Raw genomic sequence first — 113,092 nt, forward strand, 5'->3', positions numbered from 1 at the left:
CCGAACTCAGTAGTGAAACCGCTCCTCATCGTCAGGCACCTCTTCGAACCCCCAGCCTCCCGCGAGGCCGGGGGTTTTTCATGTTTGGGCATTTCCCTGCAACGAATGCGAACACGCCAGCCTCGAAAGGGGCTGGCGTGTTTGTGCTTCCGTAGCGGTTTTTTCAGCCAACCAGCGTTTCCAGCACTTCGGTCAAGCTATCCATCTCGTCGTCGGTACCGATAGAGATGCGCAGGAAATCGCGCAAGGCTTCGGTATTGAAGTGGCGTACCAGGATGCCGCGCTCGCGCAAGCCGACGAAAAGTTGGGCAGCGTCATGGTCGGGATGACGCGTGAGGATAAAGTTGGTTTGGGAGGGCAAGACCTCGAAGCCAAGATTCATCAGACGGCGCCGTGTACGCTCACGAGTGGTGATGACCTTCTCGCGACAGGCATTGAAGTGTTCACTGTCCTCAAGTGCGGCGATACCCACTGCATTGGCCAGGCTGTCGATCGGATAAGAATTGAAGGAGTTCTTGACGCGCTCGAGGCCTTCGATCAGTTCCCGCGAGCCGAAGGCATAGCCGAGCCGCAAGCCGGCGAGGCTGCGAGACTTGGAGAAGGTCCCGGTAACCAGCAGATTGGGGTATTGTTCGACGAGCGGTACAGCGCTTTCGCCCCCGAAATCCACATAGGCTTCATCGATCAGCACCACGCACTCGGTGACGCGCTCAAGGAGCCTGGCAATGACGTCACGGCCGTGACCATGGCCCGTTGGGGCATTGGGATTGGCAAAGACGATACCGCCACTATGCGCGTCGAAGGCTTCCAAAGGCACTTGCCACTCGTCGCCTAGTGCCAAGGTTCGATAGGCGATGTCGTACAGTCGGCAATAGACCGGATAGAAGCTGTAGGTGATCGCTGGCATCGACAAGGGGACTGATTGTCGGAAGAAGGCCTGGAACGCCAGCGCCAAGACTTCATCGGAGCCGTTGCCGACGAAAACCTGGCCGACCTCGACCCCGTGTTCCCTGGCCAAGGCCTGTCGGAGGGCGAGTGACTCCGGGTCGGGATACAGGCGTAGATGGTCAACGGGATAGTCGTTCAAGACCTTCTCCACACCGGGAGACGGAGGGTAGGGGTTCTCGTTGGTATTCAGTTTGATCAGGCGTTCACGGGGTTGCTCGCCGGGAACGTAAGGCGTCAACTCGTGAACGACTGGACTCCAGAACTTGCTCATGGGCACTCGCTAGAAGGATTGGGACTTTTATCATGGTGACGCCCCCGGGCGCGCCGCGCAAGCGGGAGTCATGCTACGCTGAATGCCTAATTCAGGGATTTGTGGATGATTGGACAGATTCTCGCCACCTTGTTACCGGTGTTTTTGATCGCCGGTTGCGGCACGCTCTATGGGCGCTTTCGCACACCGGATATTCGCGGGCTCAACACCCTGAACATGGAACTCTTCGTGCCCATGCTGGTGTTCGCCGTGCTCGCCGATCGCCAAGCGCCTCTCGAGGAATATGCCACCTTGGCGCTGGGCGCGGCAGTAGTCGTGCTGGGTTCCGGTGTGGTGCTGTGGCCGGTGACCCGATGGTTGCGGCTCGACCCCAAGACCTTCCTGCCGCCGATGATGTTCAACAACTCCGGCAACATGGGGATTCCTTTGCTCGTGCTGGCGTTCGGCGAGGCGGCGCTGCCGGCGGCGGTGGTGGTCTTCATCGTCGAGATGCTGCTGCACTTCTCGGTAGGGCTTTACCTGCTCAGCCCCCACACTCCCATGTGGCGATTGCTCAGGATGCCGATAGTGCTGGCCAGTATCGCCGGACTGGGTGTCAATCTCGGTGGGGTATCGTTGCCCGAGTGGTTCTTGGAAGCGCTGGACATGCTGGGAGGGGTCTGCATCCCCCTGATGCTGTTCGCGCTCGGCGTGCGGATGCTGGATATCGACTTCAGTGACTGGAAAACCGGGGTGCTGGGAGCGGTTCTGTGCCCGCTCAGTGGCTTGATCCTGGCGGCTCCGTTAATCTGGTGGCTGGATATTCAAGGGTTGCAGGCAGCAGCGCTATGGGTATTTGCCGCCTTGCCGCCGGCGGTGCTCAATTATCTGGTGGCGGAACAGTATCGCCAGGAGCCCCACAAGGTGGCATCCCTGGTGTTGATCGGCAACCTAGGAAGCCTGGTGGTCATGCCCCTGGTGTTGGCCATGGTGTTTGCCCATGTCGTCGTTTGACTAACGCTGGCTTTCGAGGCGCTCCAACTGCCGCTCCAACTTGCTCATGGTGTTGAGCAGGTCGCGATACTCACCGGCGGTCAGCGTGGATACCAGCTCGGTTTCCCAGGCATGGGCCTCGGGAATCAGCTTGCCCAGCAGCTCTTCTCCGGCGAGCGTCAGATGCAGGTAATGGACGCGCTGATCGCTGGTGGACTGGGTACGACTAATCAATTCTCTCTCCTCCAGCGACTGCACGGCTCGAGAAACCCGCGCCTTGTCCATGCGCGTGAATTCACAGATCTGCTTGGCCGTCAGCACGTCCCGGTGGCTGAGCCAAGCCAATACCCGCCACTCGGCCACGTTGATCGCGAAGCGTTGGTCATAGATCCGCGACAATGCCTGGCTGATACGGTCCGCCAGGCTGTTCAGCCGATAGGGAAGGAACTGGTTCAGGTCCAGTTCAGGCTTCGCTGGCCGGCTATGATCGTCGGCCTCACCCTTGTCGGAAGCCGCGTGCCGTTGCACATCCGAGTCCATGACAGCTCTCCATCCGCGTCGTCAGTAAAGTAATTGTGGCAGGAGCAGTGCGATGCTCGGGAAGAGCAGCACCAGCACCGCACGCCCCATGCCGGCGAGCCAGAAGGGCGCCACACCATGGAAGATTGTATCGGTGGTGGCATCTGGCGAAACAGCGCGTAGTACGAAGACATTCGTGCCCACCGGTGATGTGATCGGACAGCGATTGCCACTGTCGGTGTGATTGCGATAAATATCTGACATTATAGTTTCTTTTGAAACAAGTTTCATGTTGCTGCATGCCTTTGTTGGCGAGATAGAGGTTCAATGATAAGCCAGTTATCGTCGAACCCTAGAGGGATAGGGTGGCATTGCGACCCAGAGTAGGCTATGGTTTAATTATAGTTTTATTTGAAACTAAAATCTGGGGCCGAGAAAATCCGATGGGCTAGCAGTTCACTCTCTGTCCCGATACCAAGGAAAAGCAGGCCGGTTTCACCAAGAACACCGGGGCTCACTACATTGATCGCACTCGGCGCGATCAGAAAGTGCGGGATTCGCACCCAAATGTGGTCGAAAACCAGTAATCACTCGCTATCCCTGTAATGGGCGTTGGCGGCGACCGGCAGGTGCTGGAAGAGGCTCTGCGCATCGCGGGCCAGGCCGAACCACGATCTTGATTGCGTATTGCGTGAGGATGTCTGCATGAATACCCGAGACCTTGAATACCAGAGTGGTTTCCGCAACCACTTCGCCAGTGAAGCGCTCCCCGGTGCCCTGCCGCAGGGCCAGAACTCGCCGCAGCGCTGCCCGTATGGCCTGTATGCCGAGCAACTCACCGGCTCGGCTTTTACCGCGCCACGTTCCCACAACCTGCGCAGTTGGCTGTATCGTATTCGCCCTTCAGTGGCCCAGAGCGCCTATCGGCCGCTGCCAACGGGCGAGGTGGCGACCGCACCACCGGCGGAGCCCGCCGCCGACCCCAACCAGATGCGTTGGGATCCGCGGCCGATCCCCAGCGAACCCACCGACTTCGTCGACGGTCTGCTGACCGTGGCGGTCAACGGTGATGCCGGCGCCCAGGCCGGATGTGGCGTGCATGTCTATGCCTTCAACCAGGACATGCACCGGCGTTTCTTCTACAACGCCGACGGCGAACTGCTGATCGTGCCGCAACAGGGAACCCTGCGTTTGCGCACCGAACTCGGCGAGCTCGAGGTGAGCGGCGGAGAGGTCGCGGTGATCCCGCGTGGCGTCAAGTTCCAGGTGCGCCTGGGCAAGGGTAGCGATACCGCGCGCGGCTATATCTGTGAGAACTACGGTAGCCCGCTGGAACTGCCAGGCCTGGGGCCGATCGGTGCCAACGGCCTGGCCAATCCACGCGACTTCCTGAGCCCGGTGGCGGCCTATGAAGACCTGTCCGGTGACTTCGAGCTGGTCACCAAGTTCTCCGGCCGCTTCTGGGCCACTCATCTCGATCATTCGCCGCTCGACGTGGTCGCCTGGCACGGCAATTACGCGCCCTACAAGTACGATCTGGCGCGCTTCAACACCATCAACACCGTGAGTTTCGACCATCCAGACCCATCGATCTTCACCGTGTTGACCTCGCTTTCCGATACTCCGGGCATGGCCAACGTCGACTTCGTGATCTTCCCGCCGCGCTGGATGGTGGCCGAGAACACCTTCAGGCCGCCCTATTTCCATCGCAACCTGATGAGCGAGTTCATGGGGCTGATTCACGGCGAGTACGATGCCAAGGCCGAGGGCTTCCTGCCCGGTGGGGCCAGCCTGCATAACTGTATGTCGCCTCACGGACCGGACGCCGAGACCTTCGAGAAGGCTACCCACGCCGAACTGACACCGCGGTATCAGGGCGATACGCTGGCCTTCATGTTCGAGAGCCGTTATGTCTTCCAACCGACGCCCACAGCGCTGGAAGCCGAGTTCCGCCAGCGCGACTACGTCGACGTGTGGGCCGGGCTGCGTTCGCACTTCGACCCCTCGACGCCCTGAGCCAGGATATCCGCACCATAGATGATGAACCTTTGACGACAAGGAATGACCCATGAAACTCGCCACTCTCAACAAAGGCCGCGACGGTGAACTGATCGTGGTCTCCCGTGACCTGACGCGTGCCGTGCGCGTGCCCGGTATCGCCGTCACCCTGCAGCAGGCCATCGAAGATTGGGACAGCCTCGCCCCGCGGCTGGAGAAGGTCTACGCCGCGCTCAATGGCGGTCAGGAAGACGACGCTTTCAATCTGGACATGGCCAAGCTGCACTCGCCGCTGCCGCGCAGCTACCACTGGGCCGACGGCTCGGCTTACCTCAACCACGTGCAACTGGTGCGCCAGGCGCGTGGTGCCGAGATGCCCGAGACCTTCTGGAGCGATCCGCTGATGTATCAGGGCGGCGGTGATCAATTCCTGGCTCCCACCGAGGACATCGAGGCGATCAGCGAGGACCATGGCATCGACTTCGAGGGCGAGATCGCGGTGATCACCGACGACGTACCGATGGCGGTAACCCCGGAGCAGGCCGCCGGCCATATCAAGCTCGTGATGCTGGTCAACGACGTCAGTCTGCGCGGCTTGATTCCCGGCGAACTGGCCAAGGGCTTCGGCTTCTTCCAGGCCAAGCCCGCCTCGAGTTTTTCGCCGATTTGCGTGACACCGGACGAACTCGGCGATGCCTGGCGTGACGGCAAAGTGCACCTGCCGCTCACCGTGCACTTGAACGGCGAAAAGTTTGGCGAGCCCGAGGCCGGCCCCGACATGATCTTCAGCTTCCCCCAACTCGTCGCGCACGCCGCCAAGACCCGCTATCTGGGCGCTGGGGCCATCGTTGGCTCGGGCACCGTCTCCAACCCTGGCCCCGATGGTGGCCCGGGCAAACCAGTCGCCGACGGTGGGGTGGGCTACAGTTGCCTGGCCGAGGTACGCATGGTCGAGAAGATCCTGCATGGCGACAGTCGGACCCCGTTCATGCGCTTCGGCGACCGGGTGCGCATCGAGATGTTCGACCGGCAGGGCCAGAGTATCTTCGGTGCCATCGACCAGCAGGTGGTGAAATATCAGCCAAAATGAGCTCAATACCCCAACCTAAGGAGGCAGGCAAATGACGATGCTCTATGGCTATTTCCGTTCGTCAGCCGCCTACCGGGTGCGCATCACACTGAACCTCAAGGGCCTGGCGTACGACCAGGCCCCGGTCAACTTGGTCAAGGGCGAGCAGCGGGCTGAGGGGTACATCGCCCGCAACCCCCAGGGGCTGGTGCCGATGCTCACCATCGACGACGGCACCCAGCTGACCCAGTCGCTGGCGATCTGCGAGTATCTGGACGAGCGCTATCCCGATCCGCCGCTGCTGCCGGTCGAGCCTGCGGATCGCGCCCGGGTGCGAGCGCTGGCCCAGCTGGTGGCCTGCGAGATCCATCCGCTCAACAACCTGCGGGTGCTCAAGTACTTGGTTCACGAACTGAAGGTGGACGAGGGCGCCAAGTTGGCGTGGTACCGTCACTGGATCGCTGAGGGCTTCACCGCCCTGGAAGCGATGCTCTCCCGCGAGGCGGGCAGTGGCGACTTCTGCCATGGCGATACGCCGAGCCTGGCGGACGTGTGCCTTGTGCCACAAATCTATAATGCTGAGCGTTTCGAGTGCGATCTCTCGCCCTACCCCCGGATTCGGCGCATCACCGCCAACTGCCGTGCCTTGGAGGCCTTCCAGCGGGCGGCACCGGGGGAGCAACCGGATGCGAACTGAGTTATAATAAGCAGGCTAATAAAGCGGGCGCGACGCGGGTCGCGCCCGCTTGTCGTTTGATTGCCAAGGAGGCTCGAGTGCTGAGGCTGACTTCCCCCACCATGGTGCTGGTACTGGCGGCGCTGACCGCGCTGGGTCCACTGGCTACCGACATGTACCTGCCGGCGATGCCGGCCATGGCCGAATCGCTCGGTACCGGCCCCGACCAGGTGCAATTGACGCTCAGCCTGTATATGGCGGGCTTCGCCCTGGCTCAACTGATCTGCGGCCCGGTGTCGGATCGCTACGGACGCAAGCCGGTGTGGATCGCCGGTTTCAGCCTGTTTCTGTTCGCCAGCCTGCTGTGTGCCATGGCGCCGAGCATCGAGGTGCTACTGGTGGGGCGGTTTCTACAGGCCTTCGGCGGAGCCACCGGCCCAGTGCTGGGGCGCGCTGCGGTACGCGATATTCATGGCCCCCTCGAAGCCGGGCGCATCCTCTCCTACATGGCCAGCACCATGGCCCTGGCCCCGGCGCTGGCACCCCTTGTCGGCGCTAGCCTGCTGCTGTTCTTCGGCTGGCAATCGGTGTTCGTGTTGCTGGCGCTCTATTCCGGGGTGATGCTGCTGGTGATGGTATTGGCCATGCCCGAACCGTTGGCGTTGGAGCAGCGCCAGTCGACCCATCCCAGCGTCATCCTGGCCAACTTCCGCATGCTGCTCACCCAGCGTAGCTTCCTCGGCTATACCCTGGTCAATGCCACGGGCTTCTCCGGATTGTTCGCCTACTTGTCCGGCTCGTCCTTCGTGCTGATCGAGTTCATGGGGCTCTTGCCCTTGCAGTATGGCATCGGCTTTTCGCTGATCGTCGGGGGCTTCTTCACCGGCTCGTTGGCCAGTGGTCGCTACAGCCATCGTCTGGGACGCGACCGCTTGATCCTGATCGCCAGTCTGATGTGCGCCCTGGCCGGCTCCGTCATGGCCGTGCTGGCCCTGGCCGCTGTGTATGCCCCTTGGGCAGTAATCGGGCCGCAGGTGCTGTTCCTGTTCGGCTTTGGCATCCTGATGCCGCAGAGCATGGCTGGCGCGCTGGCGCCCAACCCGCAATGCGCAGGCTCGGCCTCGTCGCTGTTTGGCTTCCTGCAGATGACCACCGCTGCGCTTGTAGGCGCCGTGGTCGGCCAGCTCCACGACGGTACCTCGCGCACCATGGCCATCGCCATCAGCCTGGCGGGGATACTGGCACTGATCAGCTACTGGTGGGTGGTGCGGCCGGTGAGCGTGCCGGTGAGGGGAGAGGAGGGAGTCCTAAGTCCTTACAAGTAGTAGGACTGATCGCTCAGACCTGCTTTCCTCGTCATTGTCGTGATGGATGATCGACAGCAGCTTGATCGGCACTTCGTGCAGCTTTTCCGGGCCATGGGGCGTGGCGGCGTCGAAGGCTAGGCTGGTGGCACTGTGTCGGCGGAACGGATGAAGCAGGGCACGTAGCCGCTACCGCTAGGCGCGCCATCAAAGCGAGGAATTGGTGGTTAAAAATCGCTCAATATTCGAGATGGTGGCACCCGGGAATCCGTGACAATCGAGGTGAGCCAATGGCAATCCTCGGGGGTCGCCCATGCCCAAGTCCCTGTCAGTGGTGCTGACTGCCACCCTTCTGCTGATCGCGACGAGCACGCAGGCTGGCCTGCATAGCCATGCACCTTGGGTCGCGAGCGTTACTACGGCGACCGAGAGATCGGTCTCGCTATGGTCCGAGTTGGCTGCCATCGAACTCCCCGAGGTGGCTCCTGAAGAAGTCTGGGTGCGCATCGATCTGAAGCGGCGCGAACTGGCGCTGTTCCAGGGCGAGCAACACATTCTGACGATCCCTTACCTGGCTTTTGGCACGGCCGGGGCCAACCGTATTCGTCTGCAAGGCAGCAGCCAGACGCCTATCGGTGACTTTCGCATCGACAGGATCAACCGCCAGAGTCGCTTCAAGCTGTTTTTCGGGATCGATTACCCGACCCCGGAAATCGCCCATGAAGCCTGGCAGAGCGGCATTCTCAGTGATCAGGACTATCGCGATTACCGAATCCACCGGCTCCAGCACGGTCGCTCTCCGGCCCACACACCGCTGGGCGGCCACATCGGCATCCATGGCCTCGGCAATCGCCCCACCAGGCTCCATCAGATTCGTGATTGGACCGAAGGTTGCATTGCCGTCACCAACACGGAAATCCAGATGCTGGAGCGCTGGCTGGATGTCGGCACACTGGTGGTGATTCGCTGATCGATCATACCGTCTCTGCCTTGCGCTCGAATGCTCTATCCAAGGGATGCATGCAGGAGGGAAGGTGGGGGATAATGATCGTAGATCATTGGTGACGCAAGGAACTGTCCGTCGGCGTCACTTGCCGTTATGCTGTTAGGCAAGTCGCCGTGGAGACGGCGCTTGACTCATTGGTTAGGAGGACTCTCATGCAAGTCAGGACGTTGCTGGCGGGTTCCGCCATGCTGGCCATGTTGGCGGGTTGTGCCGCTGCCCCTACGGATGCGCCATCCACGGCGGATGACGTCGTGGCTGGTGAAGCACATTACCAAGGTACCTTGCCATGTCGTAACTGTGCCGGGATCGATATCGATGTGCGCTTGAAGGGCGACGAGCAAGCTACACCCGAAGAGCGAACCTTCACCTTGGATGCCAGCTACCTGGAACATCCTCAGAATCCCCCCGACGAAAACTATGCGGGGCAGTGGGAGGTACTGAGCGGTACGGCCGCTGACCCGGATGCCACTGTTTATGAGCTGACCCCGCAAGGCGATGGCCAGATCTACTACTTCCTGCGTGTCGATGAGCGCACTCTGGAACTGATCGACCCCGAGCGTCGCCGCTTCCAGAACAATGAGATGCTGCAGTTACAGCGCCAGTGATGTGCGTTGCCAGATGATGTGAGAGGCGGCCAAAAGCCGCCTCTCGCTTTTCTGCCGATTTGAATGGCGGTCGTGCGATTCGGGGAGATTGAGCCTCAATGGCCAAGGCGAAAAGCGCTTTCGTGTGCACCGAATGCGGTGCCGAGTACAGCAAGTGGCAGGGACAGTGCTCGAGTTGCCGGGAGTGGAACACGTTAAGCGAGGTTCGTCTGTCGGCATCGCGTCCCGGAGTGTCACCGGCCGTGACCGGGCGTAGCGGCTATGCCGGGATTGTGTCGCGCGAAGTGGTCGATCTCGCTGCTGTGGATCTGTCCGAGGTGCCGCGCTTCTCCTCTACTTTCGGTGAGTTCGATCGGGTGCTGGGCGGTGGCTTGGTGCCTGGCTCGGCGGTACTGCTGGGTGGCCACCCTGGAGCCGGAAAGTCAACGCTGTTGTTGCAGACCGCCTGCAAGCTGGCCCAGCACAAGCGAGCCCTGTATGTCACCGGCGAAGAGTCGCTGTCGCAGGTGGCGATGCGTGCCCATCGCCTGCAGCTGCCGGTGCGGGGACTGAAAATGCTGGCCGAGACCAGCGTCGAGACCGTGCTTGGCGTGGCCGAGCGCGAGCGTCCGGAAGTGCTGATCATCGATTCCATCCAGACTATGCACCTCGAGGATATCGGCTCGGCACCAGGTGGTGTCGCCCAGGTGCGTGAGTCGGCGGCGGCGCTGACCCGCTTCGCCAAGCGCACGGATACCGTGCTGTTGCTGGTGGGGCATGTCACCAAGGATGGTACCTTGGCCGGCCCCAAGGTGCTCGAGCACATGATCGATGCCTCGCTGCTGCTCGAGGGCGGAGCCGATTCGCGCTTTCGGACCCTACGTGGGCAGAAGAACCGCTTCGGCGCAGTCAACGAGTTGGGCGTGTTCGCTATGCTCGAGCATGGCCTCAAGGAAGTGAAGAACCCCAGCGCCATCTTTCTGTCGCGCAATGAGGAGCAGAGTGCCGGCAGCCTGGTGATGGTGGTCTGGGAAGGCACTCGTCCAATCCTCGTCGAGGTCCAGGCACTTGTCGACGAGTCGGCGCTGGGAAACCCTCGACGGGTCGCGGTGGGCCTGGATCAGAACCGTTTGGCCATGTTGCTGGCCGTGCTGCACCGTCATGGAGGATTGTTCACCGGCGACCAAGATGTCTTTCTCAATGTGGTGGGGGGCGTCAAGGTACTGGANGTCAAGGTACTGGAAACCAGCGCCGACCTGGCGGTGTTGCTGGCGGTGGTGTCGAGCCTGCAGAACCGACCGCTGCCGCGCGAACTGGTGGTGTTCGGTGAAGTTGGGCTGTCCGGCGAGATTCGTCCGGTGCCCAGTGGCCAGGAGCGTATCGTCGAGGCGGCCAAGCATGGTTTTACCCGCGCCATCGTGCCACGCGGCAATGCCCCCAAGGTAGCACCCGAGGGCATGGAAGTGATCGCCGTCGAGAAGCTGACCGAGGCGCTGGAAGCCTTGTGAGCCGGTGCCATGGGTGTGATGTAGAATCAACACATGAGTAACGTTAAGGAGGGAATGATGAGCGCCATTCGCCTGACCCAATACAGCCACGGCGCCGGCTGCGGCTGCAAGATCGCCCCCGATGTACTCGATGGCATTCTCGCCAAGGCGGGCCCCGGGGCCAGTCATTCCCGCCTGATCGTCGGCAACCAGGGGCGCGAGGATGCGGCTGTCTATGACTTGGGTGATGGCCGCGGCATGATTGCCACCACCGATTTCTTCATGCCGATCGTCGATGATCCCTTCGACTTCGGACGCATCGCCGCCACCAATGCCATCAGCGATGTCTATGCCATGGGCGGCACGCCGGTGATGGCTCTGGGGATTCTCGGTTGGCCGCTGGACAAGCTCGGGGCGGATATCGCCGGTGATGTGGTCGCCGGTGCCCAGGCGGTATGCCGTGAGCTCGGCCTGGGGCTGGCCGGGGGCCACTCCATCGATGCCCCGGAGCCGATCTTTGGCCTGGCAGTCAATGGATTGGTCGAACTCAAGCATCTCAAGCTCAACAAGGGTGCTCAGGTCGGCGATCTGCTCTATCTGACCAAACCGCTCGGGGTCGGCATGCTGACCACCGCCGAGAAGAAGGGGCTGCTCAAGGCTGGTCATCAAGGCCTTGCCCGAGAGACCATGCTCATGCCCAACGATATCGGTGCCGAGCTGGCTCGTATCGAAGGTGTGCACGCCATGACCGACGTCACCGGATTCGGCTTGGCCGGTCATCTGGCGGAGGTCTGCGAAGCCAGCGGCGTTGGGGCGCGTATCGATTTCAAGCGCTTGCCGCGACTGGCGCAGGCCGAGGCCTACCGACGTCAGGGTGCGATACCCGGCGGTACCGAGCGCAACCGCCAGGCGCTGGGCGACAAGCTACCGCCGATGGACGAAGCGCACTGGCAGTGGTTATGCGACCCGCAGACCTCTGGTGGTCTGTTGCTGGCGGTGCATCCGTCCTGGGAGGATGATGTCGAGCGAGTCGGTCGTGCCCACGAGCTTGAGCTCGAGCCCTTCGGCGAAGTCGTCAAGTCGCAAGGGCCGGCGTTGTTCGAGGTGCGTGGATGAATTTGCCGTTGATCGAGCCGGATCTCGAACTGCTGCGCGAACGCCGCGTGCTGATCGATGTCCGAGCGCCGGTGGAGTTCGCCCAGGGTGCCTTGCCGGGGGCGATCAATCTGCCGCTGATGGACGACGAGGAACGTCACCTCGTCGGCCTGACGTATAAGCAGGCCGGCCAAGAGGCGGCCATCGAGCTGGGCCAGCGCCTGGTGGCCGGCGGCATCAAGGCGAGGCGGGTTGCCGCCTGGCAACGGGTTCTGGCCGAACATCCCGATGCCATCATCTACTGCTTTCGTGGCGGGCTGCGCTCGCAGGTCGCTCAGCAGTGGCTCGCCGAAGCCGGTTTCGAACGCCCGCGCTTGCGGGGCGGCTGGAAGGCAATGCGCGCCGCGTTGTGCGCGCGCATCGATGCCGCCGCCGAGCGCCCGCTGCTGGTGGTGGGTGGGTTGACCGGCTGTGCCAAGACTGCACTGATCCAGCGTCTCGACAATGGCCTGGATCTGGAGGACTGTGCTCGCCACAAGGGCTCGGCTTTCGGGCGTCACCCGCTAGTGGCGCCGTCGCAGATCGACTTCGAACACGCCATGGGGCTGGGGCTACTGGAGGTCGATGGTCCCTGCGTGGTCGAGGATGAATCGCGCCACATTGGTACGGTCAATGTGCCGCCCACCTTCTGGCGGGCCATGGAACGGGCACCCCGCCTGCGAGTGGAAATGCCCCTGGATTGGCGCCTGGCGCAGATCCGCAAGGACTACATCGACGACCTGTGGGAAATCTACTCACAGCAGTTCGGTGACTGGCTGGGTTGGGCGCTGATGCGCAAGCAACTTGCTTCGGCCTTGATGCGTCTACGCAAGCGGCTGGGCGGTGCTCGGCTGGCGCGACTGCAGCGTTTGCAGGCGCTGGCCTTTCGCGAGCACGAACGGGGCAATCGTCAGGCACACGAAGCCTGGCTGGCGCCACTGTTGACCGAGTATTACGACCCATTGTACCGCCATCAGCTTGAAAAGCATGACCGGACTTTCCTGCATGTGGGTGACTGGGACAGTTGTCTGGAGGCAGCGCGCGATTGGTCGCAGGCCATGAAAGCGAGAAGGTCCGACGCTGGCTAGAGGGCCCGAGAGGGTACGCTGCGCAACCACTGCAACAGCACACGGTCGAGCAGCGAGGCCTGGCGGTCGAAGCGTCGCGGATCAGCGAGGATACTGTCGCGCTGCTGTACATAGCGTTGTTGCCCGTTCGCCTGGCTATCGAAATGTACTGGAGTGCGGTCGAGCAGTGCGCTGGCACTGGCGCTAGTGGCTTCCAAGTGGAATTGCAGGCCGATCACCCGGCCGCCATCCCAGGCGAAGCCTTGCAGCGGGCTGGCAGAGCTCGAACCCAGTGGCAGGGCTCCGTCGGGGAGACCGAAGATATCGCGATGCCACATCAAGGCCTCGAAACGCTCGGGCAGATCGAAAGGACTGTCCGGCGCCAGGGTGATTGCGTGCCAGCCGATCTCGGCGTAGGTACCCCGCGAGACGATGGCACCAAGCCCGTCGGCGAGGAGCTGGGCGCCCAGGCCGATTCCTAGCACCGGTTTGCCACTCTTGAGGGCGCGAGCGAGCAGTTTCTTCTCACGCCTGAGCCAGGAGGGGGTGTCTTCATCTTCCAGGCTGATAGGCCCGTCGAGCACGATCAGGCCATCGCAGTCGTCCAGACGCGGTGGGGCCTCGCCGGCATAGAGATGGCAGCTATTATGACTGTGACCCATTCCGACCAGCCAGTCGGCAAGCCGGACGGGGCCGATATTGGCGTCGTGCTGAAGGAAATAGATATGCATGACCAGTCCATGATGAATAAGCTCATCAGTCACGTCCAGTACGATGTGGACGATGCCCTGGCGATAGTGGGTGGTCGTTGATGAACGAAGGGGGTGAGGGAGGTGCGCGCTGAGTTGCTCGAACAGATCTATACCATTGTCGCGCAGATTCCGCAGGGGCGCGTCACCACCTATGGCCGGGTGGCCAAGATGACCGAAGGCGCTACCGCTCGCATGGTAGGCAGCGCCATGCGCCACTTGCCCGATGGCCATGGTTTGCCGTGGCATCGGGTCATCGCTGCCGACCGCAAGATCGCCGACCATGGCGGTGCAGCGCGTCAGCGTGACAAACTATGCGCTGAAGGGGTGGTATTCGATGCCAATGGACGTGTCGATGCCACGCGACTCTGGCCATGATGTCGGGTAACGCATTTACCGAGGTGTCCCTATGAGTCCTGCCGAAGGCTTTCATCAGTGCCTGCGCCATCTCGACCAACGCCGTCAACTGGCGTTCATGGCAGCGCTTTGCGAGCGTTTGATGCCCAACTATGCCCTCTACGCCGAGCATACGGGGGCAGGCGATATCGCAGCGCTGCGCAATATTCTGGACTTGGTCTGGGAGCATCTGCTGGTCAAGGACGCGAAGATCGACTTCGAGCGTCAGACGGACAAGCTCGCCGAACTCGAACCACCGGCCGATGACGACAGTTTCGGGGCCCGGCGGGCGCTGGAAGCTGTGGTGGCATTGTCGGCGGTGCTTGATGCACTGCGCGGCGATGCTCCGGACGCCGTGATGGAGGTCAGCCTGGCCTCACGCAGTGGCGTCCGCGCTTTCATCGAGCTGACCGAAGGCGAGGATGACGATGCGCGGCTGGCTGCTCTCGTGCGCGACCATCCCCTGATGGCCGACGAGCACGACTTCCAGGACGCGGTGCTCGAGGCAGTGGAGGGCGAGCTCGATCGCGAGGCGCTCAAGCGCCTGCGGCGCCTGGGGCGCAACGGCGGCGTGAGCAACCTGGGGCTGTCGCTGGATTAGAAGCGCACACCACCTGTGATCATCAGCCCTGCGGTGCCGAATACGATCAGGTCGGACTCGACACGCCCCCAGCGTGCTCCGATGCTGGGCAGCACCGCTGGGGCGATTCCATGCCGGTTGAAGGGAATCTTGTCACGGTATTCACCCTTGTAGCCGCGCAATAGCCCGCCGGTGAGTTTGCCGCGTACCTCAAAATCGTTCGTTGGCTGCCAGAAGGGGAATTCCCGGCCGGCATAGAAGTACCAGGTCGGCTGGTTGAAGGAGTTCTTGAACCAGGCGGCGCCCATCAGCCAGCGGTTGGGGTCGTGCAGCTCGATACTGGCCAGATGCTGGTTGTTGGTGTGCTCGTCACTGGAACTGAAATGGTCGGTGTAGAGGCTGGTCTGCACCAGAACATGGTCGAGTTTCAGAGTAGGCTTGGCCTGGAGTTCGAGTGATATCAGCAGACCAATGATCAGGCACAGAAGAACCGGCCACTTGGCTACCGCGCTCCCCTTCCTTGGGAAAAACCTCATTCAAACTCCTTAGAGTCGCATCTCGATGCCGTGCTCGGCCATGTAGCGCTTGGCATCGGGGATGCTGTACTCGCCGAAGTGGAAAATGCTGGCGGCCAGCACGGCATCGGCGCCACCCTCGGTGACCCCGGCTACCAAGTGCTCGAGACTACCGACACCCCCGGAGGCGATCACTGGCACGCCCACCGCGTCGACGATGGCGCGGGTCAGTCCCAGGTCGAAACCGGCCTTGGTGCCGTCGCGGTCCATGCTGGTCAGCAGCAGCTCGCCAGCCCCCAGGTCGACCATCTTGCGTGCCCACTCCACGGCGTCGAGTCCAGTGGGCTTGCGACCGCCATGGGTGAAGATCTCCCAGCGTGCCGGCTCGCCCTTCTGCGATACCTGCTTGGCATCGATGGCGACCACGATGCACTGGCTACCGAAGCGCTCGGCGGCCTCGCGAACGAAATCCGGGTCGTTCACCGCCGCGGTGTTGATCGACACCTTGTCGGCGCCGGCGTTGAGCATGGTACGAATGTCCTCGCAGGTGCGGATGCCGCCGCCCACGGTCAACGGGATGAAAACTTCGCCGGCGATGCATTCGACCATGTCGACCGTGGTGCCGCGGTCCTCGTGGCTGGCGGTGATATCAAGGAAAGTGATCTCATCGGCACCCTGCTGGTTGTAGCGTTTGGCGATTTCCACGGGGTCGCCGGCGTCACGGATGCCGACGAAGTTGACACCCTTGACCACGCGGCCGGCGTCGACGTCCAGACAGGGGATGATGCGCTTGGCTAGACCCATGGCTCAGCTCCCGGATCGGTTGGCTTGCAGTTCATCGCACAGGCGTTGTGCCTCAGCGACATCTAGCGTGCCCTCATAGATGGCGCGGCCGGTGATGGCTCCCAGGATGCCGTCCTGTTCGAACGCGGCCAGGGCTCGCAAGTCGTTCAGGTCAGTGACACCTCCCGAAGCGATCACCGGGAGGCCGCTTTCACGTGCCAATTCGGCAGTGGCCTCGACATTGACGCCGCCCATCATGCCGTCACGGGCGATGTCGGTATAGACGATCGAGGAAACGCCGTCGTCGGCAAAGCGCTTGGCCAGCTCGGTGGCCTTGAGCGTCGATACTTCGGCCCAGCCATCGGTGGCCACGAAACCGTCGCGAGCATCGAGGCCGACGATCACATGGCCGGGGAAAGCGCGGCACATCTCGCCGACGAAGGCCGGCTCCTTGACCGCTTTGGTGCCAATGATCACATAGGACACCCCGGCGGCGAGATAGTGCCCGATGGTTGCAGCATTGCGGATGCCGCCACCGATCTGGATCGGCAGATTCGGGTAGGCGTGAGCGATGGCGGTGACCGCCTCACCGTTGACTGGCTCACCCTCGAAGGCGCCGTTGAGGTCGACCAGGTGCAGGCGGCGAGCACCGGCCTCAACCCAGCGCGCGGCCATGGCCACGGGGTCGTCGCCATAGGTAGTGGAGTCGTCCATTCGCCCCTGCTTGAGGCGAACGCATTTGCCGTCCTTGAGATCGATGGCGGGGATTACCAGCATGTCGTGTCCTCATGGGCGCCAGGTGGGAGGCGCGATGATTCTGGTGGTTGTGACGAACGGCGGTGTCGAGGGCGTCACGATGTCCCGTAGGTGGGGCCGGCTCAAGGCGCCCAATTGACAAAGTTTTCCAGCAGTCTTAGGCCGTCGTTGGCACTTTTCTCGGGGTGGAACTGCACCGCGAAGACGCTGCCACGCCCCACTGCCACATGGGCTTGGGTGCCGCCGTAGTCAGTGGTGCCAAAGATCGTGTCGTCGTCCTGGGCATCCACGTAATAGCTGTGCACGAAATAGAATCGCGCACCATCCTCGATACCCGCCCATAGCGGATGATTGTGGTGCTGGTACACCTGGTTCCAGCCCATGTGCGGTACCTTGAGGCGTTCGCCGTTGGCATCGAGCAGGTCGTCGCGGAAGCGTCGTACCTGGCCTGGGAGAAAGCCGAGGCAGTCGATGCCGCCATTCTCTTCGCTGTGGTCGAGCAGCATCTGTTGCCCAACGCAAACGCCCAGCAGCGGTTTGCTCTGGCTGGAGAGCAGCTCCTGAACCAACCCCTTGAGCTCGGCCTTCTGGAGTTCGCTCATGCAGTCACGGATCGCCCCTTGTCCGGGCAGTACCAGCCGAGTGGCCCCATGGATGCGGCGCGGATCGCGCGTCACCACCACGTGTTCATGGGTGACATGCTCCAGCGCCTTGGCGACGGAATGCAGGTTACCCATCCCGTAGTCGATGACGGCAATGGTCATGATGCGCTCCTTTCAGATGGATCAGCGAAAAACCGGTCTTTCATGTACTGTAAAGCCTACAGGCAACCCTTGGTGGAGGGCATCTGCCCGGCCATGCGCGGGTCTTCCTCCACAGCCATGCGCAGCGCCCGACCGAAGGCTTTGAAGATGGTTTCGGCCTGGTGATGGGCGTTGAACCCCTTCAGGTTGTCGATATGCAGGCTGACCTGGGCGTGGTTGACGAAGCCTTGGAAGAACTCCCAGAACAGTTGAGTATCCAGACGGCCAATGCTGGCCCGGGTGAATTCGACGTCCATGAACAGGCCCGGACGACCCGAAAAGTCAATGACCACGCGGGACAGTGCTTCGTCGAGCGGTACATAGGCATGACCGTAGCGGCGGATGCCGCGCTTGTCGCCGACTGCCTTGGCAAAGGCCTGGCCCAAGGTGATGCCGAGATCCTCTACGGTGTGATGATCGTCGATGTGCAGATCGCCGGCCGCCTTGATCTCCAGATCGATCAGCCCGTGCCGGGCAACTTGGTCGAGCATATGGTCGAGGAAGGGGACACCGGTCTCGCAGGTGAAACGGCCCTGGCCATCGAGGTTCACGCTCACTGTGATCTGGGTTTCCTTGGTATCCCGGGAAACCGTGGCGGTACGCTCGGACATGCTGGCTCGACTCCTGCGCTGGGCGCTGTGACAACGATGAAAACTCTAGAACTTGCCATTATAGAGAATCGGGCGCCCCATCCGCTACAATGCCGACATTGATGGGCGGCCATGTCCCGCCGTCCGGCTTGGGAGAATCACGATGCCGGTAACGCTTCACAAGGTGGACCATGCCTGTTGGGCAGGGGATGCTCAGGTGGCCCACGATCTTTCGCGGATCTATGCCGACGCCCCGGCGGAGCGGCTGCCATTGCCTGCCGACGAGTTCATCCAGCAGCACCTGTCGAGTGGCGGCCTGTTCTGCTGCGCGCGCTTCAACGAGCGTTTGTTGGGCGCCATCGCCGTCATGTGCGACGACGAGGCCTGGTGGCTATCTCACTTCTGCGTGCGCAAGGCCACTCGGCGGCGCGGGGTTGGATCACGACTGCTGGCGTTGGTCGGAGAGGCGGCTTATGGCGAAGGATGCGTGCTGCGAGTGGCGACCTCGACATTGATGATGGGCGATCAGCTTCTGCTTTCACGGCACGGATATCGGCTGGTGGATGGGGGCAATTATTTTGAACTGAATCCGCCGGCGTCACAGGGAGGAAATCAATGAAAGCGCTGTTGCGTACGCTACTGGCCGTGGTCGGTGTGTTGGGACTGGTCATGGTGGCGGCGGTGGTGTACATCACGACCTTCTTCGACCCCAATGACCTGAAGCCACGCTTGATCGAGGTGGTGCGCCAGCAAAGCGGGTTGGAACTAGCCCTGGAAGGGCCGCTGTCCTGGTCGTTTTACCCACGGTTGGGGGTCAGTGTCGAGCAGGCCGAAGCCTGGTTGCCCGACCAAGCTCAGGAAGCGTCGCCCTTCGTCGCTTTCGAGCGAGCCGAGGTTAGCCTGGCTTTCGCCCCATTGCTCTCTGGCGAAATCGCCATCGATGGCCTGACGCTGGATAGCATGCACCTCAACCTGGTACGTGATGAGCAGGGGCGTGGCAACTGGCAAGCGTTGCTCGAGCGTCTCCAGAAACGCGGTGAGGAGGCTGAATCCGCACTGGCACCGGCCACTTCGGGCCCGGGGGGCGACGCGGGGAGCGGCATGGCGGTGGCGCTGAATATTGCCAGTGTGCAGGTGCGCAATGGAGAAATCTTCTATAGCGATCGCCAGGATGGCCATGAGTTGCGAATCGATGAGTTGGCGATCACGGGAACCAACGTCAACCCTAATCGTGCCTTCCCCCTCAAGTCCTCCTTCCGGCTGGCCTCCTTCGAAGACGCCGGCTGGCGGCATGATGATGAGGTCGAGCCCGAACTGGTCAGCAACGTGAGTTTCGAAAGCCGTGTGCTTCTGGGGCTTGTCGATGGGCGTTATGTCCTGGAGAACCTGGTTCTCGATACTCGAACACAGATGGCGGCTGCGGAGGATCGCAATCAACAGGCCAATCTGCAGGCCCGGCAGTTGACTGCCGACCTCCAGGCCAACCGTTATCAGTTCGAGGAAGGCAAGCTCGATGCCAGCGTGTCGCATCCACGTTTGGGCGACAAGCCGCTGCCGTTGTCGCTGACCTTCATGGCGGATGCCGATCTTGCCGCCGAGACCCTGCAGTTACGCGAACTGGAGTTGACCAGTGAGGACAACCTCAAGCTCAGTGGTACGCTGTCGGTAAGCGAATTGCTTGGTGCTCCTCAGTACACCGGTCAGCTCAAGATGGCGCCGATGTCGCTGCGGCCTTGGTTGACGCGGCTGGATATGCTGCCCGAAATGACCAGCGACACGGCATTGAGTGACGTGGCCCTGACCAGCCCGGTGCAGGGGGATGCCCAGCGCTTCGAATTGACCAACCTGACGCTGGTGCTCGATGACAGCACCTTTACCGGGCGTCTGGGCGGCAGCGTCGATGGACAGGCGCTCTCTTTCGACCTGCAAGGCGATCGTCTCGACTTGGATGCCTATCTTCCTCCGTCTCAGACAGTGGCCTCCCCGGACGATACTGCACGGCTGAGGCTGCCTGGTATCGCCACGGCCTTTGCCGAAGAAGAGGGCGGTGAGATGTTGCCGGTGAGCTGGCTACGTGAGCTGACGTTGGATAGTCAACTGAGCGTGAGTCGCCTCAAGGCCTTCGGACTGACGTTCGATGATGCCGACCTGGAGGCTCGGGGCCGTGATGGCCAGCAGCGTATCGAGCGCTTCGAGGCTCGTTTCTATGAGGGAGACCTGGCTGCCAGCGCCGCATTGAACCTGAATCAGGAGCCCATTCACTGGACTTTCAGGCCAACATTGCAGCGAGTGCAGATCGTGCCACTGTTCGAAGCCTGGCGGGGTGAAACGTCGCCCTTGCGCGGTCGCCTAAATCTTGATGGAGAGCTGACATCGCGCGGCAATACCCTCGAATTGCTCAAGGGCAACCTCAATGGCCACACGACATTACGAATAGACGAAGGCGCGGTACTCAACGTTAACGTGTCCCAGGAACTATGCACGGCGGTGGCCACGCTGGAAGGTGAGACCGTCACTCGTGAATGGAGTCCCGACACTCGCTTCGATCGTGCCCAGGCGACGTTGGAGTTCCGCAATGGCGTCGTGCATAACGATGACCTCACGGTCACGCTGCCCGGCATCACCTTGGGGGGCACAGGTGAGCTGAATCTGGTCACCGAGCGTTTCGATTACGGCGCGTTGGCACGCTTCGTGGATACCGCCGATGCGGCCTGTAGCGTCAACCCGCGTCTCGAGCGCCTGCCCTTCCCGGTACACTGCGAGGGCTCGCTTGGCGAGGATCCTGGCCAGTGGTGTGGCTTCGACCGCCAGGCCTTCCAGCAGGCGGTGGCTGAACTGGCTCGGGACGAAGCCCGCCGCCGCGCAGGCGAAGAAGTCGAGGAGCGCCTGGGAGATGCCTTGGAGGGGCTCGATGAGCGTATCGGCGAGGGCGCGTCCGAGGAACTTCATAAAGCCTTGCGTGGTCTTTTCAAGTGAGCATCATTGTAAGCCAGTCTCTGCGCCGACTTCCCAGTCGGCGCTTTTTTTCGTGAAGACAGTATTCCCATGAGCGATTCTCATTTCATCGGCCTGACCCCCGACGAATTTCAGCGCCGGCTGTTGGCCTGGTTCGATCGGTATGGGCGCAAGACCTTGCCTTGGCAGTATGACAAGACCCCGTATCGGGTGTGGGTGTCGGAGATCATGCTGCAGCAGACCCAGGTCGCGACCGTTATTCCTTACTACGAGCGCTTCATGGCGCGCTTTCCCGACGTCCATGTACTGGCGAAGGCATCCCAGGACGAGGTGCTGCATTTGTGGACCGGTTTGGGGTACTACGCAAGGGGACGCAATCTGCACAAGGCGGCGCAAGTGGTGGTGAGCGAGCATGGCGGCGAGTTTCCCGTACACAGCCTCGATGCCATGGCCGGCCTGCCTGGTATCGGGCGCTCCACCGCCGGGGCGATCATCAGCATCAGTACCGGGCGTCGGGCAGTGATCCTCGATGGCAACGTCAAGCGCGTGCTGACACGGCTGCATGGCGTCGAGGGCTGGCCAGGCAAGCCCAAGGTGGAACGGGTGTTGTGGGAGCTTGCCGATCGCTATACCCCGGAGACTCGACTGCCGGACTACTCGCAGGCAATGATGGATCTCGGGGCGACGTTGTGCAGCCGTGGCAAGCCGAGTTGCGCGATATGCCCATTCGAGGATGTCTGTGTCGCCCATGCGCGGGGGGAAGAGCGCCGCTTCCCGGAATCCAAGCCGAAGAAGTCATTACCGGAGCGCCATACCCAGATGCTACTGTTGCAGGATCCGCAAGGGAAAGTCCTGCTGGAGCAGCGCCCACCTACGGGGCTGTGGGGCGGATTGTGGTGTTTCCCGCAGTTCGAGACACGTGAGGCCTTGCGGGCATGGCTGGACACTCATGTGCCCGGTGCCGAGCTCGCCCCCGCCTGGTCTGCCTTTACTCACACCTTTAGTCATTTCAGACTGGTGATCGTGCCGCAGCCGGTGCGCTGTCGGCAGGTGATGGCCATCAATGAGGCCGGCTCGCTCTGGTATGATCCCGGCCAGCCCGCCAGCGTAGGCCTAGCCGCGCCGGTGAAGGAGTTGCTGGGCCGCCTGAATCAGCTTCGCCGGTCAGACTCCCACGACCACCTAACCAAGGAGAGTGCGCCATGAGCCACACCGTCTTCTGTCGCAAATATCAGCGAGAACTCGAGGCATTGCCTTTTCCGCCATTGCCCGGCAAGAAAGGGCAGGAGATCCAGGCCAGTGTGTCGAAACAGGCTTGGGAAGAATGGCAGGCACTCCAGACTCGCCTGATCAACGAGAAGCATCTCAACATGATGGACTCGGCCTCCCGAGAGTACCTGATGGAACAGATGGAGCGCTTTTTCGATAACCGAGAAACCGACCAGGCCGAAGGCTATGTGCCGCCGGGTAAGTGAAGTCCTGTGTCAGACAACTTTTTGAATTGAATGGCCTTGACGTCGCGAAGGCTTTCTAGTTAAATACGTCGGCGTTGGCAGGGGCCAGATAGCTCAGTCGGTAGAGCAGGGGATTGAAAATCCCCGTGTCGGCGGTTCGATTCCGTCTCTGGCCACCACATTGCTGGGGTATAGCCAAGTGGTAAGGCACCGGTTTTTGGTACCGGCATTCGCAGGTTCGAATCCTGCTACCCCAGCCACGTCAACCCAGTTCCCCATGAGCAAGTGTTGCCTGCGCCGGCATAGCTCAGTTGGTAGAGCAACTGACTTGTAATCAGTAGGTCCCGGGTTCGACTCCTGGTGCCGGCACCATCAAAACCCCAGGCTTTACAGCTACTTGCTTGATTTAAAAACCGCCACAATGGGCGGTTTTTTCGTTGTTGCGTAACAAGCTGCGTAACAAATCCACTTTCACTCATCTGTGAGTTAGCAGTTCCTATGGCACTGGAGGGGAAGCAGCCGGTACACGAGGATGACTCAGCCCGTTTGTGCCAACGCGCTATGCTACAGGTGGCCCTTCCAGCAATCTTGGCCAGCAAGCAAGGGGAGGCCTGCCGGGTAGGGCATTATCGTGTCATCCCACCCAGGAGAATGCCGATCATGCATCATCACGACCTGAGTGCCTGGCAGCACGATCACACCTTTGAGCAAGACCAGGTCCGTACTGGGGAGCGGCGCATCTGCATCGTCGTGGTCCTCACCCTAGTGACCATGCTCATCGAAATCGTGGCCGGCCTGCTGTACGGCTCGATCGCCCTGCTGGCCGATGGACTGCACATGGGGTCACACGCGACGGCGCTGGGCATCGCCGCCTTCGCCTATGCCTATGCCCGCCGTCACGCCCACGATGATCGTTTCAGCTTCGGTACAGGTAAGGTCAATGCGCTGGGCGGATTCGCCGGGGCGGTGTTGTTGGCCGGCTTTGCGCTCTACATGGGTATTGAGAGTGTCGCGCGTTTCGTCAATCCCGTGGCGATCGTCTTCGACAAAGCCATTGCCGTGGCGGTCATCGGTCTCTTCGTGAACGGCATTTCCGCCTGGATTCTGGGAGGTGGGGAGCATCATCATGAGCATCACCACGCAGGACATGCCGGCCATTGGCACACGGACCACAACCGTCGCTCGGCCTATTTCCACGTGTTGGCCGATGCCTTGACCTCCCTGCTGGCGATCGTCGCGTTGCTGGCAGGGAAGTATCTCGGTTGGCAGTGGATGGATCCGGCCATGGGTCTTGTCGGAACGGTGCTGGTGACCCGCTGGTCGTGGGGATTGCTGCGCGATAGTAGCCAGGTGTTGCTCGACCGTCAGGTTCAGACGCTGGACCAGGATATCCGTGGCATCCTTGAAAGTGGTACCAGTGACCGGATCAGTGATCTGCATATCTGGTCGATCGGGCCCGGGATCTATGCGGGGATCATAGCACTGGTGTCGGATAAGCCGGAGCCACCCCATGTGTATCGAAGCAAGCTGGAAGTCAGACTCCCCGAATTGGTTCACACCACCATAGAAGTCGAACCATGCACCGATATCGGCCATGTCTCAGCCGCCTAGCCCGTGAATTTTCTCGGGCACGGACAGTACGAATGACGACCATATTGACGGCGGCAACGCCGATGGGGATTACCACGTCGACCAGCACCCCGACCTGAAGCGGGATCGCCGTTTGCTCCAAACGATTCCCGGCATCGGGTCCGCCGTCTCGCTCAGGCTATTGGCGCTCTACCACATTATGTGGCATGTATCTCATTTCTCTGGATATCCGCGAACGCTTCCGCAATGCGTGGTGGTGCGGTGGGACGTGCATACATGCGTTCCAGATATGCGCGCAGTTGCGGATGATCATCAATCAAATTTTGCTCATTTGCCCAGTCCATGAGATAGGCGGTCACACAATCGGCAACCGTGATGCCATCGCCTACGATGAATTGCCTCCCAGCCATATGGCGATCCAGTACAGTGGCCATGTCCACGAAATCCTGTCTTGCGAGTGCGATGTCAGCGGGCAAACGCTTTTCTTCTGGATATAGCATCGTATGTCGAGTGATCCGCCACAAGGGTTGCTCCAGTTCGGTCATCGCAAACATAACCCAGCGATATACCTGTGCCCGTTCCTTGATATCAGTAGGCAGCAATCCCTTGGCGGGATACTTTTCCGCCAGATACAGAACGATTGCCGCTGATTCAGTGAGTACGAAGTCACCATCAACCAATACCGGGACTTTGCCGGCAGGATTGAGGCGAAGAAACTCCGGATGATGGTTCTCCCCTTCTACGAGGTTGACCGACACAAACTCAAATTCTTCACCAAGCTCTCCCAACCCCCAAAGGGCACGAAGTGAGCGGGTGGGGCCAAATCCATACAGTTTCATTTTTGATCCTCCTATGGCCAAGGGCTGGCATCCGGCCAGGCGTGGCCGGTGCAACATTTCTCTATGCCATAGTCGAACGAGGCCTCATGGATTCGACATCGCTGTTGATGTAGGGTCCGTTTCAGATACCTGGATGATCGACTCCACGGCCGTTCGTGACACACGTGCCGCCTCAGGAGGCGGTAAAAAAAGAAAGCGGAAGAGCCGGTAGACCATGCGCTGGGCCGCAGTCGGGGCGGTTTGACCACCAAGGTTCATATGGTCTGCGACCTACATGGTTGGCCACTGACCTTTGGGGTCGGCTCAGCGAGGTGATCTTACCCAGTCATCGTGAATACCGGGTTACGCGATTTTCCTGGCCTCGAAGGCCTCGGGACTGATCAGCCCAATCGCACTGTGTCGGGAGGAAGCGGACAGGTCCCGCCTTAGCCATCCTTATCCAACCGCCGGATCAGTTTGGCTCGATACTCACCCCGCTCGAGCAATAGGCTCAGGTCATGCCCCTGTGCTTGCAAACGGGCACGCAATAGATTGAGACGAGCGCAAGCCTGTTCCCGCTCCTCGCCATGGTCCAGACGGGCAATCAGACTTTCCACCTCGCGGATTTCACGCACCAGCTCTAACTCCGGCGGCAGATAGCCGGCATTTTTCAGCAAACGGTAACCGGCCCGCAGTTCCGCAGGGATCATGCTGTCGTCATCCAGCTCCAGCGGCTTGCCACTACCCGGCAAGTGGTCAAGCTCGCCGTTTTCAAGGGCGTTTTGGATATGGGCTTCCGCCATCTGATCGATCAGGGACATGCAACGTTTCCCCTAAATACGGATAGCGTTCACACGGCCTCTGCCAGGTGGGCTTTTTAGGATTTCCTGCAGACTGTGCCGGAATCGCTTCGTTACCCTTGTCGGCGTGGCACTTCAGCGATGCGAAATTGCCGAGAGTGTCATCGCCACGGATGATGAATGCCACACTCAGGGATGAGGCCAGGGATTGTCCCTTCCTCCTCACCCCGAGATCAAGCGCGCCCCAGGTAGAACTTGGTAATGCAGCGATGGCATGGCCCGGGCGGCGGCGGTCGCCAGCCCGACGGCCAGAGTGCCATTCCCGCATCCCCAGCCAACAACCGCTCCAGACCGAACTGCTTGAGGTAGGTCAGGTCATCCTCACCTTCCGCAGCCTCTACAGTCGATCATAAGCAATTCCAGATCGTGCCGAGAGCCACGATAGGTTTTAGACGAGTCCCTTGAGTTTCCCGAGCTGTAGCTTGGTATCTTTCATGAATTACGCATGGGGACAATATCCATGCTATAGTTCACATATGTACTATGCTCCTGACGGGAGGGGTTTGTCATGAATGCTGAAGAGCTGCTCGAGCGCCCGGATACGACCAGCCCCGAGGCCGGTCGGGTGGCACTGAAATTCTTCTTCAACATCATGGAGCTGTGGGGCTGCACACCAGCCCAACAGCGAGTCCTCCTGGGCGGCATTGGCAATACCACGTACCACAAGTACAAGAAGCTCCCCCAAGTCCGGCTGCCACATGACACCCTTGAGCGGATCTCCTATCTCATGGGTATCCACAAGGCATTGCGGATCCTCTTCAGCAACAGTCCCGACAAGGCCTATGAGTGGGTGCACAAGGCAAATGCCGCACCACCGTTCAACGGCCAGTCCGCGCTCGAGTACATGTTGCACGGTCGGGTCGTTGACCTGGCGGATACCCGTCGCTACCTCGACAGCGTCCGGGGGTAAGCGTGACGGAAACGCGCATCCCCGACTGGCACAATGCCTACCGCATCGTCAATAGCGCCTATCCCCCGATTGCGGTGTTCGAGGATACCCTGGACCCTGAAGACCTGGAATTCGCCTTTGCGATCGAGGCGATGACAAACGACAGGCTGCTCGAGGAGGCCGGCCAGTTGGCACGCGTTCCACCGGATGACCGGGTCTCGGGCCCCGGGTCCACTCCCATCATGGCGGCCTTTACCCACATCGGCCGACCGTCGCGCTTCACCGATGGAACCTATGGGGTCTACTACTGTGCCAGCACCCTGGATGCGGCCATTGCCGAGACCCGTTACCATATGGCCGAGTTCCTCGCGGCGACCCATGAGGCCACCGTCGAGATCACCATGCGCACCTACCTCAATACCATCACCCAGGCACTACACGACGTGCGTGAGGGTTACCCCGAGCTGCATGACCCGGACCCGGCCACCTACTCCCGGGGCCAGGCCTTTGCATTGCGGCTCAGGGCGGAAGGTGCATGGGGGATTCTCTACAACAGCGTCAGGCAGCCGGCACAGGAGTGTGCGGCGGTCTTCCGACCGCCGGCATTGAGCATCCCGATCCAGGGTCCGCACCTTCGCTATCTCTGGGAGGGCAAGGCGCAGGCCATCACCCATGTGCTGGAAGTCGCCGAACGCTAGGCGGGCGAAGGTGGGTTGACAGCCGCTTCGGCTACCATATCATCAAGAGTGTGAGTGCTGCCGGTGGTCTGGTACCGGCACCATAGGCAAGTCCACGAAATCAAGCGCTTGCAGTGATGACAGTCGCCCATAGTGGCGGCTTTTTTGTGCTCTGTGTGGCGGAGAGCCTCGGCACGAGGCATGGCTGCCCCTTGAAATTCCTCTCTGTCATTCGCACATCTACGGCAGCTTCGTAGTGCTTGGCGCTGACGAGGTGTTTTTCTCGTTGTTTAATAATTAGTTATCGGCAATATGCCGGACTGGATCTGAACCCGATCACAAACGTTTTGGAGGTGAACGGATGTCAGTACAGACCGCATCCCGCAATCCATCTCATCATGCGGCTCCGAGCCGCGACCCTTACCCTACGCGCTTGGCTCGTCCCTGGGACTTGCCCTGGATCGACCGTCAGGAGGCGGTGGTCAAGGGCAAGGCAAGCGATGGGCCGCTGACTCAACAACAGCTCGACACATTCGAGCGCAATGGCTTCCTGTTCGAACCCGGCTTCCTGTCGGCGGAAGAAGTGGCAGAGCTTCGTGAAGAGCTGAAAATCCTGCTCGACAGCGATGAGTACGCCGGCAAGGACTTCAGCATCACCGAGCCTGATAGCCAGGAAATCCGTTCACTGTTTGCCGTGCACTTTTTGTCCGAGCGCTTTGCACGCCTGGCCAAGGATGAGCGGTTGATGGGACGTGCCCGTCAGATCGTGGGTGGTGATGTCTATGTTCATCAGTCACGCATCAACTACAAGCCCGGTTTCGAAGGCAAGGGCTTCAACTGGCACTCGGATTTCGAAACCTGGCACGCCGAGGACGGCATGCCGGCCATGCACGCGGTGAGCGCTTCCATCGTGCTGACCGACAACCATCACTACAATGGCCCCTTGATGCTGATTCCAGGCTCGCATCGTGTATTCGTAGCGTGCCTGGGCGAGACGCCGGACGATCACCACAAGCAGTCGCTGAAGACCCAGGAATTCGGGGTTCCCAGCCGCGAGGCGTTGCGTGAGTTGATCGGCCGCAATGGCATCGAAGCGCCGACCGGTGCCGCGGGTGGCCTGCTGCTGTTCGACTGCAACACGCTGCATGGCTCCAATGCCAATATGTCACCGGATCCGCGCAGTAATGTATTCTTTGTCTATAACCGTGTAGACAATGCCTGCGGTGAGCCTTACGCCGCCAAGCGTCGCCGTCCGGCTTTCTTGGCACATGAGCCGGGAGAATTCTGGACGCCTTGAGGAAGACTGACCAAGCGTGAGATGGGGGCAATCCTGACCGGGGCCTCTGCACTGATGCGCCTGCTGCGGTAGACTAGCGTCCGTTGCCGCAAGCAGCGCGTACCATGTCAAGGAGAATACCCGCCATGCGCTTCGTTCCCCGTTTCACCGATGGCCAGGAGTTTCCCCATGCGCTCGGCAAGATCGTTTGCGTCGGCCGCAACTATGCCGACCATGCCAAGGAACTGAACAATCCGGTACCCAGTGAACCTTTGCTGTTCATCAAGCCAGCCACTTGCGCGGTGCCCTTGGAAGAGCCGATCGATGTCCCCTTTTCGCGCGGCGAAGTTCACTTCGAGACCGAACTGGCACTATTGATTGGCGAGCCCTTGACCCGTGCCACTGCCAGTGAAGCCGAGCGTGCGGTAGTGGGCATCGGCCTGGCGTTGGATCTTACCCTGCGTGATGTCCAAGCCCGCTTGAAGGAGAAGGGCCATCCTTGGGAGATCGCCAAGGCCTTTGATGGGGCTTGTCCGTTGTCGTCCTTTCTGAGGTTGCAACGGGTTCCCAACTGGAGTGCCCTGGCCTTCAGCCTCGATATAAATGGGGAACGTTGCCAGAGTGGCGAAGGTGCCGACATGCTGTTTCCGGTGGCCACGCTGCTCTCGGAAATGAGCCGACACTTCACCCTGCTGCCGGGGGATGTGGTGCTGACCGGTACTCCGGCTGGAGTGGGGGAACTGCCCAGGGAGGCTGAACTACACTTTACCCTCACTGGTGGCCTGGAAGTGACTACGCGTGTCCTGGACTAGGTTTTGTCCGAAAACTGCCTGCGCTCGACCATACGGTGTTAAAAATCAGCTCAAAATGCTCATTTACACCCACGTAAACTCCGCTTTCTCGCTGATTTTTGCCTTGTCTGGCCATCGCTCGGCGACTTTTCGTACAAGCCCTAGGGCGTCATGGCGGTAAGTCGTTTCCTGGCACGAGCCCTCGTGGGCTCGTCCATCGTGCTACTCCAGATACGTGTAGCCCCGTAGCCCAGCGGACAGGTCATCGAGGAACAGGTCGCGCTCGCTCTTGGGCAGACCGCTGGCATCGAGCTGGGCGGCCAAGTGGCGACGCAGCACCTCGGCGTCGAAGTTCACGTAATCCAGCACGTCGGCCACGCTGTCACCACGGATGGCATGCGATAGCACCCAGTTGCCCTCAGCATCGAGCGCGGCGTCCACTGAATCGGTGTCACCGAACAGGTTGTGCAGGTCGCCGAGAATCTCCTGATAGGCGCCGACCAGGAAGAAGCCCAGCAGTTTTTCCTCTCCCTCTTGCCACTCCGGCAGTGGCAGTGATGTCTCGACCCCTTGCCCATCGACGTAGAGGTCGATGCGGCCGTCAGAGTCGCAGGTGATGTCCTGAATCACGCCGCGGCGGGTGAGCTCGCGATTGAGCCCAGTGAGCGGCAGTACCGGGAAGATCTGTTGAATACCCCACACGTCGGGAACCGACTGAAACAACGAAAAGTTGACGAACAGCTTATCGGCGAGTTTCTCGGCAAGTTCGTCGAAAATCTCGCGGTGCGCGCGATTACGCGGGTCAAGCTGCTGGCGAAGCTGGGTGCAGCAGGAGAAATAGACGCCTTCCCCCTCGGCGCGTGTGGCAATGTCGGCCAGTCCCATCACGAAACGATCCTGCAGCTCGGTAATCGCCTGCACCAGGTCGTGATAGGCCTCGACCAGACCACGGGGATCATCCATCGCGACTAATCGGTCGTGAACTCGCCACAGTTCATCGACCTGGGGGTCGCCCTGGATGTGTCGTTCAGGCGGCTCGCGGTTCAGGCGCTCCTCGCCGATCACGTTGGTGATCAGCATCGCATGGTGGGCGGTGAGCGCTCGCCCCGATTCGGAGATCAGGTGAGGGTGGGGCAAACCTTCGCTCTCGCAGGCCTGGCGGAAGGCCCAGACCACGTTGCTGGCGTATTCGCGCATCGAATAGTTGATCGAGCACTCGCTACGCGAGCGGGTGCCTTCGTAGTCGATTCCCAGGCCGCCGCCGACGTCCACGGTATCCACCGGCGCGCCCAATTCCCGCAGGCTTTGATAGAAGCGGGCGCACTCGCGCAAGCCGCGTTGGATGTCGCGGATATTGGCGATCTGCGACCCGAGATGGAAGTGTACCAGTTGCAGGCTATCCAGGGCATCGGCCGCGCGCAGACGCTCGACCACACCTAGAATCTGACCGGCGGTCAGGCCGAACTTGGATTTCTCGCCTCCGGTATTCTGCCACTTGCCCTTGCCCACCGAGGCCAGGCGAGCGCGCAGGCCGATGCGAGGCCGAACCTCTAGCCGCTCGGCCTCTTCGAGGATCAGGGACAGCTCCGAGTACTTCTCCACCACCAGATAGACGCGGTGGCCGAGCTTCTCGCCCATCAATGCCAGGCGCACGTACTCGCGATCCTTATAGCCGTTGCAGACGATCAGCGAGGGGCCATCGCCGGATAACGCCAGCACCGCGAGCAGCTCTGGCTTGCTGCCGGCTTCCAGACCCACGCGGTCACGACCGCGTTCCTGGGTGGCGAGGATCTCCTCGACCACGCGACGTTGCTGGTTGACCTTGATCGGATAAACGGCGGTATAGCCGCCCCCGTAGGCCTCTTCGGTCATGGCGGCATCGAAGGCGCCACACAACTGCTCGACGCGATCGTGCAGGATATCGGTGAAACGCACCAATACCGGCAGGCGCAGGCCGGCCTGACGCAACTGGGTCGCCAGCGAGCTCAGCGGCAGGGCTGGGCCGGGAGTTTCGCTACCCAGCGGGAGTACCGTGGCTCGGCCATGATCATCGACATCGAAATAACCGCTGCCCCACTGGTCGATGTTATAGGTTTGGCGAGCGTTGGCGGCAGTGGTGGTCATGCAGGGCTCCGGTCGGGCAGGGGCAAGGCGCCATGTTCCAGGCGTGCCAACAGGATGGTGCGAAATTGGTCCGGATCGTGCGGCGTGAGATCGTGGGCCGGTGGGTCGACATAGACCACCAGCAGTCGTGACAACCAATAGCGCAAAGCCGTCATGCGCAGCATCATCGGCCAGGCTTGACATTCGGCCTCGGTCAGCTCCCGACGTGCCTGGTAGGCCTCGAGAATCACATCGTGGCGCGCCGGATCGAGCCGGCCGTCAGCCTGGGTAGCCCAATCGTTGATGACGATGGCCAGATCGAACAATAGGTCGCCGGTGCAACCGTTGTAGAAGTCGATGATGCCGCCCAGGCGCTCGCCATCGAATAGGGTGTTGTCGCGAAACAGGTCTCCGTGCAGGGCCCCTTGGGGAAGGTCGGGAGTGTCGCCGAAGAAACCTTGGTAGGTGTCGACTTCATCGGCCATCAGAGCTTGATCTTCCGGGGACAGGTAGACCAGCACACGGTTATGCATGGGCACTAGCCAGTGCAAGTCGCGAGGGTTGGGACGGTGGCCGTCGAAGTGGCGCGACACCGCATGCATATGCCCCAGCGTATCGCCCAGAGCACGACATTGCTCGAGGCTGGGGGCCTTGGGTGATGTGCCGGGCAGGCGTGGGAACAGCAGCGCTGGCTTGTCGGCCAGGCTCTGCAGGGCGACTCCCTCGCGGTCGTGTAGCGGGCCGGGGACCGGCAGGCGGTGCTCGTCGAGGTAGTCGAGCAGGTCGACGAAAAACGGCAATTCTTCATGTTCGCCCTGCTCGAACAGGGTCAGCACCAATTCCCTGCGGTCGGTGGTGACGAAATAGGTGGTATTTTCCGTTCCGCTGGTAACGCCCTCGAGATGCAGCAGTGAGCCGGCATCGAAGCGTTGCAGAAAATCGGCGACCTGTGCGTCGCTCAATGGGGTGAATACGGCCATGTGTTTCTCGCCCGGGTTGCCAAGCCGCCTATTGTAGCGTTTTGGTTCGGCGATGCACGATACCTTGTGTCTTTCCCCTTCGGGTGCGTTACCAGGATATCAACACCCATTGTGGCACGGCGATCCGGTCACCTTCCTGGCGCTCGAAGTTGCCGTCGCCGTCGTGGTCCACCAGGAAGTACGATGGGGCGTTGGCAGGCCGGATCTCGATAGCATAGAGCTGGCCGTTGACCCGGTATTCGCGGATGGTGCGATCCTCTTCCTGGCGAATGGTGATATCGGGCTCGACGGACTCCGATTGCTGACCGACCGCCACGGATGCGCTCGCCGTCAGGCAGGCTCCCAAGACGAGGATGGAAACGAGCTTGACTGTCTTCATTGCAACCTCCGTGCGGTCACGCTCATCATGTTCCTTTCAGTGTATGACCCTTTCGAGTGACAAGGAATTCACTTTCTTTCTATAGCGGCGATGGGACGCAGGGCCAGGAACCAGCCTGTTACCACGAAGGCCAGCATGGCGATCAGAATGGTGGCGAAATGCGCGCCAAGATCGATGACCAACCCCAGAAGCGCGGGGGCAATGCCGGTGGAGAACACCATGGCTGCACTCAGCGTCGAACGTACCCGACCCAAGTGTTCGCTTCCCCACAGCTTCACCAGCACACTGGTGGCGATGGGTTCCTGCATGCCCATCGCCAGGCCGCCACCGACCATCAGTGCCCAGATGCCGATATCGCCGCCCAGTACGATGGCGACCACCATCGCCAAGGCGTAGGGCAGCAAATAGAGGCGGGCGAGGCGTGCGGGCCCCAGGCGGTCCACCCAGCGTCCTCCCAGCAAGGCGCCGGGGAGTTTGGCGACTCCCATGCCGGCCAAGGCAAGTGCATAGGTGGAAAGCGAGGCGCCCAGGTCGGCGGTCATCTGTGCTTGATAGATGAATACCCCAGTCATGGTCACCGGCAAGGCCATCAGCAGCGGCAACAGTTGCCAGAAACGCCGCTCACGAAACGGGCGTGGCCCTTGGCGGCGCGTGCGTCGATCCGGCTTGGGTCCCGGTGCCGGAGGCCAGGGGCCACGCAGCAACAGGGCTACCCACAATCCCAGCAGGATCAAGCCGAACAGCCACCAGACCCCCTGCCAGCCGAGCCATATCAGAAGGGCGGCTACCAGAGGGGGTAATGTAGCTTCTCCCAAGGGAAGCCCTAGACTCACCAGCCCCAAAGCGCGACCGCGATTATGGGTAAATTCCCGTCCCGCCAGGGTATTGCCCAGATGTGTCATCATGCCCTGGCCGCAGAAGCGGATCAGGGCGAGCCCCAACAGGCCGGTCAGCCACCAGGGTGACAGGGTCAACAGCAGGATGCCGATCCCCAGGCTGAGGAGAATGCCGATGGCGAAGCGTCGCGGGGCGATCCAGTCGATACTAGGGCCGATGCGAAGCATGGCGAAGCCGGCGCACAAGGTGACGGTGGCGTAAGCGGTACCGAACTGCCCGGCACTCAAGCCCAGTTGCATCGAGATCGGCGCCTGAAACAAGCCGATGAAGAAGCTCTGGCCCAGGCTTGAAGAAAACAATGCCAGAAAGGCGATGCCCAGTAGTCCCTTGTGATCGCGTAGCAGGGTGCGATAGCCCATGATGACTCCCTGTCGGCTCAGGCGAGATAAGAATCCAGCCCATGTTAGCAGGCTAAGTGGTCGAGTGCCTGACGAGTCGCGGTGAGCTGCGTATCATGTGGTTCAATGCCAACGTTCAAGGGAAATGTTCATCATGGCCACCACCCCCATCGTTCTCGTCGACGGGTCGTCCTATCTCTATCGCGCCTTCCATGCACTGCCGGCACTGACCACTTCCAAGGGCCAGCCCACCGGTGCGGTCAAGGGGGTGCTCAACATGTTGAAGCGCCTGATCAAGGATTACCCGGACAGCCCCATGGCGGTGGTCTTCGACGCCAAGGGCAAGACCTTTCGCGACGAACTGTTCGAAGAGTACAAGGCTCAACGGCCGCCGATGCCCGATGAGTTGCGGGTTCAGGTCGAGCCGCTGCATGCTTGCGTGCGGGCACTCGGCCTGCCGCTGCTATGCATCGAGGGCGTCGAGGCCGATGATGTCATCGGCACCCTGGCGCGTCGCGCCACCCAGGCCGGTCGCGATGCGGTGATCTCCACCGGCGACAAGGACATGGCGCAACTGGTCAATTCCCACATCACCCTGGTCAATACCATGAAGGACGAGACCTTGGACGTCGCCGGCGTCAAGGACAAGTTCGGATTGCCACCGGAGTTGATCATCGACTTCCTGGCGTTGATGGGCGACAAGGTCGACAATATCCCCGGGGTGCCCGGGGTGGGCGAGAAGACTGCTCTTGGGCTGTTGCAAGGTATGGGTGGCGGCTTGGACGCCATCTACGCCGACCTCGACAAGATCAAGACGCTGGATTTCCGCGGTGCCAAGACCCTGGCCAAGAAGCTCGAGGAACACCGCGACCAGGCGTTTCTCTCCTACCGGCTCGCCACCATCAAGACCGACTGCGAGTTACCGGTAGGGCTCGACGACCTGGATATCGCCCATCCCGACCGCGAGGCCCTGCTCGAACTCTATCGCGAACTGGAGTTCAAGGGCTGGTTGGCCGAGCTGTTGGAAGGCCAGGACGAGGGGGTCGATGACGTTGCGGGAGGGCGACCGGTAGGCGAGGGAACCGAGGGTGACTCTGCCGCCACCTCAACGAGTGCCGGACGCCAGGATCATATGATTCTCGAACAGGCCGAGTTCGATGCCTGGCTCGAGCGATTGCAAAAGGCCGAGGTGTTCTGCTTTGACCTGGAAACCACCAGTCTCGATTACATGCAGGCCGAGATCGTCGGCGTGGGGCTCTCGCTCGAGCCCGGTGAAGCGGCATACATTCCGCTTGCCCACGACTATCTCGATGCTCCCAAGCAGCTCGACAGGCGAGCCGTTCTCGAGGCTCTCAGGCCGTTGTGGGAGGACCCGGCCAAGGGCAAGATCGGCCAGAACCTCAAGTACGATATCTCGGTGCTGGCCAACTACGACATCCGGGTAGTGGGGCCGCTCACCGATACCATGCTCGAGTCCTATGTGCTCAACTCCACCGCCACCCGCCACGACATGGACTCCCTGGCGCTCAAGTACCTGGGCGAGAAGACCATCAGCTTCGAGGATATCGCCGGCAAGGGCGCCAAGCAGTTGACCTTCAACCAGATCGCCCTCGAGCAGGCCGTCCCCTATGCCTGTGAGGATGTCGATATCACCTTGCGCCTGCACCACGAGTTGCGTCCGCGTGTCGAAGCGGAAGGGCGCCTGGCCAAGGTGCTCGACGAGCTGGAACAACCTCTGATTCCGGTGCTGTCGCGTATGGAGCGCAATGGTGTGGCGCTCGACGGGGAGCGCCTGCTGCGCCAGAGCCGCGAGCTGGAAACCCGCATCCGCGAGTTGGAAGCGCAAGCCTTCGACCTGGCCGGTCGTGAGTTCAACCTGGGCTCCCCCAAACAGCTTGGTCAGATCCTGTTCGAGGAACTGAAGATCCCGGTGCGCAAGAAAACACCCAAGGGAGCCCCGTCCACGGCCGAGGCGGTACTCGAGGAGCTGGCGCTGGACTATCCGTTGCCCAAGGTGATCATGGAGCACCGCGGCCTGTCCAAACTCAAGTCGACTTACACTGACAAACTACCGATATTGATCGATAAGACCACGGGGCGGCTGCATACCAGCTATCATCAGGCGGTCGCCGCCACCGGCCGGCTATCTTCCAGCGATCCCAACCTGCAGAACATTCCGATTCGCACCGAGGAGGGGCGCAAGATCCGCCAGGCCTTCATTGCCCGGCCTGGCTACCGCATCGTCGCCGCCGACTATTCGCAGATCGAGCTGCGCATCATGGCTCACCTTTCCGAGGACAAGGGGCTGCTCGAGGCCTTCGCCGAGAACCGCGACATCCACGCCGCCACCGCCGCCGAGGTGTTCGGCACGGCGCTGGACAAGGTCACGCCGGACCAGCGGCGCAGCGCCAAGGCCATCAACTTCGGGCTGATCTATGGCATGAGCGCCTGGGGGCTGTCGAAGCAGTTGCACATCGAGCGCGGCCAGGCGCAGACCTACATCGACCGTTATTTCGACCGTTACCCCGGCGTGGCGCGCTACATGGAACGCATTCGCTCACAGGCAGCCGAGGACGGTTACGTGGAAACGGTCTTCGGACGCCGCCTCTACCTGCCAGAAATCAAGGCACAGAACCAGGCCCGCCGTCAGGCCGCCGAACGCACCGCCATCAACGCTCCCATGCAGGGAACCGCCGCCGATATCATCAAGCGGGCGATGATCGACGTCGACGCCTGGTTGCAAGGTCTATCAGGCAAGCAGGCCGAGTTCGACGCCTGGATGGTGATGCAGGTTCATGACGAGCTGGTCTTCGAGGTCAAGGAGGACCAGGCCGACGGCTTTATCGAGGCGGTCAAGTCCCGCATGCGTGACGCTGCCTCCCTTAGTGTGGAGCTGGTCGTCGAGGCCGAGAGCGGCGCCAATTGGGACGAGGCGCATTGAGGGAAGGAAAACGGACGCATGTAGTGAAGGGATGAGGCCAGTCCAAAGGACAGAAAGGTCGAGAGAAAAACACGGCCCGCGGCAATACTGCCGCGGGCCATGGGGTACCAGATGTCTGTAAGGCTTAACGCCAGCCGACGCGGTCGAAGATGCGGATCGCCTCGGGGTTGTTCTCGCCCAGGATACTGACGTTGAGGTTGTCCTTCTCGAAGTTGCCCCAGGACTCCAGCGTCGGATCCATCTTCACGCCGTCCACCACCGGGAACTCGTAGTTGCCGGAGGCGAAGACCTCTTGGGCTTCGTCGGAGGCGAGGAACTCCAGGAAGCGGATGGCATTCTCACGGTTGGGAGCCCCGTTGACCACACCAGCCCCGCCGACATTGACATGAGCGCCGCGGCCGTTTTGGTTGGGGAACAGGATCCCGACCCTGTCGGCAGTCTCGCGATCGGCTTCATTGTCGGACTTGAGCAAGCGCACGTAGTAATAGTGGTTGGCCACGGCCAGATCGCACTCGCCGCTGGCGACGCCCTTGATCTGGTCGGTATCGCCGCCTTCGGGCTGGCGGGCGAAGTTGTTGACCACGCCCTGGGCCCACTCCTCGGCGCCCTCTTCGCCGTGGTGTTCGATCAGCGAGGCGAGCAGGGACTGGTTGTAGATGTTGTTCGAGGAGCGGATGCAGATCTTACCCTCGAAGCGCGGGTCAGCCAGGTCCTCGTAGCTCGTGATCTCGCTTGGGTCGAAGTTGTCGCGGTTGTAGAAGATCGCCCGCACGCGCTGACTGAAGCCGAACCACTTGCCTTCGGGGTGACGCATGGACTCAGGAAGACGCTCGGCAAGGACATCGGACTCGATGCTGTCGAAGATGCCGTCTTGCTCGGCGCGCCACAGGCGGCCGGCGTCGACTGTCATCATGATATCGGCGGGACTCGCCGCGCCCTCACGCTGGATGCGTTCGATGAGCTGGTCGGAGTCGCCCTCGAGGATGTTGACCTCGATGCCGGTACTCGCGGTGAAGGCGTCGTAAAGCGCTTGGTCGGAATCGTAGTGCCGTGCTGAATAGACGTTCACCGTGTCGGCGGACGCGCTGGAGGCGAAGGCGGCACCTGCCAGCATGGCGGTGAGTGAAGCAGCGAGACGAGAACGGTTGATCATTGAGCACCTCGTTGGCGTTATGATTGCTTTTTTGACTAGAATGATAATACTTTGCATTTGTGTCTCGTCCATTGAACAGCTTCGCATTGATGCCGTCAACTGGATGTTGGCGCTCGGTTTCGGGACCTGGTAACTAGGGTGGCGTGCCTGCTGAACTTGGATGAAAATTAAACGCAATTTGCTAGTGTTTCGCGTTAACATGAAATGCGTCTTTATCCATCCGGCCGAATCGTCGTGCACCTATGATCAGCCAACTGAACCTGTCAGAAGCCGACCGGGCAACGTCGCGCCAAGCCAGCGTGCTGGCGATGCAGAACGTACGCCATGCCTATGGTTCCCACGTCGCTGTGAAGGATGTCAGCCTGGAAATGTATCCGGGCGAGGTGGTCTGCCTGCTTGGGCCTTCCGGGTGCGGCAAGACTACTCTGCTGCGTATTGCGGCTGGTCTCGAAGTTCTGCAGCAAGGCAGGGTGGACATCGCTGGCCGTAAGATCGCAGTGCCGGGTGGCCGTCACGTCCCACCGGAAAAGCGCAACGTTGGCCTGGCTTTCCAGGACTCGGCACTGTTTCCCCATCTCACGGTGCTTGAGAACGTGACGTTCGGTCTCGAAACCCAGGCGGTTCGACAGCGACGCCAGCGAGCCCTGGAGCTGTTGGAACAATTGGGCATGGCAAGCTATGCCAAGGCCTATCCGCATATGTTGTCGGGTGGTCAGCAGCAGCGCGTCGCACTGGCGCGGGCGCTAGCCCCGGCACCGCAGTTGATGCTGCTCGACGAGCCGTTCTCCAGCCTCGATGCCCGGCTGCGTGACCGGATCCGTGACGATACCCTACACGTGCTCAAGAAAGTCGGTGCAGGGACCCTGCTGGTGACTCACGACCCGGAAGAGGCGATGTTCATGGCTGATCGCATTGCGCTGATGCGCGACGGTCGCATCGTGCAGATGGGTACGCCACGGGAACTCTATTGTGCCCCTCGCGACCCTTTCGTCGTCACTTTTTTCGGCGATGTGAACGAGTTGCATGGCGAGGTCCGGGACGGAGTGGTAAAGACGCCGGTGGGGCCGGTGGAAGCGCAAGGATTGGAAAACGGCACCCGGGCACAGGTGCTGATTCGCCCGGAGGCTCTGCGCGTGATCGAGCTCGACAAGCCCCCGGCATCCCACCGTTACAGCCACGTGATCATGGCCAAGTTGTTGGGACGCACTAGCTTGCTACATATCTGCGCGCATGGAGAAGACGGTCAGGAAGCTCACCTGCACGCTCGGGTGCCTGGGGTCTTTCTTCCTGCGGCGAATCAGCCGGTGGAGATCCGGCTGGATCCTTCACAGGTCTTTGTCTTTCCTGCCAGTCTTGCCGCTCCCGGGGCGTGAACGGCTCATGGCCATGCTGAGCAGAATCACCGGGAGGATGCCTACCGCAACGATGGCCAGTGACGAGGTGGAGGCTTCGGCAAGGCGCTCGTCCGACGCCAGGTTGTGAGCCCTCACGGCCAAGGTGTCGAAATTGAAGGGGCGTAGGATTATGGTCGCAGGCAGCTCCTTCATGACATCCACGAATACCAGAATACCGGCGGCGAGCAGGCTGCCGCGCATGATTGGGGTGTGCACGCGGCGTAGCGTGCCCCCTGCGGTCTGCCCCAGGGTCCGGGCGGCAGCATCCATGGTCGGCGTTACCTTGCCGAGGCTGGCTTCCACGGTGTTGAAGGAGACCGCAAGGAAACGCACCACATAGGCGTAGACGAGAATGAAAGCGGAGCCGCTGAAAATCAGGCCGGCGACGAAGCCGTAGTGCTCGCTCAGGAAGCTGTTGATCGTATCGTCCAGCCAGGCGAAGGGAATCAGGATGCCGACCGCAACCACCGAGCCAGGTATGGCATAGCCCATGGCAGCGATGCGGGTGGCGGTACGTGTGATCGGGCTTGGGTGAAGCCGCACGCCATAGCTCAGGATGAGTGCCAGGCTCACGGCAACCATCGAAGCCAGCGCCGCCAGCGTCAGGCTGTTCCAGGCAAAGTCGAGGAAGCGAGTACCGAACAGGGCATCGCCTTTCTGGATGGCGAGGTGGGCCAGCAGCGCACAGGGCAGCAGGAAGCCGATCAGCACCGGGATGGCGCAAGCGATAAAGGCGCCCTGCGCGCGCCACCCAGCCAGCTGATATTCGGGGAGTCGCTGGTAGCGGCTGGAGGTATGGAAATACTTTCGCTGTCCCCGCGACCAGCGCTCTAGGAGCACGAAGACGATAACGAAGAGCAGCAGGCAAGCGGCGAGCTGTGCCGCGGCCACTTGTTCGCCCATGCCGAACCAAGTGCGGTAGATGCCCGTGGTGAAGGTGTCGACGCCGAAGAATTGCACCGCCCCGAATTCATTGAGCGTTTCCATCAGTGCCAGCGAGACTCCGCCGACAATGGCGGGGCGTGCCAGTGGTACCGCCACGCTGGTGAACAACCGCCATGGGCCGCGTCCCAAGGTTCGGCCGACATCCAGCACGCATACGGATTGCTCGAGGAAGGCCGCTCTTGCAAGCAGATAGACGTAGGGGTAGAGCACCAAGGTGATCAGCGTGGCGGCTCCACCCAGGGAGCGGATGCTGGGAAAGTAGTAGTCACCATGACTCCAGCCGAATATCTCGCGCAGCCAAGTCTGGAGTGGCCCCGAGTACTGAAGGAAATCCGTATAGGCGTAAGCGATCACGTAGGTGGGAACGGCCAGCGGTAGCAGCAGCGCCCACTCGAAGATCCGACTCCCCGGAAAGCGGCACATGACCACCAGCCAGGCAGTACCGGTGCCTATCATGGCGGTACCAAGGCCTACCGTGACCACCAGGAAGAGGGTATTGGCGAGATACCGGCCCAGTACGGTACTGGCGAGGTGATGCCAGATCCCGTTGGTCGGCATGAAGATGTGCAAGAGCACGACTAGCACCGGCAAGGCCACGATGAGGGCGACAGCGACAGTCAGGACCGTCCATGCATTGAAGTGTGACGATAGCTGCCGAGAGACTGTCGTCAGCCAGGTGCTGGCAGAACGCGGCAAGCGGGATCTCCTTCCGGTGGCTTAGCCTGAAACGGACTGAATGCGACTTGATAACGGCTGCAAATACTACCAGTTGGCGCTACGGCTTGCAGCCCTGGTAGCTACCGGATGCATCGCCCGTCATTCAGTGAATGGTGGGCGATGGGAAAGGCATTCAATAGCCGAGTATCAGGCTCGGCAGGCCGGTGATCAGCCTTGGGAAGGCGGCCAGCAGCAAGCAGGCCAGCGCAATCAATGCACAGAAGGGAATCACGGCCTTGTAGAGGTCGACGGTCTCGACGCCTCGCGGTGCCACGCCCTTCAGATAGAAGAGGGCATAGCCGAAGGGTGGGGTCAGGAAAGAGGTTTGCAGCACCACGGCCACCATGACCACGAACCACAATAGATCCACGCCCATATTCTCGACGATGGGCAGCATGATCGGGAAGCTCAGCAGTACGATGCCGGTCCAGTCGAGGAACATCCCCAGGATAAAGACCAGGAAGAGCATCAGAATCAGTGCGCCGGTGGTGCCGCCGGGCATGGCCATGACCAGATCGTGAATGACCTGCATGCCGCCGCCGCGTGAGAAGACACCGGTGAAGGCCGTGGCGCCCACCAGTACCAGCATTACCATGGTGGTAGTCTTGCTGGCCTCGATAAGGGTGCGGTAGCAGGTCCTGAGCGAGCGGTCGCCGAAGATCAGGAACAGCACGAAGGCCAAGGTCACACCGATCGCCGAGGCTTCGGTGGCGGTGGCGATACCGGTGAACAGCGCACCCAACACCCCCAGAATCAAACCCATGGGCGGCACCACGAATTTGGCGAGCATCAGCAGCAATTCGCCGGTGGTGGTGTCGGCGCGTTCCTCGAGGGGAACCGGCGGGCCGAAGGAGGGCTTGATATAGCAGATCACCAGCACGTAGAGGGCATACATCGCGCCCAGCAGCAGCCCCGGTATCAGGGCGCCAGCGAACAGCGCGCCCACCGAGACCGGCGAATAGCTGGCCATCAGGATCAGCATGATACTGGGGGGGATCAGGATGCCCAGGCAGCCACTGGCCATGATCACCCCAGAACTGAGTTCTTTGTTGTAGCCGTACTTGAGCATCGGTACCAACGCGATCATGCCCATCACCGCGATGGAGGCGCCGACGATGCCGGTGGTGGCGGCCAGCAGCACCGAGACGACGACCACCGTCAGGGCCAGGCCACCGTTGAGCCGTGCCAGCAACAGGCGCATGGCGTCGAACATCCGTTCGGTGACGCCGGAGTCGTTGAGGAAGCGCGCCATCAGGATGAACAAGGGGATTGCCACCAGCACATAGTTGTCCATGGCATTGCCATAGATGTTGTTGATGATGGTGCCGAGAATGCGCGGGCCGGGGCCCAGCCAGGCGGCCAGCACGGCGGTGCCGCCGAGCACGAAGGCCAGCGGGTGACCCATGAACAGGCCGATCATCAAGCCGCCGAACATGAAGAGGGTGAGCATTTCCGGGCTCATGAGATCTGTTCCTCCCGCAACTGCTGGATGGCACGGATGACGAGAGCGATGGCCTGCAACAGGATGGCCACGGCGGCGACCACGATGACCGCCTTCACGGGATAGACGGGGATCGCCACGATGCCGTAAGTGGTCTCGCCACGACTGAAGGAGCGACTGAAGAAACCCCAGCCGAAGGTGAGCAGCATCCAGATGAAGGGTACGAAGAAGATCAGGTAGCCGACGATCTCGATCACTGCCTGCATCTTTCTCGACAATAGGCGTTTGAGGATATCGACTTCGACATGCACGCGCTTTTGCAGCCCGTAAGCCGCCATCAACATGAAATGGGCGCCGAACAGCATCTTGGTGATGTCGAATGCCCAGTCGCTGGGGCGACCGATGAAGAAGCGCAGGGCGATATCATAGAGCACCACTAGTGTCGTCACGGCAATCAGCGGTGCGAGGATGCGTCCGAACCAATCATTGAGCCGGTCGATCACGTTGGCGATGGCATTCATGGTCACGGTCTCCCGGAGGCAGCCGCGACCGTCCGAGATAGTCTCGTGACGGCCGCGGTCGAGCCTGGTTACATACAGGCCTCGATCTCTTCGAGCGAGGGCAGGTTGTCGATTCTGCGGCTCATGTTGTAGGGCACCGAGACATCGCGCCAGTTGGCGTAGTTCTGCATGTAGCTGACCATGGAGTGATAGACCTTGGCATGCATCGGGTCCTCGCAGGCGCCTTCCACGATCACCTCGTTGGTCATCTCCTGGATACGTGCCATGTCCTCTTCGCTATAGGTGGAGATCTCGACGCCGGCTTCCTTGAAGGCCTCCGTGCCCTCCGTGGAGGTGCGTTCGGACCATGCCAGCGACCAGGCCAGGGTGGCTTCGGCGGCAACCTTGAGCTTTTCTTGCGTGGCTTCGGACAGTTCGTCCCAGGCATCCTTGTTGATCATCACGCCGAACACACTGGCGGACTGGTGCCAGCCAGGTGTCGCCCAGTAGTCGACGACTTCGGCGAAGCCTGCCTGGTAGTCGACGCCCGGGGTCGAGAACTCGGCGCCATCCACTACGCCACGCTCCACGGCCTGATAGATTTCGCCACCAGACAGCGTCACCTGGGAGCCCCCCAGCCGCTCGAGCACGCGGCCCTGATCGCGACCGGACAGGCGCAGGCGCTTGCCCTCCAGGTCGGCCAGGCTCTCGATCTTGGTGCGACCCATGAAGCCGGATTCGTTGTTGGTGATGCCGTAGGGCAGATAGACCATGTTGAAATCGCCGTAGACCTCCTGATAGAGCTCGAAACCGCCCCATTCCAGGATCCAGTTCAGGTAGTCCACACCGTTGAACAGGCTGGGAGTCGCCGCCAGCGGCGAGAAGGCCGAACTGCGGCCCGCCCAGTAGCCCGGCCAGTCGCCGGACGCCTCGATACTGCCGGTTTCGGTGGCATCGAAGACTTCGGTGGCAGGCATTAGGGTACCGCCGGCGCGGAAGTCGATCTCGAGCTCGTCACCGGCGATCTTGTTCACCGTCTCCACCCAGTGACGATCGATCTCGATCAGGGACAGGTTGTCCGGCCAGGTGGTGGTCATGGTCCACCGGGCCTTTTCCTGGCTGAGAGCTGGTGTCGAGAAGGCGGCCAAGGCGATCCCGGCTGCCAAACCACTTAGTGCGAATTTGATGATAGGTTTCATGTATGCCCCCTTGAATCGGGTTTTTGGGCTGTGACGGCTAGAAAAACTATCCTGGCTCTCGTTGTGGACGAACGAACCATACGCTCGATTAAATTAGCACGTACTGCGGGATATACCGTGATCGGAAGTCTCTCCGGCGGTTGTCGGATCCCTCGCGCGCTGTACCCAAGGCTGAAAACTTGTCGTTCAATATCAACGCACTGAACGGTTCTTTCACGCTGCAGGCCGGCGTAAAAGCGCTGCGGTCAGCGTTGAATGGCCACAAGCTTTAGACTAAAGATTGACCCATTGTCGGAGTTTCCGCATGCCGCGTTCCCAGGATTCCGCACCCCTCGGTGGTGATGCCCCTCAGGCCGAGGGAGGGTCAGATAACGCCTTGGCGACCTCGGTGAGGGCACTGTTAGACTGGCGCGCCCAACTCGCCGCTCGGCGCTGGCGGGGATTGGTGTGGGTGACGGGAGAGGCCACGAGCTGTCGGCAGCGTGCCATGGCACTGTGGCAGGCGGAACGCTGGCAAGCGCCGCTTTGGCTGGCCGGTACGCGACCTGACGAGCTCGCTGTCGACGACTGGCTGCCGGCCGCCAAGGCCCGTACTCGTCTAGGTGGTGAGCAGGACCTGGTGATTTTCGATGCCGTCTCGGCGGAAAGCGGTTTCGATCCCGATGCCTTCGGCGCCCTGTGGGGGACCGTGCGCGCCGGTGGCTTGCTGGTGTTGCTGACGCCCGCCGGTTGGGGGCAGGTCTCGGATGCCGACTATCGGCGCCTGGCCGAGTATCCCTATCGTCCGGAACAGCTCCATGCCCATTATTTGCGGCGCTTGGCGCGGCAATTGGCCGAGTTGGAAGATGTCGCCCGCTGGACCAATGCCGGAGAAGTTGAGCTGCCCACATTATCGACTCCGACAGCGTCGGTGCCAATGGTAACGGATCCTGACTGCGCTACGCATGATCAGGCCGAGGCCGTGGCCCGCCTGACACACTTGCGACGTCGTCGTCCTTTAGTGCTTACCGCTGATCGCGGGCGTGGCAAGAGTTCAGCGTTGGGCATCGCCTGCGCGCGTCGCTTAGCTGCAGGAGAGCGTCTCATCTGGGTCACGGCGCCTCGCCCCGCGGCCGTTGAGCCGGTGTTCGAGCGCTTGGCGGCACTGTGTCCCGAGGGGCGCCGGCAGGCCAATGCCTTCGAGTGGACGCACGATGGCAACGTCCACCGAGTGTGCTTTCTGGCCCCGGACGTGCTATCGGCCAAGGTTGCCGAAGGGGATGTGGAAGGAGCCGGCGGCCTGCTGCTGGTCGACGAGGCGGCCGCGATTCCCGCCCCGGCGCTGGGTCAGTGGCTGCGTCACTTTCCGCGTATCGTCTTCGCCACCACGATACACGGTTACGAAGGCTCGGGGCGTGGCTTTGCGCTGCGTTTCCGAGCCCATCTCGAGCGCGAGACGCCTGACTGGCACCGTTTCCATCTCGAAGCACCGATCCGTTTCGCCGCTGGCGACCCGCTGGAACGGCTGACATCGCGCTTGTTGATGCTGGATGCCGAGCCAGCACCATACGACGCGAGATTGGCATCACGCGAGGCCGAATTCATCGACTGTCGGCCCGATGAGCTGGCCGACGACGAGCCCCGGCTGCGCGAGCTGTTCGGCCTGCTGGTCCAGGCTCATTACCGTACCCGGCCCAGTGACCTGCGTCGCCTGCTTGACGGCCCGGGCACCCGGATCGCTACCCTCGAGGTAGCGCATCACATCCAGGGTGTGGTGGCCTGTGTCGACGAAGGAGGCTTTCCCGAGGAGCTTGCCGAGGCGGTTGCACTCGGCAAGCGACGTCCTCGTGGCCACTTGCTGGCCCAGTCGCTGGCAGCGCACGCCGGAAGTCGTCAGGCGCTCACCTCACGCTTGCGACGGGTCATGCGCATCGCCGTGCATGAGGCATGTCGCCGGCAGGGACTGGGCCAGCGGTTGTTCGAGGCGGAACTTGCCCGGGCCCACGCCGATGGCATCGACCTGCTGGGGGCGAGCTTCGGTGCCGAGCCAGGTCTGATCGCATTCTGGCAGCGTAACGGCTGCATGGCCGTTCGCCTGGGGCTGACCCGCGAGGCTTCCAGTGGCGAGCATGCCCTGATGGTAGTGCGCGGTGTCAGTGACGCCGGCCAGGAATTGGCGCGAGAGCTGCAGAGACGCTTCCAGTGCTTGCTGCCGACCCTGCTGGCCTTCGAATTGAAGACACTCGACCCGGGAGTGGCGGCGGCGTTGTTGGCGGAAAGCTCAGTCGCTGAGCTTACGCCCGAGCAGCTCCGCGACATCGATGACGTGGCACTGGGACAGCGCGAACCGGCGCTGGTGCGCCCAGCCCTCCAAGCCTTGGTACGCCATGCACTCGCTGCGGGAGCGTCGCCGGAATCGGACGATGCCCGATGGCTGGTGGCGGCGCTTTTCCAGGGGCGTGAGACGGCGTGGCTGGCCACGCAACTGGGTGTGCCTGGCCGCCGCCAGGTCCAGGTATGGTTGCGCGACGTCCTGGCGCACTGGCGGCAGCGGTGGGCATAGCCTCGCGCCGCGACTCTGGCCCCTTTTCCCTGTGTAGGGCTGGCGTTAAGGTATGGCAGTCTCCCATCACATAGAAACGTCATGAACTCACACCTCGAACAGCTTGCGCCGCAACCGGTGTGGCGGCTTTTTCGTACCCTATGCAACACGCCTCGGCCTTCCGGCCATGAAGCCGCGTTGGTGGCGGTGCTGGAGCGCTGGGCCGATGAGCACGGCCTGTCCCACGATCGCGATACCTTCGGTAATCTGCGGATACGCAAGCCGGCCAGCCCTGGCCATGAACGGGCACCGGGTGTGATCCTGCAGGGGCATCTGGACATGGTGGCCCAGGCCAACGCCGATCATCCCCATGACTTCACCCGCGACCCCATCGAGACCTATGTCGCCGAGGGTTGGTTGCGCGCATGTCAGACCACGCTCGGCGCCGACAATGGACTGGGCGTGGCAGCGGCGTTGGCGATTCTCGGTGACGAGAGTCTGACGCATGGGCCGCTAGAGGCGCTGTTCACGTTGGAGGAAGAATCTTCCATGGGCGGTGCGCTAAACCTGGCCGAAGACTGGCTCGAGGGAAGCATACTGCTCAACCTGGATTCCGAGGATCGTGGTCAGGTGTATATCGGCTGCGCCGGTGGTGCCGATGTGGTGGTGGAAGCCCAGTTGCCGACCAGTGCCCTGAACGACGACGAACAAACCTGGCAATTGTCGCTGACGGGACTGGTCGGCGGTCATTCGGGCATCGACATTCACAAGGGGCGGGGCAATGCCAATCGCCTGCTGGTACGGGCACTGCGCACGCTGGAAGGCGCTGGTGCACGACTGATCGATTACCACGGCGGGACGCTGCGCAATGCCCTGCCGCGTGAGGCCTTCGCCAGCCTGGCCTTGCCGGTTGACGAAGTCGGTCCCGTGCAGGCGCGCCTGGAAGCGCTAGAGCAGGAACTCAGGGTCGAGCTGAGCGGGGTCGACGAAAAGCTGACCTTGAGATTGACGCCTTGCGCATCACGCGCCGACGAAGCCTTGACCGAAGCCGCCAGTCAACTGCTGGTGAATGCCCTGCACGCCGCCCCCTGCGGTGTCGAACGCATGAGTGTCGAGGTTTCCGGAGTGGTCGAAACGTCCAACAACCTGGGGGTGGTGAGTCTGGAGAACGGTCGTTTCCGCCTCTGTGCCTTGGTGCGCTCGCTGCGCGATAGTGCCACGGCGGATATCGCCGACCGTTTCACGGCGTTGTTCTCTCTGATCGGTGCCCGTACCCGCGTGGAAAACGCCTATCCGGGCTGGACGCCCAACCCGGAGAGTGAGCTGTTGGCGCGCTTTCGCCGTCTGCATCGGCAGCGGCTAGGCAGCGATCCCGAGGTCAAGGTGATCCATGCCGGCCTGGAATGCGGCATCCTGGGCGGCAAGTACCCGCACTTGGAGATGATCTCCTTCGGTCCGCAGATCCGCGGCGCTCACTCGCCCGACGAGCGGGTCGAGATTGAATCGGTCGCGGAGTTCTGGCAACTGCTGCGGGTGCTCATCGAAGACTTGGCCAACGATCAAGCCGCCTGAAGACTCCCGCCCGCTGGAAATCAGCGGGCGGTGACGGATTCAATAATCGCTTCTAATGGTGACGATTGGCACTCCACCCACCGTCACCAGCGGTACGCTGGTAGAGTGGTGGCGGTGGCGGCGAGGCGCCAGATAACGCGGTTCCTCGTGTATGATCACGTGCTTTTCGATGATCCGCGATGGGCGATGGTGCCGACGGTGCCAACCACCATGGCGAGGGCTGCGGTGGAATCTATCGCCCTTGTAATGCTGCCCGTGATAGTGATGATGAAAATTCTGGTGATAGCCGCCTCGTCGGTCATGCTCGGCGAGCGCCGGCGTGGAGAGCGCCAGGGCCAGGCCGATCCCCACCAGCAATGCTGTCAGTCGTGTGTATCGCATGGGGTGTCCTCCGTTCTGCGACTAGATATATCACCCCTCGCAGCTCCCTATTCAGTAGTATATCCGCCGATCATCGGCAGTCGAACGGCGTTTTCTAATATGGCGGCGACTTCCTCGCTCTCTCCATAATTTGGGATCGGAACGCGAAAACGCCGCCCCGAGCGGTTCGGGGCGGCGCTGTCATGCCGGTCGATGAGGGAGGGCTCAGCCCAGGTAGGCGTTGAGCATCCACACGGTCTTTTCCTGCTCGCGAATGTAATCGCTGACTTGGGCGGCGGTGCCTTCGTCGTCGGCATCCGAAGCCAGCGACAGGATCTCGCGTTGCAGCTCGATCAGGGCCTGGTAGCCCTTGACCACGCCACGCACGCAGGCTTCGCCGTCGTGGACGTTCTTGTCCTCGTGGATCGAGGCGATCTCCACGTAGTCGCTGTAGGCATGCACCGGCTGATGGCCCAGGGTCAGGATGCGTTCGGCGACCTCATCGACCTTGGCCAGCAGATCGGTATAGAGCTCCTCGAACTTGGTGTGCAGTTCGAAGAAGTTCGAACCTTTCACGTTCCAGTGATAGCCGCGCACGTTCATGTAGAAAATCTGGTAGTTGGCCAGCAAGGCGTTGAGTTTTTCGGCGAGCTGGCTGGCACTGGCTTCGTGCAGGCCGATGGCATTGGTGTCGGACATAGGGATGCCTCCTTGATCCTGTTAAGTGAAGTTGGTCACGAGTCTAAGCCCATGACCCGGCTCTGATAAGCGAAATCTCGCCATCGCCGCTATAGTCCCCATCAATGATATGGAACTCGTTCAATGACTTGCAGGCGGCACTGGAGGCTTTCAAGCCTTGTGATGCGGCTGGCTGGCGGCGGCGAACAACCGGATCACGCTTTCGGCACGTTCAGTGAGCAATACGCTGCACTGGCTCAGAGCCTCGCTGAGAGGCATTGGGCCATCGGCCAGTGCAAAGGCTGCAGTGACGCCTTCAGCATAGGCCGCCTGCCAATGACGGCCCAAGCGTCCGGCCAGGACCACGCAAGGCACACCATGTTGCTTGGCGGCCCGAGCGATCCCGACTGGCGTCTTGCCCGCCAGGCTCTGGCCGTCGAGCTGTCCCTCGCCAGTGATCACCAAGTCGGCGTCCTCGAGCCGGCGAGTGAAGCCCACCTGTTCCATGACCAGTTCGATGCCGGGGCGCAGGGCGGCGCCCAGAAACGCTCGGGCGGCGAAGCCCATGCCTCCCGCCGCGCCGGCCCCGGCCAGGTCGCGGTGATCCTTACCGAGCGCGTTTGCCGCCAGATCGGCGAAATGTCCCAGGGCCGCGTCCAGGAAGGCGATATCATCCGGTGTGGCGCCTTTCTGCGGGCCAAAAACCGCGCTCGCCCCGTGCTCGCCGAGCAGCGGGTTATCCACATCCACGGCAGCTTCGACCTCGAGTGCCGCCAGGCGCGGATCGAGCCCCGACAGGTCGAGTTTGGCCAGTTCCGCCAATGCTGCGCCACCCGGAGGCAGGTCGTGGCCGTGACGATCCAGCAAGCGGGCGCCGAGGGCCGCAAGCATTCCGGCTCCGCCATCGTTGGTGGCGCTGCCACCCAAGGTCAGCAATAGCCGTTCGGCACCGGCATCCAGTGCCTCTCGAATCAGCTCTCCGACCCCGAAGGTGGTACTGTGCAGTGCGGTGCGTTCCTCGCGTGCGAGCGGTTGCAGGCCACTTGCCTCGGCCAGCTCGATGAAGGCCGTGCGGGTACCGGGATGCCACCCCCAGGCAGCGGTGCGAGGGCGCCCCAAGGCGTCTCTGACATTGGCCTCGCGTCGTTCGGCAGCGGTGGCGGCGAGCAGGGCGTCGAGGGTGCCCTCGCCGCCGTCGCCCATGGGGCTGAGGCAGATTTCAGCGTCGGGCAGCGAGCGCCGGATGCCCTCGGCGATGGCCCGGGCGGCATCGCTGGCAGGCAGGGCGTCCTTGTAGCTGTCCGGGGCGACCAGAATGTTCATGGATATTTCCTCCGCAGGGGTGATGTGCTGCCGAACGCTCGCTGTCCGTCGTGGTCTTCCGGATACTAACCCACCACTCACCTGCATGGTCGATGGGGTGTAAACTTCGATCAAGACCTCCAGTGGAGAATTCTCATGCGACTCTGGGTCTTGTCGGTGGCATTGGGACTCGTCGGATGCGCCAGTGGTCCGGCCACACTGCCGTCGAATCTCTCGACGCCGGTCGCCGAATGCCGCTGGGAGCAGCAGCTTCCGGGTGCCAACGCTAACCGGCGCGCGGTTACCGCGCTGGAAGCCCAGGGCTTCACGATCCGTGATACCAATAGCGAGCTGGGGCTGGTCAGTGCCGAGCGTATCCGGCAGGTGCCGGGTTATTATGGCCGCTATTACGACCCTTGGCCCTTCGGCTGGTATGGCGGTTATGGCTTGGGTTTTGGACGCCATCGAGGTAGCGGCGTGGCGATCGGTTACCACCATCGCCTGGGAGGTGGCTATGCCCAGCGACAGGAACGTGTCTCGGTGGTTGCCGATGGCGAATGGGTACGGGTTTCCCAAGACGTGCGCGTCGTCGATATCGATGGCGTGGTGCGTGAAGGCAGGAACGCCAGCAGCGCCGAATTCTGTCGCGAATTGCGCGCGGCCATGGAGACGCCGGGAGAGGAAGAAATGTGATGCTTGCGCGCGTTCTGTTGTGTGTCGTCGTGATGGCGCTTTCGGCCTGTGCCACGACGCCCACTCCGGTCGAACCCCGTACGATGACGCTGGCAGCCGACCAGGCGGAGGTATTGGAGACCGCCGTTGCCATGCTGGTCGAGCGTGGTTACGTGATTCGCCACGCCGATCCCGACTTGGGGCGTGTCGAAGCGGTATCGGCCGCCTGGCCTGGCTATGAGGTAACATTGCAGGTCGATGCCGCGGAAGGCGACAATAGCCGGATCTCGTTCAGCGGACGGCGTGGTCGTCAGCCCTTGGCGCCGTATAGTCTCGACCCATTGCTGGTCGATTTGCAGGCACGGTTGGGTCTGGCGCCGTGACCTTTTCTTGACATTAGTGAGTTCGAAAAGCTGATGGCTAGTATTCATTTCCGGCCATGCGGAGCGGCATTCGCTCTTGTCGTGGCATTGATATTGGGATGGAGCGGGGTGGCTCACGCCCATCCGCATGGCTGGATCGATCTTGGCGTCCGCGTGATCCTCGATGATCAAGGGCGTGTCGAGGCATTGCGCCAGCGTTGGCGTATGGACCCTTTCTATAGCTTGGTGATTCTCGAGGAGCTGGAGGCAGCCGAGGGTGACGCCAGCATGGAGGCACGTCTCGATCAACTGGGCACGGAAATCCGCGATAACCTGGCTCCTCGACATTACTTCACGGAACTTACCCATGCCGGACAGCAAGTCGCACTGGGAGAGGTGAGCGAGTATACGGTGATGGAGCGAGGTGGCCGCGTCGAGTTCAGTTTTCTACTGCCGCTGGAGGCCCCCTTGGCGTTAGAGGGGGAGGTCATGCGCTATCAGGTGTTCGACCCCAGCTACTATCTCGAGGTCGTGCACGAGGCGGGCGATGACGAGACCCCGCTCGAGGAGGCTCTGGTCGTGGTCGGTTCCGACCTTGCCTGCACGACCAGCATCGAACCTGCAGATCCAGATCCCGCCAAGGTCGCCGAGGCCGCCATGCTCGATTATGACGATCAGGCCGAGCCTGGCTTGGGCCGCTACTTCGCCGAAACCGGGGAGGTGGCATGCGACGGTTGAGTCGTGCGGCGAAGGTTGGGAGCGCTCTGCTGCTCGTACTGGTAGGGTTCGTGCTGTATGCCGCCACACAGGGCGGCATTGCTTCGTTAGGGTTGCAACTGGTGGTCTGGCAACGCGACCTGCACCGTGTCCTGACCCTGGCCATCACCGATCTCTCTGGCTCGCCTTCACCCTCTGCCTGGGCGATGCTGCTGGGTGTCAGCTTCGCCTATGGAGTCTTCCATGCCGCAGGCCCCGGCCACGGCAAGGCCGTGTTGACCACTTATCTGCTGTCTCAGGGCGGAGCCAAGCGTCGTGCCCTGGCCCTATCCTGCGCAGCGTCGCTGTTGCAGGGGTTGGTGGCCATTGCCCTGGTGGCGGTACTGGTCCACGGCTTGGGGTGGCTGACGCGTCAGGCCATGGGCTCGGTGGCCTGGGTCGAGCAGGCCAGCTTCGTGATGGTCACCGTGCTTGGGCTGTGGCTGTGCGGCCGGGCGCTGCGCCAGCTTCGCCAACCCATTCCGGTGTCTTCGGCTGTACCCCACGCTGAACCGCACCCTGCTCATCATGCTCACCATCCAGCGCATCATGAGCATGGCTGCGGGTGTGGCAGCGTGCATCATGTCGACCCGGCCAAGGCCGGCGATTGGCGCACGGCACTGGTTACGGTGATGGCGATCGGCATGCGGCCCTGCAGCGGTGGGGTACTGCTGCTGGGAGCGGCATCGCTGCTCGGGCACTTCTGGGCTGGCGTAGCGGCGGTACTGGTCATGGCGGCCGGCACGGCGTTGGCGGTATCGCTGCTGGCGCTAGCCAGTGTCATGGCCCGTGGCTGGGTGGAGCGCCGCTTGGCGAGCCGCGGGGGAGCCGGTCGCGCCAGGCGTGCCGTTGGCTGGGCAGCACTGGGCGGTGGGATGGCCATTGCACTGCTCGGGATCTCGCTGACGATGGCTGGTGTTTCCAACCCCGGGGCGCCGCTATTGAGCGAACCGCCTGCGCATGATGCCAGTGACTCGGCGCCACGCAGTAATCCCTTCGCTGGTGGTTGAGGGAGCAGAACAGGTTCTGTCTGAAAAGTCGGCGAGCGAAGGCCAGGCAAGGCAAAAATCATCGAAAAAGCGGAGTTTACGTGGGTGTAAATGAGCATTTTGAGATGATTTTTAACGCCGCATGGGCAAGCGCAGACAGTTTTCGGATAGAACCTAGCCAAGGTCCAGCCCCTGGATCTGAGCCAGTACCAGGTCGCGCATGGCGGCCTGGCCTTCAAGGTCGTAGGAACGAGCCTCGCCATGTCCCCACACTGGCGCGGGCCAGGCCGCGTCATCCGTCTTGCGCACGATAACGTGGAGGTGCAGTTGGGCGACCACATTGCCCAACGTGGCGAGGTTGAGCTTGTCGCCTTGCGTGGCATCCTTCATGACACGGCCCACTTCTGTCGCCTCGTGCCAGAGCTGGACCTGGTCCGACGACGACAGCTCGAAGACCTCGCGAATGCCGGGGCGGCGCGGAATCAGCACCAGCCAAGGGAATCGCGCATCGTTCATCAGGCGAACCTGGCACAAAGGCAGATCGCAGACCGGCAGGCTATCGCTCTCCAGGCGGGAGTCCAGGCGGAAATCGTCCATCGGATAGTCTCGCGAACAGAAAGTCACTCTCGGTTTTACCGCGTTGGCCGGTGAGATGCCAGGGTACGCAAGGACAGGGATGTGGATATGACGTTTCAAGAAGGGCTGGCGCTGGTCGCGATAGGCGGCGTAGCGGGTTTCATCAATGTACTGTCGGCGGGCGGTTCGATGCTGACCTTGCCATTGCTGATGTTTCTCGGCTTGCCGCCCCAGGTGGCCAATGGCACCAATCGTGTGTCCATCGTGTTGCAGAGTGTGGCGGCGGTCGGCAGCTTCCGGCGGGAAGGTGCCAGCCATGTCGGCTTGAGTCTGCGACTGTCGGTGCCAGCGGTGGCCGGCTCCGTGTTTGGGGCCTGGCTGGCCATGCAGGTCAGCGACACCTTGTTCGAAGCAATCCTGATTTCGGCCATGGCGGTGGCTTCGGTGGCCATGTTGTTGCCCCAGCCACGCGTCGACACGCGACCGCTTTCGTCGCAGGACCTGAGTCCAGCACTCTATCTGGCGATGTTCGGCATCGGCGTGTATGGCGGTTTTCTCCAGGTCGGGGTCGGCATCCTGTTCATGGCGGTGCTCTACCGCATGCTCAGGATCGATCTGGCTCAGGTCAATGTCTTCAAGGTCTTCATCATCCTGGTCTACATGCTGCCGGCACTAGGGCTTTTCGTGTATCACGGTCACGTGCGCTGGGGCTATGGCCTACTTCTGGCCGTCGGCAGCATGGCTGGGGCCTGGCTGGCGGTAAAGGTCAATATGGGGCCGCGTGGGGCGGCCTGGATCAAGTGGCTCACTGTTGCCGTCATCGTCACCATCATCCTGCGCTTGCTGCTGGGGTAAGTTGGATAATTAGTGCTAATTTGTAGAAAGACGACTTTCCGTCACCATTATTTGGCCAAGGCGCGAGGAAACGACGATGAAACGACTAGTATCCCTGTTGCTGGTATCGCTGTTCACCCTGTCGCTGCTTAGCGGCTGCAATACCATGCGCGGTATGGGACAGGATATCGAGCGAGGTGGTGAAGCCGTGCAGGATGCCTCTAACGGCAACGACAACGGTGGTGGTGGCTACTGAGCGATTGCCGTGCCCGCGGCTTGCTGCCACGATTCCGAATGGGGCAGGCTTCGGCCTGTCCCGTTTGTTTGCCCCCTTGGGCAAAGGACGTCATATGAGCTTCAAACCCCTTTCTCTGCTTGTCCCGATGTTGTTGATGGCTTGCAGCACTGGTTATCAGCAGCCCGTGGGCCGTGAGGAAGCGCCACCACCGCCCAGGGTCGACGACGTTCCCAACGTCGATGCCTGTGGCGCTCGGCCGGTGCAGGATCGCATTGGCCGTGCCTTCAGCGATTTGCTGAGGGAGGCCATCGCCGATGAGAGTGGCGCCGAGCGCGTGCGGGTATTGCGCCCCGGTGATGCGGCGACCATGGACCATCGTCCCGATCGGTTGAACATCCATCTTGATGAGAACGACGTCATCGCCCGCATTGAATGCGGCTGACCGGCCGCTTGCTCTTTGTGGTCAACCCAGGATGAAGATCACGCAGGCTGCGGTCATTCCTCCCATCAGCCCATTGAAGATTCGCCACGAACGTTCGCTCTTTAGCAGGCGACCGATGGCCAGACCGAATCCGGCCCACAATGCGATACAAGGCAGGGCTATCAGCTCGGCGAAAGCCGCCAGCAGCAGGGCGTTGATCAGAGTATCACCGCCTTGGGGCAGGAAGCCCGCCATCAATGCCAATCCCATGACCCAGGCCTTGGGATTGGCAAATTGGAAGGCAGCAGCCTGCCAGAACGTCAGCGGGCGACCCTCGCTCTCGGCGCGCAAGGTGGGAGGAGGCGCGGTGGCGATCTTCCACGCCAGGTAGAGTAGGTAGGCACTGCCGACGATTCGCAACGATGTCTGCATCGATGGGTAGCGCTCGAAAATCAGCCCCAGACCCAACGCGATGGCGGAGAACAGCACGAAGCAACCGCCCAGGATGCCCAGGATATGTGGCATGGTCCGCCAGAAGCCATAATTGGCTCCCGAGGCGGTGAGCATGACATTGTTGGGACCGGGTGTGATGGTCATTGAGATCATGTACAGCGCTGCCGGTCCCAGGAAAGCCAATCCCTCGATCATAATTGCACCCATACAATTTTGCTTTGTTGGTTCCTTTCCAGGCGTTTTTTGAGCATAATGGGTGCAATTGTGGCGTCAATGGATTTATTGTCACCATGACAATTTGGTTGCCCGAACTGTCCGAGCAAGGGCCGCGCTATCGTGCCATCGTCAATGCCATTACACAGGCCATCCAGCGCGAACGATTGAAGCCGGGGGAGCGGCTGCCGCCTCAGCGCCGCTTGGCCGACGCCTTGGGAGTCACGGTGGGCACGGTGACCCGTGCCTATGCCGAGGCCGAGCGCCAGGGTTGGTTGATCGCTCGCGTCGGAAGTGGCACTTACGTCCGTGAGAGCGATGCGCCAACGGCCATCTTTCGCCAGACGCTTCCCGGTGATGATCAGGAACTCGTCGACCTAAGTCTCAGCCTGCCGCCGCCACACCCGAACCGCCCCCAGGGACTGGGTGAGGCACTCGGTGCCATTGCGCGCGATCCACTGGCGTTGGGGGAGGTCGTGGCTTACCAACACGAGCAGGGTATGACTCGGCACCGTGAAGTGTTGGCCGAGTGGATGACGCGACTGGGAATCGCCATCGATGCCGAGGAATTGATCGTCACCCAAGGTGGCCAGCATGGGATTTTCCTTGCCCTCCAGGCGTTGGCGCAGCCGGGGGAGCGTATAGCCGCTAGCATGCTCACCTATCCGGGGCTGATCTGTGCCGCGCAGCAACTGCACTTGAAGACGCTGCGAGTTCCCTTGGATGAGGAGGGGATGGATGTCGAAGCGTTGGCCCGGCTGTGCATTCAGCAGCCGCCGCGGCTGGTTTATGTCACGCCGGATCAGAACAACCCCACCGGTGCCTGTCTGTCGGAGACGCGGCGTGCGCGGCTGGCCGAGCTGGCTCGCGAATACGACTTCTGGATCGTCGAGGACGGCGTCCAATATCTCCCTCCTGAAGAACGGGGCACGCCACTGTATCGGCTGGCGCCAGAGCGGACGCTGTACCTGTTCAGCACCTCGAAGGTGATCGCCGGTGGTTTGCGTATCGGCACCCTGCGCGTGCCTGACACATTGCGCGAGCGGCTGGCGACTCTGCAGCGTGCCCAGAGCTGGATGGTCCCTCCGCTGATGGCCGAGGTAGTATGCCGCTGGATCGATAGTGGTGCTGCCGAGCGGCTGCTGGTCTGGCAGTTGGAGGAAATGGACGCCCGACAACGCCTGGCACGAGACCGACTGGCGGCCTACCGACCCAGCGGCCGGCCCCATGGCTTTCATCTGTGGCTGGAATTGCCGCCGGGGCAGCGTGCCGCGCCCCTGATCGAGCAGCTCGAACGGCGACATGTGCGGGTCACCAGTGCCGAACCGTTCTGTGTTGGCAGCGAACCGGCCCCACAGGCGATCCGCCTGTGCGTAAGCGCTGCCACTAGTCGCGACGCGTTGTCCAGGGCGTTGGATACGTTGGTCTCGCTGTTGGAGTCGCCACCGGCCATGCCGTGGCGAACCCTGTAACGTACGGTCGCGTCAAATGCCCGTTTCTCCGCCGGTAGTCATCAGTCGTATTTGTTGCGCCATTGCTTGACGGCGATCTGTTCCTTGAGCATCTCGAGCATATCGAGCAATACCTGTTCAGTGATCTGGTCGGTGTGCGGATCGACGTGCAGCCAAGCATCGAACCCGCTGTCGGCTAGGCGTTCCAGCAAGGCGCTGAACTCGGGTGAGCGCAGTCCCTCCGCGGCTTCATGGACCAGGCGACAGGCAATATCGCTGAGCGAGGAGTCCAGGGCGTTGGCGAGTTGGCTGCCCAGGGGCAGGCGCTTGAGACGTTGAATCTCGCGGCTCTCTGCCAGGGTACGGCCTACCAGGGCGCTGACGTAGCGCATCAGGTCGGCACGGTTATGGGCATAGGCGGTGCCCGCCATGTCTTCCAGGCGGCGAGTGACTTCATGGATCAACTGCTGCTTGCGCGGCATGATCACGTCATCAGCGAGGCGCTGGGGTAACGACTCGCTGGCACGAATCTGGTCCTGGGCATTGCTCAGCAGGCGCAAGGCGATGCGGTCCGAGAGCTCCTCTAAGAGAATGTCATAATACTTGGCATACACGGCATAGAGCCACCAGCGACGGACGTCGATCAAGCCCAGGCGTTGCAGGCGATGCAGCAGCGACACGACACGCAGGATACGTAGCAGCCGGAAGCCGCCTACCGGAATGCAGCCCAGCACGTCGTACCAGTACACGAAAGGGTAGAAGAACCAGCGGTGATAGCGGCGCTCGGCAATGGCGACCGCCCAGCCCAGCAGCACGTCGAGGATGAATACCGCCACGAACGCCAGGTCGATGGCAACGAAGTTGGCATGCACATATCGGTCGTAGGTATCGTGCAAGTACGGCGCCATGGCCTGGAATGCTGCATTCAGTGGAGGCAACAGAAACAGACTGTCGAACAGCAACAGCGCCAGGTTGGCGATCACTAGCGCGATGATCAGCAGGTCCCAAACCAGGTGGGCGCGTTCCCGAACCAAGTTTAGCGGGCGAGAGAGCGATGATGGCATGGCGCCTCCTTGTGCCGACTCTCTTTCCAGCCTAGAGAGCGATGATCCGCTTGCCCAGATTGTCGCCGTCGAACAACCCGACCAGGGCGCCGGGCACTGCCGCAAGGCCCCCCTGCACCATGTCCAGCCGCCAATGAAGTCGGCCGCTCGTTACCCGAGGTGTCATCTCTTCCAGGAAGGTCTCGAAATGTGCTTCATAATGCGGCGCCACGAAGGGAATCACCGCCACGCCGCGTTCTCCGAGCCGATTCAGATTGGGCGGTGCACGACGCGGGGTCTCCTGTTGGTATTGGCTGATCAGCCCGCAGACGATGACGCGTCCCCCCGGTCGCATGGCTTCAATGGCCGCAGCGAAGCTGGTCCCGCCGATGGTCTCGAAATCCAGGGTCAGTCCCTCGGGGGCGGCGCGTTGCAACTGCGCGTCGAAATCGGGCGCACGGTGATCGAGCACGCACTCGAAGCCGATGCCGCGTAGCCAGTCGCGTTTATCCTTGCGTCCGGCAGTGACGATCAGCCGTGCACCGGCCTCGCGAGCGAGCTGCGCGGCAATCGAACCCACTGCACCGGCGGCGGCGCCTACCAGAACGCTATCCGCGGGGCCTGGCTTGCCGAGCAATCGCATGCCCAGCCACGCGGTAAAGCCGGTCATGCCAAGTGGATGCAGCCAGGACAGGGGTGGAGCACCCGGCGGGGCATGACGCAGGCCATCTCCCTCGTGTGCGACCCACTCCTGCATCGGCAGATGGCCCACCGCCCAGTCACCGCGCGACCAGCCTGGCAGCCGGCTTTCTTCCACCTTGGCTATGGCATAGCCAGAGAGCAAGCTGCCCGCTTGCCAATGGGGAAGATAATCATAGCCTTCCGGTTGCATACGCGTGCGCATGTAGGGGTCGACGCTCATGAAGCAGGTCCGCAGCAGCAAAAAAGCGTCGTCAGCCCGCGGCGGGGCGATCTCCTCGAGCCTGAAATGTTCCTTGGCAAGTCGCCGCGTTGGGCGCTGAGCCAGAGTCAGGCGCTGCATGGCTCGGCCCGGTTACTCATAGGCCTTGTCTGAAAACTGCCTGCGCTCGACCATACGGCGTTAAAAATCAGCTTAAAATGCTCATTTACAACCACGTAAACTCGTGCGCGAGCCCGGTCCGTTTTTCGCTGATTTTTGCCTAGTCTGGTTGTCGCTCGGCGCCTTTTCAGACAAGCCCTAGGCTTGGCCGATAGGTTGTTCGGCATAGTGATCTTCATGGGTGCGTCGCGCCTCTTCCTCGGCCTGCTTGCGCAGCTTCTTGCGCAATGCCGCCTTCTCGAAGCGCAATTTCTGCAAGGGGGTCTCCAGGCGCAGCGGCGGAACCTCGGCTGGTCTGCCGTCGGGATCCACGGCGACCATGGTCAGGTAGCAACTGTTGGTATGCCGGATCACCTTCTCCTGAATGTTCTCGGCGACGACCTTGATGCCGATTTCCATCGAAGAACGGCCCACATGGTTGACCGAGGCCAGGAATGTCACCAGTTCGCCGACATGGATCGGCTGCTTGAAGAGTACCTGGTCCACCGAAAGCGTTACCACGTAGCTGCCCGAGTAGCGGCTGGCACAGGCATAGGCGACTTCGTCGAGCTTCTTGAGAATGGCGCCACCATGGACCTTGCCACTGAAGTTGGCCATGTCGGGGGTCATCAGCACGGTCATGGTGAGCTCGTGCTGGCGGGGGAGGTCATCGTAGGTCACGACTGGCGTGCTCCTGAAGTGGGAAATCTATATCCAGCATAACGCGTCGCCCCGGGCCATGCATGGCTCGGGGCGACATTCCGGGTCTATCTCCGACCTTCAAAAATAGGTTAGGCCCAAGGAGATGATCGCGCCGGTAATGAAAAGCTGGATCAGGCAGAAGCCCATGATGTCCTTGGCCTTGAGACCGGCGATGGCCAGTACCGGTAACGCCCAGAAAGGCTGCAGCAGGTTGGTCCAGGCATCGCCCCAGGCCACGGCCATGGCCACACGAGTGATGTCGGTGCCCAGCGCTTCGGCGGCGGGCAGCATGACGGGCGCTTGAACCGCCCACTGGCCGCCTCCGGAAGGGACGAACATGTTGACCACCCCGGCACTGAGGAACGACCAGAAGGGTAGTGTCTCGGAGGTGGCGAAGGAGATGAGGCCCTTCGACAACGTCTCGGCCAGCCCCGATTCAACCATGATCGCCATGATGCCGGCGTAGAAGGGAAATTGGATGACGATGCCGGCGCCTCCCTTGATCGCCTCGTGCAGGCTGTCCAGAAGCCGACGGGGCGTACGGTGCAGGACGATAGCCAGGGACAGGAACAGGAAGTTGACGATGTTGAGGTTCAAGCCACCACCGCGTAGCAGGAAGTGATCGAGCAGGAACAGCAAACCGGGGATACCGACCAGCCAGGCCAGGATATAACTGTTCTCCAGATATTCGGCGGGTCGCGAGGTATGCCCGAACGGTTTCGGTGCATCGTCGAGCAATGCCGGATCGACATGCACGCTCTCCTGCTCATCGGGCAGCATCAGGCGGTTGACCAGCGGAACGACGATGAACAGGCATGCCACGATGGCCAGGTTGAAGAATGAGAAAATGGTGGAGCCGGTGCCAATGACGCCGATTCTGTCGACGGTGAAATGGCCATCGGTGGCAATGGTCAGCGGGATGGAGCCTGCCAGGCCGCCATGCCACACGATGAACCCTGAATAGGCGCTTGCGATCAGCAGCCGATAGTCGACGCGAATCTGACGAGCCAACTCCTTGGCAAACAAGGCACCGACCACCAGCCCAAACCCCCAGTTGATCCAACTGGCCACCAGTGATACCAGGGTTACCAGCACGATGGCGCCACCGGCGTTCTTGGCCAGTGAAGCCAAACGCTGCAGCAAGCGCTTCACGGGTGGAGTATTGGCTAGCATGAAGCCCGTAACCAGCACCAGCAGCATCTGCATGGAGAACGTTAGCAGGCTCCAGAACCCATCGCCCCAGTAACGCATCACCGCCAAGGGGTTCTGACGTTCCACGGCAATGGCGGCAGCAGCGGCGACGATGGTCAGCAGCAATACAAAGATATAGGGATCGGGAAGGTACCGCTCGACCAGCCTAACGGCGGGCCGGGACAGGAACTTGAGCATGGTATTATCGCTTTTATTGATTTAGAGAGTTCCAACCTGGCGCCATAACCATGCCTTGCACGCTCAGCATCGGTCAACGCTATGCCTCGTCACCCAGCGTGTGCGGCGGAAGTGCAGATAATAGCCGGCCAGGGTCATCGAGCGCACCAGTGTGAAGGTGGTAAAGGCCAGCCAAAGGCCATGATTGGCCAGTGGTAGGGTCAGCCACCAGACCGGCAGATAGACCGCCAGTCCTGCGAAGATACTGTTGCGCATCTCGCGGGTTGCGGTGGCGCCGATGAACACCCCATCCAGCAGATAGCTCCAGACGGCAACCAGCGGCATGGCTACCATCCAGGCCAGGTAGTCGGCAGCGATAGCGCGTACCTCGGGCAGGTCGGTCAATAGCGCGATCAGCGCGTTGCCGCCCAAGGCGAAGACGAGTGCGGCGCCACCAGCGGTCAGCAGCGAGAAACGGGTCGCGGCGCGCACCACCTGTCTAAACTCGTCCCAGCGACGCCCGCCCACGGCGCGCCCGGTCAGGGCTTCGGCGGCATGCGCGAAGCCGTCCAGGCCATAGGACGTCAGCATGATGAACTGCAGTAGTACGGCATTGGCGGCCAGCACGGTATCGCCCAAGCTGGCCCCTTGAGCGGTGAAGAAGGCCATGGCGAACAGCAATCCCATGGTGCGCACGAACAAATGAGCGTTGACCTGCCACAATTCGCCGTAGGCGGCGAACCGGAGGATCCGTTCACGAAGGAAGCGGCCTTGCAGCAGTTGAAGCTGACGAGTGACCAGCCACAACCCGAAGCCCAGGGCGGTGTAGTCGGCGATCATCGAGGCCCAGGCCACGCCATCGCTGGTCATGCCCAGGCCGATCACGAACACCAGATCGAGCACGATATTCACGCCATTGGTCAGCACCAGGATGGCTAGCGTCACTCGCGAATTCTGCTGGCCGAGAAACCAGCCGAGGATGGCGTAGTTGGCCAGCACCGCCGGCGCCGAGAGGATGCGTATCTGGGCGTACTCGGCAGCCAGTGCGGTGGCAATTTCACTGCCGTCGAGCAGCCACAGACCGAATGTGATCAACGGCCGGGAAAACACGATCAGCAGTAAGCCGATGACCAAGGCCAGCAGCAACGATTGACCGAGCAGGTTGCGTATCTCGGTATCGTTTTCGCGGCCCACCGCCTGGGAGGTCAGGCCGGTGGTGCCCATGCGCAGGAAGCCGAAGCCCCAGTAGAGAAAGCTGAACAGCGTCGCCCCCAGCGTCACCGCCGCCAGGTAGCGCGAGTCCGGCAGATGGCCGACCACCGCGGTATCGACCAGCCCTAGTAGTGGCACGGTGATGTTCGACAGGATGATCGGCCAGGCCAACAACCAGATGCGGTGATGGGAGGAAGACGAAGATGGGGCGGGCATCGGGGATATCCTTGTCGAGGCCGGGAGAACGCGAAACGCCCCGCGTCCGGCGGGGCGTTCAGTGGGTACCGGGTTCGGCGTGGCTCAGGCGGCGGTGATGATGCGGTATTTTTCCATCAGCTCGTCGTGGGTCTCGCGGTGGCCGGGGTCGAGCGGGATGCAGTCCACCGGACAGACCTGCTGGCACTGGGGCTCGTCGTAGTGACCGACGCACTCGGTGCACAGGTTGGGATCGATGACATAGATCTCTTCCCCGGGTGAAATGGCACCGTTGGGGCATTCGGGTTCGCAGACGTCGCAGTTGATGCACTCGTCGGTGATCATCAGGGCCATAAGGCTACCTCAATGCTTCCTGAGCCTCTAATACTTTAGCGTAGCACTCAGGTATTGTAATGCCTGTCGAGCGCTTCGACGACCTTGGGATGCACGTGCTGTGAGACGTCACCCCCCAGGCGGGCGATCTCGCGCACGATGGTGGAAGAAATATAGGAGTTCTCGAGCGCAGGGGTCAGGAATACGCTCTCGACATGCGGCGCCTGGGCACGGTTCATGTTGGCGAGCTGCAATTCGTACTCGAAGTCGGAAACCGCGCGCAAGCCACGCAGGATGATGCGTGCTCCCTGCTGTTCCAGCAGTTCGATGAGCAGACACGAGAACCCGGTGACTTCGACATTATCCAGAGGGGCTACGACCTCGCGCGCCAGCGCCACCCGCGTGTCGAGATCCAGTGCCGGCTGCTTGCCGGGGCTGGCGGCGATCGCCACCACGACCTTGTCGAACATCCGCGTGGCGCGCTCGATCAGGTCATAGTGGCCGTTGGTGATGGGGTCGAAGGTGCCGGGATAGACCACGATATTCATGGAGCTTCCTGTGTATCGTCACTCTTTGACGGAACCGAAGGGGTTGTCGACGGACAGCGATACTGGTTGAGCATAGCCGGGGATTTGGATGCGCTCGGCGCTGACCTCGAGTTCGGGCCCTTCCAGCACGCCTTCGCCGAAGCGATAGAGTGCCTGGAAATGCCCTTCGTCGGCCCGGCGTTCATAGGCTCCAGCGGCATCGAGGATCGCTTCCCGACGGCCCTTCCAGGCATCGATGGCGGCTTGGCCATGGCGCTTGACCAGCAGCCGCTCGGTGACATCCGGCGACAGCACCAAGCCAGTGGCATTGTTGCCACCGAAGCCTTTGGCGTTGATGAAGGCGGCATCGGCGTCGAAGGCCATGGGTGTGCGCGAGAACCGCAGGCGCTCGGCATATACATCCTCGGCAACCGCGTCCAGGGTAGGGATGCCCGGCAACAGGCCATGGGCGAAGCTGCCCAGGGCGCTGGCCAACTGGTCTCCGGCGGCGCTGCCTTGGGAGTGACCGACGAAGGCTTTGACCGCCACTACCGGCCATGACTCGATGCCGTGAGCGCGAGCGATCAGGTCGAAGACATGTGATTCCGTCACCCGGTTCTTGGGCGTGCTGGTGCCATGGGCATGCAGGAAGGTACGTTTCCTGAGCGCCTCGGCGCCAAGCATCTCGCGTGCCAGCGCCGCAGCCTTGCCCAAGGTGATGTAGTTGCCGATACCCGGGGCCGAGATCGAGCGTTTCCAACCATCGGCGTTGGTGAAAACGCCGGGGACGGCGCCGAGGATCTGGGCGCCGGTTTCCAGTGCCAGGGCATCGTCCATCAACAACAGGAACTGGCTGGCCTCGGCGATGGTGAAGCCACAGTTTCGAGCAAAGGGGCGACACGCACGCTGATAGTCGGCATCGGTCAACAGTGCGAGGGCATCCAGCGCCTTGAGGCTCTCGTCATCGGCCAACGCGCCCATGGCCCGGAAGCCTTCGATGATCTCTGGAGTGATCGGCGCATCCGAGGTGCCCACCATGACCACGCGGCGGCGACCGCTGGCGATGTCTTCGATGCCCAGGCGCAGGTTATAGAGAAAGGTTGCGCAAGCGCCTTGGATGGCACCGGTGGCGCCAACACTGCCAAGCACATAGGCGTTGAGGAAGTCGGCCGGCATCTGGCTGTAGCCTAACGGCATCTGCTTGGAAGTGGCGCGCTGCCCCGAAACGAAGCTCTTGAGCAGGCCACCCCACCCCTCGTCGTCGAGCTGACCGATGGAGTTGCCCGCGTAGACGGCGATGGCGTCCGGGTCGAGACGGTCGCGCAGGGTCTCCCACTCCAGGCCGCTCTGGCCCAGGCAGTCGGAGGCACCGAAGATCGCCATCGACAACCCGCGTGGATGATGCACGCTGCGATAGAAGCGGCTGGGCTCGAAACCACTGGGTAGCTGACCGGCGGCACGCACCAAAGCGGGACGGCGTTCGGGCAACATGACCTCGAACGGGCCCGCGGGTACGGTCACTTCCAGCGTATGTCGGTCGAGTTCGCGGACCTGCCAGGTCTCGGGCAAGTCGTCGGGCAACTGGCGGCGCCGCACTTGAAAGGTGTGCGGTGAATCGAACGACAATAGCGCCTGACGGTTGGCGGGGATGCCGTCGGCATTGAAGCGCGGATCCTCGATACGACGGATCAGGGAGTGGTCGAGGACTTGCTGGCGATAACGGGTAGCGAGCTCCGCAGCGTCGAGAACCTCCCCGTTGGCGTCGCGCCATTGGCCATCGTCATGATGGATAACCAGGCGCATCATCGCCGCCAGCCCGATCAGGGTACGGGTCTGGTCGTCCTTGTGCAGGGCATCGAGTACCGTACGACGATACGCCTGATGGCCCGAGGTTCTGCCGGCGGCATTGACTCCGCCCATGCCGACAATCACCGGTAACTGTGACAAGCCGCGTTCCTCGTTGTGCTGTTGACGAGTCATATTGTCGATTGGGTGACGCGATGATAGCACCGGCGTCGCCATGGCGTCATGCGGGCCGGCTAAACGATAGCCGCCGAAATAGGGAAACTTAGTGTAAAACGAGTGTTTGATACCGGCGAATGACAGCGGTATCATGAAGCGGCTGTTTGAGTCATATGAGTTGTTGTTGGCGCATCTCTTAAGGGGATGCGCCGTTTTTTCACTCCCTTTATTATTCTGCTGGACTTTACGGGGCCTGGTAACATGACAGCGTCACAAGCCCATTTTTGCCCGTTATTGACGCTCATGCATGTCGCTTCCCGTCCTATAACCACCAACCAGACTGGCCCCCACGAGCACTTGGCTCAGCGTGTCAGCCGTGCACTGCGGTATCCGTTGCGCAAGCCGGTGGCCGAGCATACCCACGAGGCCTTCGAGCTCGCCGGGGATTGGCTCGGCAAGCGCCGCCTGCCCTTGATCCTGGATGCCGGTTGCGGGGTGGGTCTATCGACCCGCGCCCTGGCCCGGCAATATCCCGGTCATGCGGTGATCGGGGTCGATCGCAGTGCCGATCGGTTGTCTCGCGAGCATGGCAACTTGCCCGACAATGCCCTGCTGGTACGTGCCGATCTGGTAGACTTCTGGCGCCTGGCGCTGGCAGCCGGCTGGCGGCCCGAGCGACACTTCCTGCTCTATCCCAACCCTTATCCAAAGGCGGCGCATCTCAAGATGCGCTGGCATGGTCACCCGGTCTTCCCGGTCATCCTTGCGCTGGGTGGCAGGCTTGAGTTGCGCTCCAACTGGCGGCTGTACGTCGAAGAGTTCTGTCTGGCGCTGAGCCAGGCCACGGGTATCGAGACGGTGGTTGAACGCTATGTCCCCGAGGACGAGTACCTGACGCCATTCGAGCGCAAGTACCATCTCAGCGGCCAAACGCTCTGGCGTTGTCGGGCCATCTTGCCTTACGCTCCCGGTTTGCCGCCCGCCCTTTGACGGTCGAAGGATCCGATCATGGTTTATATCTACCTGGGACTGGCGATTGTCGCCGAGGTCATCGCCACCAGCGCTCTCAAGGCGTCCAACGAGTTCACCCGCCTATGGCCCAGCGTGCTGGTGGTGGTGGGGTATGCCATTGCGTTCTATATGCTGACGCTAGCCCTGCGCACGCTGCCGGTGGGTATCGCCTATGCCTTCTGGGCAGGGCTCGGTATCGTGCTGATCACCCTGATCGGCATTCTGATCTATGGCGAGACGCCGGATTTGCCCGCCGTTCTGGGGCTGGCGATGATAATCGGCGGCGTGGTGGTCATTCAGGTGTTTTCCAAGGTTTCCGCTCACTAAGCCCTTGTCTGGCTTTTCAGACACGATGGGCCTGGTGCGGCGTATTTTTGTCTTCAATACGACGATAATCGTGGGATTTTGCATGTTGCGTCTAGTGTTGCCCTTTTTGCTCTGCCTGTTGCCACTTACCGCGTTGGGTGCGGGCTTTTCCCATCTTTCCCGGCTTGCCGAAGAGGGCTTCGCGATCGGCGCCCAGGCACGCCTGCTGGATGACGGCGAGGTGCTGGGAGAGATCGGCGCGGAGCGCCAGTTGTCACCGGCGTCGGTGTCCAAGCTGTATGTGTCGGCAGCGGCACTGCAGCGCTGGGGGCCGCAGCATACCTTCACCACGCGGCTGGTCTCGATTGGCGATATCGATGCTGATGGCATCCTGCAGGGCGACCTGGTGATGGAAGGGGGCGGCGACCCGGCATTGGTGTCGGAAGATCTGTGGCGGCTGGTTCAGGAACTGCGCCAGCGTGGTGTGCGGGGGATCAATGGCCAGTTGGTGGTCAGCCAATGGCGCTTCGGTCCGGTGGAGTGCATTACCAAGGATCGCTGTCAGTCACGGGACCGGTCGGCGAATACCTATAGCGCATTGCTGTCCTCGGCGGGGGTCAACTTCGGGAGCTGGTGCATGAAGGTGGCACCTGGCCCCCAGCCGGGCTCCCCGGCGCGGCTGTCGAGCTGCGATACCGTGGAGCCTACCACCGACGTCGACAATCAGGTCTCCACCGTGGCCGCCGACAAGACCACCGAACTCGATGCCGAACGGGTCACTGGAAACAATGGCGATACCATGGTAATTCGCGGCCGGATCGCCGTGGACGACCTGCCGCGCTCGGTCTACCGCTCGAGCTCCGACCCAGCGGTCCAGAGTGCCCAGACCTTGCTGGCACTGCTCGAACAGGCGGGAATCACCGTCGATGGCGGCTATGCCACCAGTGCTACCGCACCACCCCCCAATGCCCGCCAACTGGCCGCGGTGGATGGCAAGCCACTGCAAGAACTGCTGCTGCGTACGCTCAATTATTCCAACAACTTCATGGCCGATATCTTGAGCCTCAACCTGGTGGAGACGCCGCGCGCCTCCCTGGCCGACGCCGGTGCAGCACTGGAGCGGTTCGCCCAGGAGTTGCCGGGCCACGGCCCTTTGCGTCTGCTCAGCGGTAGTGGCCTGACCACCGAGAACCGCACCTCCGCACTAGGCGTCAATGCCCTGCTGGAATACATGTATCGTCGACCGTCACTGTTTCCCAGCTTCGTCGCTGGCCTCCAGTCACCGGTCAATGGAGTGATGCGCTTCATCCGCCGTGGTGGCGACATCTTCCAGGATCATGTGATGCTCAAGACCGGGACACTCAACCAACCGATTTCGGTACGCTCCGTCGGTGGTTACTTTCGCACCCAAAGCGGCCGTTGGGGGGTGTTCACGGTGTTGGTCAACGGTACTGCCAATACTCCCTACCTGAGCTGGTCGCAAGTGCTGGATCCGCTGGCCTCGGATCTCGAGGAGATGATCCTCTCTCGTTGAGGTCAACGCTTGGGGTTGATCAGCACTCGGCCATGTACCTTGCCGGCGAGCATCGCCTCGGCTCGTTCCTCGATCCTGTCGAGGCCGATTTCATCGACAGCCATGCGCTCGAACAGGCCATTGGGCAGGGCGGAGAGGCGATGCCAGGCGGCCCGGCGATGCTCGAAGGGAATCATCACGCTATCGGTGCCAAGCAGCGAGACGCCACGCAGGATGAAGGGCATCACTGTGGTCGGCAGGTCGGTGCCGCCAGCGAGTCCCACCGCGGCGACGAGGCCGTGATATTCCATTCGTGCCAGGACATTGGCCAGGGTAAGCCCGCCCACGCTGTCGATGGCACCGATCCAGCGGCCCTTCTCTAGCGGGCGAGGCTGGCCTTCGAACTCGCTGCGGTCGAGGACTTGCCGAGCGCCCAGACGCTCGAGCCAGTCGTGCTGCTCGATCTTGCCGGTCACCGCGTGCACCTCGTAACCCAAGTGATGCAGGATCGATACCGCCCAACTGCCCACGCCGCCAGTGGCGCCGGTCACCAGCACCGCGGATCCGGCGGGCAAGCCGGCTGCTTCCAGGCGCAGCACACAAAGCATGGCGGTCAGGCCGGCAGTGCCCAGCAGCATGGCCTTGCGCATCGATAGTGGCTGGGGACAGGGCACCAGCCATTCCGCATCGACGTTCATGGTCTCGGCGTAACCGCCCCAGTAGCGCTCACCGACGCCCCAACCGGTCAGGATGACTCTGTCGCCGGGAGCGTACTGCTCATGATGCGATTCCCGCACGGTACCGGCGAAGTCGATGCCCGGCACGAAGGGATAGTCACGCACGATCTTGCCCTTACCGGTGACGGCCAGCGCATCCTTGTAGTTGAGATCGGAATAGTCGATGTCGACACTCACCGCTCGGTGCGGAAGGTCGGTGGAGGCAAGATCGATGACGCGGCAGCGTGGCGCTTCCTCGTGGAGCATGAGAGCACGGGGCATGGCGAACTCCTCAAAGCAGAACATCCTGATACCCTAGCCCTGCCACTGCAGTACCGCCAACGCGACGATGCGCTAACATGCCAGCCGTTCAACACTTTTTGCTAACATCCCGCTACACGTCACCGCCTGGCAAAGCCGGCAACCGATAAGGGCTATGCGATGAAACCTGGTCATACCGGATGGCGTCATCTGGTGTATGCGGCACATTACTCATTCAAGGGCCTGCGAGCGGCCTACCGCAACGAGTCGGCGTTTCGTCAGGAAGTCGGCGTTTTCCTGCTACTGTTGCCCATCGCCATCTGGCTTGGCCGGAGCCCGGTGGAATGGATCCTGCTGATCGGGAGCTGCCTGCTGGTGCTGATCGTCGAACTACTCAACAGTGCCATCGAGAACGTAGTCGACCGAATCGGTTCCGAGCATCATGAGCTCTCTGGGCGTGCCAAGGACATCGGCTCGGCGGCGGTAATGCTGGCCTTGTTGATTCCCGGGATCACCTGGGGGTTGCTGGCCTGGCAGCGTTTCTTCATGTAGCAGCGTTCCCAAGGGTGCCGAATAGGGCGCCACTTCGCTATGCTGGGGCCATGAGTGTTGTTTTTCTTTGCCCTCAAGCCACGTGAGATGCCCATGGCGCTACCCGATGATTATCTACCGCTGACCGACATCCCCGAGCCGCTCCGCTCGGCGCTTGGCAAGACCCGGCAGCGCCTGGACGAGTCACTCGAGCGGGCTGACTCCGTGGCGTCGATGCAGGACCTCGACCCGCCCAGCGAAAGCTGGCTGGCGCTGGCGCCGACACGTCGCGAGGAACTCGCTCGAGTATTGGTGATTTCCGACTTCGCCGCCGAGACGCTGGTGCGCTATCCCGACTGGTTACCGAGCCTGGATGCCAACGGGGAGTTGGACGAGGCGCCGGATGCCGAGACGCTGGACCAATGGCTTGCCGAGGCGCTGGAAGATATCGAGGACGAGGCCGGCATGCAGGCGGTGATCCGTCGTTTCCGTCGTGCGCGGATGCTGGGCATTGTGTGGCGCGACCTGGCTCGTCCCGAGGGAAGTGGCATGTGGTCGACCGCCGCCAGTGGGTCGTGCCTGGCCGAGACCTGCCTGGAGGGTGCGTTGGCCTGGCTCGAGGAGTTTTTCGCGCCGCGCTGGGGGCGCCCGGCACCGCGTGCGGATGGCGGCTCGCAGCGCCTGGTGGTGTTGGGCATGGGTAAGCTGGGGGCCGGTGAGCTCAACTTGTCATCGGATATCGATCTGATCTTCGCCTTTCCCGAGAAGGGCGTGACCCGCGGCGGCAAGCGCGAGTTCGACCACCAGGAGTACTTCACCAAGCTGGGCCAGAAACTGATCGGTGCGCTGGATGCGGTGACCGCCGATGGCTTTGCCTTCCGCGTCGACATGCGCCTGCGCCCGCTGGGCGATGGCGGCCCGCTAGTGGGCAGCTTCGCCATGCTGTCGAGTTACTATCAAGACCAGGGCCGTGAATGGGAACGCTACGCCATGCTCAAGGCCAGGCCGGTGGCCGGCGACTGCGAGGCCGGCGCCGAATTGCTGGCGAGCCTGCGTCCCTTCGTGTATCGCAAGTATCTGGACTTCGGCGCCATCGAGTCGTTGCGCGAGATGAAGGCGCTGATCAACCGCGAGGTCAAGCGCAAGGGCATGAGCGACAATATCAAGCTCGGGCGCGGCGGTATCCGCGAGGTGGAGTTCGTGGTCCAGGCCTTCCAGTTGATTCGTGGTGGGCGCGACACCGAACTGCAGGTCACGTCGCTGAAGACCGCGCTCGAGTGCTTGCCGATGCTCGACCTGCTACCCCAGGAAGTGGTCGACGAACTGTTGCCGGCTTATGTATTCCTGCGTGACCTGGAACATGCCCTGCAGGCGCTGGAGGATCGCCAGACCCAGGCACTGCCCGTGGATTCCCTCGACCGTGAGCGGGTGGCATTGGCGTTGCGCATGGAAGACTGGCCGGCGGTGATGGCCCGACTGGACGAGGTGCGCGAGCAGGTACGCGGCCACTTCGACGCGGTGATCGCCGACCCGGAAGAGGAACTCGAGACCTCACCCGGCCGGGAGCCGGGGGATATCGGTGAGGGGGTATCTCTCGATGAATGGCGAGCGCTATGGCGAGGAGAGCTGGGGCGTGGTGAAAACGGTGACGAAGCCTATGACATGCTGGAGAGCGCCGGCTTCGCCCAGCCCGATGTGGCGGCCAGACGGCTGAACGATCTGCGCCATTCGCGCCAGGTCCAGAGCATGCAGCGCATCGGCTACGAACGCCTGGATGCCCTGATGCCGATGCTGCTGGCCGCCATCGCCGACAGTGAGCATCCGGATCGGGTGCTAGAACGGGTTCTGCCGCTGATCGAAGCCGTGCTGCGGCGCACCGCTTACCTGGCACTGCTGCGCGAAAATCCCGATGCTCTCGAGCACCTGATGCGGTTGTGCGGTGCCAGTCCCTGGATCGCAGAGCAGCTTGCCCGCTATCCGATTCTGCTCGATGAGTTGTTGACTCCGACCACCCTGTACACGCCTGCCGACAAGGACCGCCTGGCCGACGAACTGCGCCAGGAGCTATCGCGCATCCCCGAAGACGACGAGGAATCCCAGCTCGAGACCTTGCGTGTCTTCAAGCATGCCCAAGTGCTGCATGTAGCGGCCTCGGACATCGCCGGGGCGCGTCCCTTGATGAAGGTCAGCGATTACTTGACCTTCATCGCCGAAGTCGTGCTTGAACAGGTGCTGGCCATGGCCTGGAAACACTTGGTGCGTAAGCATGGCTATCCTCAGCGCCGCAATGGCGAAGCGGAAGAAACCCATTTCATTATCGTGGGTTATGGCAAGCTGGGTGGCATCGAGTTGGGCTACGGGTCGGATCTGGATCTGGTCTTCATCCATGACGCCGACTCCCAGGGTAGTACCGATGGAGAGCGCCCCATCGACAATGCGGTGTTCTTCACTCGCTTGGGACAGCGCATCATCCATCTATTGACCGCGGTGACACCCGCCGGAGCGCTTTACGAGGTCGACATGCGCCTGCGTCCTTCGGGTAACGCAGGGCTTCTGGTCACGACTCTGGACGCCTTCGCCGACTATCAGCGGCATCAGGCCTGGACCTGGGAACACCAGGCCCTGGTCCGGGCTCGGGTGGTGGCCGGCGATCGCGCCCTGGCCGAGCGTTTCGAGGCGGTGCGTCGCGAGATTCTGGGGAGTCGACGCGATCCGGCGACGCTACGCGAAGAAGTGGTCAAGATGCGCCAAAAGATGCGCGATCACTTGGGTAGTAGCCCCGAGGACCAGCAGGGGGGGCGTTTCGATATCAAGCAGGATGCCGGTGGTATGGTCGATATCGAATTCCTGTGCCAGTATGCAGTGCTCTCCATGGGCCACGAGACTCCCGATCTATTGGCGTGGAGCGACAATATTCGTATTCTGGAGACTTTGGAGTCCAGCGGGCGATTGCCCGCCGAGGATTGTCATCGTTTGCGCGAGGCGTATCTGGCCTACCGCAATGCCTCCCACCGTGCGGCATTGACCAAACAGGAGGCCCGCGGTGAAGGGGATACCTTCGACGAGCATCGTCGTCATGTCAGCGAACCCTGGACACGGCTACTGGAATCTCCGACTTGAGCGGTACGACCGGGGAGCGGCGTCGATAGCCTGACTGGCGACTGTCACGTTACGCATGACCGTTAAGTGTAAAGTTAAAGTAAAGAAGGAAGACCCTTATGTCGATGGCTGACCGCGACGGCCTCATCTGGTTCGACGGTGAACTGCTTCCCTGGCGAGATGCCAAGGTCCATGTCCTGACCCATACCCTGCACTATGGCATGGGCTGTTTCGAGGGAGTGCGTGCTTACGCCACCGAACAAGGGACAGCGATCTTCCGCCTCAAGGAACACACCAACCGCCTGTTCGATTCGGCCAAGATCCTGGGCATGCCGATGCCGTTCACCAAGACCCAGATCAATGACGCTTGTCGAGCTGCCGTGCGCGAGAATGACCTGGAAGAGGCCTACCTGCGCCCCATGGTGTTCTTCGGCAGCGAAGGCATGGGCCTGCGAGCCGACAACCTCAAGACCCACGTGATCGTTGCCGCTTGGGAATGGCCGTCGTACATGTCTCCGGAAGCCCGTGAACTCGGCATCAAGGTGCAAACCTCATCGTTCACGCGTCATCACGTCAACATCGCCGTGACCCGCGCCAAGGCCAACGGCCAGTACATCAACTCGATGATGGCCCTGGCCGAAGCCCAGCGCGGCGGCTACGACGAGGCGTTGCTGCTCGACCCACAGGGCTATGCCGCGGAAGGCTCGGGCGAAAACCTGTTCGTAATCAAGGACGGCGTCATCTATACACCGATGCTGACCTCCTGCCTCAACGGCATCACCCGCAACACCGTATTGCACATGGCCGAGCACCTGGGGCTGCCTCTGCAAGAGAAGCTGATCACCCGCGACGAGATCTATATCGCCGACGAGGCCTTCTTCACCGGTACCGCCGCCGAAGTATTGCCGATCCGCGAACTCGATGGTCGCACTATCGGCGAGGGGCGTCGTGGCCCGATCACCGAGAAGGTCCAGTCGCTGTACTTCGATCTGGTGCGTGGCAAGCAGGTGTTGAATGCCGAATGGCTGACGCCGGTGGCGTAATTCAGTAGGGTCAGTATGGTGAAGCAAGACGCCCAGTCGATATTATCGGCGGGGCGTCTTTGTTTCCGATGGATTACAGCCGGGCCAGCGCCGCTTCCAAGCCGCTCAGATCGATGGCGGTCACCACGTCATCGGGAAAGGGTGAGACCGTCGGGTCGGCGGTGATGCCGACGAAACGGGTGCCGTTGGAACTGGCGGCGCGATAGTCGTTGTAGGAGTCGCCGATCATCACCGTCCGCCGGGCGTCATGGGCATGGCGGACCAGCAGGTTGCGCAGCCCGGTGGCCTTATCGGGCGGTGCACCGATCACCTCGTCGAAGAAGTCAGCCAGTCCTCGACGGTCGACGATCTCGCGCAACTCCTGCTGCGGCGTGGCGGAGAGCAGGTAGAGCGGCAGCCGCTCGTGCCAGCGATCGAGGAACTCCAGCGCGCCGGGAATCGCCGGAGCATCAAGGATACGCGCCTCCATGGTTTCCTTGAAGCGTTGGCATAACTCCTTGATACGTGCTTCGCTCGCTTCGCGGCCCAGGATGTGCGACTCGATATGGCGGAACTTGACCTCGCGGGGCTGTCCGCCACGCCGGTTGAGGTAGGCGCGCACGGCCTGGCGATCGGCTTCCGGCTCGTCGTCGTAGAGCGCGGCGAAGGCTTGGCGTTTCAAACTCGCGGAATCGAGGATGACGCCATCGAAATCGAAGACCAGCACACTCTGCGGGTCGGCGAAGAAGTCACTCACGGCACTCTCTCCCCAGCAAGACGCCACAACGCACGCCGACGCGGCCCTGTGGGGCCGCGTCATGCATGGCTTCCGCGTATCACTGACTGCGCTGGAATTGCCCGACCACCCATCCCTTGACCGGGGTATTGCCCAGCAATACCAGCACGATCACGCTGGTCAGTATCAGTGACAGCGGGTTGGTCACCAGGGCCAGCAGGAAGGCGCTGACGCTGTCACCCACCGAGGACATCGCCTGGCGATAGGTCTCGTCCAGCAGCGGACCGAGGATTACGCCGAGGATAATGGGGCCCATCTGGAAGCCGAAGATCTTCAGGAAGTAGCCCAGGATACCGAAGCCCAGCATCCAGTAAACCTCGGTCATGTTGCTGTTGAGGGAATAGGTCCCCACCACACACAGCACCAGAATCAAGGGAATCAGCAGTGCCTTGGGCAGTTCCACCACCTTGGTGAAGATCTTGATGCCGGTGAGGCCGAAGATCAGCAGGAAGATGTTGGCAAGCACCAGGTTGCCGACGGTGAACCAGAAAATGTGCGGTGTCTCGATCATCAGCATCGGGCCGGGGTTGAGGCCATGGATGACCAGGGCACCGATGATGATCGCCGTTACCGCATCGCCGGGCATGCCCAGCGTCAGCATCGGTACGTAGGCGCCGCCGACTGCGGCATTATTGGCGGTTTCGGGGGCTACCAGGCCTTCGTAGGCCCCTTGGCCGAAGGGCTTCGACGGGTTCTTGACGGTGCGCTTGGCATGGTCATAGGCAAACAGCGAGGCGATATCGCCACCGGTGCCCGGCAGCGCGCCGACGATCACCCCGATGACCCCGGTACGAAGGGATAGCGGTAGATATTTCAGCACCATGCTGAAGGCGGGAATGATCTTGTCGACCTTCTGACGGACCGGCTCCTTGCTCAGGAAGTGCAGCTGGTAGAAGGCCTCGGCGACACCGAACAGGCCGATCATCACCACCACGTAGTGGATGCCTCCCATCAGGTCGATACTGCCCATGGTGAAACGGCCTTGGGCAGTGACCGGGTCCATGCCCACCAAGCCGATGATGCCGCCCAGTGCCACAGAAAAGATGCCGCGTGCCAGCGACTTACCGGACAGGGTGCTGACTAGCAACAGACCCATGACGGCGATAAGGAAGTAATCGCGCGGGGCGAACTGCAAGGCCAGATCGGAAAGGACCGGCGCGGTGCTGGCCAGGATCAGGGTGCCGAACAGGCCACCGATCACCGACATCACCGTGCTCAGACCGATGGCGCGCCCGGCTTCGCCCTGTTGAGCCAGCGGGTAGCCGTCGAAGGCGGTGACCACCGCCGAGGGGGCACCGGGAATATTGAGCAGGATGGCAGTGCGCGAGCCGCCGTAGACGCCGCCGCAGTAGATGCCCACGATCAGCGCCAGGGCGTGGTTGACGTCCCACGAGAAGGTGAAGGAAATCAGGATGGAGGCTGCCATGGTCACCGAAAGACCGGGGATGGCGCCAACATAGATACCTGCCAGGGTGCCGATGGCGGTCAGTGCCAGCAGTTGCGGGTCCAGCCAGGCCATCAGCAGGTAGGAAATAGTATCGCTCATCTGGGGCCTCGGGAATCAGGGGAGATAGACGCGGAAGACCAGGGTGAACAGCACGTAGATCACCGCGATTGCCACTGCCGAGATGATCAGTGAACTGACGATCTTGCCTTGGCGCAGATAGATGAATGTCAGCGCCAGGAACGCGAAGGTGCTGACGAAGAAGCTGAACGGCTGGATTGCGGCAAGATAGGCGACCGCCAGCGCGCAGAAGACCAGCACGTTGATCGGGAAGTGCTGGCGCAGAAAGCTGGTGAGTTCGTCCAGCGGGCCCCGGGTATTGGGTTTTTCCTTGCGACGATGGTTAACCAAAACCGCGATGGACGAGGCGATCATGATCAACGACAGGCCAATGGGAAAGGCACCGGCCGAGTTGATCGAGGAAAAACCGGTAATCTGATAGGCCTGATAGAAAACAGCGCCACTGAAAAGCAGCAGCAGCCAGTCGAAGGCGCGTTCGCCGGCCTGCAGTCTTTCGGGTTTCTTGCTCATGGTGGTGCTCCAGCGGGGAAGGCGGATCAGAGCCCGCCTCCCCCTCATGCCCTCAGGGCTTGGATGATGCCGTTACGGACGCGGAATGCCGAGTTTCTCGGGAGAGGTTTCGACGGCGCCGGCTTCATACATGGACCAGGCGGTCACCGACTGCCAGTTATCCAGGTACTGCTGCGCTTCGTCCCCGTTGAGGTTCAGCGGCTCGGCGCCGAAGTTGCGCAGGAAGTCCTGGAACTCTTCGTTGTTCACGGCCTGCTCATAGGCGCCTTCGAGGGTCGCCTTGATGTCGTCCGGCGTGTCCTCATGCGCGAAGACACCCCAGAATGGGCCCCAGGGCAGGAAGGATCCGATATCCGGCAGTGCGTCGGTGATCGGCGGCACGCCGGGCAGCGATTCGAGTTCGTTCTGGGTCAGCACCGCCAACCCCTTGAGCTGGCCACCGAGGATCTGCTCCTTGGCGGCGGCCAGGCTGAGTGGCATGAAGTCGATGTGACCACCGAGCAAGGCGGTGATGCCGGGGCCGTCGCCACCGAAGGTCACGGTGCGTACGTCCAACTCGTCGACGGCGTTGACCATGGCATGCACGGTACTGGGAAGGCCACCGGCGCCGGTGCCGCCCATGCGCAGGGTACCGGGATTCTCTTTGGCCGCCTCGAGCACGTCCTTGAAGCTGTCATAGGGGCTGTCGGCCGGCGCGGCGATGACCACGAGGCCCTGGCCGATGATATTGACGGTATGCATGTCGTCATAGCTGAAGTCGGCCAGCCCCATCAGTTGGTAGAGCTGCGGGTTCTCGGCGCCATACAGCAGGTTGTAGCCATCTGGACGCTGGCGCATGACATGGTTCATACCGATCACGCCGGTACCGCCGGGGCGGTTAGTCAGCACGACGGTGGTGTCCAGGATTTCTTCGACGTGCGGGGTCAGGCTGCGTGCGACGTTATCGGTGGCACCGCCGGCCCCCCATTGAATGGTGCCTTGGATGTTGCGTTCCGGGTAATCAGCCAGGGTCGGGGTGGCGAATGCCATGGCGGCCGCGGAAATGGCGATGCCCAGCGCTAGCGGTTTGAACATGCTGTAATCCTCCAAGTGCTGCTGTTTATTGTGTGTTGGTCTTGTCCCGGTCGGGCCAGAGCTCACCCGCGATGAGGTTGGGGACTGCCAACCTTTGTGTTCGTATTTCGAACTTACGTGCTACTGGCGAACAAGCTAGGATTCCTGCTGCGGCCTGTCAATGCAGAATTGGCTGACCTAAGACCAAGGTCGAAGACAAAAACACTGCCATGATGTCATATCAGGACATGGAGAGTGTAACGCCAGATTGACGGTAGGGGGGCGATTCATGACTTCTATAGTCGTGGTACGAGAACTGATGAACGAGACTTGCTTCGTCCCCCTTATTTTCGTGCATAATGCGAACTAAAGGGCGCTATGCGAACGTATTGGCGCCACAAAAGCCTGGCCGACGACCGATCATGCCACGGTCGACCAAGGGCACCGCCCCCACCGGCTATCAGGAGGTCTGGATGCGAGCCATTGCCACTGTCTCCCTTAGTGGAGACCTGCGAACCAAGCTCGAAGCCATCGCACGAGCGGGCTTCGATGGCGTGGAAATCTTCGAGAACGACCTGCTGTCGTTCGATGGAGCGCCTGCCGACGTACGCAACCTGTGTGAATCGCTGGGTCTCAAGATCCTGGCCTTCCAGCCGTTCCGAGACTTCGAAGCCATGCCCGAGCCACAGCGCAGTCGCAACATGCAGCGGGCCGAGCGCAAGTTCGACTTGATGGAGCAACTCGGCACCGATTTCCTGCTGGTATGCAGCAACGTCTCGCCACAAGCCAGCGACGATCTCGATCAGGCTGCGGCCGACTTGCGTGAGCTGGCCGAGCGCGCTGCCAAGCGTGGCATTCGCATCGGCTTCGAGGCATTGGCATGGGGTCGGCACATTTCCGACTATCGCGACGCCTGGGAGGTGGTGCGGCGGGCTGACCATCCTTCCCTGGGGGTGGTGCTCGACAGCTTCCATATCCTCTCGCGCGGCCATGACCTTTCCACCATCGGCAAGATCCCAAAGGACAAGATCTTCTTTGTCCAGGTGGCCGACGCACCACTGCTGAACATGGACATCCTGCAATGGAGCCGTCATTTCCGCTGTTTCCCCGGCCAGGGCCGGCTGCCGCTCAAGTATTTCATGGCGGCATTGGCCAAGAGCGGTTACGACGGTCCGCTGTCGCTGGAGATCTTCAGCGATGCCTTCCGGGCCGCTCCCACCGAAGCCACGGCGCTGGATGGTCTGCGTTCGTTGATTCTGCTCGAGAACCTGTTGCCGAATGGGCCCTGGGCCGGCAGCATCCCCCCGGCACCGCGCTACAACGGCATCCATTTCATCGAGTTCTCTCTCGACGAGGACAGTGCCGCGCCGCTCGGTGAGTTCATCGGCGCACTGGGCTTTCGCCATGTGGGGCGCCACCGCTCGAAGAACGTCGAGCTGTGGAAGCAGGGCGACATCCACCTGGTGCTCAACTTCGAAACCGACAGCTTCGCCCATACCTTCCGCCTGTTGCACGGTATCTCGGTATGCGCGGTGGGCTTCCGTGTCGATGATGTCGACAAGGCACTGACGCGAGCCAAGACCTTCAAGGCCCAGCTGTTCCGCGGCCTGGTCGGCGAGGGCGAGATGGAGATCCCGGCCGTGCGCGGTATCGAGGGCAGCCTGATCTATCTGGTCGACGACGAGGCCGCCGAGGATCGCCAGTGGCGCACCGATTTCGAACTGTTCGATCAGGCCAGCCGCGATGAGGCCGGATTGACCCGCGTCGATCACCTTTCTTACGTGCTGCCGGCGACCCAGATGCTGGGCTGGCAACTGTTCTATCACACCGTGTTCGGCTTCGAGGCCGAGGCCGAGCACGAGATCGTCGACCCGCACGGGCTGATGATCAGCCAGGCGGTGACCAGTCCGGATAGCTCGATTCGCCTCCCGCTGACCATCTCCCAGGCGCGTGACACCCTGCCCGGACGCTTCCTCAGCGAATACCAGGGCGGAGTGCAGCAGATCGCCTTCGCCAGCCACGACATTTTCGCCAGCGTGGACGCCCTGCAGGCACGGGGTCTGCCGCTACTCAAGATTCCTGGCAATTACTACGACGATCTGGAGGCGCGCTACGGTCTCGACGAGGAACTGCTGGAGGCCATGCGCTCACGCAACATCCTCTACGATCGCAATGACGAAGGGGAATTCTTCCATGCCTATACCGAGACGTTTTCGGGGCGCTTCTTCTTCGAGATCGTCGAGCGGCGCGGCGGCTATCACCAGTTCGGCGCGGCCAATGCAGGGATTCGGTTGGCGGCCCAAGCCGCTCATTCACGTTGAACAGAGGTAACACGATGCGACTCGGTTTGATCGGTAAAGCCATCATGAATTCCAGCTCGCCGGACCTTCACGTCAGGCTCGGCAAGCTGACCGGCATTCCTGCTACCTACGACCTGTTCGACGCTAACGAGCAGCCCATCGAGTCGCTGGAAAGCCAGGTGCGCAAGGTCATCGCCGAAGGCTATCGCGGCGTCAATGTCACCTTTCCATGGAAAGAGGATGCGGTGAAGCTGGCTGATCGGCCCACCGAAGGGGCGCGCATGGTCGGGGCTGCCAACACCCTGGTATTCGAGAAGGACGGCATCGTCGCCGAGAACACCGACTACACCGGTTTCATGAGCGGCTTCCGTGCCACGCTGGGCGAGCGCAAGCTGGGGCGGGTGCTGCTGATCGGTACCGGCGGGGTGGGCAAGGCGGTGGCCTTCGGCCTCGGTAAGCTGGGTGCCGAGGAAGTGAGGCTGATGGACCTCGATGAAGCCAAGTCGCGTCAACTGGCCGGTGAACTGGAAGCGCAGGGCTTCAAGGCCTCGGTCGTTACCCAGGAGCGGTTGGCCGAAACGGTGGAAGCCTGCGATGGCCTGGTCAACTGCACGCCGATCGGTCATGAAAAGAGCCCCGGCTGTCCGCTGCCCAAGGAGCTGATCAAGGGGCATCACTGGGTCTTCGATGCCGTCTACGTGCCGGCGGTGACCGAATTCATCACCGCCGCCAAGGCGGCCGGTGCCAGTGTGATGAGCGGTGTCAGCCTGTTCGTGTTCCAGGGCGTGGACGCCTTCAAGCTGTTCTGCGAGGATGCCGAAAAGCGTGCCGCCGCCGATGAACAGGCCGCGACGCTGTTCGCCCACTACAAGCGGGAACTGCTGAAGGAGAACGAATGATGAGCGCGGGCAAGGTCCTGGTTCTGCACGGCCCCAATCTCAACCTGCTGGGTACTCGCCAGCCGGAAATCTACGGCTACGAGACGCTGGAGGACATCAACAACGGCCTCTACGAGAAGGCGGCGGTCAACGGCTGGGATATCGAGTGCCGGCAGAGCAACCACGAGGGCGAACTGATCGACGCCATCCACGCTGCCCGTCAGGACGGCACTGTCGCCATCATCATCAACCCGGCGGCCTACACCCACACCTCGGTGGCGATCCTCGATGCGCTCAACACCTTCGAGGGCAAGGTGATCGAGGTGCATCTGTCCAACGTGCACAAGCGCGAGAGCTTCCGGCATCACTCCTACGTCTCGCTGCGTGCCGATGGTGTGATCGCCGGGCTCGGCAGCCAGGGTTATCACGCTGCCTTGGATGCCTTGATCAAGACCGCTGAGTGATTTCCGCCACGAATTTCCATACCATCGAGCCCGCCTATTGGTGGGCTCGCGGTTTTCAGGGTGACGTTCCCTTGCGCGTGGCCAGGTAGATCCCCGCTCCGACGATCAGCACCGCACCCAGGTAGGTCTCGAGTCGCGGCACGTCGGCGAAGAACAGGTAGCCGAACAGCGAGGCCCAGACGATCTGGATATAAAGGAAGGGAGAGACCAGCGAGGCCGGGGCGAAGCGCATCGACAGGATCAGGCCGAACTGGCTGGCGGCTCCCAATATGCCCACGGAAACGAAAAGAGGGAGATCGCCGAGGGCAATGGGCGTCCAGAAGGCTGGTACTACCGCACTGCTGACCAGGGCGCCGGCCAGGCCGGTATAGAACAGCGAGGTCAGCGGATGGTCACTGCGTCCGAAGCGCCGTGTGCAGAGTTGGTAGAGAGCGAAGCATAGCGTCATGCCGAAGGGCAGCAGGATGGCCGGCTGGGATCGCCAGTCGATGGGCCCGACGGCAATGACGACGCCGATGAAGCCCACCAGCACCGCCATGCCGCGCGCCGGCGTGACGCGCTCCTTGAGCAGTGGCATGGCCAGCAGGGTCACCAGTAGCGGCGAACTGAAGTTGATCACGTAGACCTGCAGTAGAGGCAACTCGCGAAAGGCCAAATAGGCGAAGGTACTGGCCGCAAGCAGCAACATCCCCCGCAGGCACTGTCCACCCAGCGAGCCGCTGCGCAGCAGGTCGCGGCCCCGTGGCAGACCCAACCATAGAAGATATCCCGCCAACACCAGCATATGGCCGGCGTAGCGTGCCCAGACCACCTGGATGGGCGAGTAGTCCTGACCCAGTGTCTTGACGCTGGTATCCAGCATCACGAACAGCAAGCCCGCCGCCAGCATGCAAACGACGCCCAGCAAAGGACGGTCTGCCGGCAAGGTGGTGGTGGACGAGTGAGACATGGGCCTCCTGCCAGTAGGGGCATCCCTGAGAGCGATACCAGTGAGAAAGATAGCTGGCTAAATAGTCTACGGCCAGATCGCCCGTCCTTCAAGTGAACAAAAGTTCGTCATTTGAACGCTGTAAGCTCGGAAGTGACTCAGGATCGAGCCTATCTCACCTCGCTGGGCCTGGGTTTTCTGGGCGCGTTGGGCATCGTCGATGCCGCGCAACCGCTGCTCGACGGCCTGGCCGAAAGGAGTGGTGAGCTGGTGCGCCTGGCGGTCGCCGAGGAACTCGCCGGTTCGGCCTCGGCTTCCAACCTGCTGCGGGGTGGGAGCTAGTCGTTCGACAAGGCGGATGCTGGTTCACGGATCGCTCCAATCCACCTGCCAACGATATCGAGGAGGTTTCAGATCACGTTTCGACCAACCGCCGCGCCTTGTCTAGCGCCATACGGGCGCGCTCCAGAGCACTAACCCCCTGGTTGCGCAGCCCCTCGGTGGGGATCTCCAGGCTTAGAAGTATGTCCGCAGGCAGCAGCGCCAGCATGCCCTTGAGGTCGATGTCGCCGTCACCGGGGAACCGGCGCTCGCTACGCGCCTCGCGGGTGATCTCGTCCACGTCGTCGGGAATCGAGCCGGCAACGTCACAGAGCTGCACGTAGTGCATCCATTCGTGGGGGACCTTGGCCAGGTCCTCCAGGCGGCTGGCGGAACGGTTGAGGTGGAAAGCGTCGACCAGCAAGCAAGCGTTGTCGTGGCCGGCCTTGCGTACGGCAGCGACGATGCGATGAGCCTGGAGCAGGTTCTTGACCCCGGTCCAGGGCATGAACTCAAGATGCGGATAAAGGCCGTAGGGACGAGCCAGTTCGCACAAGGCGGCGAAGTTGTCGAGGGTGCGGGTTTCACTGTCATCGTTGCCGGCCACCAGGATCTCGCTGGCACCAAGCTCGGCGCCGACCTCCATGAAACGCTCGAAGTCCGCCTTGACACGGGTCTCGGACTTGAGGCGCAGGATCTCGATGTCGGCCACCTGGATGCCGGTGTCGCGGAGCCTGCGGCAGGTCTCGCGCAGCAGCGCGGCATCGGTCAGCAAGGGAAAGGTTGGCTCGTTGGGCGTCGCCGGGATGGGGCGCAGGCCGACATGGTCGTAGCCGGCCTGGGCCGCGACCTCGACCATGTCGGGAGGCGAGAGTTCGAGAACCGTCAAGGCGGCCAGGGAATAGCGATGTTGGCTCATGGATATCTCCCTTCAGTCGCGGAGGCGGAGGCCACCCGCTCGGTCGATGAGCCGTCACGCTGGCCAGCGGCATGGCAGCCGGCGATATAGCCGAAGGTCACGGCGGGGCCCAGGTTGATGCCGCCCGCGGGGTAGAAACCGCCCATGATGCTGGCCATGTCGGTGCCCACGGCATAGAGACCGGGGATCGGCTCCCCCGACTCGTTGAGTACCTGGGCATGCTCGTTGGCCTTAAGGCCAGCGAAGGTGCCGAAGCAGCCCGGCACCACCTTCACGGCATAGAACGGTCCTTCATCCAGCGGCGCCACACAGGGATTGGGCTGGTGAGAGGGATCGCCCTGCTTGCGGTTGTAGGGAGTAGAGCCACGGCCGAACTCGGGGTCCTCGCCGTGGCGGGCGTACTCGTTGTAGGCCTCGATAGTGCGCTTGAGGTCTTCGAGGTCGATGCCGCAATTGTTGGCCAGTTCCTCGATGGTGCGGCCGGCCTTGAGATAGCCCTTGCGGATCCAGTGCTTGAAGGGCGCCGGTGCCGGGCGGGTGATTCCGATACCGTAGCGGCGCTGAAAGCGATGGGTGCAGATCAGCCAGGAGCAGACTTCCTCGCCTTCGTGCACCGCCTTGATCATGGCGTCGACGTAGTCATAGTAACCGTGAGCCTCGTTGACGAAGCGCTTACCGCTTCGCAGCACGCCGATGATGCCGGGCTTGCCGCGGTCGATGATGTGCGGGAAATGGCCCTCGCGGCCGCCGCCGTAGGGCACCCGCGACACCGGTGCCCAGGCCACCGGCGAGTAGAGGCTGGTATCGACCTGGCCGCCCACGGCCTCGCCCAGGCGCAGGCCGTCGCCGCTGGCGGATTCGGGTGGCAACGCCCAGTGTTCCTTGCCGGTAGGGGTACGAGGGAAGAGCTCGCGGCGGCGTTCGATATCGTTGGGGAAGCCGCCGGTGGCAAGTACCACGCCACATCGGGCACGCAGCGTCACTTCACCTTGTGGGGTGTCCACTACCACGCCGGCCACACGCTCGCCGTCCTCGATCAGTCGCTTGGCCGGTGACGACACCCAGGTTTCCACACCCATATCGTCGGCGGACTTGGCCAGCCGCCCAATCAGCGCCACGCCGTTGACCAGTTGCATGGCGCGTCCGTAGCGGGCCAGGTCATAGAGATGACGCGTGAAGCGCCGGGTCACGTGCAGGAAAGACGTGAACGATCGGGTGAAGGTCAGGAAAGCCATCAAATCCGGCCCAGCCTGAATCGGCATGCCCAGGAACGCGGTCTCGGGCATGGTCTTGCGCAACTTGTGGATGCTCTTGCCCAGTTCACGACCATCGAAGGGTGCGGCGATCACCGAGCGGCCACCGGTGCCGGCACCAGGGGTATCGCCGTGGATATCGGCGATGGCGTTGCCGTCGGCGAACTGCAGGGCGGTGTGTGTCTCGAAGAAGCTGACCATCTTCGGGCCGGCATCGAGGAAGGCGTCGATGCGCGCGGGATCGTAGCGCTCACCTAGCTCATGGCGCAGATAGGTGCGAACCGTCTCGGGGTCTTCATCGATCCCGGCACGCTTGGCCAGAGGGTTGAGCGGTACCCACATCCAGCCGCCGGACCAGGCGGTGGCACCGCCAAGAACGTCGTCTTTCTCGACCACCACGACCTCGAGGCCGTGGTAGGCGGCGGTGACCGCCGCCGACATGCCGGCAGCACCGGAACCGACCACGACTAGGTCGCAGTCATGAATCTTGTCGCTCATCTAGAGGTGCCCCAGTTCTGGAACCGAATTCAGGAACAATCTAGAACAGTGTCTTTTGTTCTGCAATGCGTACGAGTGTTCGTAATGTGGCCTCTGGCATTTCACAGCATGAAGCAGGCGTATCTGGACACTGATCAGGAAACGACGAACAGCGAGCTGGTCTGCAGCAGCCAGATCATCAGGCTGATGGTGAGGAAGGCGGCCAGGGTGGTCACCATTAGGGTCGCGGCGGTGATCTCGCCTAGCCCGTAACGCTGACCGAAGATCGGGTAGACGCTTATCATCGGGGCGCTGGCGAAGAGGATTCCGGTGGTCATCAGTACCGGGTCGATGGTGGGCAGGGCGAGGAAGGCCAGCAGCACGGCCAAGGGGTGGGCGATCAGCTTGCCGATCGCGATCTGTGTCACGTCTCCGGCCATGCCTCGCGCCTTGAGGCCGTAGAGGGTGCCGCCGATCACGAACAGCGCCGTGGGGGCCGCCGCCGTGGCCAGCATATCGATGGCGCGAAATAGTGGTGCCGGCAGGCTCAGCCCCGAGAGCGCCAGGGTGGTTCCAACGAGGATGGCGATAATGATCGGGTTCTTGAGTAATTGCCGGATCGTGCGTATCAACACGACTCGCGTGCTGGCACCGCGCTGGGAGCTGACCTCGGCTAGGGTCAAGGCGGCCGGGATCACCAGCAGGTTCTCGATCAGGAAATTCAAGGCCATGGCGGCCACCGCGGGTGAGCCTACCACTAGTGCCGCCACCGGGTAGCCGATGAAGCCGCTGTTGGAGGCCGACATGCCCAGCGCGTATAGGGCACTGGCATCCAGTGGTTTGCGCTGCAGCCGTCGAGCGATGAACAGGGCGGCAAGGAACACCACCAACGAGCCAAGTCCGTAGGCAAGCAGATAGTAGGGGTTGAAGATCTCATTCAAAGGGCGACTGACCAGCGCCCTGACGATCAGTGCCGGCAGTGCGCAGTGGATGACGAAGACGCCGAGGCCGCGAATCTGCGGCTTGTCGATGATGCGGATGTGGACCGCGAGGTAGCCCACGCCCACCAGCAGGAATATCGGTAGGGTGATGCCGAAAATATCGGGCACTCGTCGTCCTTAACTGCGCTCACTCGCAATACTGGAAGTAAAGGTCCCGTGGATCGATAGGACTGCGTTCAACTGACATTGGCACGGATCAGCCGCGCCTTTTCCTGCAGCAGTGGCATGAAGGTCCGCGTCAGGGTATCGAGATCGATGCGCGCGGCATTGGTACTGATGTTGATGGCGCCGAGCAAGCGGCCATTGGCGTCGAAGGCCGGGATGGCCAGCGAGCGCAGGCCGGAATCCATCTCCTGGTCGACGATGCAATAGCCTTGCTGGCGCACCTTGAGGATGCACTTGCGCAGCTCGGCCTTGTCGGTGATGGACTTGTCGGTATAGGCGGTGAGGGTCACGCGTTCGAGATAGGCGTCTAGCTCGGCATCCGGCAACTGAGCCAGCAGTACCCGTCCCATCGAGGTATGCGCCGCGGGCAGACGGGTGCCCACCGACAGGGTGATGGCCAGCAGCCGGTGCTTGGCCGCCGAACGGGCCACGTAGATGACGTCGTCGCCGTCGAGCACGCCCAGCGACGAGGACTCGCCGATCTCGGCGGTGATATCCTCGAGATATTGTTGGATTACCGTGCGATAGTTGTTGGCCGAGAGGAATGCATAGCCCAGTTGCAGCACCTTGGGCGCCAGTTCGAAATGGCGCTGCTGCTTGCGTACGTAGCCCAACGCATGCAGCGTCAGCAGGAAGCGGCGAGCCCGTGCGCGGTTCATACCGGTACGTGCGGCGACCTCGCTCAGCGTCATGCGCGGGTGGGCGCCGTCGAAGGCCAGGATCACCTCCAGCCCGCTGGCCAGGGCGGTGACGAAGTCACGGTCCTCGGGGGTCAAGGTGTCATCGTGCCGTTGTACTTCCATCCTTCGCGATCCTGATCGAGTTGCGTGTGTCGATGACTCCAATCTAGCATAACGTTCGAACTACGAACACTTGTACGACTTATGGTGGAGAGCCCGAGATGCCTGCTACCTTGATCCAGCATCCTTTCATGAGTCAGGGGGCGCTAGGTGACTGTAACGCCGATGCCTTGGTTGGGGCCATGCTGGAGTACGAGCTGGGACTGGCCGACGTTCAGGAGGCCCATGGCGCGCTGCCCGAGGGAACCCACCAGGCCCTGGCCAAACACCTGCATGGACATGCCTTTGATCTCGATGCCATCGCTTCGGGTATCGCCAGCGGCGGCAACGCCGCCATTCCCTTCGTCAAGCAGGGACGTGCCGCCTTGCCGGCTGAGCTCAAGCGCTACTGGCATCAAGGCGCCACCAGTCAGGACGTCGTCGACAGTGCCCTGATGCTGCTGCTCAAGCCGCGCCTGGCCTCGATCGACGGTCTGTTGCAACGTTGCCGCAGCGCCGCCATCGTCCTGATGCAGGCCCACGACGAGACGGTGATGGTGGGCCGCACCCTGATGCAGCAGGCATTGCCGATTACTTTCGGGGTCAAGGTCGCGCACTGGGCACTGGGGCTCGAGCAGGCACGCCGGCGCCTGCTCCCGCTGGCGGAAAGCGGCTTGCCGGTGCAGTTCGGTGGTGCCGTTGGCGTGCACTCCGGCTGGGACGATCTGGGGCTCGATTTCATGGATGCGCTGGCCGCACGGTTGGGATTGGCGGCACCGGTACTGCCTTGGCATACCGACCGGCAGCCGATCCATGCCCTGGCTACTGCCTTGGACGCGGTGGCTGGCGCGGCCGAGAAGGTAGCGCTGGACGTGGCTCTGCTGACCCAGACCGAGATCGGCGAGGTGGCCGAGCCTGGCGGCGAGGGCATGGGCGAGTCGTCGTCGATGCCCCACAAGCGCAACCCGGTGCGTTGTGCGCTGATTCGCGGTGCAGCTCGCCAGGTACACGGTCACGCCACGGTGATTCTCAATGCCACGGCACAGCCTTTGGAACGCGGGCTCGGTGAATGGCATGCCGAATGGGCGCCGTTGATAGACAGTACGCTGCTGGTGGAAGGCGCGCTGGAGCAGCTTGCGGTATTGCTGGAAGGGCTGGAGGTACATCCCGATGCCATGCGGCGAAATCTGGAAATCACCGGCGGCGCGATCATGGCCGAGCCGGTATCGCGACTGCTGGTGCCGATCGTCGGCCAGGACGCAGCCAAGCGCATCAGCGCCGAGGCCGCGGAGACGGCGCGCCGGCAGGGGCTGTCCTATGCCGAGGTATTGAAGGCCCACTCCGAGGTGAAAGGACGTGTCGAGGTCGAAGTATTGGAAGAAACGGCCTCCCCGGCATCATACATTGGTAGTAGCAAGGCTCAGGTCACAAGGGCCATTGCCTGGCTGAAAAACATCTAACCGATTGTTACGTAAGAACTTCGCGTGTGGCGATATTCAGGGAAGGCTTGCCTTCCCTTTTTTTGTGGTTTGACGAAACAGTGATTGGAGATTAATTTGTTCGTATTACAAACCTATGTTCACTAGCCGAACATTGGCATCGAGCCAAGATGCAACGTTCGACCCTAGGGCTGGTGAATATCGTATCGACCACCAAGAGGCGAACCATCATGGCCGAGTTCCTTAGCTTGCATGACGCGGTCGCGCGCTACGTCGAGGACGGCGCCACCGTGGCCATGGAAGGCTTTACCCACCTGATTCCCTTCGCCGCGGGTCACGAAGTGATCCGCCAGAAGAAGCGCGACCTGACCCTGATCCGCATGACCCCCGACCTGGTCTACGATCAGCTGATCGGGGCTGGCTGCGTGAAGAAGCTGATCTTCTCGTGGGGCGGCAACCCCGGCGTTGGCTCGCTGCACCGCCTGCGCGATGCCGTGGAGAAGGGCTGGCCGCACAAGATCGAGATCCTCGAGCACAGCCACGCCGCCATGGCCTGTGCTTTCGAGGCCGGGGCTGCCGGTCTGCCGCTAGCGGTATTGCGCGGCTACGTGGGCAGCGAACTACCCAACGTCAACGACCAGATCAAGTTCATCGAGTGTCCGTTCACCGGCGAGCGCCTGGCGGCGGTACCGTCGATTCGCCCGGACGTGTCCGTCGTCCATGCCCAGAAGGCCGACCGTAAGGGCAACGTGCTGGTGGAAGGCATCATCGGCGTGCAGAAGGAAGCCGTGATGGCGGCCAAGCGCAGCATCGTCACCGTCGAGGAGATCGTCGACGATCTGAACACGCATCCCAATGCCTGCGTGATCCCCGGTTGGGCGATCAGCGCCGTGGTCGTCGCGGAGAAGGGTTCCGCACCCTCCTACGCGCATGGCTACTACGATCGCGACAACCGCTTCTACAAGGAGTGGGACGCCATCGCCCGCGACCGCGATGCCTTCACGAAGTGGCTTGAGGAAAACGTCTATAACGCAGGAGGACAGTCCTGATGAGTCTCGAATATACCTCCGCGGAAATGATGACCGTCACCGCCGCGCGTGCGCTGGAAAACGGCATGACCTGCTTCGTCGGCATCGGCTTGCCCAGCGAGGCCGCCAACCTGGCGCGCCTGACCCATGCCCCCGAGGTGGTGCTGATCTATGAATCCGGCACCCTGCAGACCAAGCCGGATGTATTGCCATTGTCGATCGGCGATGGCGAACTGTGCGAATCGGCGCTGACCACTGTCTCGGTGCCGGAGATGTTCCGCTACTGGCTGCAAGGTGGTCATATCAGCGTGGGCTTCCTGGGCACCGCCCAGATCGACCGCTATGCCAACCTCAACACCACCCTGATCGGCGACTACCATGATCCCAAGGTACGCCTACCGGGCGGTGGCGGGGCGCCGGAGATCGCCACCAACGCCCACGAGGTCTTCATCACCCTGAAGCACTCCAAGCGCACCTTCGTCAAGGACGTGGACTTCGTCACCACCCTGGGCTTCGGTCGTGATGGCAAGGGCCGCGACGGCGTGCCCAACATCGGCAAGGGCCCGACGCGGGTGATCACCGACCTGTGCGTGATGAAACCCGACCCCGAGACCAAGGAATTGGTGGTCGTGTCGCTGCATCCGGGCGTGTCCCGCGAGGACGTGATCGAGGCAACCGGCTGGGAGATCCGCTTCGCCGACCAACTGGAGTCCACTCCCGAGCCCAGCGCTCATGAGCTTGAGGTGTTGCGCGAACTGAAGGATAGGACCGATCGCAAGCACGCAGGGGAGGTCTGAGGAGGCCGTATGAGTAACGTCTATCTGTGTCATCCGCGGCGCACCGCCGTGGGCCGCTTCGGTGGAACGCTCGCCAGCGTGCGTCCCGACGATTTCGCCGCCACCATCTTCAAGGCGGTGCTGGCCGAGGCACCCAACCTCGACCCCGCGGCCATCGACGAGGTGATCATGGGCTGCGCCAACCAGGCCGGCGAGGACAACCGCAACGTGGCACGCATGTCGTCGCTGCTGGCGGGTCTGCCGACCTCGGTTCCCGGCACCACCATGAATCGTCTGTGCGGTTCGGGCATGGACGCGGTGGGCACCGCTTTTCGTGCCATCAAGGCCGGCGAGTTCGAGCTGGTCCTGGCCGGTGGCGTGGAATCCATGTCCCGCGCGCCCTACGTGATGGGCAAGGCCGAGACCGCCTTCTCGCGCACCCAGGCCATCGAGGACACCACCATCGGCTGGCGCTTCATCAACCCGCTGATGAAGAAGCAGTATGGCGTCGACTCGATGCCGGAGACCGCCGAGAACGTCGCCGAGCAGCACCGCATCTCCCGCGAGGACCAGGACGCCTTCGCCCTAAGCTCCCAGCAGAAGGCCGAGCGTGCCCAGAAAGAAGGCCGCTTTGCCGAGGAGATCACGCCGATCGAGATTCCGCGCCGCAAGCAGGAGCCGCTGATCTTCGATCAGGACGAGCACCTGCGTCCCGGCACTACCCTGGAGAAGCTGGCCAAGTTGCCGACCCCGTTCCGCGACGGCGGCAGTGTCACCGCCGGCAACGCCTCTGGCGTCAACGACGGCGCCGCGGCGATGCTGGTGGCCAGTGAAGCCGCTGTGGAACGGCACGGGCTCAAGCCCATGGCACGCATCCTGGGTATGGCCACCGCCGGGGTGGAACCACGCACCATGGGCATCGGTCCGGTGCCGGCGGTGCGCAAGCTGCTGGATCGCCTGGGTATCTCGCTGGACGAGATCGACATCATCGAGCTCAACGAAGCCTTTGCCTCCCAGGCCCTGGCCTGTATGCGCGAGCTGGGCATTGACGACGACGACCCACGGGTCAATCCCAACGGCGGTGGCATCGCCCTGGGCCATCCGCTGGGCATGTCCGGGGCGCGCCTGCTGCTGACCGCCGCGCATGAGCTGCACAAGCAGAACAAGCGATATGCGCTGTGCACCATGTGCGTGGGCGTGGGGCAGGGGATTGCGACGCTGATCGAGCGCGCCTGATAAACAAGAAGGAAGAGGGAAGGGATAAGACGGAAGAGAACGGTCACTGGATCCTCGAGACGCATAGCGTCTCTCTTCCTTCTTCTAGCTTCTAGGGGCGCAGCCCTGTTCTTCCTTCTTTCATGCATGTCCGCGCCGAAGCTTCGCTCGGCGCTTCGCTATGGGAGAGGCTCCATATGGCATTTCTGACTATCGATGGCCGCAGCGTCGCCTATCGCCTGCTGGGCGCCGAGGCGAATCCACTGGTGTTGCTGGCCCATCCATTGGGCATGACCCAGGCGGTGTGGGACGACATCCTGCCGACCCTGCTGCCGCGCTACCGGGTACTGACCTGGGACCTTCCCGGCCATGGCGCCAGCCAGGCCTGGCCCGAGAGTGGCGGCGAGATCACACCGGCCGCGCTGGCGGACGAGGCCCTGGCTTTGGCCGAGCATGCCGGGGCGTCACGCTTCCACTTCGTCGGCACGTCGATCGGTGGTGTGGTCGGCCAGCAGTTGCTTGCCGAGCACGCCGAGCGTCTGCTCTCGGCAACCCTGACCAACACCGGTGCGGTGATCGGCACCAGTGAGCTGTGGACGACGCGTGCCGGGCGTGTCCGCGACGAAGGCTTGGCGGCGATTTCCGGCGAGATCGTGCCGCGCTGGTTTTCCGCCAAGCGGTTAAAGGCGGAACCGGCTCTGGAAAGCGGCTGGCGCACCCAGATGGCGCGCACCGATAGCGAGAGCTATGCGCGGCTGTGCGAGATGCTGGGACGCACCGATTTCCGCAGCAAACTGAAAGGGCATGGAGTTGAAGTGCATCTACTAGGTGGCAGTGACGACGTGGCCACGCCCCCCGAAACCCTTCAGACCCTGGCCGCCGAATGCGGTGGAGCGCCGCTGGAGATCCTCGAGGGCTTCGCTCATGTGCCTTCGGTGGAAGATCCCGAGGCCATGGCCAAGCGTCTGCGCCTGTGGCTGACCAAGGATCGCCCGCAGGTCGGCGAGCAGGGCGTGTCCTATGACGAAGGTCTCGAGACCCGCAAGCAGGTGCTCGGCGAGGATCACGTCGCCCGGGCCGGTGCCGGGGCAACCAGCCTGGACGCGCCCTTCCAGCAGATGATCACCCGCCTGGCCTGGGGCGAGCTGTGGGGCAACGACGACCTGACTCGTCGCGAGCGCAGCATGATCACCACCGGTATTTTGGCGGCGCTGGGCCGCGAGGAACTGGAACTGCACCTCAAGACCGCCAAGCGCATTGGCCTGAGCGAAGCCGAGCTGCGCCAGGTGCTGATGCACGTGGCCATCTACGGCGGCGTGCCGGCGGCCAACCATGCCTTTGCCATGGCCAAGAAATTGGGCTGGGGCGAGTAACTTCGCCCGGATCCTCCTAGTCCCCATAGAGAAGACCGCTATGCAAGACGATAACAAGCGCTTCGTGGAACGCGACCGTAACTGGCATCCCCCTGCCTATGCCCCTCGCTACAAGACCTCCGTGGCGCGCTCGCCGCGTCAGTCACTGGTCAGCCTGCAGAAGCCCAGCGTCTCGGAGCTCACCGGCCCCGACTTTCGCCACCTGCGCATGGGGGCCCATGATAACGACCTGCTGCTTAACTTTCGTGAAAACCCCGCGCTCGAAGGACAGGCCGGTCTGCCGATCGGCGAGCGAATGATCATGTTCGGCCGTGTGGTCGACCAGTTCGGCAAGCCGGTGCCGCACACCTTGGTGGAGATGTGGCAGGCCAACGCCGGCGGGCGCTACCGCCACAAGAAGGACAGCTACCTGGCACCGCTGGATCCCAATTTCGGTGGCGTGGGCCGCTGCCTGACCGATGAGCAGGGCTGGTACCGTTTCCGTACCATCAAACCCGGGCCCTACCCTTGGCCGAACGACATGAATAGCTGGCGCCCGGCGCATATCCACGTTTCGGTGATAGGCCCGTCTATTTCCACCCGCTTGATCACCCAGATGTACTTCGAAGGAGATCCGCTGATCCCGATCTGCCCCATCGTCCAGACCATCAATGACCCGGATGCGGTCGAGACCATGATCGGTCGTCTGGACATGTCGCGCAGCAATCCCATGGACTGCCTGGCCTACCGCTTCGACCTGGTGGTGCGCGGCGAGCTGCAGACCTATTTCGAGAATCAGTGACAGGGGGCGCAAGACCATGAAACAGCCGAACACCGTACCCAGCAGCGAGCTGATGCTGCGCGAAACCGCTTCGCAGACCGCCGGTCCCTACGTGCATATTGGCCTGGCGTTGGACGTCGCTGGCCTGCCCGAGCGCGAGGAGGAAATCTGGAACCAACTGGCCAAGCCGGAAGCCGAGGGCGAGCATATCGAGGTGGTGGGTACCGTCATCGACGGTAACGGCGACCTGGTGCGCGATGCCCTGATCGAGGCCTGGCAAGCCAATGCCAAGGGCGAGTACCAGCCCGAGTTCGACCTGCAGAAGCCGTTCAACAGCTTCGGGCGTACCGCCACCACCGCCTCCGGCGACAGCGAATGGACCCTGCATACCATCAAGCCTGGCGCCGTGACGCGCAGTGACGGCAAGGTCATGGCACCGCACATCAACCTGGCGATCTTCGCCCGCGGCATCAACATCCACCTGCAGACCCGTCTCTACTTCGAGGACGAAACCCGGGCCAATGCCGTGTGCCCCGTGCTCAATGCCATCGAGTCGCCGGTGCGCCGCCAGACGCTGATCGCCAAGCGCGAGGAGGCCGATGGCAAGATCCGCTATCGGTTGAACATTCGCCTGCAGGGTGAGGGGGAAACCGTCTTTTTCGATTTCTGAGCCGGTATGGCCAGCATTGTGCCAAGCGCCGTCACTCCCAAAGGTGGCAGCGCATTCGTCGGGCGGCGTAAAATTGAGCCGCAAGGCCGAATCTGCTACTCTGTCGACCCATCCTGGCGCGGTTTCCTGCTGTGCCTTCTGATCACGTTTCGACAGGTTTTCCATGACACGATATATCTTCGTGACCGGCGGCGTTGTGTCCTCCCTAGGCAAGGGCATCGCGTCGGCATCGCTGGCGGCGATTCTCGAGGCGCGCGGCCTCAAGGTCACCATGCTCAAGCTGGATCCGTACATCAACGTCGATCCCGGCACCATGAGTCCCTTCCAGCATGGCGAAGTGTTCGTCACCGAGGATGGCGCGGAAACCGACCTCGACCTGGGCCACTACGAGCGCTTCATCCGCACCAAAATGACCCAGGGCAACAACTTCACTACCGGCCGTGTCTACGAGCACGTGCTGCGTAAGGAGCGCCGCGGCGATTACCTGGGCGGCACCGTGCAGGTCATCCCGCACATTACCGATGAGATCAAACGCCGTGTGTATGCCGGTGGCGATGACTTCGACGTGGCCCTGGTGGAGATCGGCGGCACGGTCGGCGACATCGAGTCGCTGCCGTTTCTCGAGTCGATCCGTCAGATCAGAAGCGAGCTGGGCGCCAATCGCGCCATTTTCATGCACCTGACCCTGGTGCCCTACATCAAGACGGCCGGCGAGACCAAGACCAAACCGACCCAGCACAGCGTCAAGGAGCTGCGTTCGATCGGTATCCAGCCGGACATCCTGATCTGTCGCAGCGAGGTCGAGTTGGAAGAAAGCGAGCGACGCAAGATCGCGCTGTTCACCAACGTCGAAGAGCGCGCCGTGGTGCCGCTGCAGGATGCCGACACCATCTATCGCATCCCGCTGATGCTGCATGAACATAGCCTTGACGAGATCGTCTGCGACAAGCTGCGCCTCGAAGCCGACGAAGCCGACCTATCGGAATGGGTCGGGGTGCTGGATGCCAAGCTCAATCCGCTGAAGTCGGTCAATATCGCCATGGTCGGCAAGTACATGGACTTGCTCGATGCCTACAAGTCGCTCAACGAGGCGCTGATCCACGCCGGCATTCAGGGGCGGGTCAAGATCAATATCGACTATATCGACTCCGAGGACATCGAACGCCATGGCACCGAGCGCCTGGCCGGCAAGGACGCCATCCTGGTGCCTGGTGGCTTCGGCGAGCGTGGCGTGGAAGGCAAGATCGCCACGGCCCGCTACGCCCGCGAGAACAACGTGCCCTATTTGGGGATCTGCCTGGGTATGCAGGTGGCGGTAATCGAGTTCGCACGCCATGTGGTGGGCTGGGTGGACGCCAATTCCACCGAGTTCACCCATGACACCCAACATCCCGTGATCGGCCTGATCACCGAGTGGATCAATGCCGAGGGCAAGATCGAGCTGCGCGACGAAGCCTCCGACCTCGGCGGCACCATGCGTCTCGGTGGCCAGGTCTGCCACCTCAAGTCTGGCTCCAAGGCCCACGAGGCCTACGGTGCCGACGAGATCGTCGAGCGCCATCGCCACCGTTTCGAGGTCAACAACCAGTTCGTCGAGGAATTGGAGCAGGCCGGGTTGGTAGTGTCGGGCAAGAGCGTCGACCAGTCGCTGGTGGAGATGATCGAACTGCCGAATCACCCTTGGTTCGTGGCTTGCCAGTTTCATCCCGAGTTCACCTCCACGCCGCGCGATGGGCATCCACTGTTCTCCGGCTTCATCAACGCGGCGCTGGAGCACAAGAACGAACGGGCTCGTCAACATGCCCAGGCCCAGCCGCAGGGCTGAGGAGGTTGCATGCAAGCACAGGATACCGTCATCGAATTCGCCGGCCTCAAGGCCGGCAATTCATTGCCGCTGATGCTGTTCGGCGGCATGAATGTACTCGAATCCCGCGAATTGGCCATGGAAGTGGCCGAAGCCTATGTCGACGTGACCGGCAAGCTGGGCATTCCCTATGTGTTCAAGGCCAGCTTCGACAAGGCCAACCGCAGTTCGATCCACTCCTTTCGTGGCCCGGGGCTGGAGAAGGGGCTGGAGATCCTGGCCGAGGTCAAGGAGCGCTTCCAGGTGCCCGTACTGACCGATGTCCATGAGCCGTGGCAGGCCGAACCGGCGGCCCGGGTCGCCGACATCATCCAGCTGCCGGCCTTCCTGGCCCGCCAGACCGACCTCGTCGTGGCCATGGCCGAGACCGGGGCGGTGATCAATATCAAGAAGCCGCAGTTCCTAGCGCCTCACGAGATGCGCCATATCATCCGCAAGTGCGAGGAGGCCGGCAATCGACGGCTGATCCTCTGCGAGCGTGGCTCCAGCTTCGGCTACAACAACCTGGTGGTCGACATGCTCGGCTTCGGTGACATGAAGCAAACCGGCTACCCGGTGTTCTTCGACGTCACCCACTCGCTGCAACGCCCCGGCGGGCGTGCCGACAGTGCCGACGGCCGGCGCGCCCAGGTTGCCGAACTGGCCCGCGCGGGTGTTGCCGTCGGCCTGGCCGGACTGTTCCTCGAAGCCCACCCCGACCCCGACAACGCCAAATGCGATGGCCCCTGTGCCCTGCCTTTGGATAAACTCGAACCCTTTCTCACCCAGCTCAAGTCACTTGACGACCTGGTCAAGGGCTTCCCGGCGCTGGAGATTTCCTGAGCGGAGCCGTGAATCACCGACTCAATCAAGATCAACGCTGACTCACTAAAGGATCACACCACCATGACCAAGATTGCCGATATCCGCGCCCTAGAGGTGCTCGACTCGCGCGGCAACCCCACGGTACAGGCCGAGGTGACGCTGGAAGGCGGTGCCAAGGGCGTGGCTTGCGCACCCAGTGGGGCATCGACCGGGTCCCGCGAGGCACTGGAACTGCGTGATGGCGACAAGTCCCGTTACCTGGGCAAGGGCGTGCTCAAAGCCGTGGATGCCGTGAACGGCAAGATTCGCGATCGCCTGCTGGGAATGGATGCTCAGGATCAGCGCGCGCTTGACAATGCCATGCTCGAACTCGATGGCACCGACAACAAGGCCAACCTTGGCGCCAACGCCATTCTGGCTGTGTCGCTGGCCGCCGCCAAGGCTGCCGCCGTCGACAAGGACGTCGCACTCTACGCCCATATCGCTGAGTTGTTCGGCCAGCCGGGCCAGTACCGCATGCCGGTACCGATGATGAACATCCTCAATGGTGGCGAGCATGCCGACAACAACGTCGACATCCAGGAGTTCATGGTCCAGCCGGTGGGGGCGCCGAACTTCCGCGAAGCGCTGCGCATGGGAGCCGAGATCTTTCACACACTGAAGAAGGTACTTTCCGCCCGCGGCCTGTCCACATCGGTGGGTGACGAGGGCGGTTTCGCTCCCAATCTGGCGTCCAACGCCGAGGCCCTGGAAGTGATCAAGCAGGCTGTCGAGGATGCCGGCTATACCTTGGGCAAGGACGTGACGCTGGCGCTCGACTGCGCTTCCTCCGAGTTCTACAAGAACGGTCAGTACGACCTGGCCGGCGAGGGCAAGACCTACGATGCCAATGGCTTCGTCGAATACCTTGCCGAACTTTGCGATCAGTACCCCATCGTCTCCATCGAGGATGGCATGGACGAGTCCGACTGGGCCGGTTGGAAGGCGCTCACCGACAAGTTGGGCGATCGTGTGCAACTGGTCGGTGACGACCTGTTCGTCACCAACACCCGCATCCTCAAGCGTGGCATCGATGAGAAGATCGGCAATTCGATCCTGATCAAGTTCAACCAGATCGGCTCACTGTCCGAAACCCTGGACGCCATCAAGATGGCCCAGGATGCCGGTTTCACTGCGGTGATCTCGCACCGTAGCGGCGAGACCGAAGACACTACGATTGCCGACCTGGCTGTGGCCACTTCCGCTGGCCAGATCAAGACCGGTTCGTTGTGCCGCTCCGATCGTGTCGCCAAGTACAACCGCCTGCTGGTGATCGAACAGGAACTCGGTGACAAGGCAGCTTACCCCGGTCTCTCCGCCATCAAGGGTCAAGGCTGACTTCCCGCCCGGGTGAAGGCGCTGGTCGCCTTCACCCCCTCCTTCCTCATCTCCTTTCCCCTCGATATGTCCGGGCGTCAGGCCGAGTGCAGTCCGTACCTTCTTCTTTCTGGCGTCGCTCTTGTAAGATATATCTTCATTTTTTGTAAGACATTTCCTACAAATTTCCGTCGATCCTGACCATATTGATCAAAAAATGATCGATTTTTGCGTTGCAAAAACCTATATATAATTGATTTTTAAGATGTTTTATAAATTTGTGCCGTAACGAGTGCCTGTGAAGGCCACAACCCCCCCGGTTGAGAAGTCTTGCATAAATGCCACAATGACATTGGGATTTGGAGAGGCGAGGAACGCTTTTCCGGCAGGATGCAACGGGATGCTAGTCGTGGTGCGCCAAGTGCGACAGGACGCCGCCTCTTGGCAGGGACGTCACCACAGGAGTTCGGGCAGAAGGATCTGCCCAAGGGAACGGCTGGGAGCGGGCGACCTTCGGGTCGCCTTTTTCGTGTCTGCCGGCAAGAACCGCCGGCCAAACGGAAACGCCGAATGTCATGGACATTCGGCGTTTGCGTATTCGGGATTGGTGGAGCTGCGTTTCCTCAGCGTTCCAGGTATTCCAGCTTACCCGACTTCCCATCCCACTCTTCGGCGTCTTCGGGCGGGTCCTTCTTCTCGGTGATGTTTGGCCACACTTCGGCCAGTTCGGCATTGAGCTCGAGGAAGGATTTCTGGTCGTCGGGCAACTCATCCTCAGAGTAGATGGCCTCGGCGGGGCACTCCGGCTCACACAGCGCGCAATCGATGCACTCGTCGGGGTGGATGACCAGGAAGTTGGGCCCTTCATAGAAGCAATCCACGGGGCACACTTCGACGCAGTCGGTGTATTTGCACTTGATGCAGTTTTCGGTGACGACGAATGTCATTGGTTCTCCCTCATCGTGATCGGCGCGGCGATACCGAACGCGCCGACACCTGGATAAGCCGGGTTATAAGCGGGTGCCAGTATTATAAGCCGCTATTCTAATGGCGACACATTCTAGTCGCGCCACCAATGCCTGGGCAAGCCACGCCCCAGGCCGTTTCCAGACCGATTCGGCATGCTTTCATGCCGCTTTTCCTCATGCTGGTAGCTATAGCGCTTCACGCCAAGTGTAGAGCAGCTCCAGCGCCTGTCGCGGCGACAGGCCGTCGATGTCCAGCGCGGCCAACTCGTCAAGCAGCGGATGCGGGGTACTGGCGAACAGATCGGCCTGCTGTGGCGGTGCCGATGGCTCGCCCGGCAACGCAGGATCGGTAGTCGCCACACGCCGGTTTCCTTGGTCGACTTCGTGTTGTTCGAGGCTGGCAAGCTTCTCCCGTGCACGGGCGATCACCATCTGGGGGACGCCGGCGAGCTGGGCCACCTGCAGGCCATAACTCTGACTCGCCGGTCCCTCTTCGACCCGGTGCATGAAGACGATGCCGTCCTTGTGTTCGGCGGCGGTCAAGTGGACGTTGGCCACGCTCTCGGCCTGTTCGGCCAGGGCGGTCATCTCGAAGTAGTGGGTGGCGAACAGGGTGAAGGCTCGCGAGCGGGTCAGGTGTTCGGCACTGGCCCAGGCCAACGACAGACCGTCGAAGGTGCTGGTGCCGCGGCCGATCTCGTCCATCAATACCAGGCTATGGTCGGTGGCATTGTGCAGGATGCTGGCGGTTTCGGTCATCTCGACCATGAAGGTGGAGCGGCCGCCGGCCAGGTCGTCGCTGGAGCCGATACGGGTGAAGATGCGATCCACCGGGCCGATCTCGGCATGATCCGCCGGCACGAAGCTGCCAGTATGCGCGAGCAGGGTGATCAACGCCGCCTGGCGCATGTAGGTAGACTTGCCGCCCATGTTGGGGCCAGTGATCACCAGCATGCGCCGGGAGTCATCGAGAACCAGGTCGTTGGGCACGAAAGGGGCATCGCTGACGTGTTCGACCACCGGATGACGGCCGCCGCGAATCTCGATGCCCGGGGTCTCGGCAAGCCGTGGGCGCACGAAGTCCAAGGCCAGAGCACGTTCGGCGAAGGCTGCCAGCACGTCCAGGGTAGCCAGGGCGCGACCGCTGGCCTGCAGTGCCTCCAGGTCGGCATTGAGGGTATCGAGCAGCGACTCGTAGAGCAGCTTCTCGCGCGCCAGGGCACGGGTCTTGGCCGATAGCGCCTTGTCTTCGAACTCCTTGAGTTCGGGGATGATGAAGCGCTCGGCGTTCTTCAGCGTCTGGCGGCGGATGTAGTCGCTGGGCGCTTCACTGGCCTGGGCGCGAGGAATCTCGATATAGTAGCCATGCACCCGGTTGTAGCCGACCTTGAGCCCCGGCAGGCCGGTGCGCTCGCGCTCACGTGTCTCGAGCTCGACCAGGAATTCGCCGGCATGCTCGGCCAAGCCGCGGTATTCATCGAGTTCCTTGTCGAAGCCCGAGGCGATCACTCCGCCGTCGCGAATCACCACCGGCGGATTCTCGATCAAGGCTCGGGTCAGGGTATCGGCGAGCTCGGGGTAGGGAAGGATATGGCGCTTGAGGTCGTCCAGCGTCGAGCCTTCGTCGAAGCGTGCCAAGGCCTCCTGCAATTCGGGCAGGGTATTGAGCGCGTCGCGCAGTCGGGCCAGGTCGCGAGGCCTGGCGCTGCGCAGGGCCACGCGAGCGAGGATACGCTCGATATCGCCGATCTGTTTGAGACTGTCGCGCAGTGGCACGAAGCCCTCGTCGTCGAGCAGCAGTTGCACTGCTGCCTGGCGTGCGCCAATTTGTGCATGGTCGCGAAGCGGCCGGTTCAGCCAGCGTTTCATCAGCCGCGAACCCATGGCGGTGGCGGTGGTGTCGAGCACGCTGGCCAGGGTGTTGTCGGTGCTGCCACCAAGGTTCACGTCGATTTCCAGGTTGCGACGGCTTGCGGCGTCGATCACCACCGCGTCATCGCGGCTCTCGACGCCGATGGCGGTGACGTGAGGCAGGCGTGAGCGCTGGGTGTCGCGGGCATAGTCGATCAGCACCCCGGCAGCGGTGATGGCGACTTCCAGATGGGCACAGCCGAAGCCGCGCAGATCCTGGACCTGAAGCTGATCGCAAAGGGTACGCGTGGCGGTCTCGAGGTCGAGCAACCAATCGCTCTGGCGGCGCAGGCCGCTGCGATCGGCCAACGCCGGAGGCAGGTCGAGGCCGTCGGCGACCAGCAATTCGGCGGGGTCGAGGCGCTGAACCTCGGCCAACATCTCGGCCTCGCCATCGATTTCCAGGACACTGAAGCGGCCGCTGGAGAGTTCCAGCCAGGCGATACCCCAGCGCTCGCCCCTGGCGTGCAGTGCCACCAGCAGGTTGTCGCGGCGTGCATCGAGCAGGGCTTCGTCATACAGGGTGCCAGGGGTGACGATACGCACCACCTTGCGCTCCACCGGCCCCTTGGCGGCATTCGGGTCACCGATCTGCTCGCAGATGGCCACCGACTCGCCGGCCTTGACCAGCCGTGCCAAGTAACCTTCCACGCTATGGTAGGGCACGCCGGCCATGGGGATCGGCTTGCCCGCCGACTGGCCGCGCTGGGTCAAGGTGATGTCGAGCAGGGCAGCAGCGCGTTTGGCATCTTCGAAGAACAGTTCGTAGAAATCGCCCATGCGATAGAAGAGCAGTACGTCCGGGTGCTCGCGCTTGATCTTCAGGAACTGACTCATCATCGGCGTGTGCTGGGCGCTGGCCTGTGACATGGGCGTCCTTGTATCCATGGAATCGTCTCGCGACAGAGTCTGCATTCGGCTGCAAAAGGCATTATTCTACGCCGATGAATCCGTCGCGTCAGGACCACTCTGCCCAACTATAGGAGTTGCTATGGACGTGTCCGTCGCCAGCTTGAGTAACCTTGACCTGACCACCTTGGCCGAGCGGCTGGGTGAGCTATGCCGGGCCAAGGGAGTGCATGTCACCGCCGCCGAGTCCTGTACCGGTGGCGGCGTGGCCAGTACGATCACCGACGTGGCCGGCAGTTCCGACTACTTCGAGACCGGCTACGTGACCTACGCCAATACTGCCAAGACCCGGCTGCTGGGAGTCCCCGAATCCTTGCTCGAGGCTCATGGCGCGGTCAGCCGCGAAGTGGTTGAAGCCATGGTCGCCGGCGCGTGTCGTGACAGCGGCGCACAATGGGGCGTGGCCATCAGCGGTGTCGCCGGACCTGGTGGCGGCAGTGAAGCCAAGCCGGTGGGCACAGTGTGGTTGGCGTGGGGCGATGAGCGGCGTCAGGAGGCTGAGCATTACCTTTTTTCCGGTGACCGCCGCGCGATACGCGAACAGGCGGTGCGCGAAGCACTGATCGGGTTGATCGTGCGGCTCGACGCCGGCTGAAAAATTCGCCATACTGCCCGACATCGACTACTGTGCAACCATACAGTGATTGGCTCGCTGCCCGGCTTGGTCAATCGCGACGCAACGTAGCGTTCGTTCCCGTTTCGAGATTTTCAGGAGGCCATCGATGGCACAGGACGACAACCGTTCCAAGGCGCTGAATGCCGCCCTTTCACAGATCGAACGTCAATTCGGCAAGGGCACCGTGATGCGTCTGGGGGATACCCCACGGGTGGTGATGCCGTCGGTTTCCACCGGCTCGCTGGGGCTGGATATTGCGCTGGGTATCGGTGGCTTGCCCTATGGTCGGGTGGTGGAGATCTTCGGACCGGAGTCCTCGGGCAAGACCACCCTGACCCTGTCGGTGATTGCCCAGGCCCAGAAGCAGGGCAAGACCTGTGCTTTCATCGATGCCGAGCATGCGTTGGATCCCAGTTACGCCGAGAAGCTCGGCGTCAACCTCGACGACCTGCTGGTCTCGCAGCCGGACACCGGTGAGCAAGCCTTGGAGATCTGCGACATGCTGGTGCGCTCCGGTGGTGTCGACGTGATCATCATCGACTCGGTGGCGGCGTTGACCCCGCGCGCCGAGATCGAGGGCGAGATGGGCGATTCCCACGTCGGCCTGCAGGCACGCCTGATGTCACAGGCACTACGCAAGATCACCGGTCACATCAAGAACGCCAACTGCATGGTGGTGTTCATCAACCAGATCCGCATGAAGATCGGGGTGATGTTCGGTAGTCCCGAAACCACCACTGGCGGCAACGCACTGAAGTTCTACTCCAGCGTGCGCCTGGACATCCGCCGCACCGGCTCGGTCAAGGTCGGCGATGAGGTCACCGGTAACGAGACCCGCGTCAAGGTGGTCAAGAACAAGGTGGCGCCACCGTTCCGTCAGGCCGAATTCCAGATTCTCTACGGCAAGGGTATCTACCACGCCGGCGAAGTGGTCGATCTCGGTGTGCAGTGCAACCTGATCGACAAGGCGGGTGCCTGGTACAGCTACCAGGGCAACAAGATTGGCCAGGGCAAGGCCAATGCCGCTCAGTTCCTGGAGGACAACCCGGCGGTCATGGACGAGATCGAATCCCAGATTCGCGCACAACTGCTGGCCACCCTCGAGCCCAAGGAAAAGGAAAAGGAAGCCGAGACCGTGGCAGAGGGCGATCGCGACGACGATCTGCTGTAAACCATGTTGGAAAGCCAGGAAAGCCAGGCCTCGCCCTCGCCCTACGACGACGCCATCCGGCTGCTGGCTCGGCGCGAGTACTCACGCGCCGAGCTGGAAGCTCGGCTGGCAGCCAAGGGGCACGATGGCGAGGACGTGGCCGCCTGCCTCGAACGACTGGCCGAACAGGGGCTACAGAGCGACACCCGTTTTGCCGAGCACTTCATCCGCTCGCGGGTGGGGCGTGGCCAAGGGCCGTTGAAGATCCTTGCCGAGCTGGGTAACCGGGGCATTGCCAGTGAGTTCGCCCGGTCGGCCCTGGCCGAGTACGAAGCCAGCGAGACTGTCGATTGGTACGAGCTTGCCTGCGACACACTGGGCCGGCGTTTCAGCTCGCCCGGCGATACCCCCAGCGAACGCGCCCGGCGCGAGCGTTTCCTGGCCGGGCGCGGCTTCGACTTCGATCAGGTGCGTCACGCCCTGTCCCATGCCTGGGACGCATGACACCTTGCATACCCCCCACTGAAAGTTCCTTGACGACTGCGTTATAATAATGACCCTTGCGACGACGCCGGGCAGCGCCATGGCCTGGTTGTGGGCGGATTTGCTGGTAAGCACCGCCTGCGTCATTACGCTTATCGTTACGGATTACCTATGAAAAGCGCAGACATCAGACAGGCCTTTCTGAATTTCTTCGAGGAGCAGGGGCATACCGTCGTGCCCTCCAGCTCGCTGGTGCCGGACAACGATCCGACCCTGCTGTTCACCAACGCCGGCATGGTGCCGTTCAAGGATGTCTTCCTGGGACGTGACCCGCGCCCCTACGTGCGCGCCGCCTCGGCCCAGCGCTGCGTGCGCGCCGGCGGCAAGCACAACGACCTGGACAACGTCGGTTATACCGCGCGTCATCACACCTTCTTCGAGATGCTGGGCAACTTCAGCTTCGGCGACTACTTCAAGCGTGATGCCATCCGCTTCGCCTGGACTTTTCTCACCGAGCGTATGGGGCTGCCGGCCGAGAAGCTGTGGGTGACGGTGCACATCAGTGACGACGAGGCCGAGCGCATCTGGAAGGACGAGATCGGCGTCGATCCCGAGCGCTTCTCCAAGCTCGATGAGGACAACTTCTGGCAGATGGGCGATACCGGCCCCTGCGGGCCGAGCTCGGAGATCTTCTACGACCACGGACCCGAGGTATGGGGTGGTCCTCCCGGTAGCCCCGAAGAGGATGGTGACCGCTACATCGAGATCTGGAACCTGGTGTTCATGCAGTTCGATCGCGACGCCCAGGGCAACATGAACCCGTTGCCCAAGCCGTCGATCGACACCGGCATGGGCCTGGAGCGCGTCGCCGCCGTGCTGCAGGGCGTGCATTCCAACTATGAGATCGACCTGTTCCAGAATCTGCTGAAGGCTGCCGCCGAGGCGACGGGGCATGCCGATACCACGACCCCGTCACTGCGCGTGATTGCCGACCATATCCGTTCCTGCGCCTTCCTGATCGTCGATGGTGTGCTGCCCTCCAACGAGGGACGTGGCTATGTCCTGCGGCGCATCATCCGTCGCGCGATTCGCCACGGCCACAAGCTGGGTGCCAAGGAGCCGTTCTTCCACAAATTGGTGGCGGCGCTGGATGCCGAGATGGGCGAGGCCTATCCCGAGCTGCACCGGGCGCGCGACCAGATCGAGAAGGTGCTGGCCAAGGAGGAGGAGCAGTTCGCACGTACCCTCGATCATGGCATGGGCCTGCTCGAAGAGGCGCTTGGCGAACTCAAGGGCGACGTGTTGCCTGGCGAGACAGTGTTCAAGCTCTACGATACCTATGGCTTCCCGTTCGATCTGACTGCTGATGTGTGCCGTGAGCGGGGCGTGACCCTCGACGAGGTCGGCTTCCAGCGTGAACTGGAAGCACAGCGTGAGCGCGCCCGTGCCGCCAGCCAGTTCGGTGCCGACTATACAGCGGCGCTGGAACTCGAGGGCGAGACCACTTTCACCGGTTACGACAAACTCGAGGATACGGCCAAGGTCGTCGCCCTGGTCGATGGCACAGGCAATGCGCTGGCGGCGTTGGAGGAAGGGCAGCAAGGGGGGGTGGTGCTCGACCGTACACCGTTCTATGGCGAATCCGGCGGGCAGGTGGGTGATACCGGCTATTTGCACGTTGATGGCGGTCGTTTCCAGGTTGCCGATACCCAGAAGCAGGGGGGGCACCATTTGCATCATGGCCTGGTGATCGAGGGTCGGCTCGAGGTCGGGGCCACGGTCACTCCACAGGTCGATGCCAGTCTGCGTGCTGCCACGGTGCGCAACCACTCAGCCACTCACTTGCTGCACAAGGCACTGAAGATGGTGTTGGGCGAGCATGTCCAGCAGAAGGGCTCGCTTGTCAGCGCTGAACGCCTGCGCTTCGATTTCAGCCACTTCGAGGCCATGACCCCGTCCCAACTGGCCGAGGTGGAGGCGATCGTCAACGCCCAGATACTCGAGAATGCCGAAACACGCATCGAACACATGAGCCTCGACGAGGCCAAGGCCAAAGGGGCGGCGGCGCTGTTCGAAGCCAAGTACACTGACAGCGTACGCGTGTTGACCATCGGCGCCGACGATTTCTCGATCGAACTGTGTGGCGGCACCCACGTCAAGCGCAGCGGCGACATCGGCTGCTTCCATATTGTCTCCGAAACCGGCATCGCCGCTGGAGTGCGGCGTATCGAGGCCATCACCGGCGAAGCGGCCCTGGCTTACTTCCAGGAGCAGGAGGCACGCCTGTCACGTATCGGCGAGCGCCTGAAGGCCAAACCCGAACAGGTGGAGAGCCGGGTCGAGTTGCTCGTCGAGCGCAACCGCACCCTGGAGAAGGAGCTCGAACGGCTCAAGGCCAAGCTGGCCAGTGCCGCCGGCAGCGATATGCTCAGCGAGACTCGCGAGGTGGCCGGCGTCAAGCTGCTGGCCAAGCAGCTCGAAGGCGTTTCCGGCAAGGAACTGCGTGGCGTACTCGACCAGCTCAAGCAGAAACTGGGCTCTGGTGTGATCGTGCTGGGTGTCGCCGACGGCGATGCTGGTAAGGTCAACCTGATCGCCGGGGTGACCGACGACCTGACTGGACGGATCCGCGCCGGCGAACTGGTCAATCATGTTGCCGCCCAGGTCGGCGGCAAGGGAGGCGGGCGTGCCGATATGGCTCAGGCTGGCGGCAGTGATACCGAGGCCTTGCCCCAGGCGCTGGCCAGTGTGCCGAGTTGGGTCGAAGCACAGCTCAACTGATTCATTCCAGGCCGGGCAGCACATGCTCCGGCCTTTTGCTATCCAATCATTCGTTCGGCCTCGGGTCGAACCAGATCAGGGCAATCCCTATGGCGCTATACGTACAGAAATTCGGTGGCACCTCGGTGGGTTCGGTGGAGCGCATCAAGGCCGTGGCCGAGAAAGTCAAACGGTTCCGTGACGATGGTCACCAGGTGGTGGTGGTGGTGTCGGCGATGAGCGGCGAAACCAATCGCCTGATCGACCTGGCCAGCCAGATCAACGACGAGCCCACTCCGCGTGAAATGGACATGCTGGTTTCCACCGGAGAGCAGGTGACCATCTCGCTGCTGGCCATGGCGCTGCACAAGCTTGGAGTGCCGGCGACGTCCTACACCGGCGCCCAGGTCGGTATCCAGACCGATAGCGCCCACACCAAGGCGCGTATCCAGCGTATCGAAACCGAGGACCTGCGCGCCGACCTGGACGATGGCCAGGTGGTGGTGGTGGCCGGTTTCCAGGGGGTCGACGAGGATGGCAACATCACCACCCTGGGCCGCGGTGGTTCGGACACCACCGGCGTTGCCTTGGCGGCAGCGCTGGGGGCCGATGAGTGTCAGATCTACACCGACGTCGACGGGGTCTACACCACAGACCCCCGTGTCTGCACCAAGGCGCGGCGCCTGGAAACCGTAACTGTCGAGGAAATGCTCGAGCTGGCCAGCCTCGGCTCCAAGGTGCTGCAGATCCGCGCCGTGGAATTCGCCGGCAAATACAATGTGCCGCTGCGCGTGCTGTCCAGTTTCGAGGATGGCCCCGGCACCCTGATCGTCGCTGACACAGATGAAGAAGAGGACTCCATGGAAGAACCGCTGATCTCCGGTATCGCCTTTACCGCCAACGAGGCCAAGCTGACCCTACTCAATACCCCGGATGTCCCGGGTGTCGCCTCGCGCATTCTCGGCCCGATCGCCGATGCCAACATCGAGGTCGACATGATCGTGCAGAACGTTGCACCGGTGGGTGACTACACCGACTTCACCTTCACCGTCGCCAAGAGTGACTACAAGCAGACCATGAAGATCATTCAGGAACAGGTGATTCCCGACCTGGGTGGTGGCGAATTGCGTGGCGACGATAACATCGCCAAGGTATCGCTGGTCGGTGTGGGCATGCGTTCTCATGCCGGCGTGGCGTCGAAGATGTTCCGTGCCCTTGCCGACGAAAACATCAATATTCGCATGGTATCGACTTCCGAGATCAAGATCTCGGTTGTGATCGATGAGAAGCATATGGAACTCGCTGTACGTGCACTGCACCAGGCATTCGGGCTGGACAAGAGCGACATCGAGGCCGAATAGGGAACGCCTAAGGCGCGAACAGGTTCTACGCTTATAGGGGATGTCGCCGGACGCCTGTTTCGACCTTGTTTCAACGGGAGTGTCGGGTGTCATGGAGCCGGCGCATTTGGCCTTGGGTCATGCATATCGCATAATGCCCTGTCGCATGTCTGCTGGCCGTGCGCATCCCGTTGCTATAAGTCTGAGAAGGAGATCAGCCATGCTCATCCTGACCCGCCGAGTCGGCGAAACCCTAATGATCGGTGATGACATCACCGTGACTGTGTTGGGGGTAAAGGGGAACCAAGTCCGAATCGGTGTCAATGCGCCTAAAGATGTCGCCGTGCATCGCGAAGAGATCTATCAGCGCATTCAGCGTGAAAAGACTGAGGGCGATGAAGGGGACTCCCAGGTGTGAAACTCGCCTTGGTCTTGCCAAGGGGAATCGCGTGGGGCCGGTGAGGGGATCGCACCTCACCGGCTTTTTTCCCGTTTATGTGGCATGTCACCTCGGCAGTGACCACATGGCAGGATGCAAGGAAGGAGTAAAAAGTTATCGTGGAGGTTGGACAATGACCTTCCGAAACGGTAACATACGCGCCGTGTTGATGAGGGAGAGATGGCCGAGTGGCTGAAGGCGCTCCCCTGCTAAGGGAGTATGGGGTTTATAGCCCCATCGAGGGTTCGAATCCCTCTCTCTCCGCCATCCCCGCTCCGCAGGGAGTGGTCGTCGACACTGAAGACTCGCGCCCGTAGCTCAGCTGGATAGAGTACCTGACTACGAATCAGGTGGTCGGAGGTTCGAATCCTCCCGGGCGCGCCATCTTCATGCGGACGAATACCTGCCAAGTCTTCGTTCAGTTATCAGCGGCACAAGGCATGAAGTCGGTGTGTGTTGACACCGGTAGCATGTGAATTGTGATCGTTACCCGCGCCCGTAGCTCAGCTGGATAGAGTACCTGACTACGAATCAGGTGGTCGGAGGTTCGAATCCTCCCGGGCGCGCCAGATTCTTGACCCGTCCTTTCGAGGGCGGGTTTTCTGCTTTCCGGGAACCCGCCGGAGATATCATTTCGCTAGCCGAGTCGGCAACGTGTCGCCTGACAGGAACGTGAGGCAGACCGACTCCGCGATCGTTCAAGGCGCCGTCTCGTGACTGGCGCCTTCTTTTTTGTTCGGCAGCCAGCGCCATGGCTTGGCGGGCATTGCCAAGGGGGGGATGCTAGGCTGCAGTGTGACAAGTCGGTGAGGGAGGGATGTCGATGGCAGTCGTCCGCTCTTTTTCACTATGGGCAGTTGCGGTGATTCTGGTCGCATTGGGGGGCTGCTCTGAGCCCGATTCGCCCCAGGTATCACCTGACACGGAGGCGCTGACCAAGGAGCCGGCCACCATCGTTATCACCATGCAGGATGATATGACGTTTGATCCTCGCCGCGTACAGGTCCCGAAGGGCGCGGTGGTCGAGTGGGTCAATCGTAGCGACGTACCCCACACCACAACGGCAAGAGTCGGCAACGAGCCGCTTGAACGGCTCCCCGAGGGCATCGCCGGCTGGGATTCCGGTCTGCTGCAGAACGGTGAACGGTTCCGCATGAAATTCGACACCCCCGGCGAATACCAGTACGTATGCACCCTGCATCTCGCCAATAACATGGTGGGGCGCATCGAGGTCCTGCCTGCTGGGGAGCAGGATTGATGCGCATCCTCCACCCCCTATTTGTGCATCTGCACATCGCCTTCTTGTTGATGGCGTTTTTCGCCATGTATCTGTGGTTGTTTCGTGGCCTGTTGACCAGCGTGTTCGAGGATCGCCTCTATCGCCTCGCCCGCACGGCCACCTGGTTGGGGGTGATGACCATCGCCCTATCCATGATCGCCGGTCTGCGCGATGCGTTCTTCGGGACCATCGTACGGGTTTCCGGGCCGCTTGGCGGTTGGATCGTGATCAAGGTCATGCTGTCATCCCTGCTGCTTGTCATCTATGGCACATTCCTGCGTCAGAGCGCTAAGAAGCGCAGTTACCTGCAGGAGGAGCGACGGGTCATGGCCTGGTGCCTTGTTACCCAGTTCGTGGGTATTGTGCTGGTGGCTGTCATCACTACGATTGGAACCATGCTGGTTTACTATCAGGACAAGGTGCCGCGATTGCCGGCACCCTTCTTCTCATGAGTCGACATCCCGCCAGGGTGGTCATACTCGGGGGCGGATTCGCCGGGTTGTATGCCGCCAGTTACCTCGTGAGAGCCGACCTGCCGGAAGGTGCGGTCGAGGTCACGATGATTTCTGACAGGAACTACTTCACCTTCTTGCCGCTGCTGCCCGAGGTGGTGGGAGGGATGCTTGGCGAGGAGGAAGTCGCATTCCCGTTGCGCGCTCATGCGCGTCGTGTCGGATTCCGCTTCCTGCGCGCAGAGGTTGAGAGTATCGAACCGCCTGCGCGGCGGGTCCACACTTCGCTTGGTGTTGTCGATTATGACTTTCTCGTCATCACCCTGGGCGCACGTGCCAACTATTTTGGTAATGAGGAACTCGCGCGCAATGCCATGCCACTAGTGTCGATCCAGGATGCGCTAAAGCTCAGAAGCCATCTCCTGCGCACCGTCGAAGCCGCAGCGCAGGAGCGTAGCGCTATCCGGCGTGGCGAGTTGCTGAGCTTTGCCGTGGCCGGTGGCGGTCCCTCGGGCGTGGAGGTCGCAAGCGAGATCCTGCGTATGCTGGACCGCGTATCACGCCGCGACCACGGTTTGACCGAGCGCGTGCGCCTCACCTTGGTTCATGGTGGTGATCGTATCCTGCAAGGCTGGGACGAGACGCTAGCCGACGAAGGTCTGGAGCTCATGCGCAAGCGGGGAATCGATGTACGCCTGCGCACCCGTGTTGAGGGCTTCGACAACGGCACGGTGCAGGTCCGGCTGAAACAGCCCGCCGCTGAGCCTGGCCGCTTCCGGGCGGAAGCCCTGGTCTGGACCGCCGGCACGCGTCCCGCTACCAATCCGCTGGCGAAGGAAGTCCTGGACTCCGGTCATCTCCCGGTCGATGCTACCTTGCGCGTGCTCGGACAGGACCGGATTTTTGCCGCCGGTGACAATGCACGACTCGACGATCCGCGCAGCGGTCACCCATATCCGCCAGTCGCGCCGATTGCGATCAGTCAGGGAATTCGCGTGGCTGCCAACATCGAAAACGCCATCGTCGGGCGTGATCTGGAAGCCTATCATGCCTACCATGCGGGCAAGATCGTCTCCCTCGGCGGCGGGCAGGCGTTGGTGGATATCCTGGGCTGGCGTGCCGGGGGGCGTACCGCCTGGCTGCTCTACCGGGCTGTCACGCTTTCCCAGCTGGTGGGAGCTCGCAATAAACTGCGTACCCTGACCAGTCTCATGATCAATCGCCTGTTTGAGCCTGCCGATATCTTCGACTGAGAGCAAGGCGGTTCGGCACAGGAGTAAAGTCCTTTTTTGTCGCACCCTTTTTTCTCACTTCCCCTCACATTGCTGGCCCGGCAGTTGATCGAAAAATCCTGTAAACCAATTGGCT

107 protein-coding genes, 6 tRNA genes and 1 pseudogene are annotated in these 113,092 nt (G+C 61.9%); 69 read left to right on the forward strand and 45 right to left on the reverse strand.

The features are described 5' to 3' along the window. Positions 1–163 precede the first annotated feature (163 nt). A complete protein-coding gene (gene hisC, locus IE093_RS14165; RefSeq protein ID WP_189470293.1) occupies positions 164–1,219 on the reverse strand; it encodes a histidinol-phosphate transaminase in 1,056 nt (351 codons plus the stop codon). Between the two features lie 105 nt (positions 1,220–1,324). Between hisC and IE093_RS14170 the strand changes: the two genes are divergently transcribed. After that, positions 1,325–2,212 carry an AEC family transporter gene (locus tag IE093_RS14170; RefSeq protein ID WP_189470295.1) on the forward strand — a complete coding sequence of 296 codons (888 nt, stop codon included), beginning with the start codon at positions 1,325–1,327 and terminating at the stop codon, positions 2,210–2,212. Here IE093_RS14170 and IE093_RS14175 read toward each other — a convergent pair whose 3' ends face one another. Beyond that, on the reverse strand, positions 2,213–2,731 hold the full coding sequence (locus IE093_RS14175) for a MarR family winged helix-turn-helix transcriptional regulator (RefSeq protein ID WP_189470297.1): 519 nt from the start codon (positions 2,729–2,731) through the stop codon (positions 2,213–2,215). Between the two features lie 21 nt (positions 2,732–2,752). Then, entirely contained in the window at positions 2,753–2,974 is a 222-nt protein-coding gene (locus IE093_RS14180) for a hypothetical protein (RefSeq protein ID WP_229803593.1), read from the reverse strand. Between the two features lie 441 nt (positions 2,975–3,415). On the opposite strand from IE093_RS14180, the gene hmgA reads away from it, so the two are divergent. The 9 genes from hmgA (at position 3,416) to mnmH (ending at position 13,056) form a co-directional block, all read left to right on the forward strand. Next, positions 3,416–4,726, forward strand: a complete 1,311-nt coding sequence (hmgA, locus tag IE093_RS14185) for a homogentisate 1,2-dioxygenase (RefSeq protein WP_189470299.1) — start codon at positions 3,416–3,418, stop codon at positions 4,724–4,726. Positions 4,727–4,778: 52 nt separating this feature from the next. Further along, positions 4,779–5,798, forward strand: coding sequence for a fumarylacetoacetate hydrolase family protein (locus IE093_RS14190; RefSeq protein ID WP_189470301.1), 1,020 nt, complete (start codon positions 4,779–4,781; stop codon positions 5,796–5,798). 31 nt (positions 5,799–5,829) lie between these two features. Next, the gene (maiA, locus tag IE093_RS14195) at positions 5,830–6,474 is read left to right on the forward strand and encodes a maleylacetoacetate isomerase (RefSeq protein WP_189470302.1); all 645 of its coding nucleotides are present in this window, start codon (positions 5,830–5,832) and stop codon (positions 6,472–6,474) included. Positions 6,475–6,551: 77 nt separating this feature from the next. Next, positions 6,552–7,778 (forward strand): multidrug effflux MFS transporter, encoded by a 1,227-nt coding sequence (locus tag IE093_RS14200; protein ID WP_189470304.1) that lies wholly within the window; start codon positions 6,552–6,554, stop codon positions 7,776–7,778. A gap of 292 nt (positions 7,779–8,070) precedes the next feature. Beyond that, positions 8,071–8,727: a L,D-transpeptidase gene (locus tag IE093_RS14205; protein WP_189470305.1), complete on the forward strand. Its 657-nt coding sequence runs from the start codon at positions 8,071–8,073 to the stop codon at positions 8,725–8,727. A 188-nt stretch (positions 8,728–8,915) separates the two neighbouring features. Then, positions 8,916–9,368 (forward strand): copper resistance protein NlpE N-terminal domain-containing protein, encoded by a 453-nt coding sequence (locus IE093_RS14210; RefSeq protein WP_189470307.1) that lies wholly within the window; start codon positions 8,916–8,918, stop codon positions 9,366–9,368. 98 nt (positions 9,369–9,466) lie between these two features. Beyond that, positions 9,467–10,855, forward strand: coding sequence for a DNA repair protein RadA (radA, locus tag IE093_RS14215; RefSeq protein ID WP_189470309.1), 1,389 nt, complete (start codon positions 9,467–9,469; stop codon positions 10,853–10,855). Between the two features lie 54 nt (positions 10,856–10,909). Then, entirely contained in the window at positions 10,910–11,950 is a 1,041-nt protein-coding gene (selD, locus tag IE093_RS14220) for a selenide, water dikinase SelD (RefSeq protein ID WP_422730985.1), read from the forward strand. Then, entirely contained in the window at positions 11,947–13,056 is a 1,110-nt protein-coding gene (mnmH, locus tag IE093_RS14225) for a tRNA 2-selenouridine(34) synthase MnmH (protein WP_189470311.1), read from the forward strand. The genes selD and mnmH overlap by 4 nt, the downstream gene beginning before the upstream one ends. Here the strand turns inward: mnmH and IE093_RS14230 are convergent. Continuing rightward, entirely contained in the window at positions 13,053–13,766 is a 714-nt protein-coding gene (locus tag IE093_RS14230; protein WP_189470313.1) for a type 1 glutamine amidotransferase, read from the reverse strand. The two genes, mnmH and IE093_RS14230, sit on opposite strands and share 4 nt — an antisense overlap. Positions 13,767–13,868: 102 nt before the next feature. Here IE093_RS14230 and IE093_RS14235 point away from each other — a divergent pair, with 102 nt between their 5' ends. Further along, positions 13,869–14,162 carry an MGMT family protein gene (locus IE093_RS14235; RefSeq protein WP_189470315.1) on the forward strand — a complete coding sequence of 98 codons (294 nt, stop codon included), beginning with the start codon at positions 13,869–13,871 and terminating at the stop codon, positions 14,160–14,162. Between the two features lie 31 nt (positions 14,163–14,193). Then, positions 14,194–14,781: a YjaG family protein gene (locus IE093_RS14240; RefSeq protein ID WP_189470317.1), complete on the forward strand. Its 588-nt coding sequence runs from the start codon at positions 14,194–14,196 to the stop codon at positions 14,779–14,781. Here the strand turns inward: IE093_RS14240 and IE093_RS14245 are convergent. From IE093_RS14245 to hisB, 5 genes are all read right to left on the reverse strand, one after another. Continuing rightward, positions 14,778–15,296, reverse strand: coding sequence for a hypothetical protein (locus IE093_RS14245; RefSeq protein WP_229803595.1), 519 nt, complete (start codon positions 15,294–15,296; stop codon positions 14,778–14,780). The two genes, IE093_RS14240 and IE093_RS14245, sit on opposite strands and share 4 nt — an antisense overlap. Positions 15,297–15,305: 9 nt before the next feature. Next, complete coding sequence (hisF, locus tag IE093_RS14250) at positions 15,306–16,079, reverse strand: imidazole glycerol phosphate synthase subunit HisF (protein WP_189470319.1); 774 nt, start codon at positions 16,077–16,079, stop codon at positions 15,306–15,308. Positions 16,080–16,082: 3 nt separating this feature from the next. Next, complete coding sequence (gene hisA / locus IE093_RS14255) at positions 16,083–16,835, reverse strand: 1-(5-phosphoribosyl)-5-[(5-phosphoribosylamino)methylideneamino]imidazole-4-carboxamide isomerase (RefSeq protein ID WP_189470321.1); 753 nt, start codon at positions 16,833–16,835, stop codon at positions 16,083–16,085. A 101-nt stretch (positions 16,836–16,936) separates the two neighbouring features. Beyond that, a complete protein-coding gene (gene hisH, locus IE093_RS14260) occupies positions 16,937–17,578 on the reverse strand; it encodes an imidazole glycerol phosphate synthase subunit HisH (protein ID WP_189470323.1) in 642 nt (213 codons plus the stop codon). A gap of 56 nt (positions 17,579–17,634) precedes the next feature. After that, positions 17,635–18,228 carry an imidazoleglycerol-phosphate dehydratase HisB gene (gene hisB / locus IE093_RS14265; RefSeq protein ID WP_189470325.1) on the reverse strand — a complete coding sequence of 198 codons (594 nt, stop codon included), beginning with the start codon at positions 18,226–18,228 and terminating at the stop codon, positions 17,635–17,637. Between the two features lie 142 nt (positions 18,229–18,370). Between hisB and IE093_RS14270 the strand changes: the two genes are divergently transcribed. The 8 genes from IE093_RS14270 to dmeF all read left to right on the forward strand — a co-directional run bounded on the left by IE093_RS14270 (position 18,371) and on the right by dmeF (position 24,227). Further along, positions 18,371–18,826: an acetyl-CoA sensor PanZ family protein gene (locus tag IE093_RS14270; RefSeq protein ID WP_189470326.1), complete on the forward strand. Its 456-nt coding sequence runs from the start codon at positions 18,371–18,373 to the stop codon at positions 18,824–18,826. Next, a complete protein-coding gene (locus tag IE093_RS14275) occupies positions 18,823–21,183 on the forward strand; it encodes an AsmA family protein (RefSeq protein ID WP_189470327.1) in 2,361 nt (786 codons plus the stop codon). The genes IE093_RS14270 and IE093_RS14275 overlap by 4 nt, the downstream gene beginning before the upstream one ends. Before the next feature lie 69 nt (positions 21,184–21,252). Further along, positions 21,253–22,368: an A/G-specific adenine glycosylase gene (gene mutY, locus IE093_RS14280; protein WP_189470329.1), complete on the forward strand. Its 1,116-nt coding sequence runs from the start codon at positions 21,253–21,255 to the stop codon at positions 22,366–22,368. After that, a complete protein-coding gene (locus IE093_RS14285) occupies positions 22,365–22,637 on the forward strand; it encodes an oxidative damage protection protein (RefSeq protein ID WP_189470331.1) in 273 nt (90 codons plus the stop codon). Before mutY ends, IE093_RS14285 begins: the two co-directional genes overlap by 4 nt. Positions 22,638–22,719: 82 nt before the next feature. Continuing rightward, positions 22,720–22,795, forward strand: a tRNA-Phe gene (locus IE093_RS14290). 6 nt (positions 22,796–22,801) lie between these two features. After that, a tRNA-Gln gene (locus tag IE093_RS14295) sits at positions 22,802–22,876 on the forward strand. Positions 22,877–22,912: 36 nt separating this feature from the next. Beyond that, a tRNA-Thr gene (locus IE093_RS14300) sits at positions 22,913–22,988 on the forward strand. Between the two features lie 288 nt (positions 22,989–23,276). After that, a complete protein-coding gene (gene dmeF / locus IE093_RS14305; RefSeq protein ID WP_189470333.1) occupies positions 23,277–24,227 on the forward strand; it encodes a CDF family Co(II)/Ni(II) efflux transporter DmeF in 951 nt (316 codons plus the stop codon). A gap of 176 nt (positions 24,228–24,403) precedes the next feature. On the opposite strand, the gene IE093_RS14310 is transcribed toward dmeF, so the two are convergent. After that, on the reverse strand, positions 24,404–25,045 hold the full coding sequence (locus IE093_RS14310) for a glutathione S-transferase family protein (protein ID WP_189470336.1): 642 nt from the start codon (positions 25,043–25,045) through the stop codon (positions 24,404–24,406). Positions 25,046–25,169: 124 nt separating this feature from the next. Between IE093_RS14310 and IE093_RS14315 the strand changes: the two are divergent. Then, positions 25,170–25,339 (forward strand): annotated as a pseudogene (locus IE093_RS14315) (IS5/IS1182 family transposase); the annotation flags it as partial. Between the two features lie 131 nt (positions 25,340–25,470). Here IE093_RS14315 and IE093_RS14320 read toward each other — a convergent pair. Then, on the reverse strand, positions 25,471–25,845 hold the full coding sequence (locus tag IE093_RS14320) for a DnaJ family domain-containing protein (protein ID WP_189470338.1): 375 nt from the start codon (positions 25,843–25,845) through the stop codon (positions 25,471–25,473). 547 nt (positions 25,846–26,392) lie between these two features. On the opposite strand from IE093_RS14320, the gene IE093_RS14325 reads away from it, so the two are divergent. From IE093_RS14325 to IE093_RS14340, 4 genes are all read left to right on the forward strand, one after another. Further along, positions 26,393–26,794, forward strand: coding sequence for an MbcA/ParS/Xre antitoxin family protein (locus tag IE093_RS14325; protein ID WP_189470340.1), 402 nt, complete (start codon positions 26,393–26,395; stop codon positions 26,792–26,794). 2 nt (positions 26,795–26,796) lie between these two features. Further along, positions 26,797–27,471 (forward strand): RES family NAD+ phosphorylase, encoded by a 675-nt coding sequence (locus tag IE093_RS14330; protein WP_189470342.1) that lies wholly within the window; start codon positions 26,797–26,799, stop codon positions 27,469–27,471. Positions 27,472–27,811: 340 nt separating this feature from the next. After that, positions 27,812–28,747: an ectoine hydroxylase gene (gene thpD / locus IE093_RS14335; protein WP_189470344.1), complete on the forward strand. Its 936-nt coding sequence runs from the start codon at positions 27,812–27,814 to the stop codon at positions 28,745–28,747. A gap of 125 nt (positions 28,748–28,872) precedes the next feature. Further along, complete coding sequence (locus IE093_RS14340) at positions 28,873–29,538, forward strand: fumarylacetoacetate hydrolase family protein (protein WP_189470347.1); 666 nt, start codon at positions 28,873–28,875, stop codon at positions 29,536–29,538. A gap of 201 nt (positions 29,539–29,739) precedes the next feature. On the opposite strand, the gene speA is transcribed toward IE093_RS14340, so the two are convergent. The 4 genes from speA to IE093_RS14360 form a co-directional block, all read right to left on the reverse strand. Further along, positions 29,740–31,641, reverse strand: a complete 1,902-nt coding sequence (gene speA / locus IE093_RS14345; protein WP_189470349.1) for a biosynthetic arginine decarboxylase — start codon at positions 31,639–31,641, stop codon at positions 29,740–29,742. Next, a complete protein-coding gene (locus tag IE093_RS14350; RefSeq protein WP_189470350.1) occupies positions 31,638–32,600 on the reverse strand; it encodes a homoserine kinase in 963 nt (320 codons plus the stop codon). The genes speA and IE093_RS14350 overlap by 4 nt, the downstream gene beginning before the upstream one ends. Before the next feature lie 88 nt (positions 32,601–32,688). Beyond that, entirely contained in the window at positions 32,689–32,979 is a 291-nt protein-coding gene (locus tag IE093_RS14355) for a DUF2782 domain-containing protein (protein WP_189470352.1), read from the reverse strand. A 68-nt stretch (positions 32,980–33,047) separates the two neighbouring features. Next, entirely contained in the window at positions 33,048–34,235 is a 1,188-nt protein-coding gene (locus IE093_RS14360) for an MFS transporter (RefSeq protein ID WP_189470354.1), read from the reverse strand. Positions 34,236–34,368: 133 nt separating this feature from the next. On the opposite strand from IE093_RS14360, the gene polA reads away from it, so the two are divergent. Next, the gene (polA, locus tag IE093_RS14365; RefSeq protein WP_189470356.1) at positions 34,369–37,155 is read left to right on the forward strand and encodes a DNA polymerase I; all 2,787 of its coding nucleotides are present in this window, start codon (positions 34,369–34,371) and stop codon (positions 37,153–37,155) included. A gap of 124 nt (positions 37,156–37,279) precedes the next feature. Here polA and IE093_RS14370 read toward each other — a convergent pair whose 3' ends face one another. Continuing rightward, the gene (locus tag IE093_RS14370; RefSeq protein WP_189470358.1) at positions 37,280–38,308 is read right to left on the reverse strand and encodes a Fe(3+) ABC transporter substrate-binding protein; all 1,029 of its coding nucleotides are present in this window, start codon (positions 38,306–38,308) and stop codon (positions 37,280–37,282) included. A 308-nt stretch (positions 38,309–38,616) separates the two neighbouring features. Here IE093_RS14370 and IE093_RS14375 point away from each other — a divergent pair, with 308 nt between their 5' ends. Then, on the forward strand, positions 38,617–39,681 hold the full coding sequence (locus IE093_RS14375; protein ID WP_422730986.1) for an ABC transporter ATP-binding protein: 1,065 nt from the start codon (positions 38,617–38,619) through the stop codon (positions 39,679–39,681). Here IE093_RS14375 and IE093_RS14380 read toward each other — a convergent pair. The 4 genes from IE093_RS14380 to dctP all read right to left on the reverse strand — a co-directional run bounded on the left by IE093_RS14380 (position 39,634) and on the right by dctP (position 44,504). Beyond that, entirely contained in the window at positions 39,634–41,268 is a 1,635-nt protein-coding gene (locus tag IE093_RS14380) for an ABC transporter permease (protein WP_422730987.1), read from the reverse strand. The two genes, IE093_RS14375 and IE093_RS14380, sit on opposite strands and share 48 nt — an antisense overlap. 229 nt (positions 41,269–41,497) lie before the next feature. Further along, a complete protein-coding gene (locus IE093_RS14385) occupies positions 41,498–42,826 on the reverse strand; it encodes a TRAP transporter large permease (protein ID WP_189470364.1) in 1,329 nt (442 codons plus the stop codon). Beyond that, the gene (locus IE093_RS14390) at positions 42,823–43,326 is read right to left on the reverse strand and encodes a TRAP transporter small permease subunit (protein ID WP_189470366.1); all 504 of its coding nucleotides are present in this window, start codon (positions 43,324–43,326) and stop codon (positions 42,823–42,825) included. Before IE093_RS14390 ends, IE093_RS14385 begins: the two co-directional genes overlap by 4 nt. A 68-nt stretch (positions 43,327–43,394) precedes the next feature. Then, positions 43,395–44,504 carry a TRAP transporter substrate-binding protein DctP gene (dctP, locus tag IE093_RS14395; RefSeq protein WP_189470368.1) on the reverse strand — a complete coding sequence of 370 codons (1,110 nt, stop codon included), beginning with the start codon at positions 44,502–44,504 and terminating at the stop codon, positions 43,395–43,397. Between the two features lie 304 nt (positions 44,505–44,808). On the opposite strand from dctP, the gene IE093_RS14400 reads away from it, so the two are divergent. Further along, positions 44,809–47,046 carry a tRNA(Met) cytidine acetyltransferase TmcA gene (locus IE093_RS14400; protein WP_189470369.1) on the forward strand — a complete coding sequence of 746 codons (2,238 nt, stop codon included), beginning with the start codon at positions 44,809–44,811 and terminating at the stop codon, positions 47,044–47,046. Between the two features lie 81 nt (positions 47,047–47,127). Continuing rightward, complete coding sequence (locus IE093_RS14405; protein WP_189470371.1) at positions 47,128–48,597, forward strand: aminoacyl-histidine dipeptidase; 1,470 nt, start codon at positions 47,128–47,130, stop codon at positions 48,595–48,597. Between the two features lie 39 nt (positions 48,598–48,636). Here IE093_RS14405 and IE093_RS14410 read toward each other — a convergent pair whose 3' ends face one another. The 3 genes from IE093_RS14410 to IE093_RS14420 form a co-directional block, all read right to left on the reverse strand. Beyond that, entirely contained in the window at positions 48,637–48,978 is a 342-nt protein-coding gene (locus IE093_RS14410) for a hypothetical protein (RefSeq protein ID WP_189470374.1), read from the reverse strand. Between the two features lie 204 nt (positions 48,979–49,182). Beyond that, complete coding sequence (locus IE093_RS14415) at positions 49,183–49,656, reverse strand: Dps family protein (protein ID WP_189470375.1); 474 nt, start codon at positions 49,654–49,656, stop codon at positions 49,183–49,185. A gap of 150 nt (positions 49,657–49,806) precedes the next feature. Continuing rightward, positions 49,807–50,958, reverse strand: a complete 1,152-nt coding sequence (locus tag IE093_RS14420) for a glycerate kinase (RefSeq protein WP_189470377.1) — start codon at positions 50,956–50,958, stop codon at positions 49,807–49,809. 135 nt (positions 50,959–51,093) lie between these two features. Here IE093_RS14420 and IE093_RS14425 point away from each other — a divergent pair, with 135 nt between their 5' ends. Genes IE093_RS14425 through IE093_RS14440 form a run of 4 tightly spaced genes read left to right on the forward strand, consistent with a single transcriptional unit; the run spans position 51,094 to position 53,737 of the window. Next, positions 51,094–51,630, forward strand: coding sequence for a hypothetical protein (locus IE093_RS14425; protein WP_189470379.1), 537 nt, complete (start codon positions 51,094–51,096; stop codon positions 51,628–51,630). Further along, complete coding sequence (locus IE093_RS14430) at positions 51,630–51,992, forward strand: hypothetical protein (RefSeq protein WP_189470381.1); 363 nt, start codon at positions 51,630–51,632, stop codon at positions 51,990–51,992. The genes IE093_RS14425 and IE093_RS14430 overlap by 1 nt, the downstream gene beginning before the upstream one ends. Positions 51,993–52,025: 33 nt before the next feature. Next, positions 52,026–52,709 (forward strand): DUF1007 family protein, encoded by a 684-nt coding sequence (locus tag IE093_RS14435; protein WP_189470383.1) that lies wholly within the window; start codon positions 52,026–52,028, stop codon positions 52,707–52,709. Then, positions 52,697–53,737, forward strand: coding sequence for a nickel/cobalt transporter (locus tag IE093_RS14440; protein WP_189470385.1), 1,041 nt, complete (start codon positions 52,697–52,699; stop codon positions 53,735–53,737). The genes IE093_RS14435 and IE093_RS14440 overlap by 13 nt, the downstream gene beginning before the upstream one ends. Positions 53,738–53,890: 153 nt before the next feature. Here the strand turns inward: IE093_RS14440 and IE093_RS14445 are convergent, their stop codons facing one another. Then, positions 53,891–54,313, reverse strand: a complete 423-nt coding sequence (locus IE093_RS14445) for an HIT domain-containing protein (RefSeq protein ID WP_189470387.1) — start codon at positions 54,311–54,313, stop codon at positions 53,891–53,893. 87 nt (positions 54,314–54,400) lie between these two features. On the opposite strand from IE093_RS14445, the gene IE093_RS14450 reads away from it, so the two are divergent. From IE093_RS14450 to IE093_RS14460, 3 genes are all read left to right on the forward strand, one after another. Then, positions 54,401–55,147: a sulfite exporter TauE/SafE family protein gene (locus IE093_RS14450; protein ID WP_189470389.1), complete on the forward strand. Its 747-nt coding sequence runs from the start codon at positions 54,401–54,403 to the stop codon at positions 55,145–55,147. A 76-nt stretch (positions 55,148–55,223) separates the two neighbouring features. Next, on the forward strand, positions 55,224–55,382 hold the full coding sequence (locus tag IE093_RS14455) for an entericidin A/B family lipoprotein (protein WP_189470391.1): 159 nt from the start codon (positions 55,224–55,226) through the stop codon (positions 55,380–55,382). A 94-nt stretch (positions 55,383–55,476) separates the two neighbouring features. After that, positions 55,477–55,806 (forward strand): I78 family peptidase inhibitor, encoded by a 330-nt coding sequence (locus IE093_RS14460; protein ID WP_189470393.1) that lies wholly within the window; start codon positions 55,477–55,479, stop codon positions 55,804–55,806. 21 nt (positions 55,807–55,827) lie between these two features. On the opposite strand, the gene IE093_RS14465 is transcribed toward IE093_RS14460, so the two are convergent. After that, positions 55,828–56,445 (reverse strand): LysE family translocator, encoded by a 618-nt coding sequence (locus IE093_RS14465; RefSeq protein WP_229803597.1) that lies wholly within the window; start codon positions 56,443–56,445, stop codon positions 55,828–55,830. Between the two features lie 83 nt (positions 56,446–56,528). On the opposite strand from IE093_RS14465, the gene IE093_RS14470 reads away from it, so the two are divergent. Then, the gene (locus IE093_RS14470) at positions 56,529–57,923 is read left to right on the forward strand and encodes an aminotransferase-like domain-containing protein (RefSeq protein ID WP_189470394.1); all 1,395 of its coding nucleotides are present in this window, start codon (positions 56,529–56,531) and stop codon (positions 57,921–57,923) included. 41 nt (positions 57,924–57,964) lie between these two features. Here IE093_RS14470 and IE093_RS14475 read toward each other — a convergent pair whose 3' ends face one another. The 8 genes from IE093_RS14475 to IE093_RS14510 form a co-directional block, all read right to left on the reverse strand. Then, positions 57,965–58,966 carry an ion transporter gene (locus IE093_RS14475; RefSeq protein WP_189470396.1) on the reverse strand — a complete coding sequence of 334 codons (1,002 nt, stop codon included), beginning with the start codon at positions 58,964–58,966 and terminating at the stop codon, positions 57,965–57,967. A 31-nt stretch (positions 58,967–58,997) separates the two neighbouring features. Then, on the reverse strand, positions 58,998–59,987 hold the full coding sequence (locus IE093_RS14480; RefSeq protein WP_189470398.1) for an MDR family NADP-dependent oxidoreductase: 990 nt from the start codon (positions 59,985–59,987) through the stop codon (positions 58,998–59,000). 177 nt (positions 59,988–60,164) lie between these two features. Then, entirely contained in the window at positions 60,165–60,647 is a 483-nt protein-coding gene (locus tag IE093_RS14485) for an acyl-CoA thioesterase (RefSeq protein ID WP_189470467.1), read from the reverse strand. A 138-nt stretch (positions 60,648–60,785) separates the two neighbouring features. Then, a complete protein-coding gene (locus IE093_RS14490) occupies positions 60,786–62,096 on the reverse strand; it encodes a short-chain fatty acid transporter (RefSeq protein WP_189470399.1) in 1,311 nt (436 codons plus the stop codon). Between the two features lie 63 nt (positions 62,097–62,159). Beyond that, the gene (locus IE093_RS14495) at positions 62,160–63,503 is read right to left on the reverse strand and encodes an MATE family efflux transporter (RefSeq protein ID WP_189470401.1); all 1,344 of its coding nucleotides are present in this window, start codon (positions 63,501–63,503) and stop codon (positions 62,160–62,162) included. 84 nt (positions 63,504–63,587) lie between these two features. Next, the gene (locus tag IE093_RS14500) at positions 63,588–63,836 is read right to left on the reverse strand and encodes a YfhL family 4Fe-4S dicluster ferredoxin (RefSeq protein WP_189470403.1); all 249 of its coding nucleotides are present in this window, start codon (positions 63,834–63,836) and stop codon (positions 63,588–63,590) included. A gap of 47 nt (positions 63,837–63,883) precedes the next feature. After that, positions 63,884–64,363 carry a pantetheine-phosphate adenylyltransferase gene (gene coaD, locus IE093_RS14505; protein ID WP_189470405.1) on the reverse strand — a complete coding sequence of 160 codons (480 nt, stop codon included), beginning with the start codon at positions 64,361–64,363 and terminating at the stop codon, positions 63,884–63,886. Between the two features lie 18 nt (positions 64,364–64,381). Then, positions 64,382–66,262, reverse strand: a complete 1,881-nt coding sequence (locus IE093_RS14510; RefSeq protein WP_189470469.1) for a beta-ketoacyl synthase — start codon at positions 66,260–66,262, stop codon at positions 64,382–64,384. A gap of 345 nt (positions 66,263–66,607) precedes the next feature. Here IE093_RS14510 and trmB point away from each other — a divergent pair, with 345 nt between their 5' ends. From trmB to dacB, 3 genes are all read left to right on the forward strand, one after another. Next, on the forward strand, positions 66,608–67,294 hold the full coding sequence (gene trmB / locus IE093_RS14515) for a tRNA (guanine(46)-N(7))-methyltransferase TrmB (RefSeq protein WP_189470471.1): 687 nt from the start codon (positions 66,608–66,610) through the stop codon (positions 67,292–67,294). A 15-nt stretch (positions 67,295–67,309) separates the two neighbouring features. Next, complete coding sequence (locus IE093_RS14520; protein ID WP_189470472.1) at positions 67,310–67,642, forward strand: DMT family transporter; 333 nt, start codon at positions 67,310–67,312, stop codon at positions 67,640–67,642. 82 nt (positions 67,643–67,724) lie between these two features. Beyond that, positions 67,725–69,155 carry a D-alanyl-D-alanine carboxypeptidase/D-alanyl-D-alanine endopeptidase gene (gene dacB / locus IE093_RS14525; protein ID WP_189470406.1) on the forward strand — a complete coding sequence of 477 codons (1,431 nt, stop codon included), beginning with the start codon at positions 67,725–67,727 and terminating at the stop codon, positions 69,153–69,155. A 2-nt stretch (positions 69,156–69,157) separates the two neighbouring features. Here dacB and IE093_RS14530 read toward each other — a convergent pair whose 3' ends face one another. Next, on the reverse strand, positions 69,158–70,132 hold the full coding sequence (locus tag IE093_RS14530; protein ID WP_189470407.1) for an MDR family oxidoreductase: 975 nt from the start codon (positions 70,130–70,132) through the stop codon (positions 69,158–69,160). A gap of 159 nt (positions 70,133–70,291) precedes the next feature. Between IE093_RS14530 and IE093_RS14535 the strand changes: the two genes are divergently transcribed. From IE093_RS14535 to IE093_RS14545, 3 genes are all read left to right on the forward strand, one after another. Beyond that, entirely contained in the window at positions 70,292–70,663 is a 372-nt protein-coding gene (locus tag IE093_RS14535; RefSeq protein WP_189470408.1) for a diacylglycerol kinase, read from the forward strand. 93 nt (positions 70,664–70,756) lie between these two features. After that, positions 70,757–73,762, forward strand: coding sequence for a bifunctional [glutamate--ammonia ligase]-adenylyl-L-tyrosine phosphorylase/[glutamate--ammonia-ligase] adenylyltransferase (gene glnE / locus IE093_RS14540; RefSeq protein ID WP_189470409.1), 3,006 nt, complete (start codon positions 70,757–70,759; stop codon positions 73,760–73,762). Between the two features lie 98 nt (positions 73,763–73,860). Continuing rightward, a complete protein-coding gene (locus tag IE093_RS14545) occupies positions 73,861–74,784 on the forward strand; it encodes a branched-chain amino acid transaminase (RefSeq protein WP_189470410.1) in 924 nt (307 codons plus the stop codon). Positions 74,785–74,857: 73 nt separating this feature from the next. Here IE093_RS14545 and IE093_RS14550 read toward each other — a convergent pair whose 3' ends face one another. The 4 genes from IE093_RS14550 to IE093_RS14565 form a co-directional block, all read right to left on the reverse strand. Next, positions 74,858–75,520, reverse strand: a complete 663-nt coding sequence (locus tag IE093_RS14550; protein ID WP_229803601.1) for an HAD family hydrolase — start codon at positions 75,518–75,520, stop codon at positions 74,858–74,860. 79 nt (positions 75,521–75,599) lie between these two features. Then, the gene (locus tag IE093_RS14555; RefSeq protein ID WP_189470413.1) at positions 75,600–77,105 is read right to left on the reverse strand and encodes a tripartite tricarboxylate transporter permease; all 1,506 of its coding nucleotides are present in this window, start codon (positions 77,103–77,105) and stop codon (positions 75,600–75,602) included. A 15-nt stretch (positions 77,106–77,120) separates the two neighbouring features. Further along, positions 77,121–77,594, reverse strand: a complete 474-nt coding sequence (locus IE093_RS14560) for a tripartite tricarboxylate transporter TctB family protein (protein ID WP_189470415.1) — start codon at positions 77,592–77,594, stop codon at positions 77,121–77,123. A 72-nt stretch (positions 77,595–77,666) separates the two neighbouring features. Further along, complete coding sequence (locus tag IE093_RS14565; protein WP_189470417.1) at positions 77,667–78,668, reverse strand: tripartite tricarboxylate transporter substrate binding protein; 1,002 nt, start codon at positions 78,666–78,668, stop codon at positions 77,667–77,669. 401 nt (positions 78,669–79,069) lie between these two features. Between IE093_RS14565 and IE093_RS14570 the strand changes: the two genes are divergently transcribed. The 3 genes from IE093_RS14570 to aroQ are packed head-to-tail and all read left to right on the forward strand — an operon-like array spanning position 79,070 to position 82,289. Continuing rightward, positions 79,070–80,968 (forward strand): bifunctional sugar phosphate isomerase/epimerase/4-hydroxyphenylpyruvate dioxygenase family protein, encoded by a 1,899-nt coding sequence (locus tag IE093_RS14570; protein ID WP_229803603.1) that lies wholly within the window; start codon positions 79,070–79,072, stop codon positions 80,966–80,968. Between the two features lie 14 nt (positions 80,969–80,982). Continuing rightward, positions 80,983–81,846, forward strand: coding sequence for a shikimate dehydrogenase family protein (locus IE093_RS14575; RefSeq protein ID WP_189470419.1), 864 nt, complete (start codon positions 80,983–80,985; stop codon positions 81,844–81,846). Then, entirely contained in the window at positions 81,846–82,289 is a 444-nt protein-coding gene (gene aroQ, locus IE093_RS14580; RefSeq protein WP_189470476.1) for a type II 3-dehydroquinate dehydratase, read from the forward strand. The genes IE093_RS14575 and aroQ overlap by 1 nt, the downstream gene beginning before the upstream one ends. Positions 82,290–82,344: 55 nt before the next feature. On the opposite strand, the gene IE093_RS14585 is transcribed toward aroQ, so the two are convergent. Next, positions 82,345–83,238: a DMT family transporter gene (locus tag IE093_RS14585; protein ID WP_189470421.1), complete on the reverse strand. Its 894-nt coding sequence runs from the start codon at positions 83,236–83,238 to the stop codon at positions 82,345–82,347. Between the two features lie 132 nt (positions 83,239–83,370). On the opposite strand from IE093_RS14585, the gene IE093_RS22490 reads away from it, so the two are divergent. Next, positions 83,371–83,559 carry a hypothetical protein gene (locus IE093_RS22490; protein ID WP_229803607.1) on the forward strand — a complete coding sequence of 63 codons (189 nt, stop codon included), beginning with the start codon at positions 83,371–83,373 and terminating at the stop codon, positions 83,557–83,559. 73 nt (positions 83,560–83,632) lie between these two features. On the opposite strand, the gene IE093_RS14595 is transcribed toward IE093_RS22490, so the two are convergent. The 4 genes from IE093_RS14595 to IE093_RS14610 form a co-directional block, all read right to left on the reverse strand. Continuing rightward, positions 83,633–84,457 carry a sugar phosphate isomerase/epimerase family protein gene (locus tag IE093_RS14595; RefSeq protein WP_189470422.1) on the reverse strand — a complete coding sequence of 275 codons (825 nt, stop codon included), beginning with the start codon at positions 84,455–84,457 and terminating at the stop codon, positions 83,633–83,635. After that, on the reverse strand, positions 84,454–86,208 hold the full coding sequence (locus IE093_RS14600; RefSeq protein WP_189470424.1) for an FAD-dependent oxidoreductase: 1,755 nt from the start codon (positions 86,206–86,208) through the stop codon (positions 84,454–84,456). Before IE093_RS14600 ends, IE093_RS14595 begins: the two co-directional genes overlap by 4 nt. 134 nt (positions 86,209–86,342) lie before the next feature. Then, on the reverse strand, positions 86,343–87,296 hold the full coding sequence (locus IE093_RS14605) for an AEC family transporter (protein WP_189470426.1): 954 nt from the start codon (positions 87,294–87,296) through the stop codon (positions 86,343–86,345). Between the two features lie 68 nt (positions 87,297–87,364). Beyond that, complete coding sequence (locus IE093_RS14610) at positions 87,365–88,156, reverse strand: IclR family transcriptional regulator domain-containing protein (RefSeq protein WP_189470429.1); 792 nt, start codon at positions 88,154–88,156, stop codon at positions 87,365–87,367. 98 nt (positions 88,157–88,254) lie between these two features. Between IE093_RS14610 and IE093_RS14615 the strand changes: the two genes are divergently transcribed. From IE093_RS14615 to eno, 10 genes are all read left to right on the forward strand, one after another. After that, positions 88,255–89,592: a class-II fumarase/aspartase family protein gene (locus IE093_RS14615; RefSeq protein WP_189470431.1), complete on the forward strand. Its 1,338-nt coding sequence runs from the start codon at positions 88,255–88,257 to the stop codon at positions 89,590–89,592. Positions 89,593–89,801: 209 nt separating this feature from the next. Beyond that, positions 89,802–90,620 carry a CoA transferase subunit A gene (locus IE093_RS14620; protein ID WP_189470479.1) on the forward strand — a complete coding sequence of 273 codons (819 nt, stop codon included), beginning with the start codon at positions 89,802–89,804 and terminating at the stop codon, positions 90,618–90,620. Next, positions 90,620–91,396: a CoA-transferase subunit beta gene (locus IE093_RS14625; RefSeq protein WP_189470433.1), complete on the forward strand. Its 777-nt coding sequence runs from the start codon at positions 90,620–90,622 to the stop codon at positions 91,394–91,396. Before IE093_RS14620 ends, IE093_RS14625 begins: the two co-directional genes overlap by 1 nt. 9 nt (positions 91,397–91,405) lie before the next feature. After that, entirely contained in the window at positions 91,406–92,611 is a 1,206-nt protein-coding gene (pcaF, locus tag IE093_RS14630) for a 3-oxoadipyl-CoA thiolase (RefSeq protein WP_189470435.1), read from the forward strand. A gap of 176 nt (positions 92,612–92,787) precedes the next feature. Further along, the gene (gene pcaDC, locus IE093_RS14635) at positions 92,788–93,963 is read left to right on the forward strand and encodes a bifunctional 3-oxoadipate enol-lactonase/4-carboxymuconolactone decarboxylase PcaDC (protein WP_189470437.1); all 1,176 of its coding nucleotides are present in this window, start codon (positions 92,788–92,790) and stop codon (positions 93,961–93,963) included. 40 nt (positions 93,964–94,003) lie between these two features. Beyond that, a complete protein-coding gene (gene pcaH / locus IE093_RS14640) occupies positions 94,004–94,744 on the forward strand; it encodes a protocatechuate 3,4-dioxygenase subunit beta (RefSeq protein WP_189470438.1) in 741 nt (246 codons plus the stop codon). A gap of 16 nt (positions 94,745–94,760) precedes the next feature. Next, complete coding sequence (gene pcaG / locus IE093_RS14645; RefSeq protein ID WP_189470440.1) at positions 94,761–95,393, forward strand: protocatechuate 3,4-dioxygenase subunit alpha; 633 nt, start codon at positions 94,761–94,763, stop codon at positions 95,391–95,393. Positions 95,394–95,556: 163 nt separating this feature from the next. Then, positions 95,557–97,218 (forward strand): CTP synthase, encoded by a 1,662-nt coding sequence (locus IE093_RS14650; protein ID WP_189470442.1) that lies wholly within the window; start codon positions 95,557–95,559, stop codon positions 97,216–97,218. Positions 97,219–97,227: 9 nt separating this feature from the next. Beyond that, complete coding sequence (gene kdsA, locus IE093_RS14655; protein ID WP_189470444.1) at positions 97,228–98,079, forward strand: 3-deoxy-8-phosphooctulonate synthase; 852 nt, start codon at positions 97,228–97,230, stop codon at positions 98,077–98,079. A gap of 63 nt (positions 98,080–98,142) precedes the next feature. Continuing rightward, positions 98,143–99,438, forward strand: coding sequence for a phosphopyruvate hydratase (gene eno, locus IE093_RS14660; RefSeq protein WP_189470446.1), 1,296 nt, complete (start codon positions 98,143–98,145; stop codon positions 99,436–99,438). A gap of 602 nt (positions 99,439–100,040) precedes the next feature. Here the strand turns inward: eno and fdxA are convergent. Both fdxA and mutS read right to left on the reverse strand, forming a co-directional pair. Next, positions 100,041–100,364 (reverse strand): ferredoxin FdxA, encoded by a 324-nt coding sequence (gene fdxA / locus IE093_RS14665; RefSeq protein WP_189470448.1) that lies wholly within the window; start codon positions 100,362–100,364, stop codon positions 100,041–100,043. Between the two features lie 207 nt (positions 100,365–100,571). Continuing rightward, complete coding sequence (gene mutS / locus IE093_RS14670; protein ID WP_189470449.1) at positions 100,572–103,166, reverse strand: DNA mismatch repair protein MutS; 2,595 nt, start codon at positions 103,164–103,166, stop codon at positions 100,572–100,574. Positions 103,167–103,287: 121 nt separating this feature from the next. Between mutS and IE093_RS14675 the strand changes: the two genes are divergently transcribed. The 12 genes from IE093_RS14675 (at position 103,288) to IE093_RS14730 (ending at position 112,977) form a co-directional block, all read left to right on the forward strand. Continuing rightward, entirely contained in the window at positions 103,288–103,800 is a 513-nt protein-coding gene (locus tag IE093_RS14675) for a CinA family protein (protein WP_189470450.1), read from the forward strand. A 127-nt stretch (positions 103,801–103,927) separates the two neighbouring features. Then, positions 103,928–104,992 carry a recombinase RecA gene (gene recA / locus IE093_RS14680; RefSeq protein ID WP_189470451.1) on the forward strand — a complete coding sequence of 355 codons (1,065 nt, stop codon included), beginning with the start codon at positions 103,928–103,930 and terminating at the stop codon, positions 104,990–104,992. Between the two features lie 3 nt (positions 104,993–104,995). Beyond that, entirely contained in the window at positions 104,996–105,475 is a 480-nt protein-coding gene (locus IE093_RS14685; RefSeq protein ID WP_189470452.1) for a regulatory protein RecX, read from the forward strand. 150 nt (positions 105,476–105,625) lie between these two features. Then, a complete protein-coding gene (gene alaS / locus IE093_RS14690; protein WP_189470453.1) occupies positions 105,626–108,235 on the forward strand; it encodes an alanine--tRNA ligase in 2,610 nt (869 codons plus the stop codon). A gap of 89 nt (positions 108,236–108,324) precedes the next feature. Continuing rightward, the gene (locus tag IE093_RS14695; RefSeq protein ID WP_189470455.1) at positions 108,325–109,575 is read left to right on the forward strand and encodes an aspartate kinase; all 1,251 of its coding nucleotides are present in this window, start codon (positions 108,325–108,327) and stop codon (positions 109,573–109,575) included. Positions 109,576–109,774: 199 nt separating this feature from the next. After that, entirely contained in the window at positions 109,775–109,972 is a 198-nt protein-coding gene (gene csrA, locus IE093_RS14700) for a carbon storage regulator CsrA (RefSeq protein WP_189470457.1), read from the forward strand. A gap of 195 nt (positions 109,973–110,167) precedes the next feature. Continuing rightward, positions 110,168–110,260 (forward strand) — tRNA-Ser (locus IE093_RS14705). A 40-nt stretch (positions 110,261–110,300) separates the two neighbouring features. Then, positions 110,301–110,377 (forward strand) — tRNA-Arg (locus IE093_RS14710). A 108-nt stretch (positions 110,378–110,485) separates the two neighbouring features. Then, positions 110,486–110,562: transfer RNA gene (locus IE093_RS14715), tRNA-Arg, on the forward strand. A gap of 254 nt (positions 110,563–110,816) precedes the next feature. Next, positions 110,817–111,251, forward strand: coding sequence for a cupredoxin domain-containing protein (locus tag IE093_RS14720; RefSeq protein ID WP_189470458.1), 435 nt, complete (start codon positions 110,817–110,819; stop codon positions 111,249–111,251). Beyond that, a complete protein-coding gene (locus IE093_RS14725; protein ID WP_189470459.1) occupies positions 111,251–111,724 on the forward strand; it encodes a DUF2231 domain-containing protein in 474 nt (157 codons plus the stop codon). The genes IE093_RS14720 and IE093_RS14725 overlap by 1 nt, the downstream gene beginning before the upstream one ends. Beyond that, positions 111,721–112,977, forward strand: a complete 1,257-nt coding sequence (locus IE093_RS14730; RefSeq protein ID WP_189470460.1) for an NAD(P)/FAD-dependent oxidoreductase — start codon at positions 111,721–111,723, stop codon at positions 112,975–112,977. The genes IE093_RS14725 and IE093_RS14730 overlap by 4 nt, the downstream gene beginning before the upstream one ends. Positions 112,978–113,092 lie beyond the last annotated feature (115 nt).

The organism is Litchfieldella qijiaojingensis (assembly GCF_014651875.1).
GTDB classification, from domain to species: domain Bacteria; phylum Pseudomonadota; class Gammaproteobacteria; order Pseudomonadales; family Halomonadaceae; genus Litchfieldella; species Litchfieldella qijiaojingensis.

Bases quoted from the DNA above. Each gene is read 5' to 3' on its own strand.
- hisC (WP_189470293.1), bottom strand. From the start codon at position 1,219: ATGAGCAAGTTCTGGAGTCCAGTCGTTCACGAGTTGACGCCTTACGTT.
- IE093_RS14170 (WP_189470295.1), top strand. From the start codon at position 1,325: ATGATTGGACAGATTCTCGCCACCTTGTTACCGGTGTTTTTGATCGCC.
- IE093_RS14175 (WP_189470297.1), bottom strand. From the start codon at position 2,731: ATGGACTCGGATGTGCAACGGCACGCGGCTTCCGACAAGGGTGAGGCC.
- IE093_RS14180 (WP_229803593.1), bottom strand. From the start codon at position 2,974: ATGTCAGATATTTATCGCAATCACACCGACAGTGGCAATCGCTGTCCG.
- hmgA (WP_189470299.1), top strand. From the start codon at position 3,416: ATGAATACCCGAGACCTTGAATACCAGAGTGGTTTCCGCAACCACTTC.
- IE093_RS14190 (WP_189470301.1), top strand. From the start codon at position 4,779: ATGAAACTCGCCACTCTCAACAAAGGCCGCGACGGTGAACTGATCGTG.
- maiA (WP_189470302.1), top strand. From the start codon at position 5,830: ATGACGATGCTCTATGGCTATTTCCGTTCGTCAGCCGCCTACCGGGTG.
- IE093_RS14205 (WP_189470305.1), top strand. From the start codon at position 8,071: ATGCCCAAGTCCCTGTCAGTGGTGCTGACTGCCACCCTTCTGCTGATC.
- IE093_RS14210 (WP_189470307.1), top strand. From the start codon at position 8,916: ATGCAAGTCAGGACGTTGCTGGCGGGTTCCGCCATGCTGGCCATGTTG.
- selD (WP_422730985.1), top strand. From the start codon at position 10,910: ATGATGAGCGCCATTCGCCTGACCCAATACAGCCACGGCGCCGGCTGC.
- mnmH (WP_189470311.1), top strand. From the start codon at position 11,947: ATGAATTTGCCGTTGATCGAGCCGGATCTCGAACTGCTGCGCGAACGC.
- IE093_RS14230 (WP_189470313.1), bottom strand. From the start codon at position 13,766: ATGCATATCTATTTCCTTCAGCACGACGCCAATATCGGCCCCGTCCGG.
- IE093_RS14240 (WP_189470317.1), top strand. From the start codon at position 14,194: ATGAGTCCTGCCGAAGGCTTTCATCAGTGCCTGCGCCATCTCGACCAA.
- IE093_RS14245 (WP_229803595.1), bottom strand. From the start codon at position 15,296: ATGAGGTTTTTCCCAAGGAAGGGGAGCGCGGTAGCCAAGTGGCCGGTT.
- hisF (WP_189470319.1), bottom strand. From the start codon at position 16,079: ATGGGTCTAGCCAAGCGCATCATCCCCTGTCTGGACGTCGACGCCGGC.
- hisA (WP_189470321.1), bottom strand. From the start codon at position 16,835: ATGCTGGTAATCCCCGCCATCGATCTCAAGGACGGCAAATGCGTTCGC.
- hisH (WP_189470323.1), bottom strand. From the start codon at position 17,578: ATGACCATTGCCGTCATCGACTACGGGATGGGTAACCTGCATTCCGTC.
- hisB (WP_189470325.1), bottom strand. From the start codon at position 18,228: ATGTCCGAGCGTACCGCCACGGTTTCCCGGGATACCAAGGAAACCCAG.
- IE093_RS14270 (WP_189470326.1), top strand. From the start codon at position 18,371: ATGCCGGTAACGCTTCACAAGGTGGACCATGCCTGTTGGGCAGGGGAT.
- IE093_RS14275 (WP_189470327.1), top strand. From the start codon at position 18,823: ATGAAAGCGCTGTTGCGTACGCTACTGGCCGTGGTCGGTGTGTTGGGA.
- mutY (WP_189470329.1), top strand. From the start codon at position 21,253: ATGAGCGATTCTCATTTCATCGGCCTGACCCCCGACGAATTTCAGCGC.
- IE093_RS14285 (WP_189470331.1), top strand. From the start codon at position 22,365: ATGAGCCACACCGTCTTCTGTCGCAAATATCAGCGAGAACTCGAGGCA.
- dmeF (WP_189470333.1), top strand. From the start codon at position 23,277: ATGCATCATCACGACCTGAGTGCCTGGCAGCACGATCACACCTTTGAG.
- IE093_RS14310 (WP_189470336.1), bottom strand. From the start codon at position 25,045: ATGAAACTGTATGGATTTGGCCCCACCCGCTCACTTCGTGCCCTTTGG.
- IE093_RS14320 (WP_189470338.1), bottom strand. From the start codon at position 25,845: ATGTCCCTGATCGATCAGATGGCGGAAGCCCATATCCAAAACGCCCTT.
- IE093_RS14325 (WP_189470340.1), top strand. From the start codon at position 26,393: ATGAATGCTGAAGAGCTGCTCGAGCGCCCGGATACGACCAGCCCCGAG.
- thpD (WP_189470344.1), top strand. From the start codon at position 27,812: ATGTCAGTACAGACCGCATCCCGCAATCCATCTCATCATGCGGCTCCG.
- IE093_RS14340 (WP_189470347.1), top strand. From the start codon at position 28,873: ATGCGCTTCGTTCCCCGTTTCACCGATGGCCAGGAGTTTCCCCATGCG.
- speA (WP_189470349.1), bottom strand. From the start codon at position 31,641: ATGACCACCACTGCCGCCAACGCTCGCCAAACCTATAACATCGACCAG.
- IE093_RS14350 (WP_189470350.1), bottom strand. From the start codon at position 32,600: ATGGCCGTATTCACCCCATTGAGCGACGCACAGGTCGCCGATTTTCTG.
- IE093_RS14355 (WP_189470352.1), bottom strand. From the start codon at position 32,979: ATGAAGACAGTCAAGCTCGTTTCCATCCTCGTCTTGGGAGCCTGCCTG.
- IE093_RS14360 (WP_189470354.1), bottom strand. From the start codon at position 34,235: ATGGGCTATCGCACCCTGCTACGCGATCACAAGGGACTACTGGGCATC.
- polA (WP_189470356.1), top strand. From the start codon at position 34,369: ATGGCCACCACCCCCATCGTTCTCGTCGACGGGTCGTCCTATCTCTAT.
- IE093_RS14370 (WP_189470358.1), bottom strand. From the start codon at position 38,308: ATGATCAACCGTTCTCGTCTCGCTGCTTCACTCACCGCCATGCTGGCA.
- IE093_RS14375 (WP_422730986.1), top strand. From the start codon at position 38,617: ATGCAGAACGTACGCCATGCCTATGGTTCCCACGTCGCTGTGAAGGAT.
- IE093_RS14385 (WP_189470364.1), bottom strand. From the start codon at position 42,826: ATGAGCCCGGAAATGCTCACCCTCTTCATGTTCGGCGGCTTGATGATC.
- IE093_RS14390 (WP_189470366.1), bottom strand. From the start codon at position 43,326: ATGAATGCCATCGCCAACGTGATCGACCGGCTCAATGATTGGTTCGGA.
- dctP (WP_189470368.1), bottom strand. From the start codon at position 44,504: ATGAAACCTATCATCAAATTCGCACTAAGTGGTTTGGCAGCCGGGATC.
- IE093_RS14400 (WP_189470369.1), top strand. From the start codon at position 44,809: ATGCCGCGTTCCCAGGATTCCGCACCCCTCGGTGGTGATGCCCCTCAG.
- IE093_RS14405 (WP_189470371.1), top strand. From the start codon at position 47,128: ATGAACTCACACCTCGAACAGCTTGCGCCGCAACCGGTGTGGCGGCTT.
- IE093_RS14410 (WP_189470374.1), bottom strand. From the start codon at position 48,978: ATGCGATACACACGACTGACAGCATTGCTGGTGGGGATCGGCCTGGCC.
- IE093_RS14415 (WP_189470375.1), bottom strand. From the start codon at position 49,656: ATGTCCGACACCAATGCCATCGGCCTGCACGAAGCCAGTGCCAGCCAG.
- IE093_RS14420 (WP_189470377.1), bottom strand. From the start codon at position 50,958: ATGAACATTCTGGTCGCCCCGGACAGCTACAAGGACGCCCTGCCTGCC.
- IE093_RS14425 (WP_189470379.1), top strand. From the start codon at position 51,094: ATGCGACTCTGGGTCTTGTCGGTGGCATTGGGACTCGTCGGATGCGCC.
- IE093_RS14430 (WP_189470381.1), top strand. From the start codon at position 51,630: ATGCTTGCGCGCGTTCTGTTGTGTGTCGTCGTGATGGCGCTTTCGGCC.
- IE093_RS14435 (WP_189470383.1), top strand. From the start codon at position 52,026: ATGGCTAGTATTCATTTCCGGCCATGCGGAGCGGCATTCGCTCTTGTC.
- IE093_RS14440 (WP_189470385.1), top strand. From the start codon at position 52,697: ATGCGACGGTTGAGTCGTGCGGCGAAGGTTGGGAGCGCTCTGCTGCTC.
- IE093_RS14445 (WP_189470387.1), bottom strand. From the start codon at position 54,313: ATGGACGATTTCCGCCTGGACTCCCGCCTGGAGAGCGATAGCCTGCCG.
- IE093_RS14450 (WP_189470389.1), top strand. From the start codon at position 54,401: ATGACGTTTCAAGAAGGGCTGGCGCTGGTCGCGATAGGCGGCGTAGCG.
- IE093_RS14455 (WP_189470391.1), top strand. From the start codon at position 55,224: ATGAAACGACTAGTATCCCTGTTGCTGGTATCGCTGTTCACCCTGTCG.
- IE093_RS14460 (WP_189470393.1), top strand. From the start codon at position 55,477: ATGAGCTTCAAACCCCTTTCTCTGCTTGTCCCGATGTTGTTGATGGCT.
- IE093_RS14465 (WP_229803597.1), bottom strand. From the start codon at position 56,445: ATGGGTGCAATTATGATCGAGGGATTGGCTTTCCTGGGACCGGCAGCG.
- IE093_RS14470 (WP_189470394.1), top strand. From the start codon at position 56,529: ATGACAATTTGGTTGCCCGAACTGTCCGAGCAAGGGCCGCGCTATCGT.
- IE093_RS14475 (WP_189470396.1), bottom strand. From the start codon at position 58,966: ATGCCATCATCGCTCTCTCGCCCGCTAAACTTGGTTCGGGAACGCGCC.
- IE093_RS14480 (WP_189470398.1), bottom strand. From the start codon at position 59,987: ATGCAGCGCCTGACTCTGGCTCAGCGCCCAACGCGGCGACTTGCCAAG.
- IE093_RS14485 (WP_189470467.1), bottom strand. From the start codon at position 60,647: ATGACCGTGCTGATGACCCCCGACATGGCCAACTTCAGTGGCAAGGTC.
- IE093_RS14490 (WP_189470399.1), bottom strand. From the start codon at position 62,096: ATGCTCAAGTTCCTGTCCCGGCCCGCCGTTAGGCTGGTCGAGCGGTAC.
- IE093_RS14495 (WP_189470401.1), bottom strand. From the start codon at position 63,503: ATGCCCGCCCCATCTTCGTCTTCCTCCCATCACCGCATCTGGTTGTTG.
- IE093_RS14500 (WP_189470403.1), bottom strand. From the start codon at position 63,836: ATGGCCCTGATGATCACCGACGAGTGCATCAACTGCGACGTCTGCGAA.
- coaD (WP_189470405.1), bottom strand. From the start codon at position 64,363: ATGAATATCGTGGTCTATCCCGGCACCTTCGACCCCATCACCAACGGC.
- IE093_RS14510 (WP_189470469.1), bottom strand. From the start codon at position 66,262: ATGGGCGGAGTCAATGCCGCCGGCAGAACCTCGGGCCATCAGGCGTAT.
- trmB (WP_189470471.1), top strand. From the start codon at position 66,608: ATGCATGTCGCTTCCCGTCCTATAACCACCAACCAGACTGGCCCCCAC.
- dacB (WP_189470406.1), top strand. From the start codon at position 67,725: ATGTTGCGTCTAGTGTTGCCCTTTTTGCTCTGCCTGTTGCCACTTACC.
- IE093_RS14530 (WP_189470407.1), bottom strand. From the start codon at position 70,132: ATGCCCCGTGCTCTCATGCTCCACGAGGAAGCGCCACGCTGCCGCGTC.
- IE093_RS14535 (WP_189470408.1), top strand. From the start codon at position 70,292: ATGAAACCTGGTCATACCGGATGGCGTCATCTGGTGTATGCGGCACAT.
- glnE (WP_189470409.1), top strand. From the start codon at position 70,757: ATGGCGCTACCCGATGATTATCTACCGCTGACCGACATCCCCGAGCCG.
- IE093_RS14545 (WP_189470410.1), top strand. From the start codon at position 73,861: ATGTCGATGGCTGACCGCGACGGCCTCATCTGGTTCGACGGTGAACTG.
- IE093_RS14555 (WP_189470413.1), bottom strand. From the start codon at position 77,105: ATGAGCGATACTATTTCCTACCTGCTGATGGCCTGGCTGGACCCGCAA.
- IE093_RS14560 (WP_189470415.1), bottom strand. From the start codon at position 77,594: ATGAGCAAGAAACCCGAAAGACTGCAGGCCGGCGAACGCGCCTTCGAC.
- IE093_RS14565 (WP_189470417.1), bottom strand. From the start codon at position 78,668: ATGTTCAAACCGCTAGCGCTGGGCATCGCCATTTCCGCGGCCGCCATG.
- IE093_RS14570 (WP_229803603.1), top strand. From the start codon at position 79,070: ATGCCACGGTCGACCAAGGGCACCGCCCCCACCGGCTATCAGGAGGTC.
- IE093_RS14575 (WP_189470419.1), top strand. From the start codon at position 80,983: ATGCGACTCGGTTTGATCGGTAAAGCCATCATGAATTCCAGCTCGCCG.
- aroQ (WP_189470476.1), top strand. From the start codon at position 81,846: ATGAGCGCGGGCAAGGTCCTGGTTCTGCACGGCCCCAATCTCAACCTG.
- IE093_RS14585 (WP_189470421.1), bottom strand. From the start codon at position 83,238: ATGTCTCACTCGTCCACCACCACCTTGCCGGCAGACCGTCCTTTGCTG.
- IE093_RS14595 (WP_189470422.1), bottom strand. From the start codon at position 84,457: ATGAGCCAACATCGCTATTCCCTGGCCGCCTTGACGGTTCTCGAACTC.
- IE093_RS14600 (WP_189470424.1), bottom strand. From the start codon at position 86,208: ATGAGCGACAAGATTCATGACTGCGACCTAGTCGTGGTCGGTTCCGGT.
- IE093_RS14610 (WP_189470429.1), bottom strand. From the start codon at position 88,156: ATGGAAGTACAACGGCACGATGACACCTTGACCCCCGAGGACCGTGAC.
- IE093_RS14615 (WP_189470431.1), top strand. From the start codon at position 88,255: ATGCCTGCTACCTTGATCCAGCATCCTTTCATGAGTCAGGGGGCGCTA.
- IE093_RS14620 (WP_189470479.1), top strand. From the start codon at position 89,802: ATGGCCGAGTTCCTTAGCTTGCATGACGCGGTCGCGCGCTACGTCGAG.
- IE093_RS14625 (WP_189470433.1), top strand. From the start codon at position 90,620: ATGAGTCTCGAATATACCTCCGCGGAAATGATGACCGTCACCGCCGCG.
- pcaF (WP_189470435.1), top strand. From the start codon at position 91,406: ATGAGTAACGTCTATCTGTGTCATCCGCGGCGCACCGCCGTGGGCCGC.
- pcaDC (WP_189470437.1), top strand. From the start codon at position 92,788: ATGGCATTTCTGACTATCGATGGCCGCAGCGTCGCCTATCGCCTGCTG.
- pcaH (WP_189470438.1), top strand. From the start codon at position 94,004: ATGCAAGACGATAACAAGCGCTTCGTGGAACGCGACCGTAACTGGCAT.
- pcaG (WP_189470440.1), top strand. From the start codon at position 94,761: ATGAAACAGCCGAACACCGTACCCAGCAGCGAGCTGATGCTGCGCGAA.
- IE093_RS14650 (WP_189470442.1), top strand. From the start codon at position 95,557: ATGACACGATATATCTTCGTGACCGGCGGCGTTGTGTCCTCCCTAGGC.
- kdsA (WP_189470444.1), top strand. From the start codon at position 97,228: ATGCAAGCACAGGATACCGTCATCGAATTCGCCGGCCTCAAGGCCGGC.
- eno (WP_189470446.1), top strand. From the start codon at position 98,143: ATGACCAAGATTGCCGATATCCGCGCCCTAGAGGTGCTCGACTCGCGC.
- fdxA (WP_189470448.1), bottom strand. From the start codon at position 100,364: ATGACATTCGTCGTCACCGAAAACTGCATCAAGTGCAAATACACCGAC.
- mutS (WP_189470449.1), bottom strand. From the start codon at position 103,166: ATGTCACAGGCCAGCGCCCAGCACACGCCGATGATGAGTCAGTTCCTG.
- IE093_RS14675 (WP_189470450.1), top strand. From the start codon at position 103,288: ATGGACGTGTCCGTCGCCAGCTTGAGTAACCTTGACCTGACCACCTTG.
- recA (WP_189470451.1), top strand. From the start codon at position 103,928: ATGGCACAGGACGACAACCGTTCCAAGGCGCTGAATGCCGCCCTTTCA.
- IE093_RS14685 (WP_189470452.1), top strand. From the start codon at position 104,996: ATGTTGGAAAGCCAGGAAAGCCAGGCCTCGCCCTCGCCCTACGACGAC.
- alaS (WP_189470453.1), top strand. From the start codon at position 105,626: ATGAAAAGCGCAGACATCAGACAGGCCTTTCTGAATTTCTTCGAGGAG.
- IE093_RS14695 (WP_189470455.1), top strand. From the start codon at position 108,325: ATGGCGCTATACGTACAGAAATTCGGTGGCACCTCGGTGGGTTCGGTG.
- csrA (WP_189470457.1), top strand. From the start codon at position 109,775: ATGCTCATCCTGACCCGCCGAGTCGGCGAAACCCTAATGATCGGTGAT.
- IE093_RS14720 (WP_189470458.1), top strand. From the start codon at position 110,817: ATGGCAGTCGTCCGCTCTTTTTCACTATGGGCAGTTGCGGTGATTCTG.
- IE093_RS14725 (WP_189470459.1), top strand. From the start codon at position 111,251: ATGCGCATCCTCCACCCCCTATTTGTGCATCTGCACATCGCCTTCTTG.
- IE093_RS14730 (WP_189470460.1), top strand. From the start codon at position 111,721: ATGAGTCGACATCCCGCCAGGGTGGTCATACTCGGGGGCGGATTCGCC.